The 93,759-nt window shown below is 70.6% G+C and carries 100 protein-coding genes, 3 tRNA genes and 4 pseudogenes (1 of these 107 cut by a window edge); 57 read left to right on the forward strand and 50 right to left on the reverse strand.

From position 1 onward, the window contains the following. Both AB0873_RS10775 and AB0873_RS10780 read right to left on the reverse strand, forming a co-directional pair. On the reverse strand, nucleotides 1-597 hold the 5' portion of the coding sequence (locus tag AB0873_RS10775) for a hypothetical protein (RefSeq protein WP_366599430.1). 177 nt of this gene lie to the left of the window's left edge; the window shows 597 of its 774 coding nt (coding positions 1-597); it begins with the start codon at nucleotides 595-597; its stop codon lies off the left edge, out of view. Next, the gene (locus AB0873_RS10780; RefSeq protein WP_366599431.1) at nucleotides 594-1,043 is read right to left on the reverse strand and encodes an NUDIX domain-containing protein; all 450 of its coding nucleotides are present in this window, start codon (nucleotides 1,041-1,043) and stop codon (nucleotides 594-596) included. The genes AB0873_RS10775 and AB0873_RS10780 overlap by 4 nt, the downstream gene beginning before the upstream one ends. 115 nt (nucleotides 1,044-1,158) lie before the next feature. Here AB0873_RS10780 and AB0873_RS10785 point away from each other — a divergent pair, with 115 nt between their 5' ends. From AB0873_RS10785 to corA, 4 genes are all read left to right on the forward strand, one after another. After that, on the forward strand, nucleotides 1,159-1,551 hold the full coding sequence (locus AB0873_RS10785; protein WP_366599432.1) for a CBS domain-containing protein: 393 nt from the start codon (nucleotides 1,159-1,161) through the stop codon (nucleotides 1,549-1,551). 100 nt (nucleotides 1,552-1,651) lie between these two features. Continuing rightward, the gene (locus tag AB0873_RS10790) at nucleotides 1,652-2,110 is read left to right on the forward strand and encodes an ester cyclase (RefSeq protein WP_366599433.1); all 459 of its coding nucleotides are present in this window, start codon (nucleotides 1,652-1,654) and stop codon (nucleotides 2,108-2,110) included. Nucleotides 2,111-2,216: 106 nt separating this feature from the next. After that, nucleotides 2,217-3,311: a PLP-dependent aminotransferase family protein gene (locus tag AB0873_RS10795; RefSeq protein ID WP_366599435.1), complete on the forward strand. Its 1,095-nt coding sequence runs from the start codon at nucleotides 2,217-2,219 to the stop codon at nucleotides 3,309-3,311. 347 nt (nucleotides 3,312-3,658) lie between these two features. Continuing rightward, a complete protein-coding gene (gene corA, locus AB0873_RS10800) occupies nucleotides 3,659-4,804 on the forward strand; it encodes a magnesium/cobalt transporter CorA (protein WP_366599437.1) in 1,146 nt (381 codons plus the stop codon). A gap of 103 nt (nucleotides 4,805-4,907) precedes the next feature. Here the strand turns inward: corA and AB0873_RS10805 are convergent, their stop codons facing one another. After that, the gene (locus AB0873_RS10805) at nucleotides 4,908-5,747 is read right to left on the reverse strand and encodes a hypothetical protein (protein ID WP_366599438.1); all 840 of its coding nucleotides are present in this window, start codon (nucleotides 5,745-5,747) and stop codon (nucleotides 4,908-4,910) included. A gap of 59 nt (nucleotides 5,748-5,806) precedes the next feature. Between AB0873_RS10805 and AB0873_RS10810 the strand changes: the two genes are divergently transcribed. Continuing rightward, nucleotides 5,807-6,337 carry a peptidylprolyl isomerase gene (locus tag AB0873_RS10810; RefSeq protein ID WP_155329715.1) on the forward strand — a complete coding sequence of 177 codons (531 nt, stop codon included), beginning with the start codon at nucleotides 5,807-5,809 and terminating at the stop codon, nucleotides 6,335-6,337. A 57-nt stretch (nucleotides 6,338-6,394) separates the two neighbouring features. Continuing rightward, entirely contained in the window at nucleotides 6,395-7,306 is a 912-nt protein-coding gene (locus tag AB0873_RS10815; RefSeq protein ID WP_366599439.1) for a rhomboid family intramembrane serine protease, read from the forward strand. Nucleotides 7,307-7,408: 102 nt separating this feature from the next. On the opposite strand, the gene AB0873_RS10820 is transcribed toward AB0873_RS10815, so the two are convergent. After that, nucleotides 7,409-7,837 carry a PH domain-containing protein gene (locus tag AB0873_RS10820; RefSeq protein ID WP_366599440.1) on the reverse strand — a complete coding sequence of 143 codons (429 nt, stop codon included), beginning with the start codon at nucleotides 7,835-7,837 and terminating at the stop codon, nucleotides 7,409-7,411. An 82-nt stretch (nucleotides 7,838-7,919) separates the two neighbouring features. Between AB0873_RS10820 and AB0873_RS10825 the strand changes: the two genes are divergently transcribed. From AB0873_RS10825 to AB0873_RS10850, 6 genes are all read left to right on the forward strand, one after another. Next, nucleotides 7,920-9,092, forward strand: coding sequence for an acetyl-CoA C-acyltransferase (locus AB0873_RS10825; protein ID WP_155329718.1), 1,173 nt, complete (start codon nucleotides 7,920-7,922; stop codon nucleotides 9,090-9,092). A gap of 56 nt (nucleotides 9,093-9,148) precedes the next feature. Then, nucleotides 9,149-10,147 (forward strand): phosphotransferase, encoded by a 999-nt coding sequence (locus tag AB0873_RS10830; RefSeq protein ID WP_366599441.1) that lies wholly within the window; start codon nucleotides 9,149-9,151, stop codon nucleotides 10,145-10,147. A gap of 118 nt (nucleotides 10,148-10,265) precedes the next feature. Further along, nucleotides 10,266-10,781: a hypothetical protein gene (locus AB0873_RS10835; RefSeq protein ID WP_155329720.1), complete on the forward strand. Its 516-nt coding sequence runs from the start codon at nucleotides 10,266-10,268 to the stop codon at nucleotides 10,779-10,781. 73 nt (nucleotides 10,782-10,854) lie between these two features. Then, the gene (locus AB0873_RS10840) at nucleotides 10,855-11,547 is read left to right on the forward strand and encodes a response regulator transcription factor (RefSeq protein ID WP_366599442.1); all 693 of its coding nucleotides are present in this window, start codon (nucleotides 10,855-10,857) and stop codon (nucleotides 11,545-11,547) included. After that, on the forward strand, nucleotides 11,540-12,994 hold the full coding sequence (locus AB0873_RS10845; RefSeq protein WP_366599443.1) for a HAMP domain-containing sensor histidine kinase: 1,455 nt from the start codon (nucleotides 11,540-11,542) through the stop codon (nucleotides 12,992-12,994). The genes AB0873_RS10840 and AB0873_RS10845 overlap by 8 nt, the downstream gene beginning before the upstream one ends. A gap of 86 nt (nucleotides 12,995-13,080) precedes the next feature. Next, nucleotides 13,081-13,665 carry a hypothetical protein gene (locus AB0873_RS10850; RefSeq protein ID WP_366599444.1) on the forward strand — a complete coding sequence of 195 codons (585 nt, stop codon included), beginning with the start codon at nucleotides 13,081-13,083 and terminating at the stop codon, nucleotides 13,663-13,665. A 49-nt stretch (nucleotides 13,666-13,714) separates the two neighbouring features. Here the strand turns inward: AB0873_RS10850 and AB0873_RS10855 are convergent, their stop codons facing one another. Next, nucleotides 13,715-15,310, reverse strand: a complete 1,596-nt coding sequence (locus AB0873_RS10855) for a ricin-type beta-trefoil lectin domain protein (RefSeq protein WP_366599445.1) — start codon at nucleotides 15,308-15,310, stop codon at nucleotides 13,715-13,717. Between the two features lie 277 nt (nucleotides 15,311-15,587). Here AB0873_RS10855 and AB0873_RS10860 point away from each other — a divergent pair, with 277 nt between their 5' ends. Continuing rightward, nucleotides 15,588-16,295, forward strand: coding sequence for a glycosyltransferase family 2 protein (locus AB0873_RS10860; protein ID WP_155329725.1), 708 nt, complete (start codon nucleotides 15,588-15,590; stop codon nucleotides 16,293-16,295). Here the strand turns inward: AB0873_RS10860 and AB0873_RS10865 are convergent. Together AB0873_RS10865 and AB0873_RS10870 are read right to left on the reverse strand one after the other, a co-directional pair. Next, a complete protein-coding gene (locus AB0873_RS10865) occupies nucleotides 16,292-17,182 on the reverse strand; it encodes a transketolase (protein ID WP_366599446.1) in 891 nt (296 codons plus the stop codon). The genes AB0873_RS10860 and AB0873_RS10865 overlap by 4 nt on opposite strands. A gap of 2 nt (nucleotides 17,183-17,184) precedes the next feature. After that, entirely contained in the window at nucleotides 17,185-17,937 is a 753-nt protein-coding gene (locus AB0873_RS10870; RefSeq protein WP_366599447.1) for a transketolase, read from the reverse strand. A 46-nt stretch (nucleotides 17,938-17,983) separates the two neighbouring features. Here AB0873_RS10870 and soxR point away from each other — a divergent pair, with 46 nt between their 5' ends. Further along, entirely contained in the window at nucleotides 17,984-18,421 is a 438-nt protein-coding gene (soxR, locus tag AB0873_RS10875; RefSeq protein WP_155329728.1) for a redox-sensitive transcriptional activator SoxR, read from the forward strand. On the opposite strand, the gene AB0873_RS10880 is transcribed toward soxR, so the two are convergent. Further along, a complete protein-coding gene (locus AB0873_RS10880) occupies nucleotides 18,418-19,395 on the reverse strand; it encodes an NAD(P)H-quinone oxidoreductase (RefSeq protein ID WP_366599448.1) in 978 nt (325 codons plus the stop codon). The two genes, soxR and AB0873_RS10880, sit on opposite strands and share 4 nt — an antisense overlap. A gap of 163 nt (nucleotides 19,396-19,558) precedes the next feature. On the opposite strand from AB0873_RS10880, the gene AB0873_RS10885 reads away from it, so the two are divergent. After that, a tRNA-Ser gene (locus tag AB0873_RS10885) sits at nucleotides 19,559-19,645 on the forward strand. Between the two features lie 26 nt (nucleotides 19,646-19,671). On the opposite strand, the gene AB0873_RS10890 is transcribed toward AB0873_RS10885, so the two are convergent. Next, nucleotides 19,672-20,556 (reverse strand): sulfotransferase domain-containing protein, encoded by an 885-nt coding sequence (locus tag AB0873_RS10890; protein WP_366599449.1) that lies wholly within the window; start codon nucleotides 20,554-20,556, stop codon nucleotides 19,672-19,674. Between the two features lie 223 nt (nucleotides 20,557-20,779). Between AB0873_RS10890 and AB0873_RS10895 the strand changes: the two genes are divergently transcribed. Continuing rightward, nucleotides 20,780-21,313 (forward strand): YbhB/YbcL family Raf kinase inhibitor-like protein, encoded by a 534-nt coding sequence (locus AB0873_RS10895; protein WP_366599450.1) that lies wholly within the window; start codon nucleotides 20,780-20,782, stop codon nucleotides 21,311-21,313. A gap of 30 nt (nucleotides 21,314-21,343) precedes the next feature. On the opposite strand, the gene AB0873_RS10900 is transcribed toward AB0873_RS10895, so the two are convergent. Then, nucleotides 21,344-22,054 (reverse strand): class I SAM-dependent methyltransferase, encoded by a 711-nt coding sequence (locus AB0873_RS10900; protein ID WP_155329732.1) that lies wholly within the window; start codon nucleotides 22,052-22,054, stop codon nucleotides 21,344-21,346. Nucleotides 22,055-22,375: 321 nt separating this feature from the next. On the opposite strand from AB0873_RS10900, the pseudogene AB0873_RS10905 reads away from it, so the two are divergent. Further along, nucleotides 22,376-23,667, forward strand: a pseudogene (locus AB0873_RS10905) (hypothetical protein); the annotation flags it as partial. A gap of 18 nt (nucleotides 23,668-23,685) precedes the next feature. Here the strand turns inward: AB0873_RS10905 and AB0873_RS10910 are convergent. Beyond that, nucleotides 23,686-24,462: an IucA/IucC family C-terminal-domain containing protein gene (locus AB0873_RS10910; RefSeq protein ID WP_366599543.1), complete on the reverse strand. Its 777-nt coding sequence runs from the start codon at nucleotides 24,460-24,462 to the stop codon at nucleotides 23,686-23,688. Between the two features lie 282 nt (nucleotides 24,463-24,744). On the opposite strand from AB0873_RS10910, the gene AB0873_RS10915 reads away from it, so the two are divergent. Further along, on the forward strand, nucleotides 24,745-26,265 hold the full coding sequence (locus AB0873_RS10915; RefSeq protein ID WP_366599451.1) for a peptide deformylase: 1,521 nt from the start codon (nucleotides 24,745-24,747) through the stop codon (nucleotides 26,263-26,265). Between the two features lie 216 nt (nucleotides 26,266-26,481). Here AB0873_RS10915 and AB0873_RS10920 read toward each other — a convergent pair whose 3' ends face one another. Next, nucleotides 26,482-27,600, reverse strand: a complete 1,119-nt coding sequence (locus tag AB0873_RS10920; protein WP_366599544.1) for a globin domain-containing protein — start codon at nucleotides 27,598-27,600, stop codon at nucleotides 26,482-26,484. Between the two features lie 144 nt (nucleotides 27,601-27,744). Here AB0873_RS10920 and AB0873_RS10925 point away from each other — a divergent pair, with 144 nt between their 5' ends. Continuing rightward, nucleotides 27,745-28,515: a CPBP family intramembrane glutamic endopeptidase gene (locus tag AB0873_RS10925; protein ID WP_366599452.1), complete on the forward strand. Its 771-nt coding sequence runs from the start codon at nucleotides 27,745-27,747 to the stop codon at nucleotides 28,513-28,515. Between the two features lie 147 nt (nucleotides 28,516-28,662). On the opposite strand, the gene AB0873_RS10930 is transcribed toward AB0873_RS10925, so the two are convergent. Then, nucleotides 28,663-29,877, reverse strand: a complete 1,215-nt coding sequence (locus AB0873_RS10930; RefSeq protein WP_366599453.1) for a hypothetical protein — start codon at nucleotides 29,875-29,877, stop codon at nucleotides 28,663-28,665. A gap of 545 nt (nucleotides 29,878-30,422) precedes the next feature. Here AB0873_RS10930 and AB0873_RS10935 point away from each other — a divergent pair. Next, nucleotides 30,423-30,513 (forward strand) — tRNA-Ser (locus tag AB0873_RS10935). A gap of 35 nt (nucleotides 30,514-30,548) precedes the next feature. Then, a tRNA-Arg gene (locus AB0873_RS10940) sits at nucleotides 30,549-30,621 on the forward strand. Nucleotides 30,622-31,072: 451 nt separating this feature from the next. Here AB0873_RS10940 and AB0873_RS10945 read toward each other — a convergent pair. From AB0873_RS10945 to AB0873_RS10965, 5 genes and pseudogenes are all read right to left on the reverse strand, one after another. Then, nucleotides 31,073-31,255: a hypothetical protein gene (locus AB0873_RS10945; RefSeq protein WP_366599454.1), complete on the reverse strand. Its 183-nt coding sequence runs from the start codon at nucleotides 31,253-31,255 to the stop codon at nucleotides 31,073-31,075. Between the two features lie 801 nt (nucleotides 31,256-32,056). Continuing rightward, complete coding sequence (locus tag AB0873_RS10950; protein WP_366599456.1) at nucleotides 32,057-32,539, reverse strand: hypothetical protein; 483 nt, start codon at nucleotides 32,537-32,539, stop codon at nucleotides 32,057-32,059. A 75-nt stretch (nucleotides 32,540-32,614) separates the two neighbouring features. Further along, entirely contained in the window at nucleotides 32,615-33,937 is a 1,323-nt protein-coding gene (locus AB0873_RS10955; protein ID WP_366599457.1) for a hypothetical protein, read from the reverse strand. A gap of 233 nt (nucleotides 33,938-34,170) precedes the next feature. After that, nucleotides 34,171-35,097 (reverse strand): hypothetical protein, encoded by a 927-nt coding sequence (locus AB0873_RS10960; protein WP_366599458.1) that lies wholly within the window; start codon nucleotides 35,095-35,097, stop codon nucleotides 34,171-34,173. A gap of 349 nt (nucleotides 35,098-35,446) precedes the next feature. Continuing rightward, nucleotides 35,447-36,052 (reverse strand): annotated as a pseudogene (locus tag AB0873_RS10965) (transposase); the annotation flags it as partial. Here AB0873_RS10965 and AB0873_RS10970 point away from each other — a divergent pair. After that, nucleotides 36,020-36,688: a histidine phosphatase family protein gene (locus AB0873_RS10970; RefSeq protein ID WP_366599459.1), complete on the forward strand. Its 669-nt coding sequence runs from the start codon at nucleotides 36,020-36,022 to the stop codon at nucleotides 36,686-36,688. The pseudogene AB0873_RS10965 and the gene AB0873_RS10970 sit on opposite strands and share 33 nt — an antisense overlap. Nucleotides 36,689-36,718: 30 nt before the next feature. On the opposite strand, the gene AB0873_RS10975 is transcribed toward AB0873_RS10970, so the two are convergent. Next, nucleotides 36,719-37,150: a hypothetical protein gene (locus AB0873_RS10975; protein WP_366599460.1), complete on the reverse strand. Its 432-nt coding sequence runs from the start codon at nucleotides 37,148-37,150 to the stop codon at nucleotides 36,719-36,721. A 554-nt stretch (nucleotides 37,151-37,704) separates the two neighbouring features. On the opposite strand from AB0873_RS10975, the gene AB0873_RS10980 reads away from it, so the two are divergent. The 6 genes and pseudogenes from AB0873_RS10980 (at nucleotide 37,705) to AB0873_RS11005 (ending at nucleotide 42,770) form a co-directional block, all read left to right on the forward strand. Then, nucleotides 37,705-38,028 (forward strand): hypothetical protein, encoded by a 324-nt coding sequence (locus AB0873_RS10980; protein ID WP_366599461.1) that lies wholly within the window; start codon nucleotides 37,705-37,707, stop codon nucleotides 38,026-38,028. Nucleotides 38,029-38,382: 354 nt separating this feature from the next. Next, a complete protein-coding gene (locus AB0873_RS10985) occupies nucleotides 38,383-38,907 on the forward strand; it encodes a MarR family winged helix-turn-helix transcriptional regulator (RefSeq protein WP_366599463.1) in 525 nt (174 codons plus the stop codon). After that, nucleotides 38,904-39,815, forward strand: a pseudogene (locus tag AB0873_RS10990) (MFS transporter); the annotation flags it as partial. The gene AB0873_RS10985 and the pseudogene AB0873_RS10990, both read left to right, overlap by 4 nt. A 226-nt stretch (nucleotides 39,816-40,041) precedes the next feature. Beyond that, a complete protein-coding gene (locus tag AB0873_RS10995; RefSeq protein ID WP_366599464.1) occupies nucleotides 40,042-40,566 on the forward strand; it encodes a hypothetical protein in 525 nt (174 codons plus the stop codon). Nucleotides 40,567-41,265: 699 nt separating this feature from the next. Further along, nucleotides 41,266-41,583, forward strand: coding sequence for a helix-turn-helix domain-containing protein (locus tag AB0873_RS11000; RefSeq protein WP_366599465.1), 318 nt, complete (start codon nucleotides 41,266-41,268; stop codon nucleotides 41,581-41,583). A gap of 614 nt (nucleotides 41,584-42,197) precedes the next feature. Then, a complete protein-coding gene (locus AB0873_RS11005; RefSeq protein WP_366599466.1) occupies nucleotides 42,198-42,770 on the forward strand; it encodes a hypothetical protein in 573 nt (190 codons plus the stop codon). Here the strand turns inward: AB0873_RS11005 and AB0873_RS11010 are convergent. From AB0873_RS11010 to AB0873_RS11025, 4 genes are all read right to left on the reverse strand, one after another. Beyond that, the gene (locus AB0873_RS11010; protein WP_366599467.1) at nucleotides 42,767-43,135 is read right to left on the reverse strand and encodes a hypothetical protein; all 369 of its coding nucleotides are present in this window, start codon (nucleotides 43,133-43,135) and stop codon (nucleotides 42,767-42,769) included. The genes AB0873_RS11005 and AB0873_RS11010 overlap by 4 nt on opposite strands. Before the next feature lie 384 nt (nucleotides 43,136-43,519). Then, on the reverse strand, nucleotides 43,520-43,939 hold the full coding sequence (locus AB0873_RS11015; RefSeq protein ID WP_366599468.1) for a hypothetical protein: 420 nt from the start codon (nucleotides 43,937-43,939) through the stop codon (nucleotides 43,520-43,522). A gap of 346 nt (nucleotides 43,940-44,285) precedes the next feature. Next, nucleotides 44,286-44,681 carry an ATP-binding protein gene (locus AB0873_RS11020; RefSeq protein WP_366599469.1) on the reverse strand — a complete coding sequence of 132 codons (396 nt, stop codon included), beginning with the start codon at nucleotides 44,679-44,681 and terminating at the stop codon, nucleotides 44,286-44,288. Between the two features lie 132 nt (nucleotides 44,682-44,813). Further along, nucleotides 44,814-45,035, reverse strand: coding sequence for a hypothetical protein (locus tag AB0873_RS11025; RefSeq protein ID WP_366599470.1), 222 nt, complete (start codon nucleotides 45,033-45,035; stop codon nucleotides 44,814-44,816). A gap of 15 nt (nucleotides 45,036-45,050) precedes the next feature. Between AB0873_RS11025 and AB0873_RS11030 the strand changes: the two genes are divergently transcribed. From AB0873_RS11030 to AB0873_RS11040, 3 genes are all read left to right on the forward strand, one after another. Beyond that, nucleotides 45,051-46,184, forward strand: coding sequence for a hypothetical protein (locus AB0873_RS11030; protein ID WP_366599471.1), 1,134 nt, complete (start codon nucleotides 45,051-45,053; stop codon nucleotides 46,182-46,184). Between the two features lie 293 nt (nucleotides 46,185-46,477). Beyond that, the gene (locus tag AB0873_RS11035) at nucleotides 46,478-47,575 is read left to right on the forward strand and encodes a hypothetical protein (protein WP_366599473.1); all 1,098 of its coding nucleotides are present in this window, start codon (nucleotides 46,478-46,480) and stop codon (nucleotides 47,573-47,575) included. Between the two features lie 341 nt (nucleotides 47,576-47,916). Next, nucleotides 47,917-48,159 (forward strand): hypothetical protein, encoded by a 243-nt coding sequence (locus tag AB0873_RS11040; RefSeq protein ID WP_366599474.1) that lies wholly within the window; start codon nucleotides 47,917-47,919, stop codon nucleotides 48,157-48,159. Between the two features lie 462 nt (nucleotides 48,160-48,621). On the opposite strand, the gene AB0873_RS11045 is transcribed toward AB0873_RS11040, so the two are convergent. From AB0873_RS11045 to AB0873_RS11065, 5 genes are all read right to left on the reverse strand, one after another. Next, complete coding sequence (locus tag AB0873_RS11045) at nucleotides 48,622-48,753, reverse strand: hypothetical protein (protein ID WP_366599475.1); 132 nt, start codon at nucleotides 48,751-48,753, stop codon at nucleotides 48,622-48,624. 597 nt (nucleotides 48,754-49,350) lie between these two features. Beyond that, nucleotides 49,351-49,959, reverse strand: a complete 609-nt coding sequence (locus AB0873_RS11050; RefSeq protein ID WP_366599476.1) for an SRPBCC family protein — start codon at nucleotides 49,957-49,959, stop codon at nucleotides 49,351-49,353. A 44-nt stretch (nucleotides 49,960-50,003) separates the two neighbouring features. Beyond that, a complete protein-coding gene (locus AB0873_RS11055) occupies nucleotides 50,004-50,810 on the reverse strand; it encodes a methyltransferase domain-containing protein (protein ID WP_155329737.1) in 807 nt (268 codons plus the stop codon). Next, nucleotides 50,807-52,441, reverse strand: coding sequence for a radical SAM protein (locus AB0873_RS11060; RefSeq protein WP_366599477.1), 1,635 nt, complete (start codon nucleotides 52,439-52,441; stop codon nucleotides 50,807-50,809). The genes AB0873_RS11055 and AB0873_RS11060 overlap by 4 nt, the downstream gene beginning before the upstream one ends. Continuing rightward, nucleotides 52,438-52,911 carry a MauE/DoxX family redox-associated membrane protein gene (locus tag AB0873_RS11065; RefSeq protein WP_155329739.1) on the reverse strand — a complete coding sequence of 158 codons (474 nt, stop codon included), beginning with the start codon at nucleotides 52,909-52,911 and terminating at the stop codon, nucleotides 52,438-52,440. The genes AB0873_RS11060 and AB0873_RS11065 overlap by 4 nt, the downstream gene beginning before the upstream one ends. Nucleotides 52,912-53,071: 160 nt before the next feature. Between AB0873_RS11065 and AB0873_RS11070 the strand changes: the two genes are divergently transcribed. Next, nucleotides 53,072-53,224 (forward strand): hypothetical protein, encoded by a 153-nt coding sequence (locus tag AB0873_RS11070; protein WP_155329740.1) that lies wholly within the window; start codon nucleotides 53,072-53,074, stop codon nucleotides 53,222-53,224. A gap of 75 nt (nucleotides 53,225-53,299) precedes the next feature. Here the strand turns inward: AB0873_RS11070 and AB0873_RS11075 are convergent, their stop codons facing one another. Continuing rightward, on the reverse strand, nucleotides 53,300-53,752 hold the full coding sequence (locus AB0873_RS11075) for a hypothetical protein (RefSeq protein ID WP_155329741.1): 453 nt from the start codon (nucleotides 53,750-53,752) through the stop codon (nucleotides 53,300-53,302). A 213-nt stretch (nucleotides 53,753-53,965) separates the two neighbouring features. Between AB0873_RS11075 and AB0873_RS11080 the strand changes: the two genes are divergently transcribed. The 3 genes from AB0873_RS11080 (at nucleotide 53,966) to AB0873_RS11090 (ending at nucleotide 56,431) form a co-directional block, all read left to right on the forward strand. Then, on the forward strand, nucleotides 53,966-54,499 hold the full coding sequence (locus tag AB0873_RS11080; RefSeq protein WP_155333998.1) for a sigma-70 family RNA polymerase sigma factor: 534 nt from the start codon (nucleotides 53,966-53,968) through the stop codon (nucleotides 54,497-54,499). Beyond that, nucleotides 54,489-55,193 carry an anti-sigma factor gene (locus AB0873_RS11085; RefSeq protein WP_155329742.1) on the forward strand — a complete coding sequence of 235 codons (705 nt, stop codon included), beginning with the start codon at nucleotides 54,489-54,491 and terminating at the stop codon, nucleotides 55,191-55,193. The genes AB0873_RS11080 and AB0873_RS11085 overlap by 11 nt, the downstream gene beginning before the upstream one ends. A 395-nt stretch (nucleotides 55,194-55,588) precedes the next feature. Continuing rightward, nucleotides 55,589-56,431, forward strand: coding sequence for a TerC family protein (locus AB0873_RS11090; RefSeq protein WP_366599479.1), 843 nt, complete (start codon nucleotides 55,589-55,591; stop codon nucleotides 56,429-56,431). Between the two features lie 157 nt (nucleotides 56,432-56,588). Here the strand turns inward: AB0873_RS11090 and AB0873_RS11095 are convergent, their stop codons facing one another. The 4 genes from AB0873_RS11095 to AB0873_RS11110 form a co-directional block, all read right to left on the reverse strand. After that, nucleotides 56,589-56,861 carry a GlsB/YeaQ/YmgE family stress response membrane protein gene (locus tag AB0873_RS11095; protein ID WP_366599480.1) on the reverse strand — a complete coding sequence of 91 codons (273 nt, stop codon included), beginning with the start codon at nucleotides 56,859-56,861 and terminating at the stop codon, nucleotides 56,589-56,591. 613 nt (nucleotides 56,862-57,474) lie between these two features. Further along, entirely contained in the window at nucleotides 57,475-57,696 is a 222-nt protein-coding gene (locus AB0873_RS11100) for a hypothetical protein (protein ID WP_088977233.1), read from the reverse strand. Nucleotides 57,697-57,801: 105 nt separating this feature from the next. Further along, a complete protein-coding gene (locus AB0873_RS11105; protein ID WP_366599481.1) occupies nucleotides 57,802-58,887 on the reverse strand; it encodes a sporulation protein in 1,086 nt (361 codons plus the stop codon). A 259-nt stretch (nucleotides 58,888-59,146) separates the two neighbouring features. Beyond that, on the reverse strand, nucleotides 59,147-60,463 hold the full coding sequence (locus tag AB0873_RS11110) for a hemolysin family protein (RefSeq protein ID WP_366599482.1): 1,317 nt from the start codon (nucleotides 60,461-60,463) through the stop codon (nucleotides 59,147-59,149). A gap of 124 nt (nucleotides 60,464-60,587) precedes the next feature. Here AB0873_RS11110 and AB0873_RS11115 point away from each other — a divergent pair, with 124 nt between their 5' ends. Beyond that, on the forward strand, nucleotides 60,588-60,968 hold the full coding sequence (locus tag AB0873_RS11115; RefSeq protein ID WP_155329747.1) for a YccF domain-containing protein: 381 nt from the start codon (nucleotides 60,588-60,590) through the stop codon (nucleotides 60,966-60,968). Between the two features lie 447 nt (nucleotides 60,969-61,415). On the opposite strand, the gene AB0873_RS11120 is transcribed toward AB0873_RS11115, so the two are convergent. From AB0873_RS11120 to AB0873_RS11130, 3 genes are read right to left on the reverse strand one after another with little or no spacing between them, the layout of a single operon-like run. Continuing rightward, nucleotides 61,416-61,592 carry a hypothetical protein gene (locus AB0873_RS11120; RefSeq protein ID WP_366599483.1) on the reverse strand — a complete coding sequence of 59 codons (177 nt, stop codon included), beginning with the start codon at nucleotides 61,590-61,592 and terminating at the stop codon, nucleotides 61,416-61,418. Nucleotides 61,593-61,616: 24 nt separating this feature from the next. After that, nucleotides 61,617-61,808, reverse strand: a complete 192-nt coding sequence (locus tag AB0873_RS11125; RefSeq protein WP_366599484.1) for a hypothetical protein — start codon at nucleotides 61,806-61,808, stop codon at nucleotides 61,617-61,619. 19 nt (nucleotides 61,809-61,827) lie between these two features. Continuing rightward, nucleotides 61,828-62,490, reverse strand: coding sequence for a DUF433 domain-containing protein (locus AB0873_RS11130; protein WP_366599485.1), 663 nt, complete (start codon nucleotides 62,488-62,490; stop codon nucleotides 61,828-61,830). 534 nt (nucleotides 62,491-63,024) lie between these two features. Here AB0873_RS11130 and AB0873_RS11135 point away from each other — a divergent pair. The 3 genes and pseudogenes from AB0873_RS11135 to AB0873_RS11145 form a co-directional block, all read left to right on the forward strand. Then, a pseudogene (locus tag AB0873_RS11135) lies at nucleotides 63,025-63,120 on the forward strand (thiol reductase thioredoxin); the annotation flags it as partial. A 132-nt stretch (nucleotides 63,121-63,252) separates the two neighbouring features. Then, on the forward strand, nucleotides 63,253-63,693 hold the full coding sequence (locus AB0873_RS11140; RefSeq protein WP_366599487.1) for a hypothetical protein: 441 nt from the start codon (nucleotides 63,253-63,255) through the stop codon (nucleotides 63,691-63,693). Further along, nucleotides 63,690-64,595, forward strand: coding sequence for an HTTM domain-containing protein (locus tag AB0873_RS11145; protein WP_366599488.1), 906 nt, complete (start codon nucleotides 63,690-63,692; stop codon nucleotides 64,593-64,595). Before AB0873_RS11140 ends, AB0873_RS11145 begins: the two co-directional genes overlap by 4 nt. On the opposite strand, the gene AB0873_RS11150 is transcribed toward AB0873_RS11145, so the two are convergent. The 4 genes from AB0873_RS11150 to aztA all read right to left on the reverse strand — a co-directional run bounded on the left by AB0873_RS11150 (nucleotide 64,559) and on the right by aztA (nucleotide 67,687). Continuing rightward, on the reverse strand, nucleotides 64,559-64,978 hold the full coding sequence (locus AB0873_RS11150) for a DUF393 domain-containing protein (RefSeq protein ID WP_366599489.1): 420 nt from the start codon (nucleotides 64,976-64,978) through the stop codon (nucleotides 64,559-64,561). The two genes, AB0873_RS11145 and AB0873_RS11150, sit on opposite strands and share 37 nt — an antisense overlap. A 348-nt stretch (nucleotides 64,979-65,326) precedes the next feature. Further along, nucleotides 65,327-66,205: a DUF2470 domain-containing protein gene (locus AB0873_RS11155; protein WP_366599491.1), complete on the reverse strand. Its 879-nt coding sequence runs from the start codon at nucleotides 66,203-66,205 to the stop codon at nucleotides 65,327-65,329. An 86-nt stretch (nucleotides 66,206-66,291) separates the two neighbouring features. Beyond that, on the reverse strand, nucleotides 66,292-66,588 hold the full coding sequence (locus AB0873_RS11160) for a DUF1540 domain-containing protein (RefSeq protein WP_155329758.1): 297 nt from the start codon (nucleotides 66,586-66,588) through the stop codon (nucleotides 66,292-66,294). Between the two features lie 448 nt (nucleotides 66,589-67,036). After that, entirely contained in the window at nucleotides 67,037-67,687 is a 651-nt protein-coding gene (gene aztA / locus AB0873_RS11165; RefSeq protein WP_366599492.1) for a zinc ABC transporter ATP-binding protein AztA, read from the reverse strand. 50 nt (nucleotides 67,688-67,737) lie between these two features. Here aztA and aztB point away from each other — a divergent pair, with 50 nt between their 5' ends. From aztB to aztD, 4 genes are all read left to right on the forward strand, one after another. Continuing rightward, entirely contained in the window at nucleotides 67,738-68,604 is an 867-nt protein-coding gene (gene aztB / locus AB0873_RS11170; protein ID WP_366599493.1) for a zinc ABC transporter permease AztB, read from the forward strand. Further along, nucleotides 68,601-69,791 (forward strand): hypothetical protein, encoded by a 1,191-nt coding sequence (locus AB0873_RS11175; RefSeq protein ID WP_366599494.1) that lies wholly within the window; start codon nucleotides 68,601-68,603, stop codon nucleotides 69,789-69,791. The genes aztB and AB0873_RS11175 overlap by 4 nt, the downstream gene beginning before the upstream one ends. Next, a complete protein-coding gene (aztC, locus tag AB0873_RS11180; protein ID WP_366599495.1) occupies nucleotides 69,788-70,705 on the forward strand; it encodes a zinc ABC transporter substrate-binding protein AztC in 918 nt (305 codons plus the stop codon). The genes AB0873_RS11175 and aztC overlap by 4 nt, the downstream gene beginning before the upstream one ends. Before the next feature lie 80 nt (nucleotides 70,706-70,785). After that, nucleotides 70,786-71,967: a zinc metallochaperone AztD gene (gene aztD, locus AB0873_RS11185; protein WP_366599496.1), complete on the forward strand. Its 1,182-nt coding sequence runs from the start codon at nucleotides 70,786-70,788 to the stop codon at nucleotides 71,965-71,967. A 201-nt stretch (nucleotides 71,968-72,168) separates the two neighbouring features. Here aztD and AB0873_RS11190 read toward each other — a convergent pair whose 3' ends face one another. Together AB0873_RS11190 and AB0873_RS11195 are read right to left on the reverse strand one after the other, a co-directional pair. Then, nucleotides 72,169-73,377 carry a low temperature requirement protein A gene (locus tag AB0873_RS11190; RefSeq protein WP_366599497.1) on the reverse strand — a complete coding sequence of 403 codons (1,209 nt, stop codon included), beginning with the start codon at nucleotides 73,375-73,377 and terminating at the stop codon, nucleotides 72,169-72,171. Nucleotides 73,378-73,757: 380 nt separating this feature from the next. Then, nucleotides 73,758-74,261: a hypothetical protein gene (locus AB0873_RS11195; protein WP_366599499.1), complete on the reverse strand. Its 504-nt coding sequence runs from the start codon at nucleotides 74,259-74,261 to the stop codon at nucleotides 73,758-73,760. Between the two features lie 342 nt (nucleotides 74,262-74,603). Here AB0873_RS11195 and AB0873_RS11200 point away from each other — a divergent pair, with 342 nt between their 5' ends. Next, the gene (locus tag AB0873_RS11200) at nucleotides 74,604-75,131 is read left to right on the forward strand and encodes a hypothetical protein (protein WP_366599501.1); all 528 of its coding nucleotides are present in this window, start codon (nucleotides 74,604-74,606) and stop codon (nucleotides 75,129-75,131) included. A 212-nt stretch (nucleotides 75,132-75,343) separates the two neighbouring features. Here AB0873_RS11200 and AB0873_RS11205 read toward each other — a convergent pair whose 3' ends face one another. Both AB0873_RS11205 and AB0873_RS11210 read right to left on the reverse strand, forming a co-directional pair. Continuing rightward, nucleotides 75,344-76,336 carry a sodium:calcium symporter gene (locus AB0873_RS11205; RefSeq protein WP_366599503.1) on the reverse strand — a complete coding sequence of 331 codons (993 nt, stop codon included), beginning with the start codon at nucleotides 76,334-76,336 and terminating at the stop codon, nucleotides 75,344-75,346. 174 nt (nucleotides 76,337-76,510) lie between these two features. Then, nucleotides 76,511-78,070 (reverse strand): hypothetical protein, encoded by a 1,560-nt coding sequence (locus tag AB0873_RS11210; RefSeq protein WP_366599504.1) that lies wholly within the window; start codon nucleotides 78,068-78,070, stop codon nucleotides 76,511-76,513. Nucleotides 78,071-78,375: 305 nt separating this feature from the next. Between AB0873_RS11210 and AB0873_RS11215 the strand changes: the two genes are divergently transcribed. From AB0873_RS11215 to AB0873_RS11235, 5 genes are read left to right on the forward strand one after another with little or no spacing between them, the layout of a single operon-like run. Next, the gene (locus tag AB0873_RS11215) at nucleotides 78,376-79,377 is read left to right on the forward strand and encodes an SDR family NAD(P)-dependent oxidoreductase (RefSeq protein WP_366599506.1); all 1,002 of its coding nucleotides are present in this window, start codon (nucleotides 78,376-78,378) and stop codon (nucleotides 79,375-79,377) included. Beyond that, nucleotides 79,374-80,264 (forward strand): alpha/beta hydrolase, encoded by an 891-nt coding sequence (locus tag AB0873_RS11220; RefSeq protein ID WP_366599507.1) that lies wholly within the window; start codon nucleotides 79,374-79,376, stop codon nucleotides 80,262-80,264. Before AB0873_RS11215 ends, AB0873_RS11220 begins: the two co-directional genes overlap by 4 nt. Then, nucleotides 80,236-81,660: a hypothetical protein gene (locus AB0873_RS11225; protein ID WP_366599509.1), complete on the forward strand. Its 1,425-nt coding sequence runs from the start codon at nucleotides 80,236-80,238 to the stop codon at nucleotides 81,658-81,660. Before AB0873_RS11220 ends, AB0873_RS11225 begins: the two co-directional genes overlap by 29 nt. A gap of 59 nt (nucleotides 81,661-81,719) precedes the next feature. Further along, on the forward strand, nucleotides 81,720-82,076 hold the full coding sequence (locus tag AB0873_RS11230) for a hypothetical protein (protein ID WP_366599510.1): 357 nt from the start codon (nucleotides 81,720-81,722) through the stop codon (nucleotides 82,074-82,076). After that, nucleotides 82,073-82,303, forward strand: a complete 231-nt coding sequence (locus tag AB0873_RS11235) for a hypothetical protein (RefSeq protein WP_366599511.1) — start codon at nucleotides 82,073-82,075, stop codon at nucleotides 82,301-82,303. The genes AB0873_RS11230 and AB0873_RS11235 overlap by 4 nt, the downstream gene beginning before the upstream one ends. Before the next feature lie 40 nt (nucleotides 82,304-82,343). Here AB0873_RS11235 and AB0873_RS11240 read toward each other — a convergent pair whose 3' ends face one another. Beyond that, on the reverse strand, nucleotides 82,344-82,610 hold the full coding sequence (locus AB0873_RS11240; protein WP_155329764.1) for a helix-turn-helix transcriptional regulator: 267 nt from the start codon (nucleotides 82,608-82,610) through the stop codon (nucleotides 82,344-82,346). Between the two features lie 73 nt (nucleotides 82,611-82,683). On the opposite strand from AB0873_RS11240, the gene map reads away from it, so the two are divergent. Beyond that, on the forward strand, nucleotides 82,684-83,502 hold the full coding sequence (map, locus tag AB0873_RS11245; protein ID WP_366599512.1) for a type I methionyl aminopeptidase: 819 nt from the start codon (nucleotides 82,684-82,686) through the stop codon (nucleotides 83,500-83,502). Between the two features lie 50 nt (nucleotides 83,503-83,552). On the opposite strand, the gene AB0873_RS11250 is transcribed toward map, so the two are convergent. The 5 genes from AB0873_RS11250 to AB0873_RS11270 form a co-directional block, all read right to left on the reverse strand. After that, the gene (locus AB0873_RS11250) at nucleotides 83,553-84,497 is read right to left on the reverse strand and encodes a hypothetical protein (RefSeq protein WP_366599513.1); all 945 of its coding nucleotides are present in this window, start codon (nucleotides 84,495-84,497) and stop codon (nucleotides 83,553-83,555) included. Next, nucleotides 84,494-84,985 carry a hypothetical protein gene (locus AB0873_RS11255; RefSeq protein ID WP_366599514.1) on the reverse strand — a complete coding sequence of 164 codons (492 nt, stop codon included), beginning with the start codon at nucleotides 84,983-84,985 and terminating at the stop codon, nucleotides 84,494-84,496. Before AB0873_RS11255 ends, AB0873_RS11250 begins: the two co-directional genes overlap by 4 nt. Before the next feature lie 3 nt (nucleotides 84,986-84,988). Next, nucleotides 84,989-86,212, reverse strand: a complete 1,224-nt coding sequence (locus AB0873_RS11260) for a macrolide family glycosyltransferase (protein WP_366599515.1) — start codon at nucleotides 86,210-86,212, stop codon at nucleotides 84,989-84,991. 164 nt (nucleotides 86,213-86,376) lie between these two features. Then, the gene (locus tag AB0873_RS11265; protein ID WP_366599516.1) at nucleotides 86,377-87,750 is read right to left on the reverse strand and encodes a permease prefix domain 1-containing protein; all 1,374 of its coding nucleotides are present in this window, start codon (nucleotides 87,748-87,750) and stop codon (nucleotides 86,377-86,379) included. Continuing rightward, entirely contained in the window at nucleotides 87,747-88,121 is a 375-nt protein-coding gene (locus AB0873_RS11270) for a PadR family transcriptional regulator (protein ID WP_366599517.1), read from the reverse strand. Before AB0873_RS11270 ends, AB0873_RS11265 begins: the two co-directional genes overlap by 4 nt. 179 nt (nucleotides 88,122-88,300) lie before the next feature. Between AB0873_RS11270 and AB0873_RS11275 the strand changes: the two genes are divergently transcribed. The 7 genes from AB0873_RS11275 to AB0873_RS11305 all read left to right on the forward strand — a co-directional run bounded on the left by AB0873_RS11275 (nucleotide 88,301) and on the right by AB0873_RS11305 (nucleotide 93,044). Then, the gene (locus AB0873_RS11275; protein WP_366599518.1) at nucleotides 88,301-89,461 is read left to right on the forward strand and encodes an epoxide hydrolase family protein; all 1,161 of its coding nucleotides are present in this window, start codon (nucleotides 88,301-88,303) and stop codon (nucleotides 89,459-89,461) included. Between the two features lie 360 nt (nucleotides 89,462-89,821). Then, nucleotides 89,822-90,262: a YbaB/EbfC family nucleoid-associated protein gene (locus AB0873_RS11280; RefSeq protein WP_366599519.1), complete on the forward strand. Its 441-nt coding sequence runs from the start codon at nucleotides 89,822-89,824 to the stop codon at nucleotides 90,260-90,262. A gap of 4 nt (nucleotides 90,263-90,266) precedes the next feature. Then, nucleotides 90,267-90,608, forward strand: coding sequence for a WXG100 family type VII secretion target (locus AB0873_RS11285; protein ID WP_366599520.1), 342 nt, complete (start codon nucleotides 90,267-90,269; stop codon nucleotides 90,606-90,608). Continuing rightward, the gene (locus tag AB0873_RS11290) at nucleotides 90,586-91,671 is read left to right on the forward strand and encodes a hypothetical protein (RefSeq protein ID WP_366599522.1); all 1,086 of its coding nucleotides are present in this window, start codon (nucleotides 90,586-90,588) and stop codon (nucleotides 91,669-91,671) included. The genes AB0873_RS11285 and AB0873_RS11290 overlap by 23 nt, the downstream gene beginning before the upstream one ends. Before the next feature lie 15 nt (nucleotides 91,672-91,686). Continuing rightward, entirely contained in the window at nucleotides 91,687-91,956 is a 270-nt protein-coding gene (locus AB0873_RS11295) for a hypothetical protein (protein WP_155329776.1), read from the forward strand. A 299-nt stretch (nucleotides 91,957-92,255) separates the two neighbouring features. Beyond that, a complete protein-coding gene (locus AB0873_RS11300) occupies nucleotides 92,256-92,690 on the forward strand; it encodes a hypothetical protein (protein ID WP_366599523.1) in 435 nt (144 codons plus the stop codon). A gap of 99 nt (nucleotides 92,691-92,789) precedes the next feature. Beyond that, entirely contained in the window at nucleotides 92,790-93,044 is a 255-nt protein-coding gene (locus AB0873_RS11305) for an SCO4848 family membrane protein (protein WP_155329778.1), read from the forward strand. Nucleotides 93,045-93,759 lie beyond the last annotated feature (715 nt).

Raw genomic sequence — 93,759 nt, forward strand, 5'->3', positions numbered from 1 at the left:
GTGCGCGTCGGCGCGGTGGTGGCGCAGCGTGCCGAGCCGGTTGAGCAGCAGCACACCGGGTGGGGTGCCGTCCGGCTCGTGGGGTGGCGCCATGGCCGCGAACGCGCCGCCCGCCGCCACGTCGCCGTCGTCGTCGGCCAGCACGAGGGCGTACGCGAGCACCCGGCCGAGCGCCTCGACCAGCCGCAGGACCCGGTCGGCGTGCCCCGCCCACAGCTCTCCGGTCGCCCGGGCGTGCACCTGCCACAACTCGTCGAGGAAGGCGAGCCCCCGTTCCGTGGCGGTGATCGCGCCGTCCGCCCCGCGGTGGATCATCCCGTGCGCGACGTGCCGGTCCAGCGCCCGCCGGCAGGCGGCCGGGTCCCGGTACCGGGTGACCGCCGCGAACCCGTCCGCCTCGACGGTGCCGCCCGGGACGGCGAGCCGGGTGCGCAGATCCACCAGGAAGCCGGTGGCGCGCGGACCGCCGTACCGCTGGCTGACCTCGGCGCCGCCGGCGTCGCGGCCGGCGCGCATGCCGGCGACGAACGTCCGGTCGACCGCGGGGGCCACCAGCCCGGCGAACCGGTGCGGCGCCAGGTCGACGGTGTCGTTCACGAACCGATCGTGCGGAGCAGGGCGAAGGCGTCCTCCGCGATCCGGCGGATCAGGCCCTCGTTGACGTGCCGGTGCTCGTCGAGCAGGTCGAGGTCTGCCTCGGTGAGCCAGCGGTACTCGGTGTGCTTGCCCACCTCGAGCGTCGGCCGGGCGAGGTCGCCGTCGACCCGCACCAGCCAGTCGCTCTCGATCCGTTCCAGCCCGTCGTCGGCCACGTACCGGTACTCGCCGACGAGGCCGAGCAGGTACGCGACCGTCCAGCCGGTCTCCTCGGTCACCTCCCGGCGCAGGGCGTCCTCGATCTCCTCGCCCGGTTCCAGGTGACCGCCCACGATGTCCCAGCAGTTGGGAAAGAGGCGCCGGTCGGGGGACCGCCGCTGGACGAACAGGCGGCCGTCGTCGTCGACGATCAGCGCGCCCGCGCAGCGCAGGGGCTCGGTGGACACGCCTCGACAGTAGCGAGCCGCCGAGGATCGTGGCGATGTCTGGTCTTGTCCCGCGAACACACCCGGCGCACCATGTTCCGTACCGGGTGCCACCGTCCCACAGGGGTGATGCGTGATGCAGGTTCGGGAAGCTATGTCCAGCCAGGTCCTCGTCGTCGGGCCGGAGCACACGCTCCGCCAGGCGGCGCAGATGATGTCGGCCCGTGGCGTCGGGTCGGCGGTCGTGATCGATCCGGACTCCGAGGGGATCGGGATCATGACCGAACGGGACGTCCTCAACGCCATCGGATCAGGTCTGGACTGCGACGTCGAGCGGACCGGGGCGCACCTGACCTGGGACGTGGTGTACGCGGGACCGGAGTGGACGGTCGAGGAGGCGGCCGCCGCGATGGCCCGGGGCGGCTTCCGGCACCTGGTGGTGCTCGACGGCCGCGAGGTCGCCGGGGTGATCTCGGTGCGGGACATCATGCGGGTCTGGGCGGCCAGCCGGATGGTCGGCGCCGGCTGAGTGCCGGCTCGGCCGGCCGCGACGAGGGTTGGGCCGCTGATCGACGGGTAAGAAATTCCCTGCGGGCGCGGACGGGCCGTGGCCCGCGGGGGAGGATGCCATGCCCGGCGCGGACCGACTGGTCGAGCAGCAGTACGCGATGCTCCTGCGCCGCGACGTGGCGCGGTTGCCCGACCTGTACGCGCCGGACGCCTTCTACGCCATGCCCGGTGTCACCGTGCGCCCGATCGAGCTGCCCGCGCTGCTGCGGACCTGGACGGGCGCCTTCCCCGACCTGTACGTGGACCGGCTGGGCGCCGTGCAGACGGCCGGCGGGGCGGCGGTGGAGCAGCGGCTGACCGGTACCCAGACCGGGGTGCTGCACACGCCCTTCGGCACGGTCGCACCGACGATGCGGACGATCAGCTGGGACGTCGTGGACATGGTGCGGGTACGGCGCGGGCGGATCGCGGCCTGGCGGTCCTACTTCGACTGGGGACAGTTGGTGACCGCGCTCGGCCTGCACGTGGAGGGGCTCTCCCGCGAGGCGCAGCACGACCCGCTCGGCCTTCCGGTCTGATCTGCCGCCGACCGGTCGGCCCCGGTCACCCGTCCCGGTGGCTCAGGATGCGGACATCGCCGTGCCGACCGCGCGTACCCCGTCGCCTTCCGTACGCTCAACAGCCATGACCGCCGAGCAGCTGATCTCCTTCGCCCGTGGCGCTCCCTCGTTGGACATCGTCGATGTCGAGGGGCTCAAGGCCGCCGCCGTCCGCGCGTTCGACGCCGACCCCGCCGGAGTGACGGCGTACGGCACCTCCGTCGGTTACCTTCCGCTGCGCGAGTGGATCGCCAAGAAGCACGGAGTCCAAGCCGACCAGGTCCTGGTCACCAACGGTTCGCTGCAGGCCGACGCGTTCCTCTTCGACCACCTGGTCCGTCCCGGCGACGCGGTCGTCGTGGAGCGCCCCACCTACGACCGGACGCTGCTCAACCTGAAGCGGATGGGCAGCGAGCTGCACGGCATCACGATCGAGCCCGACGGCCTGGACACCGCCGAGCTGCGCAAGCTGCTGGAGTCCGGGGTGCGCCCCCGGCTGGCCCACGTCATCCCGAACTACCAGAACCCGGCGGGTGTGACGCTCAGCCTGGACAAGCGGCGGGAGCTGCTCGACCTCGCCGCCGAGTACGGGTTCACGATCTTCGAGGACGACCCGTACGCGGACGTCCGCTTCCGGGGCGAGGCCCTGCCGTCGATGCTCTCGCTCGACACCCGCAACGTGGTGGTCCACGCCTCCAGCTTCACCAAGACGGTCTGCCCGGGCGTCCGGGTCGGGTACCTGGTCGGGCCGGCGGACCTGATCGCCGACATCGCCAAGAAGGCGACCAGCCTCTACATCTCGCCGGGCATGGTGTCCGAGGCGATCGTGTACCAGTTCTGCGTCTCGGGGGCGATCGACCGCTCGATCGAGACCGTGTGCCGGGCTCTCGGCGAGCGCGCCCGGGTGCTGGGCGAGTCGCTGCGGCGGCACCTCCCGCAGGCCCGGTTCGTGGAGCCGGACGGTGGCTACTTCCTCTGGGTGGAGTTCCCCGAGGACGTCGACGTGGACAGGCTCGCCCCGGCCGCGGCCGAGCGTGGCGTCGCCGTGGTGAAGGGGAGCGACTTCGTCCTCGACGGGGGGCGGCACGCGCTGCGCCTCGCGTACTCGGCGGTGACCGCCGACCGGATCGACGAGGGCGTACGCCGACTCGCCGAGGCGGTCGCCGCAGTTCGCGGCTGAATTTCTGTCGGGTTTCCGACAGTTCGGCGATATCAGCCGCCCCGGGGCTCCCGCCGGGGCGGCTGCCGGCCCACAATGCTGCGAGCGTCATTCACCACGTGTAGCGGAGGTCACCGGCGCGTGACCGGGCCGTGCCCGTCCCGGGCGCACTCGCCCCGCCCGCACGTGGCCCGGCGCCACCAGCACAATCCCCCGCCCCCAAGAGGCGCCGGGTGGGCCGTGTCGTCCCCTCACCCCCCAACGCGGCCCGGCCCGCCCGGCGCCACCCCCCTGGTGATCCGTCACCGCCGGTGACGCCGCCGACGGCGTACCCTGCAATCCGCGGCGCTGCGTGGAAGGGGGGCGTGATGGCGGACGGCATGGACCGGGCACGGACGGTGCTGCCGGGTGGCGGTCGGACCAGGTCCCGTGACTGGGTGGCACCGGTGCGGGCGATGACCCGGCGGCTCACCCCCGACGGCTCGCCACGCGTCCCGGAGCCGGCTGGCCCGCGACGCAACTCCGTCGTCGACTGCGCCCTCTACGTCGGCGGGAAGCGCCAGGCGGGCGACTGGACCTACGCCGAGGCGCTGGCCGCGGCGCGTCGGGCGGACGACGGCTTCGTCTGGCTGGGCCTGCACGAGCCCGACCTGACGGAGATGACCGAGATCGCCGCCACGTACGGGCTGCACGAGCTGGCCGTCGAGGACGCGGTCAAGGCCCAGCAACGGCCGAAGCTGGAGCAGTTCGGTGACGTCAGCTTCCTGGTGCTGCGGACCGCCCGCTACTGCGAGCACACCGAGCTGACCGAGACCTCCGAGGTCGTCGAGACCGGTCAGGTGATGCTGTTCATCGGGCCGAACTTCCTGATCAGCGTGCGGCACGGCGACGCCTGCCGGCTCGCCCCGGTCCGTGCGGACCTGGAGACCAAGGGGGAACTGCTGCTGCACGGCCCCTGGGCGGTCGCGTACGCGGTGACCGACCGGGTGGTCGACCTCTACCTGGAGGTCGCCGACCAGTTGGAGGACGACCTCGACACCCTGGAGACCGAGGTGTTCGACCGGCACGCCACCGGCCGTATCCAGCGGATTTACCAGATGAAGCGGGAACTGGTCGAGTTCAAGCGGGCGGTGGTGCCGCTCCAGCGCCCCCTCATGACGCTCACCGCACAGATGAACCGGGACGTGCCAAAGGAGATCCGCCGCTACTTCCGGGACGTCCAGGACCACCTCAGTCGCACCGTCGAGCAGGTCAACTCGTACGACGACCTGCTCAACTCGATCCTCCAGGCGCGGCTGGCGCAGGTCACCGTCGACCAGAACAACGACATGCGCAAGATCGCGGCCTGGGCGGCGATCGCCGCGGTGTGGACCGCCATCGCCGGCATCTACGGCATGAACTTCGAGTTCATGCCCGAGCTGCGGTGGACGTACGGCTACCCGACGATCCTGGCCCTGATGCTGGGTATCTCGCTGGCCCTGTACCGCTGGTTCCGGCGCAACGGCTGGCTCTGACCGTCAAACCCCGCGATCTCGCACCAAGCGCCCGGACGAAGTCGGCGAAAGCCGCGAACGGGCGACCAGAAGTGCGAGATCGCGGGGTGACGTGGTCGGGGGATCAGCGGCGGCCGTTCTTGTTGAGGGCCTTGCCCAGGTCGTCGGCCGGCCGGCCCGAGGACTCCGTGGCGCCCTCGGCCACCGCGGGGATCTTGTCGGTCGCGTGGACCGACGCCTGCTTGGTCGGGCTGGTGGTGGAGGCGCTGCTGCCGCCGGCCACCGCCGAGCTGCCCGCGCCGGTCGGCCCGCCGGCCGTGCCGGAGCCACCGGCCATCGTGGACGCCGAGCTGGCCTTCTCGGCGGGCGTCCGGGTGGTGACCTCGATGGTGTCCACCTCGTCCCGCATCGGCTCCAGGGAACGGGTCGGGTCGTACTCGGCCCACTCCTGCTGCTCGCGGCGCCGCCGCATGGCCATGGCACCGGCCAGGCCCGCCACCGCGCCGGCCGCGAGGAGGCCGGTCATCAGCCCGCCCCGGCCGGACTTCTTCTTGCGCGCTGCCTTCATGTTCTTCGCCTTCACCTTCCTGCTGACGGCGGCCTGCTTGGCGGCGGCGGCCTTCCGCCCGTTGACGGCCTTGCCGGCCGCCTCGGCCTGCGCGTTGCGGAGGGCGAGAGCCAGCGGCGCGAGCGCCGCGACGGTCGACGCGTAGCCGCTCGACGCGCGGTCCCGCACGACGACGGCGGTCGGCGCGATCGCACCCCGGGCCGCCAGGACCCGCGGGCCGACCGTGGCGCCGGCACCCCTCGCCGCGTACGTCGCGGCCTGCTTCAGGTGACCGAAACCCTGGTTCAGCTCGGCCTTCGCGAGCTGTCCCTGGGTCTTTCGCCGCCCGATTCCAAACACGGTCCCACCTCCTGGGAGTTGTCCTCCGTCATCCTCCACCTTCGGATGCCTCCGCATGACCAGATCGGGCACATGGGAGGATCCGCATGGAACTGACCAACGAGTGAGGAGTACCCGTGGCCGAGGCTGTCTACGCCACCTTGCACACCAACGCCGGTCCGATCCGGCTGGAGCTGTTCCCGAACCACGCGCCGAAGACCGTCCGCAACTTCGTGGAGCTGGCCGAGGGCACCAAGCAGTACACCGACCCGCGCACCGGCCAGCCGGGCAGCGGCCCTTACTACGACGGCACCATCTCGCACCGCGTCATCAGCGGCTTCATGATCCAGATGGGCGACCCGACCGGCACCGGCCGCGGCGGCCCCGGCTTCACGTTCGCCGACGAGTTCCACCCGGAGTTGCGCTTCGACCAGCCGTACCTGCTGGCGATGGCGAACGCCGGGCCGGGCACCAACGGCTCGCAGTTCTTCATCACGGTCGCGCCGACCCCGCACCTGAACAACCGGCACACCATCTTCGGCCGGGTGGCGGACGAGCAGTCGGCGAAGGTCGTGGACTCGATCGCCAACACCCCGACCAGCCCGGCCGACCGTCCGCTGCAGGACGTCGTCATCGAGCGGGTCGAGATCGAGCGCAGCGGCTCCTGAGCGGGCGCGAGGTACCTTTGCTCGCATGACTGAGCGTCCGGGCACCAGGACCGACCGGTGAGCGAGTCCCCGCCGACCACCCCGGTCTGCTATCGGCACCCCGGCCGGGAGACGTACGTCCGCTGCACCCGCTGCGACCGGTCCATCTGTCCGGACTGCATGCGCGAGGCGTCGGTCGGGTTCCAGTGCCCGGAGTGCGTCAACGAGGGGCGCCGCAGCGTACGGCCGGCGCGCACCGCCTTCGGTGGCGGTGCCGCCGGCCGGCACGGCTACGTGACCAAGGCGTTGATCGTGATCAACGTGCTGGTCATGCTGCTGTCCATCGCCTCCGCCGGCAGCGGTGGTGCGGTGATCGGCGGCAACGGTTTCGGTGGGCTGCTCGGCGACAGCACGCCCCTCACCAACTGGGGTTCCGTGCTCGGCGCGGCGATCCTGCCGAACGGGACGGTCGGCGGCATCGCCGAGGGTGAGTGGTACCGCCTGGTCACCGCGATGTTCCTGCACTTCGGCGTGATCCACCTGCTGCTGAACATGTGGGCGCTCTGGGTGCTCGGCCGGTCGTTGGAGGCCCAGCTCGGTCGGCTGCGTTTCGCCGCGCTCTACCTGATCTCGGGTTTCGGCGGGAACGTCCTCGCCTACGTCTTCACCGAGCAGAACCGGCCCACGGCCGGCGCGTCGACCGCCATCTTCGGGCTCTTCGCCGCGCTGATCGTCATCGAGCGCCGGATGGGTCGGGACATCTCGCAGGTCATCCCGATCCTGGTGATCAACCTGGTCTTCACGTTGACGGTGCCGGGCATCTCGATCCCCGGGCACCTCGGCGGCCTCGCGGTCGGCGGGCTGATGGCTCTCGTCCTCGCGTACGCCCCGCGCTCGCGGCGCACGATGGTGCAGGCCGCCGGCGGCGCGGTGATCGTGGCGGCGCTGCTCGGCCTGGCGCTGATCCGCACCGCCGCCCTGCTCGCCTGACCACGGGCTCACCCGCGGTGGGGCCCGCCGCCGCACGCCAGGCCGCCGCACGCCGGACCGCCGCGCGCCGGGGGCCGTGCGGTCAGGCCCCGCGCACGCCGGTCAGGATGCCGGCCGGAGGGCGTTCAGCTCCTCGGCGACCTCGGCCGGGTCGGCGTCGAGGTCGTAGCGGCCGAACAGGTGCAGCGACTCCCCGGTGTCCACCTCCAGGACGGCGCTGGCCAGGCCGAGCCGGGTCCGCCGGTCGACCGTGACGGCCTCCACCTGCGACCAGGGCAGCCGCCGGTGCCCCGCGAAGCCGTGGACGACGGTCAACCCGTCCGGGTCGACGGCGAGGCGGACCGGCGCCAGTACGTCCCGGGTGGCCCAGACGAGCAGGGCCACGGCGACCGCCCCGGCCAGGACGAGCCGGACCGGGTCCCGGTCGGCCAACAGGAGACCGAGCGCGACCAGGGCGACCGCGCCACCGGCCTTGACCGCCGGCAGGGCGGCCGACACCCGCCACTCCCGCCTGCCCGACTCCGCATCCACGCACTCAGCATGCCAGTGGGGCGAGACGGCCGGTCGGGCGGCGACGTACGATCGAAGCCAGCCAGGTTACCGGGGAGTAGATATGAGTGACGCAGTCATCGTCGGCGCCGTACGCACCCCCGTGGGGCGGCGCAAGGGAAGCCTCGCCGGTGTGCATCCGGTCGACCTGTCCGCGCACGTGCTGCGCGCCCTCGCCGAGCGCACCGGCATCGACCCGGCCCAGGTGGACGACGTGATGTGGGGGTGCGTCTCGCAGGTCGGCGAGCAGTCGTGGAACGTCGCCCGCAACGCCGTCCTCGCCGCCGGCTGGCCGGAGTCCGTGCCCGGCACCACCCTCGACCGGCAGTGCGGCTCCAGCCAGCAGGCGCTGCACTTCGCCGCCGCGACCGTGCTGTCCGGGCAGGCCGATCTGGTCGTCGCCGGTGGTGTCGAGTCGATGACCCGGGTGCCGATGGGCTCCAGTGTGGGGGGCGGCATGCCGTTCAGCCCGGCGATCCTGGAGCGCTACCGGGGCGTCGAGGGTGTCGCCGAGGATTCCCCGCTCCCGTTCAACCAGGGGGTCGGCGCCGAGCTGATCGCCCAGCGCTGGCGCTTCTCCCGCACCCAACTCGACGAGTTCGCGTTGGCCAGCCATGAGAAGGCGGCCGCCGCGCAGGACGCCGGCGCCTTCGACCCCGAGTTGGCGCCGGTCGCCCTCGCCGACGGCGGCAAGTTCGGCGCCGACGAGGGCATCCGCCGCGACACGTCGCTGGAGAAGCTGGCCGAGCTGCCCACCCCGTTCCGGCCCGACGGCGTGGTCACCGCCGGGTCCGCGTCGCAGATCTCCGACGGCGCGGCGGCGCTCGCCGTCACCACCGCCGAGTGGGCCAGCCGGCACGGCCTGCGTCCGCTGGCCCGCATCCACACCGCCGTGGTCGCCGCCGACGACCCGGTGGCCATGCTCACCGCGCCCATCCCGGCCACCGCGAAGGCGCTGCGCCGTGCCGGGCTGGGCATCGAGGAGATCGGGGTGTACGAGGTCAACGAGGCGTTCGCCCCGGTGCCGCTGGCCTGGCTCGCGGAGACCGAGGCCGACCCGGAGCGGCTCAACCCGCGGGGCGGCGCGATCGCCCTGGGGCACCCGCTCGGCGGCTCCGGCGCCCGGATCATGACCACGATGCTCGCCCACATGCGCGACAACAACATCCGCTACGGCCTCCAGACGATGTGCGAGGGCGGCGGCATGGCCAACGCGACCATCGTCGAGCTGCTCTGACCCGCGACGGGCAATCAGGTCGCCGGCCCGCCGGCCGGCGGCCTACATTGCCCGGCGTGACCACCACCGGAACTCCGCAGACCGACTGGGCCGACCCGCGCTGGGGCGACACCGCCCTGGCCTGGGTCGCCGAGCAGCTCCGGCCGCACGGCCGGCACGTGACCGGGCCGGTCGAGGCCCGGCTCCGGCCGTGGTCCCTGGTCTGGCGCGTCCCGACCGACGACGGCGACGTCTGGTTCAAGGCCAACAACCGGGGCACCGTGCACGAGGCCGGGTTGGTGGCCGCGCTGGCCCGGCTGGCCCCCGGCCGGGTGCTGGACCCGATCGCCGTGGACCCGCGGCGCGGCTGGTCGCTGCTGCCCGCCGGCGGGGAGTCGCTGCGGGACGTGCTGTCCCGGGACCGGGACCTCTCCCGCTGGGAGCGGGTCCTGCCGGAGTACGCCGACCTGCAGCTCGCCGCCGCCGCGCACGCCGGCGAACTGCTCGCCCTGGGCCTGCCCGACCACCGGCCGCAGGTGCTGCCGGAGCTGTTCGAGGAGCTGCTCGACGACGAGGAATCCCTGCTGCTCGGTGCCGAGGGCGGGCTCGGCACGGAGGCGCACCAGCGGCTGCGCGCGTACCGGGACACGTTCGCCGAGGACTGCCGGCGGCTCGCCGACTCGGCTGTCGCCGCCACCGTGCAGCACGACGACCTGCACGACGGCAACGTCTTCGTGGCCGGGGACGGGTACCGGTTCTTCGACTGGGGCGACGCCTCGCTGGCCCATCCGTTCGGCACGCTGCTGGTGACCCTCCGGTCGGTCGCGTACTCGGCCGAGCTGGCGGGGGACGACCCGACGCTGGTGCGGCTGCGGGACGCGTACCTGGAGCCGTGGACCGGCCGGCACGACCGGGCGACGCTGCGCGAGCTGGCCGGGACCGCCATGCGGGTCACCACGGTCAGCCGATCCCTGTCCTGGCGCCGGGCCCTCGACACGCCGGACCCGGCCCGCCGGGAGTACGCCGAGGCGGTGCCCGGCTGGCTGGGGGAACTGCTCGCCCCCAACCCGGTGTAGGACCGCCGGGTACCGGTGCACGTCCGCCGTCGCACCCCCGGTGCGACGGCGGACGTGCAACTTGCAAATTCCGCCGAGTGGCCCACGTCACCCCTGCTCGGGCGTCGTTGGGCAGAGCATGGACGTCTTCTCCCGAACGTTCCTCCCGGCCGCCGCCGAGGCCGGCGTGGCGATGCAGACCGCCAGCCGGCACATGCCGGTCTTCCGCCGCTGTGTCGGCTCCGGCGACGCCACCATCCTGGTCACCCGCTGCAGCCGCCCCGACCGTTCGGTGGCCGGCGAGTACCTGCTGCTGCTGACCCACCGTCGACTGGTCGTCACCCAGCAGACCCGGGTCCTGCACCGGCTGCGCCTGCACCTCAACACCGAGCTGCGCGAGCTGAGCAACGTCACCTGGAGCCCCGACCCGCGGCTGCACTCGATCGAGCTCGCCGCCACCGCGATCGACGGCGTCCGGGAGCGGTTCCTCATCCGTACCCGGCACCCGAAGCAGATGTGGCAGCTGGACGCCCTGCTCAACCACGCCTTCCGCACCCGGGTACGGCCCGCGCGCGAGCGGCTGGTGGCCACCATCGGGGACGCCGCGCCGGCCGCCGCTCGGCCTGCCGCCTTCCGTCCCGTCGTGGTCCGCTGACCGGGCACGTCCTTACCGAACCCGAACACGTCCCGGACACTCCGGCATCGTCCCGGTCGGCCATCATGGGCCGGTGACCGTCGACACGCCGCCCCGCGGGCTCGTCCTCGTCGTGGAGGACGAGCCGTCCATCGCCGACCTGGTCCGGCTCTACCTGACCCGGGACGGCTTCGGCGTACACCTCGAACGCGACGGCGAGGCGGGCCTGGCCGCCGCCCGCCGACTCCGCCCGGTGGCCTGTGTCCTCGACATCACCCTGCCCGGTCTCGCCGGCACCGAGGTGTGCCGCCGGCTGCGCGACGCCGGCGACTGGACACCGGTCATCTTCCTCACCGCCCGCGACGACGAGGTGGACCGGGTCGTCGGCCTCGAACTCGGCGCCGACGACTACGTCACGAAGCCGTTCAGCCCCCGCGAACTGGTGGCCCGCGTCCGGGCGGTCCTGCGGCGCACCGCCGGGCCACCGGAGAGCGCGGACCGCCCCCGCGCGGTCGGCCCGGTCACCCTGGACCCGGGCCGGCGCACGGTGACCGCCGCCGGCGCCCCGGTCCACCTGACGTCCACCGAATTCGACCTGCTCGCCCACCTGATGGCCCGCCCCGGCCGGGTGTTCACCCGGGAGGAACTGCTCGCCGCCGTCTGGGGGTACGCCGCACACGCCGGCACCCGCACCGTCGACGTGCACGTGGCGCAGGTCCGCGCCAAGCTCGGTGCGGCGAGTGTGATCCGCACCCACCGGGGCGTGGGGTACGCCGCCGATGCGTGACCACCCGGTGGACCCGCCGACCGTCGCGTTGCCGGTGACCGGGGCGTACCCGGCTCCCCGCCCCCGGTCCGGCCGTACGCTGACCTCCCGTGCGGTACTGGTGACCTGCGCGGTCGCGTTGATCTCGGTGCTGGTCACCGCGCTCGTCGGGATCCCCCTGGCGGTACGCGGGGTGGAGCGCGGCGAGCAGCGGGCGCTGGCCGCCCAGGCCCGGCTGGCCGCCGAGGCGCTGCGGAGCCGGCTGGGCACACCCCGGACCGGCGACGAGGAGCGGCTGATCCGGCAGCTCCGGCTGCAGGGCATCGAGGCGTACCTGGTCCGGGACGGCGTGGTGGACCGGCCCGGCCTGCCGCCCCGGGTGGTGCAGCGCGTCGCCGAGGGCCGGAACTTCTCCGGCCGGCGGCCGGTCGCCGGGCGGCCGGCCCTGGTCGAGGGGCGCGCCCTGCCGGGCGGCGACGGGGTGGTGCTCGCCCGAGCCGTCGAGCGCGGCGGCGTGTGGGGGCAGGTGATCCGGAGTCTCTGGCTGCCGCTGCTCGCCGGGCTCGCGGCCGGCGTGGTCGCCGGTACGCTGCTCGCCCGCCGGCTGGCCCGGCCGATCCGGCACGCGGCCGCCGCCGCCGCGCGGCTGCGGGCCGGTGAGCGGGCGGTCCGGATCCCGGTCGAGCCGCCCGAGGAGGTGGCGGACCTGGCGGAGGCCCTCAACGGACTGGCGGCCGCGCTCGCCACCAGCGAAGGGCGGCAGCGGGAGTTCCTGCTCTCGGTCTCCCACGAGCTGCGGACCCCGCTGACCGCGATCCGCGGGTACGCCGAGGCCCTGGCCGACGGGGTGATCGGCCCGGAGGAGGTGACCGGCACCGGCCGTACCGTGCTGGCCGAGGCCGAGCACCTGGACCGGCTGGTGAGCGACCTGCTGGCGCTGGCGCGGCTGGAGGCCGCCGACTTTCCCCTCGAACCGGTGCGCGTCGACCTGACCCGGCTGGCCGCCGACGCGGAACCCGCCTGGGCCGCCCGGTGCGCCGCCGTGGGGGTGCCGTTCCGGGCCGAGATTCCCGACCGGCCGGTGCCCGCGTACACCGATCCGGGCCGGATCCGGCAGGTGGTGGACGGGCTCCTGGAGAACGCGCTGCGGGTCGTACCCCCGGGGGCGCCGGTGGTGCTCGCGGTCCGGCCGGCGGGCGCGGACCCGGCCCACGGCGGGGTGGTGGAGGTCCGGGACGGCGGGCCCGGCTTCACCGACGACGACCTGGCGGTGGCGTTCGAGCGCGGTGCCCTGCACCAGCGGTACCGGGGGGTGCGCAAGGTCGGTAGCGGCCTCGGGCTGGCGCTCGCCGCGGGCCTGGTCCGCCGGCTCGGCGGGGACATCACCGCCGGGCACGCGCCGGAGGGCGGCGCCGCGTTCACCGTTCGGCTGCCGCCGGATCCTTACCTGACCCGAACATCGGCCTGACGCACCGCTGGCCCGGCGGGGGCAGGCTGGTTCCCGTGTCGGAGTCGCGGCTTGCGCGGCCACACGGAGCGACGAGAGGGAGAGTCATGGCACGTTGGGGATTCGCCGCCACCACGCTGCTCGCGGCGGTCACGCTCGGTGTCACCGGCTGCGGCGCGGCCCAGGTGGCGGGTGAACCGGCGCGGGAGGCGGCCGTCGAGGTCGCCGCGGCGATGGGCGTCGAGGGGCAGGCGCTGGCCGCGATGGGCTTCGACCCCGCCGAGATGGACGTGGCGACGGTCGCCGCGCCGGCCTCGCCGTCGCCGTCGGCCTCCGCGGCGCCGGACCGCCGGGAGCGTGCCGAGGAGTGGCGCAAGCGCCGGCAGGCCCGGGTGCTGCTGCGGAAGAACACCCTGCACGGCGAGGTCGTGGTGCAGACGAAGGACGGCGGTACGAAGACCGTCGCCGTCCAGCGCGGCGAGGTGACCGCGATCGACGGGCAGAAGATGACCGTGAAGTCCACCGACGGGTTCACGATGACCTGGACGTTCGGCCCCGAGCTGCGGGTGCTGGAGCGGCGCCGTACGGTGCAGCCCGAGGCGGTCGCGGTCGGCAGCGTGCTCGGCGTGGCCGGCGCGAAGGATGGCGAGAACGGCGTCGCCCGCCTGATCGTCCTTCCGCGCGGCAAGTAGGTACCCGCGAGGGAGCCCCCGGCCGGGTCGGCCGGGGGCTCCCGCCTGTTCAGTAGACGCGCGAGCCGATGAAGTCGTCGTGGCCGTAGCCGACCGGGTTGGCGAAGGTGCGGGACTCGAAGGACCACTGCTGGCGGCTGCTCGTCGAGCAGGTCGCCAACCGTAGCCGTGGGGTGCCGAGCCACGGGTTGTCGAACGCCAGGCAGAGGTTGGTGTTGCCGGCGGCCTTGATCTGCCGGCCGCTGAACACGAACTTCTGGTTCGCGCCCCCGTGGCAGTCGTAGATGTTGACCGCCGTGCCGGCGGTCAACGACCCGCCGGCCACGTCCAGGCACCGGTCGTGCGACAGTTCGGAGTGCAGCGACTGGCGCGTCGCGTCGTACCAGAAGCCCTGGTTGCGACCGCCGTGGCAGCCGTACGACTGCTGGACGGTGCCGTTGCGCGAGTCGTACCCCCGGCCGTCGACGCAGGTGCCGGTGGCGCCGTTGCGGAGCTGCCGGAACTCGAACAGGCCGGGGTAGAGCACGCCGGTGCCGGTGCTGGCCGGGTCGACGCAGGTCGCCCGGTCCTGGCCGGAGGCGTAGAACTGTGTGATGCACTGGGCGAACATGCCGTGGCCCCGGTAGTTGGGGTGGAACGACTGCCGGGCCGCGTTCTCGTCCCAGATGCCGAGTTCGATGTAGAGCCCGCGTACCGCCGTGACGTCCATGCAGACCTCGTGGCCGTGGAAGAGCCGGCTCGCGTCCAGGTAGCGGGTGCCGGTGTTCGCCGCCGCCGCCCGGAGGGCCGTCTCGAACAGCGGCACCGCCTTGTTCCGCGCGAACGCCGCGTCGGCGAGGTAGATCAGGCAGCCGCCCGCGTACCAGCCGGGGAAGTTCGGGTTGTCCTCGACGTCCGGGCTGCCCGGGCTCGGGTACGACATGAGCACCAGTTCGTAGTCCGAGGTGAGGTAGCCCGCCTTCGTCATGGTCTGCCGGATGTCGCGGAGCGCGTCCTCGACGGCGCGCCGGCTGCCGTCGGTGCGGATCGTCCACTGGTCGGTGTAGGTCGGCCAGCACGGACCCTGGAAGAACACCCGGCGGACGGCGCAGTCGGTGGCGACCGGGCCGAACTGGATGGTGCCGTCGCCGTTGGCGCCGACCACGACCCAGATCAGTTTGACGTGGGTGTTGCGGGCCTTGATGCCGAGGTGGTCGCCCTGGTTCAGCTCGTTGTGCTGGGTCGGGCCGCCGGCGATCAGGTTCCACGGGGTCGCCCCGGAACAGGCGATGTTGTACTTCACGTCGGCGGTGATGCCGGTCCGGAACACCGCCTGGTCGTACGAGCGGTCGCACCAGTTGCCGGGCTGGTGCGTGCCGGGGACGTAGTTGCCGACCCCCTCTCCGGAGATCTCGCTGTCGCCCATCGTGACGAGCGAGGTGTGGCGCTGCTCCAGGGGGCGGATGTCGGGCGACCCGTAGAGCGCGGTGGCTTCGGCGGCGCGGATCGCCTCGAGGTGGGCGGGGAGTGGCTGGACGGTCGGACGGTCGGCTGCGCCGGCGGGGGCGGCCGGCAGGCCGAGCAGCGGGAGGACGAGAGCGGCGGCGATCGCGGCGGTGAGGGTTCTCCGTCGGGTCGTCCGTCCGCGCCTGGGGATGCCAAGCATCGACGCACTCCTTTCCGGCTCGATCGTGGGACGTCGATCGAGTTACCGGACGGTAACGCGCTTGATGCAGGTATGTGAATACGTCTCAGAATGGTTGCGCGCCCGCTGCCGAACCGGGCGATCCGGGCGTATCGCGGGCGCCGATCGGTGCGCCGCGAGGCGACGACCGGCCGTTCATCGGCGGGAACGAGCCGGTCGGACAGTGGCCGACCGTCGGGCGGAGCCCGCCGGCAGGGTAGGCTGTGGCACCGTAATGTCCGTTACCCGGGAGAATTCCGTGAAGCTCTCGATCCTCATGCCGGTCTACAACGAGGAAGAACGCATCGCGGACGCCCTGAAGCAGGCTCTGGCGGTCGACTACCCGTGCGAGATCGAACTCGTGGTGGTGAACGACGGCAGCCGGGACGGCACCGGTGAGATCCTGGGCCGCGCCGATGACGCGCGGCTGCGCGTCATCACCCATCCACGCAACGCCGGCAAGGGCGCCGCGATCCGGACGGCGGTCGACAGCGCCGACGGCGAGTACATGGTCATCCTCGACGCCGACCTCGAGTACGACCCGCAGGACATCCCCAAGCTGCTCGCGCCGGTCCTCGACGGCCGCGCCACCGTCGTCTACGGCAACCGCACGTTCGGCAGCCACAGCGCCTACAGCTTCTGGTACGTGATGGGCAACAAGGGCGTCACCATGGCGGCGAACGTCCTGTTCAACTCCTACATCGGTGACCTGGAGACCTGCTTCAAGCTCATGCCGGTCGACCTGTACCGCTCGCTGGAGGTCCGCTCCCGGGGCTTCGGCATGGAGGCCGAGGTGACCGGCAAGCTGCTGCGCCGCCGCATCCGCCCGTACGAGGTCCCGATCAGCTACCGCGCGCGGAACCGCGAGGAGGGCAAGAAGATCACCTGGAAGGACGGCGTCGAGGCGCTCTGGATCCTCGGTCGCGAGCGCGCCCGCCGCCGCCCCCGCTCCCAGGACCGGCCCTAGACCAGAGCCGGCGCCAGGAAGTCGGTCACCGATCGGCGCAGCCCCGCCGCGTCCAGCCCGTGCCAGCGGGTGTGGTCCTCGGCGGACCCGTACCGCCGGAGGTCCCGCCGCCGGACGCCGAGCGCCAGCAGCCGGTGCGGGCGGTCCGCCAGCGCGTTCGTGACCACCCGGCTCGACGTCCCGGCGAGGTAGGGCTCCACCAGGATCACGTCGGTGCCGGCGAGCGCCCGCAGTCCGGCGACGTCGAACGGTCGCGGCCGGTGCGTGTACGCCACCGTGACCGGCAGGTCGGCCGTCGCCGCCAGCGCGGCGGCCAGGACCGGCCCGACCGCCACCAGCAGCGGCGCGCCCGGCCCCGCGTCCCGGATCACCCGGAGCGAGCCGTCGCCCCCGTACGGCCGGTCGTTGTGCAGGACCGACAGGCGTACGTACGCCGAGGTGTCGGCGGCCACCGTCGCGCGCAGCAGCGCCGGCACCTCGCCCGGGTGCCCCGGCACGTGCACGGTCCAGTCCTGAAGGGTGTCGATCAGCGCGACGTCGGCCGGCGACAGGTGGGTGCGCCCGGCGGCCGCCCGGTCGTACGAGGCGCCGACGCTGACCAGCACGGCGCTTGCGCCCTGGTGGTCCAGGTCCAGCTTGAGCTGCTCGTACGCCCGCTCGACGAGGAACGGCGCGTAGCTGTGCACGATCGGCCGCAGCCCGGTCAAAGCCAGCCCGCCGGCCACGCCGACCATCAGCTGTTCGCGGATGCCCACGTTGATCACGCGGTCCGGATGGCGGGCCGCGGCCGGGGCGAACTGGGCGGCCGAGATGTCGGCGAGGACCAGCGCCGTACGCGGGTCCGCCGCCAGCAGCGCCATGGTGGTGTCGATGAAGCTGTCGCGCACGGTCACTCCCCGGTGTCGACGACCGCGACGACGACGTGCGGCCGGTGGTTGTCCTGCCCGGTCAGGGCGGTGTGCAGGGCGTCGTGGTCACGCCCGTCGACAGTCGCCGCGGTCCAGCCGTCGACCGTGAACCGGGCTGCCGCGCCGCCGGGCCAGCCGTGCGTGGCGGACGAGTTGTCGACGACGATCGCCGTGAGGTTCGCCAGCCCGGTGGCGCCCGCGTACGTGATCGCCTCGTGGTTGGAACCCTCGTCCAGTTCGGCGTCGCCGACCAGCACGTACACCCGGGGGTCCAGCAGCCCCTGGGCCCGTAGCCCGAGCGCGGTGCCCACGCCGAGGCCGAGGCCGTGGCCGAGCGAGCCGGAGCCGATCTCCACCCCCGGCACGAGCATCCGGTCCGGGTGGTCGCCGAGCCGGCTGGCCGGGCCGCCCTGGTCGTCGAGCCAGCCGACGGGGATGAAACCCTTCGCGGCGAGCACCGCGTAGTAGCCGGCGACCGCGTGCCCCTTGGAGAGCAGGAAGCGGTCCCGGTCCGGGTCGTCGAGGGTCCCCGGACCGACCCGCAGGACCCGGTCGTAGAGCACCCAGAGCACGTCGAGGGTGGAGTACACGTTCGCGCCGAACTCCCGGCCCGCGCGGACCCGGTCCAGCAGCGGCGCGACGGCGTGCCGGTCGTCGTGGGACATGACAACCTGCCGGCCGTCGAGGGGCGCGGCGGCCTCGATGAGCCGCGAGGTGGTGGCGAGTCTGGTCATGCGGATAGCCTGCAAGTTCAAGTCAACTTCAACTCAAGGCGACGTGATGCAGGAGTCACTGACCATCGGCCAGCTCGCCGAGCGCAGCGGCGTGGCGCCGTCCGCGCTGCGCTACTACGAGCGGCTCGGGCTGATCCGGGCCGAACGAACCGGCGGCAACCAGCGCCGGTACGCGCGGATCGAGCTGCGCCGGGTGGCCTTCATCCGGATCTCGCAGCAGGTCGGCATCTCGCTGGACGAGATCCGCGAGGCGCTCGACTCGCTGCCGTCCGCCCGGACCCCCACCCCGGAGGACTGGGCCCGGCTCTCCCGCGTCTGGCGGGACCGGCTGGACGAGCGGATCCGGCTGCTGGCCAAGCTCCGCGACGACCTCGACGGCTGCATCGGCTGCGGCTGCCTGTCGTTGCGGCGCTGCGCCCTCTACAACCCCGGCGACACGCTGAGCGGCGAGGGCCCCGGCGCGCGGCTGGTGCTCCCGGGCTAGGGGACGGTCAGCAGCACCTTGCCGACGTGCTCGTTCGACTCGACCAGGCGGTGCGCCGCGGCGGCGTCCGCCATGGGCAGCCGGCGGTCCACCACCGGACGGATCCTTCCCGCTTCGACCAGCGGCCACACCTGCTCGCGTACGCCCCGGACGATCTCCGCCTTCTCCTCGACCGGCCGGGACCGCAGCGCCGTCGCCGCCACCGTCCCCCGCTTCGCCAGCAGCGCGCCGAGGTCCAGCTCACCCTTGCGGCCACCCTGCATGCCGATCACCACGAGCCGGCCCCCGGTCGCCAGTGCGGCGACGTTCCGTCCCAGGTAGGAGGCGCCCATGATGTCGAGGATGACGTCCGCGCCCCGGCCGTCGGTGAACCGCCGGACCTCCTCGACGAAGTCCTGCTCCCGGTAGTCGATCGTGTGCGCGGCACCCAGCTCCCGCAGCGCGTCGTGCTTCGCCGCCCGCGCGGTCACCACGACCGTCGCGCCGAGCGCCGCGCCGAGCTGGATCGCGAACGTGCCGATCCCGCTGCCGCCGCCGTGCACCAGCAGCGTCTCCCCCTTCGTCAGCCCGGCCAGCTGCGCCACGTTCGACCAGACCGTGCACGCCACCTCGGGCAGGGCCGCCGCGTCGACCAGGTCGACGCCGGCCGGCACCGGCAGCAACTGCCCGGCCGGCACGGTCACGCGCTCCGCGTACCCGCCGCCGGCCAGCAGCGCGCACACCTCCTGGCCGACCGACCACCCGGTCACGTCGGGGCCGGTCGCGCTCACCACGCCGGAGCACTCCAGACCCGGGTACGCGGGCGCGCCCGGCGGCGGTGGGTACAGCCCCTGCCGTTGCAGCAGGTCCGCCCGGTTCACCGCGCTGGCACGCACCCGGACGACCACCTCGCCGGGGCCCGGCTCCGGATCGGGCACCTGGGCCCAGACCAGGGCGTCGGGTCCACCGGGCTCCGGGATCGTGATGGCGTGCATGGTCCCTGTCTACCGCACCGGTCCGGCGGCCGGCGACGCATCCCCGACGAAGCGGCGCATCCCACTGTGGACGCCCGGCGCCGCGGTGGACGTGCGCGTTCACGCGGCGGGCCGCCGTGGCAGACTAGGCACGGTCGCGTATCCCAGCGGGGTGCGCGGGCCGGGAGGGTTCGCCTAGTGGCCGATGGCGCTGGTCTTGAAAACCGGTAGGGCGGCAACGTCCTCGTGGGTTCGAATCCCACACCCTCCGCTCACAACGGTGACGGGCGTCAGGCTCTACCCGCCCGAGGCGTGACCGGACTGGTCATGTGCGGGGTATCCGAGGAGCTTGACGAGGTCGCCCGCCGCTGCGTCGAAAGCCTCGTAGACCCCGTCATCGAAGTGGTTGCGCCAGTCGCCGGCCTTTCCTTTCCGGTAGTGGGAGGTCGACCGCGCGTTCCCCCGGTCGCCCTGCATTCTGGAGAAGCTGTAGCGGGAAAGGAGGGCTTCCAGCTCGGACGACGGGATGAAGATGCCGCAATGGCGCAGCAGTCGATCCACCTCGTCCAGCTGCCGTTCCCCGGTCAGATCCTCGTAACGAAAGAGACGGAACGTGTCCGCGCTCGGCGCGAGTGCCCACGACCGGAGCGTCCGGTAAAGGCCCTTCTCGGAGAGGTAGTTGACGACGTGCACCATCCCGTCCTTCGTCGGGCTCTCCTGGAGGAGCTTTCGAATCCGTGGAATGTCCCCCATGGGTGCGTGTGAGTTTCGGAGCGAGAAGTAGCTCGAGACGACGATGTCGCGGGGATCCCGGAGTACGAAGAACGCCCGATGGCTATCGGGTTTCGGGATGGCTCGGTAGCGTTCGTACGGGAGGAACACGGACAACGCCATGTGGCCGGGTGGGGGGACGGACCGCTGAGGCCGCCGGGAGAGGCGCGGGATGTAGGGCAGCAATCCGGAGTAGCGATAAACGACCGGGTCGCTGAGCAGGTCCTTTATCCATTGGCTTCCGGTCTTGTGTACCGCGTAGTGGTAGATGTTCTCGTACTGACACTTCGTGATTACCGGAACGGTGATCCGCAGTCGCGCATTGTGCGCTTCGAGCATCGCTCGTCGGGCCAGGACCCGCAGCGAATCAGGCGTGTGTTGCTTAACCAATCTGACGGTTTGACCGGCCACCTTGCGAACCTACCGCGCCGCCGGGGCGGAGGACAGTCTCAGATTCGCGTGCGTCAGCGCCCGGCTCCGCCGCCCCGCCGGTTGGCGGGACCTGCTCGACGCCGCCGAGCCTTGAATCCGCCCTCCGCACGGGGGCGCAGCGGCGCTTCCGGTTCGCTGGCCGGCGTCGGCGGGGTATGAAGGTGCGCAGGAGAAATCGCGCTCACCGGAAGGATCCGTCCCGATGACCCTGGAACGACCGATCGCCCCGGACCCGTACGAGCTGCTGCCGACCGTGCCGTCGTTCACGCTCACCAGCGACGACGTGCAGAACGGCGAGCCGATGGGCGCGGCCCACGCCCACCCCGGCGGCGGCGGTGACAACGTCTCCCCGCACCTGGCCTGGTCGGACTTCCCGGCCGGGACCAAGGGCTTCGCGGTGACCTGCTTCGACCCGGACGCGCCCACCGGCAGCGGCTTCTGGCACTGGGTGCTGGTCAATCTGCCGGCCAGCGTCACGCAGCTGCCCCGGGCAGCGAGCGAGACCGACTTCGCCGGTGGGTTCGCCGTCCGCAACGACTACGGCGAGCAGGGCTACGGGGGTGCGGCCCCGCCGCCGGGTGACCGCCCGCACCGGTACGTCTTCGCGGTGCACGCCCTGGACGTGGAGCGCCTCGAGGTGACCCCGGAGGCCACCCCGGCGTACGTGGGCTTCAACCTGGCCTTCCACACCCTGGCCCGCGCGGTCATCCGCCCCACCTACCAGGTGAAGGAGTAACCCGCGCCGGACCGCCGGAGGGGGCCCGGGTCAGGACGGGGTGCGGGCCACCGCGAAGACGGACTGGCCGAACGGGGGACGGATCCGCTGTTCGGCCGCCTTCGTGGCCGGTAGCACCAGGGTGTCGTACACCTTGACCATCGGGCCCTCCTTCGGCATCAGCCGGAGGACCTTGGTCGCCATGAAGTAGCCGATCAGGCCGAGCGCGTTGGCATAGTGGATCTTCTCCACCGTGAGGCCGGCCTCGGTCATCGCGGCAGCCAGGGTCTTCTTGGTGTAGCGCCGGACGTGGCCGGTGGCGATGTCGGCCGGGCTCATCGCGAACTCGAAGGCCGGCACGATGATGATCACGGCACCGCCCGGGCGGACCAGGTCGCGCATGCTGCGCAGCGCGCTCACATGGTCCTCGATGTGCTCCAGTACGTTGTACGACACCGCGGCGCTGTAGTCGCCCTGCTCCGAGTGGGGCAGCAGCATCTGGCGCACCTCGACGGACGGCTCGGCGGCGAGCCGTTCCTTGAGCGCGACCAGCCGGTCCGGGTCGGCCTCCGTGGCGGTGAAACGCGGCAGCCGTTCGGCCCACTCCAGGGCGTAGTCACCGAGACCGCTGCCGATCTCGATCGGGTTGTCACCGAGGTACGGCAGCGCGAGTTCGACGAACCAGCGACGGTGGTTCACCGCGGTCGCGAGACCCTCCAGGACCTCGGACTGCACGCGCTGATCTCCGGTGATTTCTGCCATGCGTCGATTCCTCACGGTGTGACTCGATCCGCGCCTGGACCGACAGAGTCAATCATCCGCATCGAAGGCAGAACAAATCGGGGCACGGTGGTGGCCGAATTGTGTCGGGGGCGGGCACGTGATCGGCGGTCGGCGAACCCGGCACATGGTACCCAGCCCACCGAAACATGTCACGGCAGGTCGATAGCCGACTACTCTGCGAATCGTCATGACTACTCCGGAATCGGGCGCACCTGCCGGCGCTACCGGGAGCCGGGGCGCGGGTGGAGGGCCCGACGAGGGCGGATGGCGCACGGCGCGCGGGTGGTGACCGAGTTCGTCTTCCTGCTCTCCCGGGTGCTGCTCCGCTCGCGTGCGACCGGCCTGGCTCGGGGCGGCCTTCTGCGCGTACGCGCCGGCGATGATCTCCCACGCCAACGCCCACCCGAACATCGTCTCGCAGTTCGTGGTTCCGCTGATCATCTGGCGCACCCTGCGGCTCGGCGATCCGGGACGCTGGCTGCGCAACGGCGTACCGCTCGCCCTGGTGATCGTCTGGCAGGCCTTCATCAACCTGGAGATCCTGCTGATGACCGCGATCGGCCTCGGCGTCGTCGTGGTCGCGCTCGCCCTCGGCCGGCCCGAGCTACGCCGGCGGACCCGTCCCTTCCTCGCCGGGCTGGGGGTCGCCGCCGTGGTCGCGCTCGTCCTGCTCGCGTACCCGCTCTCCGTCCAGTTCTTCGGACCCGGCGCCTACCAGGGGTTGTCGCGCCTCATCCGGGGCTACTCCACCGACCTCGCGTCCTTCGTCGCGTACTCGCGGGAGTCCCTCGCCGGGAACGAGCGCGGCGCGACGGGCCTGGCGAAGAACCCCACCGAGGAGAACGCGTTCTTCGGCTGGCCGCTGGTGGTGCTCGTCGTCGCGCTGGTCTGGTGGCTGCGGCGCGAGCCCGTCGTCCGCGGGCTGGCCGTGCTGGGGTTGCTACTCGGTGGTGCCGACCCGCTGGTCCCTGGCGATCACCCCGATCATCGGGCTGCTGCTGGCGTACGGCGTGGAGTGCGCCCGTACGCTCGCCGCCCGGCACCCGGACGCCCGGCCACAGGTCCGGTTCGCCACCGGCACCGTGCTGGTGATGGCGCTCCTGCCGCTGCTTCCCACCCCACTGCCGGCGGCACGGCTCGACCCCACGCCCGCCTTCGTCACCTCCGGCGCCTGGCGCCCGTACGTGGCGGGCGGGCGCAGCATCGTCACGCTGCCGCTTCCGGACGCCCACTACGCCGATCCGCTGCGCTGGTCGGCCGAGACCGGGCTGGAGATGCCGATCGCCCGGGGCTACTTTCTCGGCCCGGACCCCCGCCCCGGGAAGCACCGGGTGGCGCTGTTCACCGCGCCGCCCCGCCCGACCAGCGACTACTTCGGCCTGATCCGGCGTACCGGGGCGGTGCCGCCGATCACCCCGCGGGCCCGGGTGGCCGCCGTGGACGACCTGCGGTACTGGCGGGCCGGGGCGGTGGTGCTAGGCCCGCACCCGTACGCCGACGCGCTGCGCCGCGGCATGACGGAGCTGACCGGGGTCCGGCCGACGTACACCGGGGGTGTCTGGCTCTGGGACGTGCGCGAACTCACCGACTGACGGCCGGCGTCCGGCCGGTCACTGGCGGACGCAGCACCCTTGGCAGATCTTGGGGTTGGGAAGGGTGAACGCCAGGCAGCAGGTGCGGCGCTGGACGGTCGGCTCGCCGGACGGGCCGGGGACCAGGTCCACCAGGTCGCGCAGGTCGAGCGCGCCGAGCAGGGTGTCGATCGTCGCGACCGAGGAGCCCGGCAGGCCGTCGGCGGCGCGGAGGATCCCGTGCGCGATGCCGGAGGCCACCGAGCCGAGCAGCGTCCGGGTGCCGATCCGCACCTCCGCCTGGATCGCCGCGATCATCGGAGCCAGGTGGGCGTCGAGGAGCGAGGCCCGGAGCGCCTGGAGCAGTTCCGCTTCGTCGGCCACGACCCGCACCTCGGGCAGGCCGGCCAGCGCCAGCGGGTCGCCCGGCAGCACGGCGACGGTGGTCGACCGGCGCAGACCCATCGTCAGCAGCGGTCGGTGGTCCTCGAAGTGGATCAGCACGTCGGCGGGGGTCAGCAGGGGCACCCGCCGGGCCGAGGCCCAGCCGAGCACCACCGGCAGCGCGGTCCAGTAGCTGTACGACTTCCACGCGAGCGCGGCGCAGGCGTGCGGTGTGCCACCCCAGCGGGCGGTGGCCGCGCGGAGGAACTCGGGGAGCCGCGTGCCGTCGACCAGTTCGGTCGCGGGAGCCCAGCCGAGCTCGTCGGCCACCAGCAGGCCGCGGGCGAGCCCGGGCACGTCGTCGGTGCCGAACATCTGACGCAGGGCCGCGGTGACCGGTGCCAGCGTGGCGGCGGTCTCCCGCCCCGGCATGACCGCTGTCACCTGACTCGTCCCCCGTTCGAAACGCCCCGTCGCTGAGCTAAGGCTAGCCTAACCACAGCGATCGGGCGAAGGAAAGGCTCACCTCAGTCGGATGGCTGACCGGCCCGCTCGCGCTCAGGCGGGTTCTACCCGGCGTCCGGCTCGGGAAACGGCGGCCGGAGTATCGACGTCTGTCGCTCGTTCGTCAAGGCTCGTGTCGGCAAGGTGGCAGTTGTGTACACAACCGGCGACGGAACGTGAAACTGAATACTCCCGGCCACGAGGAAGCTGATGACGACCTCACCGCTCGATCGGGCTGCCGACTCCTTCGCCGCCGAACTCGCCCGGCACCGGACCGGACGGGGACTGTCCAAGAAACAGCTGGCGACGCTCATGGGGTTCGACCCGTCGTACGTCAGCCACGTCGAGGGGCGGCGACATCGCCCCACCGAGGACTTCGCCCGCCGAGCGGAGGCCGTCCTGGAGGCCAGCGGCGCGATCTGGCAGCGCTTCCGGGAGTACGACGAACTGCGGCACGCCCGCAGTGACAAGGCCCACCACCGGGAGTCCCCGATCCCCGGGCAGTGGCTCCCACCCGGCACCGGCCTCATCGTCGAGCGGGAACAGGCCACGCTCACCTACCTCGACGAGGCGTACCGGTGCGTGATCCGGCGGGAGCTGTACAACGCCGGGACCGAACCGGTCACCCGCTACCTGGTCCGCGTCGCCGTCGACCGCTACCCCGCCGACCCGGGCCGGTCCAACCGGCACCACCGGGAACACCCGCTCACCTTCACCGAGCTGCAACTGCGTGCGCACCGGCTGGACGCGGGCGAACGCGAAGCGATGCACTGGCGCGCCAAGCACGACCGGGACGCCTTCAAGGAGATCTGGCTCCTCTTCGAGAACGCCGACCGCCGCTTCCCGCTCTACCCCGGCGACCGCGCCACCATCGAGTACGCGTACCACGTCGGGGCGGACAAGTGGGGCCCCTGGTTCCAGCGGGCCGTCCGGGTACCGACGCGGCACCTCGCCGTACGCCTGGACCTGCCGGCGGCGCTGGACCCCCAGGTCTGGGGCGCGGAGACCTCGCTCTCCGCGGAGGAGGGCCCGCTCCGCACCCCGGTGGCCCGCCGCGAGGCCGGCGACCGGGTGGTCTTCGACTGGGCGACCGACGACCCGCCGCTGAACGCCCGCTACCGGATGCAGTGGCGGTTCCGCGCCCGAACCGAGGGGCACCCGGACGACCCCGGCCGGGTCCGGCCCAGCGACCGCATGCGCGGCCTCGGCATCGTCCAACGCGGCGCCGACCTGCTGCGCCAGCCCACCCAGCCGTTCGACCTGCCGCGCGAGGAGCAGGTGGCCCGCACCGTCGTGGAACGGCTCGCCGGGGCGCTGCTCCGCCTCGACGAGCTGCACCCGTTCAGCAAGGGTGTCGGAATCGCCGCCCCCCAGCTCGGCATCGGGCGGGCCGCCGCCGTCGTCCGGCCACCGGACCGCGGCGCCGAACCGGTCGTCCTGCTCAACCCCCGCGTGGTCGACGCGTCCCCCGACGTCGACGAGCAGTACGAAGGCTGCCTCTCCTTCTTCGACCACCGGGGCCTGGTGCCCCGTCCGCTCCGGATCGACGTCGAACACGCCCACGTCGACGGTGGCCGGATCATCACCTCGTTCGATTACGGCATGGCCCGGCTCGTGGCCCACGAGATCGACCACCTGGAGGGGCGCCTCTACGTCGACCGGATGGCGCCGGGGGTGCCGCTGGTGCCCGTCGAGGAGTACCGCTACTCCGGTCAGCCCTGGCGCTACTGACGCCGCTCCCGGGCTCCGCGTCGCCTGGGCGGCGACGGCCTCGCCAGCCATGACGGCCGCCCTCTCCCGGCGGCACGACCACGTCCACCCAGGTGGGAAGGACGGCAGGGCGGACGTGGTCGTGCGGGGCGGTGCCGGTCCGCCCGTTCGGGGGGACCGGGGCGCGTGCCCGAGCGGGCGGAGGCACGCGCCCCGGTCCCTGGGGGGAGAAAATGCCTACAGTTCGCCGAAGGTGTCGTACCGGGTGCGCTCCGGCGGCACGTCGTCCCCGGCCAGTACGCCCAGCGTGGCCCGGACCATCGGGGCCGAACCCGAGATGTAGCAGTCGTGCGCCGTCCACGGCCCGTACCGGCCGACCACCTCGGAGATGTCGCCCAGCTCGCCGTCGAAGTCGTCGTCCTCGCTGCACGCCGGCGTCACCGACAGCCAGGGGTGAGCAGCGACCATCTCCTGGAGCCCGGCGAGACCGTACAGGTCCTGCCGGGTGCGGGCGCCGTAGAAGACGTGGACCCAGCGGGTCCGGTTGTAGGTCGCCAACTCCTCCACGAGGGCCTTGACCGGGGCGAGCCCGACACCGCCCGCGACGCAGAGGATGTCCCGCTCCGACGACCGGTCGAGGGTCATCGACCCCATCGGCGCCGCCAGCCGCAGCAGCTCACCCGGCTTCACCCGGCGGACCAGCGCGCCGGAGACCCACCCCGCGCCCTGCGGCGTCCGCACGTGGAACTCCAGCACGTTGTCGTCGTTCGGCGCGTTCGCCACCGAGTACGTGCGCCACACCCGCGGGTGGTACCGGGGCACCTCGACGCTGAGGTACTGGCCCGCCCTCCAGCGCAGCGGGTGCTGCAGCGCGCGGACGGTCAGCACCGCCGTGTCCAGCCCGTACCGCTCGTGGGTGAGCACCTCGGCGTGCCAGAACGGCGGGTCGTCGTCCGCCGCCGCGCCGGCGAGCATCTTCGCCGAGATCGCCGCGTACGCGTCCCGCCACGCCTGGTCGTACTCCAGGTTCCAGCCGTCGCCGGCGGTGCTGCGCAGCGCGTCCAGCAGCGCGACGCCCATCGTCTCGTAGTGCGCCGCGTCGACGTGGTACTTGCGGTGGTCCCGGCCCAGCGAGCGGAGGAACTCGTCGAAGCTCTCCGGGTCGTCCACGGTGTGGATGGCGGTGATGATCGCCTCCAGCAGGCGGTCGCCCTGGCCGGACATCTGCACCGGGAAGAGCGAGCGCAGCTCGGGGTCGAGCAGGAACAGCCGGGCGTAGAAGTGACCGCTCAGCCGGTCCCGGTGCTCCTCGACCAGGGTCCAGCTCTCCTTCAGCAGCCGCGCGACGTTGTCCACGGGAGCGTGCTCCTTCTCCGTGCGGGGATCGGGCAACCACAGAATGTCCACGGAGAGTGCCGACCGGTCGCACAGAATGTGCGACCAGCTCATGAGGTCTCCTCGGCGCTGCCGGTCGGCCCGCCGGTCAGGCACAGTGGTGCGGTGACCCTCGAGCTCGACCGCCCGGTGACCCGCCGGACCCTCGGCACCGAGACGATGCTGGTGCTCGGCCTGTCCCTCGGTCAGTCGGCCGTCTACGCCCTCGTGTCGATCGTCGCCAAGCTCACCGCCGACGGCCCGCTCTCGGCGCAGACCGCGGCGCTGAACACGTCCCGGTCCGCCCGGCCCTACCTCGACCTCACGTACCAGGTGCTCGGCATCGCGTTCGCCCTGCTGCCGGTGCTGCTCGCCGTACACCTGCTGGCCCGGGACCCCGGTGCCCCAGCGCGGACCCTCGGCCTGGACGCCCGGCGGCCCGGTCAGGACCTGGCCCGCGGCGCCGGCCTGGCCGCGCTGATCGGGCTGCCCGGCCTGGCCCTGTTCTGGGTGGCGGCGCAGCTCGGCCTCAACGCCACGCTGGTGCCCGCCGCACTGCCCGACCTGTGGTGGACGGTTCCGGTGCTGATCCTCGCCGCCGTGCAGAACGCGGTGCTGGAGGAGGTGATCGTCGTCGGGTACCTGATGACCCGGCTCCGGCAGCTCCGGTGGCGGTTCGGCGCGGTCATCGCGACGAGTGCGCTGCTACGCGGCTCGTACCACCTCTACCAGGGCTTCGGCGCCTTCCTCGGCAACGCCGTCATGGGCGTCGTGTTCAGCCTGTTCTACCTGCGGACCCGGCGGGTGATGCCGCTGGTGGTGGCGCACACCCTGCTCGACATCGTGGCCTTCGTCGGCTACGCCCTGCTCCCGCGGGACTGGTTCGACTGGCTCTGACCGGGTCCGGCGGTCTTCGACCGGGCTCGGCGTGCCCGTGTCCGCTCGCGGCGCGGGCCGGCGCGAGTTGTCCCGGGTCACGATGCCTCCGGCATCGCGGTGTCCCGAGGCCGGGGAGGCCGCGATGCCAGGGGAATTGTTGGGATCTCAGCCGATGCGGGCAGCGCGCGCCGGTCGGTAGGCCGCGACGGCGCGGGCCGCCAGGCGCTCGGTCGCCGCGGCGTCGCCGGTCGCGGCCGCGAGCGCCGCTGCGCCGGGCAGCAGCCGGGACGCCAGCCGCAACGCCAGCCAGCCACCCGCCTGCGCCGCGAGCGGCGCGGCCAGCCGCCAGGCGGCCTCCACCGCCCGCGGCCAGGGCGCCTCGCCCGGCCCGTCCGCCGCCCGGGCCGCCCGGAGCGCCGCCCGGGCGCTGTCCTCGTCCGGGTGCACCTGCGTCAGCACCAGCAACTCCACCGCCCGGTCCGGGTGCGTCGGATCCCGGTCGTACGCCGCCGCCAGGTGCAGCACCAGGCTCGCCTGCGTCCACAGCACCGCGCCCAACTCCGCCACCGGCGCGAACACGCCGGCCAGGGCGGCCGCCGCGCCACCCACCCCGGCCTGCCGGACGTACCGCCGGGTGGCGAGCCGGGCCAGGCCGTCACCCGTCGCCTTCGGGTACGCCGACCGCAGCCGCTCGGCCCAGTCACGCGCCCGAGGTCCGACGCCCTGCACGGCGGCGAGGGCGAGCAGCTCCGGCGCGTACCCCGGATGGTCGAGCACCCGCCGGGCGACCACCGCGGGCGTACGCGTCAGGGCCGGCGGCTCGGCCGGCTCCGCCGGTCGCGGAGCGGTCGTGGCGGCCGGAACGGGTGCGGGCGTCCCGCCGTGCGGGGCGGTCGCCGTGGAATCGTCCTCGGCCGTCGACGCGCCGGCTGCCGCCGGAGCGTCCGCCGGGGTGTCCTGCTGCGGTGCCGTGGTCTCCACGTGGGCCTGCGCGTCAGGCGTGGTGGCGGCTCCCGGAGGGTCTGCCTGATGGGGTGCGGTGGTTTCCGCGTTGGACGCGGGAGTCGCCGCCGGAGGGACCGCCGTGGTCAGGCCCTCCTGCTCGGTCGCCGGCTTCTTTGCCGTGCGGGTGGTCTTGCGGGGGCGGGTGGGGCCGTCCTTCGGCGCGGCCTTCGTGGCGCCCGTGCGCTTGGTGGCCGTCCGGGCGCGGCCGGCGGTCGGCGCGTCGGCAGCGGGGGCGTCGACGCCGGCCGGGGACTCCGCATCGGTCCGGGCGGTGCGACCGGACGCGGCCTTCTTCGCCGCCGTCCGCTTCGCCCGGGGCGCCCTGGTCTTCCCGGACGCCGGGGCGGACGGACTGCCGCCTGTGTCGTCGGTCACGTCGCCGGTCGCCGGTGCGCCTGCCGGCGGTGCCGTCGGTGGCTCCGTCGCGGTCGCCTCGGGTCCGACCGGTGTCGGCTCCGGTGCGGGGCTCGTGGGTTCGCCCGACGTTGCCGCGCCCAGCCGGCCGGCCCGGGAGGGCGGTGTCGACTCCGGCTGCCCGGTCCCGGCCTCGGACTGCGGTGCCGGGTCGGGCTGTCGGGGTGCCGGCGGCTGCGGCGCGGGAGGTTGGAAGAGCACGGTCGGTGCCGGCTTTGCCCGCTGCTGTCCGGTGTCGGCGGCCGGAGCGGGCTGCACCGGAGCGGGGGGCGGGGTGAACGTGGCCTTCGGGGAGCGCGGCCGCTCCCCGGCAGCAGGCTCTCGACGGTTCGGCTCGCTCGACGGCTGCTCGTGCATATCGATGGAGCGTAGTCTTGATCACGTCCCCGCACAGCGGAGAATCCGCCGCGACCCGGAGCCCTCGTCGGGCGTCCCGGGGAAGTCGCTTTGCTCCCGATGGCCGGGGCCCTGTATCCTCGGGCCCGGTGGCCTCCAAGGGTCGCCGGGGAGACTTCGCCTAGTCTGGTCTATGGCGCCGCACTGCTAATGCGGTTGGGGTTTTAAAGCCCCTCCCGGGTTCGAATCCCGGAGTCTCCGCGCGAAAGTCGGTCGTGTAGGCTGGCTGAGCACCAGCGCCCGTAGCTCAACGGATAGAGCATCTGACTACGGATCAGAAGGTTAGGGGTTCGAGTCCCTTCGGGCGCGCAAGATCATGAGGGCCCGACCTGCGAAAACGCGGGTCGGGTCCTTTGTTTGCCCGTCCCTTGTGGACATGTGGCTGCTCGGTGGCTGCTCGTCCGACGAGCATCCCCTACGTCCTGGTTTGTGCGACGGGGCCCGGGTGGGTCCGGTCTGGTTGCGACCATAGGGTCGAAGTGGATCATCCAAACAATCTCCCTGTATCGATGCATGGGCCTCGTCGGTCGGGGTTTGCGATGTGCTTGGCTCATGAACGAGCGGTAGCAGCGAACCCGTCAGGCGGGTACGACACGGAGCCTCCAGTGGTCCGTGCGTGGACGGAGTTCTGTGCACGGCCGAGCCGGTCCGCCTCCGCCGCGAGCGTGCCGAGCCGGGCCAAATCCGCGCGGCTGGAGTGGGGACGTGTCGGTCCGGGCATCCGGCGACCGGCTCGCACGTCCAGACGGCCGGAGCCTCGCTACCGGGTGCGGCCCTGCTGAAGGGTGCCCGGCGCGGCCGGGAATGGCTCGGTCAGGTCCCGGTCCCACTGGCCGGCCGCCATCTCGCGCGCTCGGCGCTCCGTCCCCGTGCGGCACTGGCTCGCGCTGCCCTGATCCGCGCCCGGCTGGTTGTCCGGCAGTTCGCCGTGACCGGCAATCACGATGCCGCCCTGTTAGAACACTCGGGTGCGCACGCGGCGCGGTGGCCGTGGCCCCGGATATGGGGGAGATGCTGAACGACTCCGGCGCGCAGGTGAGTCGTCCAGGGTGTCCCCGCTGTCCGTTGCGTACGCCAGCGTGGCGGCCAGGAGGCCCGCACTACCCGCCTGGCTCTCCTGCGTGTCCACGATCCACAGGGCCAGTTCGGGGCTACCCACCAGCAGCCGTCGGCCTGTACCCGGCCAGTGCCCTCGACGACGGTGTATCTCCTATGCGCAAACCGGCCAGATGAAGCAGTCTACTGCTTCGGTGCGTGTTCAAGGGGAGCCGGCAGCACCGCAAACCAGAACGACTACCTGCAGGCCGACGACACCGCACTAGCCCTCCCGGCACACGACAAAGTGGCGGCGCAGTGTCGCCCGGTACTGGGACCTGCAGTGAAGGCCAGCGAGGGGACGGCTGTCCCCTGTACCGGACGAAGTCCGGTGTCAGCGCGGGCGACCCAAAGTTCTCAGCGGTTAACACAGCCGCAAGCGCAGACGGTGGGTTTTCCAGCGAGCAATCTCATCCCGGGAAGAACATCAAAGATCCTCCCCAGTACTCGCTCGAGCTCATTCCGCCGGAGAATCGGCAGCTCGCTGTAGCTAATTATCACCTGATCGGTAACTCCATCGCATGATTGACAGAATCTCTCTAGGTGGCGACCCTGGTCAAAATTGAACAGGAAATGGACCAGGTCCTCGGGAAGGATTTGCGGGATTCCGACCACTGCGGGCTCCTTGTTCCTAGGCGGTTAGTCCGGTTTAAGATCTAAGAACCTCGCGTATCGGTTCAGGAAATAGGAGAACATTCAAAAGCATCCCGAACATTGCGCTCAACGCAAGGAAGATCGCAAATCCTCTAAGGGGAGATGCGAAGAAGTAGCTGAAAGCGGACGTGGAGCCGGCGAAAGTAAGAAAAAGGACCATCAGCCCCACCAAACCTGCCGTCAGCCGAAAGAATCGCACGAGAAGCAGTACCGAGAATCCGACAACAAAGCCGATTATGCTCGGAATCCAGTGGAACCTTGGCAATCCATCGAGTGCAAGCTCCGGGGATCGAAGCCTAGAGAAAGAGGCTACAACGTAAATAGCGAACCCGACCAGTCCCGCACACAGCCCGGCCATCGCCGATAGCCGAAAATCCCGCGATACCCGGCGAGCAACGTAAAAGCCGAGCATGAGCATTGCGATCATTATGCTTGGTATAACCACAAATACGACGGCGGAATAGACTAAATCGAGCACGTCGTTCTCACCTTTCGTCACCGTACCGTTACCCATTATCCGACGGGTTCCAAATCGTCCGGACATCCAAAAAGATTATCGAGGGTTCAAACGTGAGCGAAATCCCGACATCTTCCTCCGTAGGACTGAAGGCGCAAGTTCCGGAATCGCCGTAGCCAACGCTGTCCGGTATTCAGTGTGGACCCCCAGCCAGTCCACGAACCGTTCGCCGTTGAGTCCCACGACGGCGAGGAGGGCGTCATCCTCTCCAGCGAAGGCCTGGGGCAAGATGGAAGAGAACAGCCAGTCGTAATCGGTGCTTGGGTGGGTGAGTAGGGCCCGGCAGAAAGACGACTTTCCGTAGAAACTAATTCGAACCGACGCGGCCAGTCCGGCTGAGAGGCCCGAATCATTTCTGCACGCAGCTGTTACTTCTCTAATGATCGAATCCGTCAAGCGACTACGGACCCGAATCTCAACCTTCCGGCGCGGCTCCATGTTTGTTGCAAACACCGCCAGCAGTAGCGATGAGACTGGAGCGGCATGTGTTAGCGCAGAGACATCGGAGTCGGAAGCTGGTAGGACCTTCTTGACAGGCTGGTAGAAATCTGGCGCCCCACACTGATTCAGTATGTGCACCGCGAGATCATCAGGACGGCCGCCCCGGAAGGGGATTCTTCCATTCAAGTGAGAAGCTAGTGAAAGGGCCCCCTCGGCCTTTCGCTGTAGCAGGGCCTTTTCCAGCAACGAAAGGCTCTGACTTCCTTCCGAGAGCCACCTACCCACCAGCACTTTAAAGTCGGCTGGATCGTAGGGCGGGCGGTCGACAACTTGGTCCGGACGAGTTGCAGCTGCCTGCGAATGTCGCGGGGAGGGTTTGGCGGGTTCAGAGCCGAGCCGGCTCAAGTCGTTGCAAGCATTGGCGACCGCCGGTGACGGCGGACTCACGCGATGGTCGGCAACCTCACGAAGTTGAAAACTGTTGTTGATCGACAAGGTCGCGATCGGGCGGCCGTCACGCCACTCCGGGACAAGCGTCGCCCCTGAATCTACCCACGGTGGAAGACATGACAGGACCGCAGCAATCTCCGAGTGTCCAAGGTCGGCGACGTCTACCTTGCCTTTTTGAGCGAGCTTGGCCGCCCGTGCCACCACTCGTGCGTCACGTAGGTCGGTCACCTCATAGTCGAGAAATGCCAACGACACATCACGGATGCTGACGTCCGCTAGCTTTGGCGTGGTATCTAAGGGAACCTGCTCGTCGGTGAGCCAGAATTGGGGCGAGATGCGGAGTAGATCGGTGACTGTTAGACTCGTCACGTGTGCAACAAGGAAGTGAACAAGATAGCGGCCCTCGCGGCCGAACCCGTCTCGCCCGGCATAGTTCTTTTTAAACAAGAGGGCGTATTCCCCGTCCACCAGGCGACCTATAGGTTGATACTCGCCTCGGGCTGCTCCAGTTACGATCTGATTGCCCATAAAATTGCAGGCAGCCTTTGTTGCTCGCTCAAGCCAGTGGAGTCGCGCGTCCAAGCTAGGTGAAACGGCAACGAAGCCGTAACCCGTTCCACCGACAAGAGGTTGCGATGACCAGGTAAAGACTGCCTGTCCAATGATTCCGTATTCCGACATATCCGAGTCCCGACCAAGGCCTAAAAATCATCACGACTTAGAAGTATTTGAGCTACCGGCATTGCGCATCCGACTGGCTTCGGATCACCGTAGGCACCGTCATCGAGTGGCGACTCCCCAGTTGCCGATACCGCGGCGAACATGACTTGGTGAGCGCCGAACTTTGAGACGGCGGCATCTACGATCCCCTGACCACCGAGATCAACTATCTCTTGCCTGCAGACGTCCGAGTATTCCTTCAATAGCGTGCGTATGTCTGCGCGCGCCGAGCCGGAAAGAGGTGGCGGGGGATACACCGATTCGGAAAGCGGCAACTTGTCTGCCTTTGCTAGTGCCACGACTAGTGCTTGTTCTCTGTCTTTTGGCGCGCTACCGGTTACCGACTGGATGACGTGCGACAAAGTGTCAATCATGGCACGATTGGCCATGGGAGCGCCGATCGATCTAGTAGACAACGGGCGGGTAGGAGATGTCGGCAGTCCGTCTGGGTCAACCAGGACGATTATTCCTACGGCATCGAAAATGTACCGTACGAAATCCGCCGAGCGTCGTAGGGAGGTGCAATCTTCTCCTGCCACATCAAAGAATGTCAAGATGAACGAGCGTTCGTCGCCGCCGACTCCGACAGTCATGCGGTACATGAAGGGACCGCCGATTATTCCTCGTTCTGTATTTGGCAGCTTTTCGCGCTTAGAAAAGATCGTATCGACTCTGGCATCCATAATGGAGGAACTGTCTCCCAGGTAAGAGACGTCTATTGATAGTCCCCGGAGGGGCTGCTGATATATCAGCTCATACACAAGCCCGGCCAGGTAATGACTCTTCGAGGAATTGACGTTACCGATAACGCCGATCACTCTGACGGGATCGAGTGAATCGGCAATCTCATGTCCATTTGGACAGAACGGGCGCCAGGCCTTCGCCACGATTTCTGCCCGCTCCCGCATCGACAATCCATCCATAGCGGGCTTACGGACGAAGGGCAGGCGTCGCTTCCTGGCCGGCCGGAGTAAGACCTCGCTCCAGGGTCGTTCATCATCACCGTCAGCCGACCTTGCGAGGACCCTCTCCACGGAATGCCAACCGGGACAAAGGGGACAGTACACACTTTCGTCGCGCGTTTTCTCCACGCTCACCACCGAGTTCACGCCCAGCTGTCAGATAGACGACCAATCCCTCCGGAAGAACCGGCCGAATCCATCCCTTCGCTCCGCCTCGTCGTGGTCGTCGGACATACAAGCTGTCACATTCTCCTTGCAGTTGGTGTCAGCCTAACGGGTGGAATAGGACAGACAGCTAAGGGACGTTTCGTAACTCGGCGAGGGTGTTGCCCGCACCGGGTTGGCGCTCACCCGGCGAGGAGATGTTGTGCAGGTTGGCGATGCCGGAAGCGGCACCGGCCAATGTGTGTGCGGCGGCCCAGGATTTTCCAGCACCTCAACTGGCCAGAGGCGGGCGCGGTTCGTGCGATGGTGGGGTGTTGGGGTCTTCCTTCCAGGCCGGCAGGTCACTGCCGTCGGCGGGTTTGCGATACGGGATGATCGCCTCGGGGTTGCCGCGGGTAGGCGCCGTCAGCCATGGTGGGCCGCTGGCCAGTTTCTGCTCGATCCCGCTTGTGCCGTAGACGACCGTGTCGTTGTGGTTTGCAGGGCTGCGGGTCGCCGACGACGATGACCAGGTGCGTGCTGGCGTCGATGGCGACGTGCAGGTGCGTTGAGTACCGGTAGTTCTTGCTCCGCGCGGCGAGGCGGTGGTCCCGGGTCGGGATCACGGTGCGTCGACGATCGCGATCTGGCCGACCGGACGTCGCCGTACCGGAGCGAGGGCCAGCAGCGGTCCGAGGGCGTCGATGGCCCGGTGCGCGGCGGAGTGCGACACCCCGAACAGCGGACCGAACTGTCGCGTGGTCTGGTTGGGCGCGATGGCGACGTTGAGCTGTCGCCGCTGGGATGGGAGCAGGCCAGCCGCCTCGGCTGCTGGCTTGCCGCCCTGCCCGTTCACCGCCGGCCCGACGTCGTCGTCTGCTCCCCCTACGTCCGTGCTCGGCAGACCTGGTCACGAGCGGCAGAAGCCGCGGCGCTGCTCGGTGTGGCGTACCCCGCCGCCTCTGTCGATGACCGCTTGTGCGACCGGCTTATGGGCGAGTTGGAGTTGCTGACCCCAGCCATGATCAGTCAACGGTTCCCAGTCGAGGCGGCCCGGCTCGCAGCCGACGGCGGATTCTCGTACCGGACTCCCGGCGGGGAGTCCTTCGGGGATATCGCTCGCCGGCTGGCGGCCGTGCTGTCGGAGATGAACACCCGGCACGTGGGCCGGCGGGTCTTGGTCGTGGCGCACGACGCCGTGGTCGTGGTGATGCGCCATCTCATCGATGGCCTGGGATTCGATGAGATCGCCGTCATCGTCGGGACGACTCCCGTGGCGAACGCGTCGATTACACGGTATGACGGCATCGGCGGTGGTCTCACGCTGGTGGAGTTCGCCACGACCACTCACCTGGAGTCGGGGAAGGACGACCATGCCCCCGTCGGAGAGTGACGGATCGACGTCGGTCTCGGGGTGCGGCCGTCACTCGTCTGGGTGTGGGGGTTCGCCTCGGGTTTCGCGTGCGGCTTGTTCGAGGTGGAGGAACTCGTCGATGACGCGGGCGAGGCTCTTCCTCGATCTTGGGTTGAGCTTGTCGATGGATCGGGCCATGACTCGCGCCTCCCGGCTCACCGTTTTGGGCTCGTCGTCGCCGAGGAGGTAGCCGGCGGGGACGTTGAAGAACTCGGCGAGGGCGCGCAGGGTGGTGGCTTTGGGGTTGATCCGGGGTGATCGCAGGAGGTTGCGGATGCCTTCGGCGGTGATGCGGTGTCCGCGGGCGGTGAGTTCCCGGGCGACTTCGGCTTCGGTGTAGGGCGGCCGGTCTTCGTCGTGGGCTTGGAAGAGTTCGCGGAGCCGGGTCTGGATCAGCCGGGAGGTGACGTCCTCGGCCTGGTCGGCAGGTGTGTCACTCACAAACCCTCCCAACTGCGGTTGGCAACCTGCAAACTGCGGTTGACGAAGTGGATGATCCGTGCTTAGCTCTCGGTATCGCTTCGGCAACTACGGTTCGGGCTTACTCGAACTGAAGTTGGGTGGAGCGTAGCGGATCGGGGAGCCGTGCGCGAGATGGCACCCCGGTTGGCGGGCGGCGGCATCAGAAGGGGGGCATGTCGCCGCCCCGGACACGTGTGTCACCTGGCCCGCCGCGCTGTCGCGGCAGCAACGACCGACCCGGTCGCGTCGCCCTAACGCCGGCCCGCTGCCGCGTAGCCCGCCTCGATCAGAGGCGGGCGTGCGGGGGCCGGATGACCATGCTGCCCAGCTCACCGCCCCCGCCCTTCACCCCAGCGGGGGGTGGGGGCGGTGAGCGGGGGGACCTGGCGGGCGGGGAGAGGGCCCTGCCGCCGGTCCCCCCACCCCGCAGGACGTCACCGCTTGAGCCCGGATGTTCCCTGCCGGCGCGCCTCGGCCGGGTGGTGGTCGCCAGACCGGTAGCGGCACCGGCGCGAGGACGAGGAGATGAGGCAGTGATCAGACACCGACAGGCAGGCGTGGCCGAGGGCAGCCTGCGGCTGGGCCGGCGACGGGCGGCGCGGCGCATGCCCAGACGACGTCAGGGCAGTGTGAAGACCAGTGGCTTCGAGCTGCCGCTAACCTCGGCCAGTCGTAGCTTGCAGCGGTTGCGCGGCGATATCGAGGTTCTCGTCGACGCGGCGGTCCGCGAGCCCACCGCGTCGCGGCGGGCGGCGCTGGTGGATGTCCACCACCAGCTGCGTCTGCTCGGCCAGCGTGTCAACGCCGCGCTCGGCGCGCCGACCAGACGGGCGCAGGACGCGCAGCCGCAGCCCTGAACCGGGGGTGACGGCGGCGCGGGAGCCGGCCGGCTGCCGCGGGTGCGGCCCGACCAGCCAGGCAAGGCGCGTCGCGGCGAAAGGGACCGGCGAGCGTCTGGGGGATTGGGCGGACCTGTCGGCTCGGGGCAAGTCCTATCACGACACCGCGTCGGGTGAGGTCGACAGGCCCCTGACCGGGTGGACACGACAGTCGCAGAGATGAGCGGGGGGCTCACGTATGCGCAGCGAAGATTTACAGCAACCACGCGGGGTGGTGCCGGAGCCGCCGCGACCCGCCGATCGGGGTGGTGAGAAGGACCGGCGCCGGGACCGGCAGACCGTGCGTCGCCCTCGCCAGCGCAGGTGGTCGCGGTGAGCGCGGCTGCCCGCCGCCCGGTGGTGGGGGTCTACCGGCCGCCGGTCACCGGCTGCGTCGCGCGTCGGGTGGAGCCGGACGCAGTGGCGCAACTGTGCCGCACCGCCAACACGGTGCGGGCGTATCTGGAGCGCACGGTGCTGCGCGGGGCCGGGATGACGTGGACCACCTACGACGTGCTGGTCCTCGTCTGCGCCCGCCAGGTGATCGAACCCCCGGCCATAGCCGCGCAGGCGGGTATTGCCAGGGCGACCCTGACCAACGCGCTCGCGGTGTTGAGCGACCGAGGCCTGGTGCATCGCGAGTTGCACGAGCATGACCTGCGGCGGGTGGTGGTGCGGCCCACGCCGGCGGGCTCTGGGCTGGCGGGGGTGCTGCGGCGTCGGGTCGAGGCGCGGCAGGCGGAGCTGTTCGCGGCTCCCGGCATGCCGCCGGAGGACGACTTCGCCGCGGCGCTCAAGGTCCTGGCCGACCGGTTCCGTCCCGACGGTGGCTCCGCGGGTGAGGGCGGTGGGCGGTGACCGGCGGTATCGGCACCGCGCGGGGGACTGCCCTGTGCGTCGGTGCTGTCCTCGGTCCCGGAGTGTTGGTCCTGCCGGCGATGGCGGTGCGTGCCGCCGGCCCGGCGTCGCTGCTGGCGTGGGCGGCGCTGTTGTGCGTGTCCGCGCTGATCGCGACGTCGTTCGCGGCCCTCGGGGCCCGCTACCCGGACGCCGGCGGGGTCGCCGCCCGACCCGGGACCGCCGGCCGTGGACATGGCGGGGCGGGACGCCGTCAGCAGCCTCCACCCGTATCCGACGGCAATGACGGCCCGGCTCCGATGACCACCCACACGCCGCCGGCCGCGACTTCGTCCACCTACGGCGTCACCCCTGGTGTGTCCGCGCCAGGGTGGCGGTGGGGCCTGCTGTACGGGCCAGCCGCCTACGGGGTCAGCGCTGCCGCCGTCGCCCTGCCCGACGCCGCCCGACACCTACACACAGATGGACGTGGGCTGGCCTGGATCCTGACCGCCTACGCCGCGGGCATCGGCGTCGGCGCCGTCACCGCCGGACGCCTCACGGACCTACGAGGCAGCCGACCCGTCCTGCTCACCGCCGCGATCCTCCTGATAGCCGGCGCCCTGGTCTGCGCCGCAGCCCCCACCCTGCCGACCATGGTCACTGGGCGAGTCCTACTGGCGGTCGGCTCCGGAGCGGTCATGGCCACCGCGCTCGCCGGCACGGCCCGGCTGCCTGCCGCCCGCCGCCCGGCCGCCCTGGCTGCCTTCGGCGCCTGTCTCGCCGGGTTCTCCGCGACCGCCCCGCTGGCCGGCGCGGTAGCCGCGCACGGGTCGTGGCGCGCGGCGCTGGCCCTGCCGGTGCTCTCCCTCGCCGCCGTACCCCTGTGCTGGTCCCTCACCGCCCGCCCGCCACGCCGGGAACGGGTGGATTGGGCCGCCGCCGGCCTTCTCGCGGCCGTCGCCGCGGGACTACTGCTCACCGCGCAGGCCGCCGCCGGGCAGGCCGCCGCCCCGACCACCGTGATCACCGCCGCCGCCACGGCAGCCGCCGCTGCCGGCCTGGCCGTACGCGCGCCGGCGTCGCCACGGGTTCGTCCCGCGCGGGGTCCTGTCCGCCGCCTGGTTCTGGCGCAGCGCAGCCGCCGGAGCGGGTGTGTATGCGGGCCTGTTCGCCGTTCTGTACGCCGCTCCTGACCTGCTGAGCCGGCAGGGCTACAGCACCATGAGCATCGATGTTCTCCTGCTTCCCGGCGCGGTGGTCGGTGCGGTGCTGGCGCGGGCCGCCGCACCAGCGACCCGCCGCTTGCCCGACCGGCACGTGCTGGCCACGGTGAGTCTCCTTCTGGCCGCCGCACTGGGCTACGCCGCCACCGACCCGCGGCCCTGGGCGGTCGCGACGGCCTGCACAGCGGCGTTCACCGCGTCCGCCGTCGCGCAGATCCTGCTCACTGCGCAAACCACCACCCACGCCACGGCCGACGCCTGCGGCGGCGCCATCGGCCTGCTCACCCTCACGATCTTCCTCGGCGGCGGATGCGGCGCCGCGCTGTGCGTAGCCCTGTGGCAAACCTGCGGGCCGACCGCCGCGCTCACTGCCACCGCCATGGTGCCGGCTGCCGGCGGAGCCGCAGCCTGGCGACGGCGCACGACCGATGAGCCACGGGTCGCTCGGCCGTGAACAGCATCCGAGCTTGAAACCTGGCCTTCCGCTGCGACCGCCTGCTCGCCGGTGACGCCGCGAGTGCCATCCGCCAACTTTGCTGGTGGCCCCCTGGCGGGCCGGCGACCCTGATGACGGCCAGCCAGAAAATCTCTGCTGAATCGGCTAGAAATCCTCGGCAGCACGGGCTACTCTTCTTCAGGTCGAGAACAGAGAGCCGCCAAGACGCAGACGGACCGCCCGGCCGTGAGGTCACGACGGGCGGCGGAGGAACGGGGCGTGTTTCACCGTTCCTCCCGAACGGCAGTAGGAACACGTCAGCCCCGACGTGATGCGCGACGGGGCACCGCAGGTGGGGCCAAGGCATCTTCAGGGCTCCAGCTGATGTTCGCCGTACGTGGACGGGGCCATGAAGTCGCGTGGGCCCCGACACCGGTGGACCGCACGTCAAGCAAGGGAAAGAGAAGCAGAGGAAAGGGAGGGCCGTACACCGTTGGATCGCCCGCCGTCGGCCGTCAAACCAGGCCGGGCGGACACCGCAGTTTCCATCGAACGAGAGGTGGTCTCCGGTCACGCTTATGCGATCCTCGCACCCGAAGCCTTCACTGACGGCTGGTGCGGATACGACAAGCCGACGTTCCTGTCGGCAAATGGTGTTCTGACCCGTAACCCTGGGCCCCGGCGCGTAAGCGCCGGGGCCCTCGACGTGGAGGTGACATGGGGCAAAACCCCGATGACATGTTCGGCGACGAGGACTACCCCGCCTACACCATTGGCCAGGCCGCGGAGATGCTCGGTACCTCGCAGGACTTCCTGCGCCGCCTGGACGAGGCGAAACTGATCGACCCGCACCGCTCGGCCGGTGGGCACCGCCGCTACTCCCGTTACCAGCTGCGCCTGGCCGCCCGGGCCCGGGAGATGGTCGACCAGGGCACCGCCCTCGAGGCCGCCTGCCGGATCATCATCCTGGAAGACCAGCTCGAGGAAGCCCTTCGACAGAACGAGAAGCAGCAGGGGACGCGGCGACAGGGCTGACCGACCCGCTCTCGAGTGCGGCCGTCGGGCGTGCCGCTGGTGTCGGTGCGCCGACGGGCGGACCCGTCGCCCCCGCCTCGCCCCTGGCGGCCGTACCCCCCGTTTGTGGCGCCTCTCGGCATCCCGGCCGGCCGGCGGTCCGAGGCGCCGCCATCGGGCGCCCGGCCGCCGCACCTGGTACGGCTGATCGGCGGCGTGCAGGTGCACGACCAAGGCCAGCCGCGGAACGGACGACGACGGTACGGGGTGGAACGCCGCTCATGCCGGCGGCGTCGGAATCGATCACCACTGCGAGGGTGACGGAGTTGCGCCACGCGGTCGCCGCGGCGGTCATGGTCACGCGCAGCGGTGCCGATGTGGGGGTACGTCTCGACCAGGTCGAACCAGCCACGGCGGGCGTCGCCGTACGCGGCCAAGGGCGGGCTGGCGAGCACCACCGCCGTACCGCCGCTGGAGCCGCGCCCCGACGGTCTTCGGTCGTGGAGTCCGCTCCAGCAGCGTGAGCCCGGTGGGATCAGTTCTGGCTCGGCCCGGCCCGCTCCGGTGTCACGGTCACGTTCTGGGCCGACACCGACGTCATCCACCTCCTCATCGCCGGCGCCCGCATCAAGTCGGTGCGCTCACACCTGTCCGCCGCCGACCTCGCCGCCCTGCTGCGACAGGGCGGCCGCCCAGCTGGGGAACCGCCTCTGCCGCCGGCGCCACCCGGCGAGGCGGTCGAGGTCGACCGGACCATCAGCCGCGCAGGTCACGTCTCCCTCGGGCAGCACATCGTCCTGGCCGCCGAGATCCTCGGCGGGCAACGCGTCGGCATCCGCATCGACGCCAAGACCCTCAGCTTCTTCGACCTCGACACCCGCCAACTGCTACGCACCCGACCCAACCCCCTCACCCCGGCCGAGGTGGCCCGGCTGCGCGGCGCCCGACCCGCCGGACCACCCCCACAGCCCGCGGCGGGACCCGTGCAGGTGCAGCGCCGAGCTTCCAACAGTGGAGTGGTCATGGTCGTCGGGCAAAAGGTCGCCCTCGGCCGGGTCCATGCCGGCAAGACCGTCACCATCCACGTCACCGACACCGAGCTGGCCATCGCCTGCGACGACGGCACCCGCATCGTCCGACGCACCACCGACCAGCCCGTCCGCAACCTCAAAGCCAGCCGACCACGCAAGGTGGCTGCCGGTGTCTAAGGCACTCGCAGTGCGCGGGCCACCTTCCGCTGCACCACCCGCAGGAGCTTGATCGTCTCCTCATCGGAAAGGCCAGTGGTGATCGACCAGTCCCAGCCTGAACCCACCACAGCGCTCGCGAAGACGATCTCAGTGGCCAGCAACGCCTTTCGCCACTGCGACCTCGTCAACGGCTCCCCGCGGTCCAGCGCCGCTCGCAGCCTGCGCCCCTCGCCCCGCCACAGGTCCTCCATGCTGACGAAACCCATCGCCCGGACGAGATCCTCCGTTGGACTCGCCGGTCCGCCCCACTCACCCAGCCCTCGGCTCAACAGGAACCGCTCGTCTGAGGAGAGATCGACTGCTACAACGTCAGAGGCGTTCATGGGCGCGATTCTGACCTACAGCCCCTACAGGGGGTTCACCCCGCCGGGCCACAACCAGCAGTCACGCCCGCACCGTGACCGGCCCGACGCCTTCACGGAACCTAGGCCAAACGTCAAACATGTCCTGGGACGGATCCGTCAAGCATCAGGTGGGACTAGACATGTCAGTCTGCGGACCGGGGGACGGTGTGCCTAGGGGCTTCCATCCTGAAAACCTCGACCGCTACCCGGCGGTCGCTGCGCCACCTGGACTACACCCTCAACTGCGAAGAGCCGGTAAACGCGCCGACGGTGACGACGGACGGTGCGCGGCTGCCGCTACGACGTCAGTACGTACGGCGGTGGAGGAGGGTTCGCATCCACTTCGGTGCGAGGTGGCACCGGTCAGTCCGGGATGAGTGTGCTGTCGCTCAGGAGTTCAAGGGCGGTGATCGTGGCCAGGTCCTGCGCTGCCTGCACGAAGCCTTCGACCCACATCAGGGTGATGGAGGCCTTGCCGTCCTTGCGGTCGTAGAGCGTCCCGGACGTGTTCGGGGCGGTCCGCGGGTCGTCGCCATCGGCAGGTCGGTTGCGGACTGCATTGGCGTCGCGGAGGTAGTCACCCAGACGCTGTGTCTGAATGGTGTGCCATAGCCAGCGCCCGCCGCGGCCGGGCTCGGGCTGCGCCCGGACTCGGGCCCGCCACTGGCGGGTGACATTGGGGACCCCGAGGTGCTGACGGAAGCGCTCCCGTATCCGGTCCATGGTCGCCGGCGTGCCTTGCCTGGGGCCTCCATGCGCGCCGATCAGGTCGTTGAAGAACATCTCGAACGGCCCGTAGGTCTGGAGGAAGGCGCCGGACCCTCATTCCGTCCGGCAGCGCGACGAGAGGCGGAAGGCGTCGATTGTTGGCGACGGGGCGACGGACGGCCCGCTGCTGTGGACGGCATGGCCCGTCGTGCCCGTCGCCCCGTCACCACACCCGACGGTCGGGCGACAGAAGGCTGGACCTTGTCGACTCGCGGACCCGTCGGCGGACCGGGTAGGAGCAGCGGGCGCTTATGAGGAAGCCAGCCACCCTGGCCGCGCCGTCCGCCCCGGCACCGCTGACGCTACCGGCACCAATAGCCCCTGATGAAGTTTCGGCCAGCTCCGGGGATCGGTCGAGCAGCTAGTCGCGGGCGGGCAGAGACGACGGCCGCAGCCGGACCCAGACGCACTTGTGACCGTCGTCGAGGTCGGTGACGCCCCACTCGTCGCAGAGGGCTTCGATGATGGCCAAGCCCCGCCCACCGTCGCCGTCCGGGTCGCGGCGGCGCGGAACGACGGCGGAGCCGTCCACCGCCGCGATCGTCACCCTGCTGCCGGCCTGGATCTGCAGGCGCAGGCAACCACCGCCGTGGCGCACCGCGTTGGCCACCAGCTCGTCGGCGATCAGCACCGCGTCGTCCATCGACTGGCCATCTTCGAAGCCCCACGCCGTCAGGGCCGTCTTCACCAGGTGCCGGGCTGGGGCGAGAGCGTCAACCCCCACCGGAAGATCGAGGTGCGCGGTCAACTCGCTCACGGCGGTGATCCCGTCTTCCGAGGCCAGCCCTCCCTGACAGCGACCACCGCTACCCCCGCCCCGACCAGGTGAAACCTCCCCGGCGACAGCCCCACCAGCGTGCGCGCCGAAATGGCCGGTCGCCGGGTCAAGTCATCCGCGGTGCCGGGCCGAGGCGTCGTCGACCCAGCCCTGTCCGGTCTCCTGCTCGACGTTGAACGGGCGGATCACGCTACTGGCGACCGGCTGCCAGCCCTTTGCTCTGTCGGGTGAGGTCGCGGCAGGGTTGTCATACCGGCGCGGCAGGATGATCGGGTGAAGCCTCGCCCGAGCCGTACTGTCGGCCAGCTGCACTTTGAGGATCTTGAGCCGCACCGGTTCGAGGATCTGGTGCGTCAACTCGCGTACGGGTTTCGCGACTGGATTCGCCTTGAGCCTCTCGGCCGCTCCGGCGCCGACGATGGCGTCGACATCCGCGGTGTCGAGCGTGTGCAGGCAGGCCGGCGGGATGCGGTGAGTTCAGCCGATCCCGACCGGGACGACGTTTCCGAGGACCGGGTGTGGTTCATCCAGTGCAAGCGGGAGAAGACGTTCGGCCCCGCCAAAGCGCGGGCGGTGGCCTCGGCAGCCCTCACGGGCGGAGCAGAACCACCGTTCGGGTTCGTGCTGGCGGCCCCCTGCGATCTGTCCAAGCGAACCCGCGACGCGTTGACGTCTGACCTTCGCGCGGCTGGCGTGCGCCAGGTGTTCGCGTGGGGACGTGGCGACCTCGAAGACATGCTGTTCCTACCCGAGAACGACCATCTGCTCTTCGCGTATTTCGGGATTTCGCTCCAGGTCCGCCGACGCAGCCAGGTCGCGGAGCTGCGCAGCCGTTTGGCCAGGAAGCGTGAGGTCTATCGAGCGGTCGGGGACCGTAGCCACCGAGGGTTCAAGCCGGTGCTCGTGCGTGACCCCACCGTTGAGGGCTACCCGTTCCGAGAGCGAGTTCCCGACTTCGACGACGAGAACCCTCCCTGGATGTGGACGGCGTTCCGCCACCATTCGAATCCCGACACGCTCGCCCTCGTCATCAAGCGTCACCATGCTTGGATCTCAGCCGACCGAACCAAGTTCGACGTCATCGACTCGTGCTCCCACGTCATGCCACACCGCAACGGCTTCAACAAGGCCGCACGAGGCGACCCGGAGCTCTGCGACCGGGTGTGGCGGTTCTTCCACAACGAGGTACCGGAGGACGAGCGTGGGTGGCTGGAGGTGTTCGGATGGATCATGCTGGATGACATCCTGCTCGTCGACGATCTGGGGGACGCGTTCCACGAGCCGCCTCATATCCTGGCTACCCGAGATCACACCTTCGGGTTCTTCACGCACACTCGCGAGTTCCTCCGGCTTGACCGGCATGGGAAGAGTACGGCCGGCGCCCTGGCTCCAGATGAGGAGCACCTTGATGTTGACAAGTTGAAGCGGACGAGGCTCTTTCCTGATCCGATTCCAGATGTCCAGTGGAAAAGCCGGTGGTAGCCACCCGACCTGCCAAGCCGATCAGCGTGTGAGGTGACCGTCAGGCTGGCCCGTGGCGCCGTACGCCCCGTTCTCGGCGCCGCACCTGTTGTGCGGCGGTTAGCGGCGGGTACCTGGGCCGGTGGTGGGGTCTTCGCAGGGAAGATGCCTGGCAGGACCCGGACGTAGATGACCATTCCGACGACCTCCACGAGGTTTGGGTCACCAGACGGCGGCTGCCACGGCCAGGTGGTCCGGGAGCGCGCGGGCCAGCGGGAGTACCACGAGGGAGTCGCGGCGGACGCTGCGGCCGCATGCGAACCTACGATCACGAAATGCCACACCACATGAACCCGTCTGTCCCCTCCACTCAGGTTCCCTCCCCGGACTCCACCATCATGAAGCGCCTCGGCTACATTCGCCTGCTCCATCACCAGGCCGTCACACAGTCGTACGCCCCCGCGCCGCTGAACTTCTCATCGGTGCTGGTGTTCCACGACGTGCTCGAACACTTCTTCGTTGTCGCGTTGGCCCACCTGGGAAACCCGCACGGCCTCGACCTGAAGGCCCCATTCGCGGAAAACGCCAAAAAATTCCGCGCCCCAGATGGTCGGAGACTGATCGGCCTCGACGGGGTACAGCGGATCGGCCACGACCGTAACGGGCTCAAACACAACGGATCGGTGCCAGGTGCCGACCAGGTCGAACAGGCCAGACGCGACGCGGCCACCTTCCTCGACGGCAACTGCCCACGGCTGTTCGGCCTGGAATTCGCCGAGATCTCCATGCTGCACCTGGTCCCGCAGGAAGCGGTACGAGAGCACCTGCAAGCGGGTCGAGCCGCCGCCGACGCGGGTCAGCTCGACGAAGCCATGGTCGAAGTGACCATGGCTTTTGACCGGCTGATCACCGATTGGGGTCACGGCAAGTACCTTCCGGGTTCCTCCTTCCGCACCGATACGTTCCGCCTCCACACCTCATGGAGCAGACCCGAGCGGCGCGTCGAGGTGTTCCCCACCCCGTCGGACCAGGGCGTGCGCCAGGCCGTCAACAGCCTGGCGTCTTCCGTCAAGAAGGTGTTCAAGGAGGTTGACCAGGAGATCGAAACCCTCCGCCACGTCATGCGCATCCAAATCGCTGGCGTCGACATGGCCCAATATGCACGGTTCGCCATGATCGCGCCCGAGGTGTATGAGACTGCGAACGGCCACCGCGGCGCAACGCACCAGGAGGGCCAGATTCATTACACGCCGGAGAACTACGATTTTTGCGAGATGTTCGTCTTGGAGTCCGCCCTGCGTATCGGCCTGCGGAACTTCAGAGACTGGATGCCAGAGACCTACGGTGATTGGGATCGCGCGAAGATCGCCTTGGAGGCCAACGGCGGCCGACTCCCCGACGATATGAGATGACGTCGCAGTATCGAACGGCCAACAGCGGCGTTCGTGACCGGGCCGCTGACCGCTTGAAGTGAAGACGTGCTGGCAGCTGGCCGAGCAGGCCGGTCGCGCCCGCCCGGATGCGGATCGACGCAGATCTTCGCCAGCGCCGGGAGGCCTTCGGTCGACGGGTTCGCCGCCCGCCCGGTCGCGGACGGGCGGCGAACCCGACCGACACCCACGTCTCCCCAAAGGTCAAGTCGGCCCTGCGCCGGAACGTGACCAGGTGGGCATGGAGGGATCGCTCGCTGGTCTTGTGATTCTCAGAGACGCCGGGAGCAACAGCGGCGAGCACGAGATGGCAAGATCCCTGTATGGCTGTCTTGCTGCCCGATGATGACTTCTATCCAAAGCCCGAAGAGCTGTGCTTCCTGTGCTCGACCCCGGCGGGCGATGGAGAGCCGGTTGTGATGTGGGGGGGCCAAGAGCTGACTATCTACCTGCACGGGGGCTGCGCCGGGTCGTTCGTTCTACGCATCGCCCGGGATGCCTGGCAGGTCGAGCGAGATGCAGACGACGGCAAGTTCACGCTGACGGACCGCCGGCAGCGCGACTGAGTTGCTGAGGGGCGCGGAGCGCCGGTGCGGTTCAGCAGCTGCGCGCCGTTGGGGTCGGCATCCGGCGTGCTCAGGCTCGCGGTACGAATGGCCGTGTAGCCCAAGGCCACACATGCCGCCACCAAAAGGAGGCCTGCGCACGCCAGGAACGCCACGGGCAGCGCGGTCAGGTCGGCTAGCAGCCCGAACAGCGTGTACGACACCGGCGTGAGGCCGAGTGCCGAGTGCCGAGAAGTTGATCAGTGCCATGAGGTACTCGTGCTTCGTCCGTGCTTGCATCAGACTGAGCAGCAGCGCAGTGGCTGGTCCCGACGCGAAGCCGACTGCACTTACTGCGGTCATCACCAGCGGCAGTTGTCCAGCCAAGGGAACGCTCGCGAGAGCCAGGCTCCCACCGGCTACCCGGAGGAGGCCGGCCATGGCCTTTTTCGCGCACGCCAAGGCGGGTCTGTATGCCATACCTCATGCTTCGTACCGGGGATTCCGCTTGGCCTCCTCCATGTTGGCCCGATGGATGGTGATGATGTCCACGGGGGCTGCCAACCGCGTCGCCAGCCTGGCGATCGCATCCTGAACCGCCATCGAGTTCACCACGGCCGAGAGCGTACTGACCGCCGTCCGACACCGGACGCGACAGCCTGAGCCAATGTTTCTGACGTGTATGGGTGGTGGGAGTCGCCAAAGTATGTCAGCATGGATGCTCCGTGGCTGCTCGCACGTCGGCGAACTGACGCGGACGTACCGGGACTAGCCCGGATACTGCACCTCCTCGTGAGGGCTCTTGGGTATCCACCAAGAGCAATATGGTGCCCGGACCTGCTAGGACTTAGCGGGTTGCGGCCGGACCCCGCCGGACGGGGCCGGACGAGTGGAGACCTTCGTAGCTCAGCGGATAGAGCATCTGGCTACGGATCAGAAGGTTAGGGGTTCGAGTCCCTTCGGGCGCGCAAGATCATAAGGGGTCTGGTCTGCGGAGACGCTGGCCAGGCCCTTGCTCGTTTATGTCTGCTGTGGATGGTGGATGTCACGTGGGTGCTGCTCGGGTGCCATCCCAGTGCAGGACCGCCGCTTAGCGCGGTCCTTCCTGACCTGCGGATCCAGCAGGGCCTCTCGTGCGCTACCAACCGCGGCCGAGCCCGCCGCGTCCTGGCGCCCGCGCCGGCCGAATCTTGACGTGGCGGGCGGGATTCGTCACTGCGTCGGGCCGGGGGCGGGGTAGTCGGTGGGTGTCTTGCGCTGGTGGGTGTGCCGGCGTTCGGCCTCGGATTTCAGGGTGGCGAGGGAGTCGGCGACGGTTGCCTCCCACCGTTGGGCGACGACCGCGGCCCACCTGGTGCCCAGCGCCCAGCCGTCTGCGCCCATCTCGCCGGTGTATTCCAGCCGGGTGTGGTCGCCGTCGCCGGTGAGGGTGAAGCGTTCCCGTACGTGTGGCACGGGGCCGCGGACGAGGCGGAAGTCGACCGTGTCGGGGCGGGTGAAGGCGACCGTCTCCACCGTCTGGGTGACCAGACTGCGGCCAATCGGCGTGCGGTGGGCGGCCAGGACCATCCCGTCACCGCGTTCCCACACCTGGATCTTGTCCTGCTGGGCCCGTGTGGCCCGGCCGAGGTAGGGCTGGGCGATCACGTCGAAGACCAACTCGCGGGGCGCGGCGATGTCCACCACCTGCGGGCCGAGTGGGCGTACTCGCCGGCCGATGCCCAGATCGAGGGTGAGCCGTCCGGTGACCAGCCCCAGGTATCCGGCCGCGCCGGCCGCCGCGGTCGCTACCAGGACCGAGGCCATACGCAGTCCCGTCATGATCGTCTCCATTCTTCCTGTCCGGGCGGAGCGCCCGTTCGCGGTCACCGTGGTTTGCTGGCGGTCAGCAGCGCGTAGCCGAGGACGCCGTCAGCGACGGCGGCGCGGGCGGCGGCCAGTACCGCCGGGGCGCGGGTGAAGTCCACGCCGAGGGCCTCGGCCCGCGACCGGGCGGTCATCCGGACGACGGCGAGGCGGGCCTCGATCTGATCGATCATCACCGCGACCGCGTCGTCATGCCGTTCCACCTGCGTGACGGTCAGCCCGGCGGTGGTCAGCAGGGCGGCGTACTCGTCGGCGGGGCGGGCGTCGGCGACGCATGCGATCCACGCCCCCAACCCGGTCAGCTCGGGCGGGAGCCGGTCGGGGTCGACGGTGACATCGGCGATCCCGAGCCGGCCGCCGGGGCGCAGCACCCGGGCCAGTTCCCTGGCGGCGGTGGGCTTGTCGGGGAACGTGCAGAACGCGCACTCGCACACGATTACGTCAGATGACTGCGTCTCGATGGGCAGCCGCTCGGCGTCGCCGACCCGGAACCGAACCCGGTCGTCAAGGCCGGCGGCCAGTGCCGCGCCGGCGGCGTACGCGACGTTGGAATCGGACAGGTCGACACCGGTGACATCGGCGCCGTACTCGGCCGCGAGCGCCAGGGCGGTGGCGCCGCGACCGCTGGCCACGTCGAGGACCCGGTCGCCGGCGCGCAGGTCCAGCCGGGAGGCCAGCCGCCGGGTCAACGCGAGGCCGCCGGGATGGTAGGTGTCGCCGAGTAGGAGCGCGACCAGGTCGGAGCCGTACGTGGCGGCGCAGCAGGTCTTGGCCCGGGCCGCCGCTTCGGGTTCGGCGGGGTTCATCGGATGCGCCTGCCCACGTTGGTGGCGTCGCGCGCCACACCGCGCTGGTCATCGTCCGCTGCGGTCGCGGTGCGGTCATGGCGGGCGATCTTCGACCCGTACGGGGAGTCGCTCAGGATCGGCTGCAATCCGACGGCGTTGGGGACGACGTCGGCGACCCGGACGCCGGACATCTGTTCGCGGACCTGCTCGCGGTAGCCGACGGAGTTGTAGGCGCAGAACGGGATCAGCCTGCCGTCCGGGGTGATCTCCTCCACGCAGCACTTCATCAGCTGCTTGACGTTGAGGGTGTACGGGTCCTGGAAGTCCTGAATGACGATCATGAAGGCGCGGTCGGTCAGGTCGGCGATCGCTTCGGGCAGGTTGACGCCGCAGGCGTCGGCGCAGTCCAGGGCCGCCGCGGCGGCGGCCAGTTTCTCGTGCGTGGTGTCGGTGCCCATGAACGCCGAGGCGGACCACAGCTTCTCCAGGGCCTCCCGGATCGCGTGGTCGGGGATCACCCGGTTCGACACGTAGTCGAGGTAGTCGGCGACGTTGAGCAACCGTGGGATCGGCACCAGACCGAAGTCCGGGCTGCCGGGAGTGCCCTCGGTGAGCAGGTAGGTGATCGACCGGCAGGTGGGGAAGCAGCACGGGACCGGGAAGAAGTCCGACGCCCGGAACCAGTCGGGGCGTTGAGCGGCGATGCCGTGGATGATGTCGGAGTTGGTCAGTCGGGTGAGCGGGTCGAATTCCACGTGCCGTCCGGAGTGGGTGACCGGCTGGAACGACACGCTGCGTACGGCCGGGTGGGCCAGGCCGTACTCGATGATCGCGCCGAGCTCGTGGTCGTTGAGGCCGCGCTCCACCGCCGCGACCAGGGTGACGGTCAGCCCCGCCTCGGCGCAGTTGTCCAGCGCCTTCTGCTTGATCGCCCGCAGGTCCCGGCCGCGGATCTCCCGGTGGGTACGCTCGTCGAAGCCGTCGAACTGCAGGTAGATGTTCACCGCCCGGCCGGGCCGGTTGCGCTCGCCAAGGGCCGCCACGAACGCCCGGTCCGATGCCAGGCGGATGCCGTTGGTGTTGAGGTTGACCGCCTTGATCGGGCGGGCCTGGGCGGCGTCGACGAACTGCAGGATCTGCTTGTGGATGGTGGGTTCGCCGCCGGAGAACATCACCACCTCGGCTTCGCCCTCGGACGCGACGAACACGTCGAGCATCCGCTCGCACTGCTCCAGGTCGATGGCGTACCCGTCGGGCTGGTGACCGGAGTCGGCGAAGCAGATCGGGCAGTCCAGGTTGCAGCCGGTGTTGACCTCGATGATCCCCAGACAGGCGTGCTGCTTGTGCTCCGGGCACAGCCCGCAGTCGCTCGGGCAGCCGTCCCTGACCTCGGTCTGGAACATCAGCGGGATCGTGCCGGGCTTGTTGAACCGCGCCGAGTCCAGGTACATCTGCGCATCCCCGTACACCAACGCCTCAAACGCCCCGTGCTCGCGGCACCGCTTGCGGAGGTAGACCTTGCCGTCGCGGAGGTTCACCTGCCCGTCCACGACCGCCTTGCAGACCGGGCAGATCGACTTCGTGTACTCGACGAAGATCTCGTCCCGGTCGTGCTTTCGCGCCCCCGTGGGGCCGGGCTTGTCGCTCATGTTCTCTCCTGACTGGCCGCCGTGTGGTGAGTAGCATCGGCTTCGGCCGGCACCGGCCCGGGCGGTACGGGCCGGCGGCGGGCCGAGCGGATCATCCAGGCCGCGTACGCCAGCAGCAGCGCGTCTTGAGCCAGCACTAGCCAGCTCAACCGCTGGGACAGATGCCGGCCGAAGCAGCCGCAGTTGGTGACCTCTATTCCGCGCGCGAATGCCTGCGCACCAAGCGTCGCCCACAGCACCGACACCCCGGTGTAGATCCACACCGGGGTCAGTGCCCGTGACCGCGGCCGGGTCAGGAACCACAGTCCGCAGGTCAGCTCCCCGGCGACCAGGACGACGGCCAGCGCCCTCATCGCCGCCGGTCCGCCCGCCTGGTAGGCCGCCAGGATCTCCGGCATGTGCGTCCACGACGCCAGCTGCCCGACCGCCATGCCGACGTACACCACGCCGAGGATGAGTCGCAACCACATACCTCCGACCGTACGGGCTGGATTTCTCGCCGTTCTGTAACCGCCGTACCGAACTCCCGGCCGGCGTCCTCACCGACCCGACCTGTGCCACGAGCGGCAAGGGGCGGCGGTCAGTGCCCGTTGGATGTCGCGGCGGAGGCCGGTGGGGCAGACTGGGCCGGTGCACCCGGACCTGACGCCGAACCCGCCGATCGCGCCCGCCAGCCGGCCGGCGCCAGTCTCGGCCGTGCCGGCCGAGGCTGGCCTGGCCCGGGTCCCGGCGTTCGCCGACGAGCTGGTGACCCGGCGCACGATCCGCGACTTCAGGCGGTAGGAGCAGGTCCCGGTCCGGATGGGCAGCCAGGTCGCCCTGTTCCAACGCGACCCCCTCCTACTCGACCGCCGGTGCTCAGCCTCGCCGCAGCCTCGGCAAGGTGAGGGCGTAGACGACGCCTAGCAGTAGGCCGTAGATCAGGTGGCCGAGCAGGCTGCGCCACGCGTCGGCGTTCACCTGGAAGATCATTTCGTTCATGCCGAGCCAGGCGGGCATGATCAGCAGGGCGCCGAGGACCCACCACAGCGCCCCGTACAGCAGGCCGAGACCGGCCGAGGTCGCCGGTGTTGCCGCCCAGCGCCCGAACAGCGCCGCGAAGATCGCCCCGAACAGGGCCGAGTTGGCCAGGTGGACCAGCCAGCCGACGGTGATCGACTCGCTGTCCACCAGCATCGCCACCATCGGCATCATGCCCCACGTTTGCATGAGGATCCCGAATACGATGCCGCCGGCCAGGCCGCCGGAAATCCCCGCGACGAGGCGGGCCGGCAGGCTCACCGTGCCCGCCGCGGTGTGTGCGGTCGTCATCGCTAACCTCCTGATGTCCGCTGACCGGTCGGTGACCGACCGTTACGCCACTTGCTGGTGGGGACGCTGCTGCCGTCGCGGTGATTGCGTTGGGGCGTACGGGCGCCGCCCGTACGGGTGTCGGTCGCCCGTCTTCCCACCGAGGAGGGGATATCGGCGGGCGCTGGCAGGCGGATGCAATCAGCGGTGGCGGCGATGAGTCCTACCCGGAAGATGGGTGGGCTGATGAGTGACGACGACGAGTTTCTACACGCGGTCAGCGAGCATCTGGATCTGGTCTACAACCTGGCCAGGCGGCTGACCCGCTCGCGACCGGCCGCGGAGGACCTGGTGCAGGAGACGTACCTGCGGGCGTTGCGCGGGTGGCGGCGTCGGCCGCCGGAGGACGTGCGCGCCTGGCTGGCCACGATCTGCCTGAACACGGCCCGGACCGGCTACCGGAGGGAGGCGGCTCGGCCGGCAGAAGTGCTCGACCCGGACGCGGGCGTAACGCTGGTCTCCGCCCACGACACCGCCGCCGAGGCGATCAGCGCCGCGGTGCGGGACCAGGTGCACCAGGCGATGTGGCAATTACCGGCCGCGCAGCGGGAGGCGATCACCCTGATGGACCTGTGCGGGTTCACCGCGGCGCAGGTCGCCACCATGACCGGCACGCCACGCGGCACGATACTGGCCCGGGTGCACCGCGGCCACAAGCGTCTCGCGGCGCTGCTGCAGCAGCAAGGGGTGACACCCGGTGAGGCATGACCACGACGACGCCACGATCGGGGCCTACCTGGCAGGCGAGCTGCCCGCTGACCAGCGGGACGCGTTTGAGGAACACCTGCTGACCTGCGACCGGTGCTGGGCCGAGGTCGACGCCGGCCGGCGCGGTCGTACTCTCGCCATGCAGGCCTACGAGCCGGCGCCTGCGCGCCTGCTCCTGCGGGCCCACGCGGCGGTCACCGCCGAGCCGCCCGCCCGGCACCGCACCCGGGCGTGGGTGCTGGTGGCTGCCGTGTTGACCCTCGTCGCAACGCTTTCCGTCGCCGCGGCGGTCCTCGTCGCCGTGCCAGACGGGCAGCCTGCGCCGATCGCCGCCGCGGTCGCCGGCTACCACGACGAGCAACTGCCCGGTTCCGGTATCCCCCTGCAGGCCGCACCGGACCTGTCCGCGTTGCGGCTGGCCGGCACCGCCGCCGGCACCGGCCGGCTGGCCGGCCATCCGGTCACCGGGTACGCCTACCGTGACGACACCGGACGGCGGCTGCTGATCTACCTGTCCGACGAGCCGTTTCCCATGCCTGCCCGAGCCGATCATCCGAACGGACCGTCCGGCTCGGGTATCACCCACCACCGTGGGGTGGTGGTGCTCTGCTCGCGCAGCCCGCACACCGTTCTCGTCCTCGGCGAGGACCAAAACCTGGTACGGCAGGTCGCCGCCGCGCTCGACCTCGGATGAGGCCGACCCGGATTCCGCGACGGCCACCGTGATAGGCGCGCTGGGCCGCGGCCGGCTGCCGCTCGCGGCCGACATGGTGGTGCTGCGGGATCTGCCGGACACGGGCGGTCGCGACGAGGATCGGGGGTGGGCACCGCGGCCCGGAGAGGATAAGGGCTTGTCTTCGTCCGACTCCTTTGTCGCGGTTGGCTGTCGCGGCCGGGCTGGGCTGGGCACGTGCCGGGCCGGCGTGTGAGGCCGTGGCCGTTCGGCGCTGGGGCCGGGACAGTGGATGACCGGTATCGAGCAATCCCAGCGGTGTGCCCGGGTCAGTCGGCGGTATGCGCCGTCAGAACGCCACCCGGGTTCCTTGTCTCGCCTGCGCTGTGTTCCTCGTTCCTCGCGGGCCTTCTCGGGTGGATCACCTGCGGCCGTTGTACGGTCGTGGACGCCGCGCCGGCGCAGACCCAACCTCTACCGGGAGCGACATGGAACTGTTCACCAGCCCCGAGCTTTGGATCGCGTTCGCGACCCTGCTGCTGCTTGAGGTCGTACTCGGCATCGACAACGTCGTGTTCATCTCCATCCTGGCCGGCCGTCTACCTGCGCACCAGCAGGCCCGGGCGCGTACCATCGGGCTGTCGCTCGCGCTGATCACCCGGCTGCTGCTGCTCGCCTCGCTGTCCTGGGTGATCGGACTGACCGCCCCGCTGTTCACCGTCGCCGGGCAGGAGATATCCGGGCGTGACCTGATCCTGTTGCTCGGCGGGCTGTTCCTGCTCGGCAAGGCCACCTACGAGATCCACGAGCATCTTGAGGGTGCGGAACACGGATCGAGCGGCAAGGCGGCGTCGTTCGCCGCAGTCATCGCCCAGATCCTCGTGCTCGACGTGGTGTTCTCCCTCGACTCGGTCATCACCGCCGTCGGCATGGTGGACGAGCTATTCATCATGGTCGCCGCGGTCGTTGTGGCGATGATCATCATGCTGGTGTCCGCCGGCGCGGTCAGCCGTTTCGTCAACGAGCACCCCACGGTCAAGATGCTCGCCCTGTCGTTCCTGCTGCTCATCGGCGCCAGCCTCATCGCCGAAGGTTTCGACCAGCACATCCCCAAGGGCTACGTGTACGGACCCATCGCCTTCTCGATCTTCGTCGAGTTTCTCAACCTGCGTGTACGGGCCCGCCAGCAGCGCCGTGCGGCTGAACCCGTCCATCTGCACCCCACCTACGTCAAGTCGGAAGCGGCCGGCGATCGGTAGCCGTCACCCGTGCCCGCCGCCGGTGCAGACAACGGCCACGGCGGTCGTGACCGCCGTGGCCGTCGCGTACCATCTCGCCCTGCCGCGCTCCGCCAGAGTCCGGGCAGCTCTGCGGCCTGTCCCTTGCCAGGGGCAGGCCGGTGCGGGCGGCGAGTGGTCAGTGGACGCGGCGGCGGCCGTAGGTGCCGGCGGCGACCGCGACGCCGATCGCGGCGAAGGCCACCTGAAGGGCCAACTCGATCCAGTCGATGCCGGCGGTGTCGTCCACGCCGAGAGCGCCAGCGACGAGCGTACCGAGGATCGCGGCGACCACGCCGATGAGCAGGGTCAGCCAGATCGGAATGTTCTGCTTGCCCGGCACCACCAGGCGGCCGAGCGCGCCGATGACCAGACCGATGATGATGGCGGTGAAGAAGCCGGCAACTTCCACGAGAGCCGTCCCTTCAAAGGTTGCCTGCCGGGGTCACTGGTGCCCGCGCGGTGCCGTCGGCGAAACCTTCCTGACGGCCTGCCGGCGCTTCTTCGTACACCTGTCGTGCAACCGTGCACCGGTCGTCAACCGGCGTCAGCGGCGACACGGTCCGGGGTCCGCTGGACCCTCCCGCGACCAGGCTCACCGGCTCGGTAACGGCGGTAACGCTGGCTGCCATGCCTGATCCGACCCCTCAGTGGCCGCTGGCGTGGAGCATCGCAGTGTTCGTCATCGCCGGGCTCCCTGTTCCACGCCGCGCAGACCGACGAGCTCGTCGTCACTGCCGCGGGGTGTTCATGACCGCCGTCGTCCTCGCCGGCATGCTGGTCCGCCGGCCCCGCGGCCGGGCCGAGTCGGCTTCGAGGGCATTTCTGTTGCTGGGTGGCTACCTCGCCGTCGTCGCCGTCCTTGCCACCGGAACCCGAGTCCGACCACCTACGCGGCTGTCGGCTCGTGCCTGGGGTGTGCTCGCCGCAGTGGGAGAGCGAAACCCGATGCGCTGGCAGGCCGGTAGCGCACGTCCACACCGTGTGGCGTGGCGCCGGAAGCCCGGCACCACGCCGCGAGGGAACTACTTGCCGCCGGCGAGGGCGACCAGGGCGTTGGCGGTGCGGAAGTACGGGTTGCGGCCGAGGTCGCCGACGGTGGTGATGTTGAAGGCGTCCTTGAGCAGCTTGGCGTCGCCGTCGCTGACCCCGGCGAGGGCGGACACCGGGGCGTCGACGATCTCGGTGAGGGTCTTGTCCTGGTAGGCCTTGTCGACCAGCTTGGTGAGGTCGGCGGTGACGGGCATGCACACTCCTTCGAAATCCCGGCCGGACAATCCGACCGGTTGCGGACAAACCTGCAGAATTAGATCATGGAGCGGGTGCGCGCTTCCACTGTGGATTGGAGGGGTTCAGGCTTCCTCGTCGCCGCCCTCGTCGTCGCCGAAGGAGTCGAAGACCTCGTCGGCGACCATGCCGCCGGCGAAGCCGAGCGCCGCGCCACCGACCACACCCGCGGCGACGGCGCCCATACCGGGGCCGCCGTGCCGCTCGTGGTGGTGCTCATCCTTGTAGTGGCCGCCGGGGTGGCCGTATCCGGCGTGCCCGTGGCCGGGGGCGCCGTAGGCGGGCTGCCCGTAGCCGGGCGGCGGGGGCGGCGGATAGCCGGGGGCGCCGTAGCCCTGGGCGGGCGGGGCGTCGCCGTGGCCGGCGTGCAGGCTCTGGTAGCCGTCGAGGGCCTGGCGGACCCAGGTGTCGACCTGCGCGGCCCAGTCGACGCGGTCGGCGTCGGCGTGCGCGGCGTGGTAGCGGCCGAAGGAGTCGTGGCCTCCGGTGAACAGGCCGCCGCGCTTGTCGAATTCGAGGACGACATCGACGCCGTGCTCGTTGGCGACGAAGGTCAGTTCGACCTCGTTGACGGTGTGGGCGTACTGGGGGGCGGCGTAGTACTCGATCTCCTGGTAGAACGGCAGGCTCTGGTGCAGGCCGGAGATGTGCCCGCGTTCCAGGTCGGCGCCCTTGAACCCGAAGCCGAGTCGGCCGAAGGCCTCCAGGATGCGTTCCTGCGCCGGCAGCGGATGCACATACACCGGGTCCAGGTCGCCCTTGTCGACCGCGCCGCGGATGGCCACCTCGGTGCGCAGGCCCATCGTCATGCCGTGCAGGTGCTGCCCGTACAGGTCGGTCACCGGAGTCTCCCACGGCATCGCCACCTGCAACGGCAGCGACAACTGCTGGCCCTCGCGCAGGTGCAGGCCACCGGCGACCTGGACGCGGTGGAACTCGACGAGGGCGTCGTACTCCTCCTCCGCGCCGTCGACCTCCACCCGGGTGACCAGGCCGACGGTGATGTGGTCGACCTCTACATCGTGGCTGCCGCCGGTCAGGTTCACCTGCCCGCCCAGCATCAGCCCCGGGCGGGTGTTCGGATTGGACAGGACGGTATCGACGCTGGGGCCGCCCACCCCGAACGCGCCCAGCATCTTCTTGAACACCACAAACCTCTCCCCGACGACCACACGACCGCGCGACGCCCGGAACCGGTGGAACTTCCCCGCGAACCCTTGTGCCGCAACGACATCAACGACATCCATAATGGATGCCGTCGCGCCGGGAAGCTACCAACGCCACCTGAGAGATATCTGAGTGCATCCGTGCGGTTACTCTCGGGTGGTGTCATGGGTGTCGGGCCTGGCCCCTACGGGCGGTTACACTGCCACTCCGCATCACGCGTGTGTCAGTCGTCGGCCGGGCCCGTCAGGAAGTTGTCTCGTCATCGCCGGCCTCGTGCCCGTCGCCGCGCACCGGTGTGGTGCGCAGGCGTACCCGGGTGATGGCCCGTCCGGTCACCTCGGCCACCTCGGCGGTCAGGCCCGGCAGCTCGATCACCTCACCCGGCGTCTTCGGGATGTGGCCGAGGTGGGCCAGGAGCAAGCCCGCCACGGTCGTGTAGTCACCGGCTTCGAGGACGTCCTCGTCGAGGTCGATGCCCACGTCCGGCAGGTCGTGCAGCGGGAAGCCACCCGGCATCAGCAGCGACCCCTCCGGCTCCCGGACGACGGCCTGCACGTCCCGGTCGGTCTCGTCGTAGATCTCCCCGACGATCTCCTCGACCAGGTCCTCCATCGTCACGATCCCGTCGATGGCGCCCCGCTCGTCCACCACGAGGGCGAACTGCTGCCGCTGCGACCGCATCTCCCGGATCGCCTCGGTCACCTTCAACGTCTCCGGCAGATACACCGCAGGGCTGGCCTGCTCGGCGACCGGCCCGTCCTGGTCGAGCAGGTCCCGCATGTGCACCACGCCGACGGTGTCGTCCAGACCACCGCGACCCACGACCGGGGCGCGAGTCTGACCCGACCTGCCCAACTCGCGCAGCGCCTGCGCGGCGGACAGCGACACCGACAGGGTGACCACCTCGCGGCGGGGGACGAGGATCTCCCGCAGGATCCGCTCGGCCACCTCGAACGCCCCCGAGATGATCATCCGGTGTTCGGGAGTGAGATTGCGCTGCGCCGCGACCATGTCCCGCAACTCCTCGGTGGTCACCTCCTCCCGCCGGGCGCGCGGGTCCCCGCCGGTCAGCCGCACCACCGCATCGCTGACCCTGCTCAACAGCCACACCGCCGGACGGGAGAACGCCGACAACGCGTCCAACGGGCGGGCGACCAGCAGCGCCCAACCTTCGGCGCGCTGCATCGCGATCCGCTTCGGCGCCAGCTCACCCAACACCAGTGTGACGAAGGTCAACACGATGGTGACCGCCACGATCGACACCGGCTCCGCCGCCGAGCCCAGGAACCCCAGCGGCCCCACCAGCGGCGCCGCAAGCGACACCGCCGCTGCCGCCGAGGCGAGGAACCCGGCCAGGGTGATACCGATCTGAATGGTGGCCAGAAAGCGGTTCGGGTCCCGCGCCAGCTTCGCCAGCACCCGCCCGGCCCGGGAGGTGCGCTCCAGTCGCTGCAACTGGCTCTCCCGCAGCGACACCAACGCCATCTCGCTGCCCGCGAACACCGCGTTCACCAACACCAACACGAACACCAGCGTGACCTGCACGCCATAGCCGCCCACGGCCTGTTCGACGCCTCCTCAACCTGACCCTCCGGAGCACCAACCGTAGCCGCCCGGGACACACCATGCTGATCGCCCTGTCGGCAGCGCCAGCCAGGTGGCAGGCGTCGGTCATGCTCAGAACATGATCCGGTTTGTGCTCAACGTGCTGTGGCTCATCTTCGGCGGCGGCATCGTCCTCGCCGCCGGCTACGGCATCGCCGCGCTGATCTGCTTCGTACTGGTGATCACGATCCCGTTCGGCGTCGCGTCGCTGCGCCTGGCGGTCTACTCCCTGTGGCCGTTCGGCCGCACCCTCGTTCCCAAACCCGGCGCCGGGGTCGCCTCCGGACTGGCTAACGTCCTCTGGGTGGTGCTTGCCGGCTGGTGGCTGGCCCTGTCCCACATCCTCGCCGGCATCGCGCTCTGCCTCACGGTCATCGGCATCCCGTTCGGCATCGCCAACTTCAAGCTCGTCCCCGCCGCGTTCTGGCCTCTCGGACGCGAGGTCATCGACGCCCCCTAGCGAGAAGCAGCGGCCACCTGATCCACAGCAATAGCCGGGTCTCCCAGGAAGGAGCCGGCTCGAGCGGTCACGGGGGGAACCACTCGAGCCGGACGCCGACAACCTACACCCATGCCATGCCACTGTCCGGCCACACCATCGGCAACGTTACTGATCCGGAAGTCAGGCGTTATCGAATGACGGCGGCGTAGCTGGCGCTCGCCGTCATCACGGCTCTCGGCCTCGGAGTGCGGTTTGCCGTACTGCCCGTGACGACCTAGCCCTACGTCCGAACGCTTCGCCAGCACCGATCAGCCGTACGTGCCTGCCACGTCGTTCATGAATAACGACAGGCTCCCTCATCCGGTAGCAGTCCGGTGCGGAGGGGCGTAGGAACAAACCCTGCGGTACCGAGGCGGTTAGACGGCATGGCCCGGACGACGACGATTTCGTCGGGCCGCAAGGTCTTTACGAGCGGCGACGGTGGATCTTGGCTCGACGTTCCTCATAGCTGATCACGTTGTCCCGCCGGAGCCAGTAGACATTCGGCTGACGGGCCGACGCGAGCGCGCAGATCCGGGCCAAATTCAGTCGCACCAGCTCGATGATGTGGTCGCGGGTCGCGTCGCCGGGAACCAGGAACATGTGCACCTTGGCCTTGAGGAAGGCTTACAGCTCCAGTTCCCGTTTGAGGATGTTCTGGTCGCGGCCGAACACGACCCAGCCCTCCTCGCCTACCACCGGTAGCCAGTCCTGGTCCGTCAGGCCCTGCTCCAGACGCTCGCGGGTGAAGACGGAGGCGGGGCTGTGGACCTGGTAGCCGAGGTCGACGATGCACCGACGCAGTGACCGGCCGTGCATGTTTTCGTCGATGTAGAACTCAGGCGGCGCGGCCCAGGAGGATGCGTGCGGCGGCTCGGGCGTCGTGGATGTCGATCCCGAACTCGTCCGCGACTGTTTCAGCGCTCTCACCCGCCTTCATCATGCCGGCGACGTCCGCCACCCGGGTTCCCGTCGCAGCGAAGATCGGCTGTCCGAAGGACCGCCGCATGTTGACGACCACCTTGGCCGGCTGCCAGCTGGACAGCGTCAGCTGCTCGGGGATCCCCTCGCTGTCGAAGGCGATGTACTCCATGTGATCGGCAACGATTTCCTTGATCACATGCTGGTTGGTCCCGCCGACGATCAGCCCTTCCCCGGAGCGGGTTTTGCTGAAGTCCCACAGCACGTCGATGCCGTCCGTGGCCAGCTCGGGGGCGACCAGGACGTACTCGCGGCCGAACTCCCGCTGAAGCTCCGTCAGGGCGGGCCGGATTTTCTGCGGGCGCACCCCGGCGGTGCGTAGCGCCTCCAGCACGTGCGCCTCAGCCAGAGCGATGAACGTGACCGGCAGGATGTCCGGACGGCCGTCGGCGACGTGCAGTAGCGGGCCGCCGCGCTGGTAGCCGCGCGCCCACCGGTGGAAGGTCTGCTGCGGCACTCGGAGATGACGTCCGGCTTGAGCGAGATTGAGAATTCCTTCCGTAAAACGGACATCGCCCATTTTCCCCCCTTTCCGCACGCCGCAGGGTCCCGTGTCAGCAGCATTGCATAGGCGACGTGACGAGCGCACCACCGTAGGAGTGTCGCGCTCTTGCTGCGAGACGCCGACGTCCTGGCGACGCAGCTAAATCGCGGTGCGGCACGTACGGCAGGCCATCGGCTAGCGGCTGATTGTGGGAGAGGCGGCGGGGCGGCGCATCGCCGCATGTGTCGCCTGATCAAAGCGTCGGTGGCAACGGGCGCTGGTCGTCGACCACCTCGCCCGTCTCGCAGCCTGTCGGGTTAGCCAGGTAGGTCAGCCGCCCAGCTCGGGGCTGTGTGCTCCTTTGGCTGCTCGGTGGCTGCTCGTCCGACGAGCATCCCTACGTCCCGGCCCGTCCGGGTGGGGTGCGGGTAGGTCCGGGTTGGTCTTGGCCGCGGGGGCGAAGTGGATCACCGACTATATCGGCAAGCATCGATGCTTGCGGGGGTTTGAGCGTGTCTGTCGATGGCACATCGGCGTGCGATCGAGGCGAGGGCAACAGCGGCAGGTTCAGGCGGCCTCCCCGAATCGGCCCTGGAGAACCTCATCCAGCAGGTCGAGGCGCTCGACATGGAGGACGTCGGCAAGAAGCTGGCCGTGCACAAGCACGGAGCTGACCAGCCACCGCGGCCACGGCCGGGCCCTCGGCGGCCACGGCGGCCAACCCGGGCGACTCGGGCGACCAGGAGTGACCGCCGGAGGGACCCCGGGGGCCGCTGCATCCCGTAGCGTCACGACGCGATGGAGACCTTGACCACCCGCGGTCGCGCGGCCCGATTCGCCGCCACCGCACTCGGGCTGGCCTTGCTGGTGGCCGGCACCAGTTGGGGCACCGACGACCACTTCCCGTTCGGGCCGTTCCGGATGTACTCGACGTCCAACCCGCCGGACGCCCCGGCACCGGACACGCGGGTGGAGGGCGTCGATTCCACGGGCGCGGTGGTCGGCCTCGGCCAGGAGGCCACCGGCATCCGGCGGGCCGAGATCGAGGGGCAGCAGGCCCGCTACGTCGCCGACCCCGCGCTGCTCGCAGCGGTGGCCGACGCGTACGCCGAACGCAACCTCGGCGCGGCGAAGCTGGTCGAGGTCCGCATCGTGATCCGCTGGTACGGCATCCAGGAGGGGCGCCCGACCGGCCGCTGGACGGACGAGACCGTGGTCAGCTGGCGGGCGGGCCGATGAGCCGCTGGTTGACCGAGCCGGTCCCGCGCGGCCGGGTCGCCGCCTTTCGTACGCTGGTCTATCTCTTCGTCGCCGCGGACCTGGTGGTCTTCACCCCGTGGGTGCGGACCCGGGTCGCGGTACCCGGCGAGCTCTACCAGCCGCTGCTGATCGGTCGGCTGCTGCCGCTGCCCACGCCGACCCCGGCGCTGGTCGCGGTGATCTTCTGGGTCCTGCTGCTGCTCGCCCTGCTCGCCGCCACCGGCCGGGCACCTCGACTGCTGGGCTGGTCGGTCTTCGCGCTCTACCTCGAGTGGATGATCGTCGCGATGAGCTACGGCAAGGTCGACCACGACCGGTTCGGCCTGCTCGTCGCCCTGGCCGTGCTTCCCACCGCCGGGCGCGCCCGGCACGGGGACGCCACCCGCACCGAGGCCGGGGGCTGGGCGTTGCGGGTCACCCAGATCGCGGTCATCTGCACGTACTTCCTGGCCGCCTGGGCCAAGTTGCGGTTCGGCGGGCCCGAGTGGCTGACCGGCTCGGTGCTGGCCCGGGCGATCATCCGGCGCGGCACCGAGTTGGCCGACCTGATCGCGCAGGTGCCGTACCTGCTGATCGTCGCCCAGTTCGGCATCGTCGCGTTCGAGCTGCTCAGCCCGGTGGTCTTCGTGCTGCGGGAACGCTGGCGGCTCGCCACGATCGGCTTCTTCTACTCGTTCCACCTGGTCACCATGGCGACCATCACCATCTCGTTCGCCCCGCACCTGGCCGCGATGACGAGCTTCCTGCCCCTGGAACGCGTCCGCCCGGTCGTCTGGGCGCGCCGGCTCCTCCGCCGACGCCACGGCGTCGACGCCGACCCGGAGGATGTGGCGGCCGACTACGTTCAGGCGTCCGCCGTGGGGCGGCCGGTCGGGCCGTAGAGGGATTCCCGCGCCTCCTGCGGCAATGAGCACGCGGCGGTGCCGCCGGGAAGCCGGTGCCGGTTGCGGGCCACCCAGCGGTACGTGGGCCAGGCGGCAGCGCGTACCGGAGGGAACCGGAGACCGGCGCCGGCGACCCGCCAGAGCGGACCGCTGTCGCCAAGCAACCGAGCGATCGCGTCAGGCCCGGCGGCGCGGGACCCGTCGGCGCCGACCCACTGCACCGCCGCCTCGCACTCGGCCTTGGTCAGGCCGAGCGCGTCCAGGTCGGCGAACTGCCAGGGCACGACCCGCGCGTTGGTGGGGATCCGCCGCTGGATGAACTCGGCGCACTTCGTGCAGAACGCGCAGTCCCCGTCGTATACGAACGTCGACCTCTCCATGCCCCCATCCTCCACATACCAGTGCTAAGCGTGAAGGGCTGTTTCCTGGCGAGAAGATCACAGCGGTAGCCCTGCCGGACTACCGGCGGCAGTCGCACACCTTGCGCTTGCAGCGATCCTCGCTTGGATCACACGACCGGGAGGGTGCAGCGTCCTCGTCGATCAGCTCGGTGATGATCGGCGGGCGGCACTGGGCCCCGTAATGAGCCTGGTGCAGGCCGAGGAACTGCCGGTGTGGACCGGCTAGCGGTCCATCACGTAACGCGTGGCCGCGTGCCATCCATGTGCCAGCATCGCCCGGGTGTTCTCGCCACTGGCCTGTTCACCGCCCGGACGTCACCCGCACGGTCACCGGGCGCGTAGGTCGCAGTCGCACGCGGCCGCCGGAGGTCGCTCCGTGTTGGCCGTGGGGCGGGATGGCCGCGCGGATCGACGCTGTGCCGCCTCGGCAAGCAGCGTACGCAGTCCTTCGGCGAGGCCGGCACCCTCGGTGACGCGGCGGGCGAACGGCAGCCGGACGTCGGTGTGTCCGTGCGATGCTTCGGCGCGGAGCACCACGCCGTCGGCGTCGACCGCGACCGGTAGGACCCGCGTCGACCTGGCGGTCAACGCCGGATCGAGCAGTGTCGCGAGCTGGTCAAGGACGTCGCTGTGCCGCTGGGTGAGGTGCTGCAGGTGTCCGGCTTCGACGGTGGCGAGCGGGTCCGGCCGCGCGGCACGGTAGGCGCTGATGCTCACGGTGGCTTCGCCGCGATCGCGGGTGAGGCCGACCTGGACCGGTTCGACGGCCCACAGCGCGACGGGGGGTAGGTCGAGCAGGGACATGACGTTGTCGCTGTCGCACGAGTCCAGGCTCGCCGGGTCGAACCGGCGGGCCGTACCCAGCACCCGAACTCGGGCCCGTACCCGCGACCGTACGGCGACCGGGACGAGCTGCGTCACGTCGAGCCGTACCGCCCCCGGTCGACCGCGGGCGGCAACCAGCAGGCCGCCGGTCCGGGTCATCGCGTCAACCGCGAGGACCACCGTGCCGTCGGGTAGGACGGTGTGCGATCCGATGAGGTCGACGGTGGCGTCGTCAAGTCGGAGCCGCAGGGACGCGGCGGCGGACAGGGCGGAGCGCGCAGTCACGGCGCCCGCCGTCGACGCGTCGGTGGCGGGCGCCGCGTGCGCCAGGTCGGTTGGCCGCCCGGCCGGGTGGAGCGCCATGTCAGTCCCCTCGGCCATGAAGTGCAGGTGAGTTCGGCCTAGGAACGTGACTGTAGTAGGTAAGCCTTACCTTGCCAAGGCGGCGTCGCGCTGGGCCACCCTCGTCAGGCGGGCTGGTAGGTGAGGCAGTCGCTGGCGGTGGCGCCTGGGCCGACGGTGATGGACTCGGCCGTGCAGGCGAGGTTGGTGTTGTAGACGCACTCGGAACGCGCGCATGCGCCCACGGAACCGGTCACCTCGGCGATCCCGCCCTGTACCGACGACTCCACAAACGTCGCGCAGGATGCGGCCGCACCCGTCGACGCGACGGTGATCGCCGGAGCGTGGCAGCCATTGTCGTTGAAACTGCACGCGGTGGCGGCGCATTCGCGGACCGGCGGCGACTGCAGCAGGGTTTTCATTGGTGCCTCCATATCGTGAGGGCCGCCGGGGTGGAGGAACGCCCCGGCTCCGCGTACTGGTCTGTCAGTCCCTCATTTGCCGCAGCGGCGAAAGGCAAACCTTCGCCGGTCGGCGTCCTGGAATCTATCCAGAATGACCAACACTGTAGCAACGAACCATCGTCCGCAGCGGCCCGTCACCTTTCGTCATGCGGAAAACGCCGTGCCGAATGAAGGTAGCCTTACCTTCCTTAGGTCAGTCTTGCTTTACCTGCCACAACCGGTGTACGGCTGATTACCGCGATTGAAACTGGGCAGCTATTGCCGGCTCCGACGACAATCGTCCGGTGCCACATTCCAACATTTCATCGTCACCGCCAGGGCGTCGAGAGCGCGGTGTCGTCGGGCCGTCGGTGCCGACCGGGCAAACCTGCACCGCCGGGTGGTCAGGTCGCGTCGGCACGGGGCGTCAGGCCGATGACCCGGCAGCCCTGAGCGTGGCCGGTGTTCGCCCCTCGAGGCGGATGATGTGCTCGGCGAGTGCGGTCTCGGTGGGGTCGTGGCTGGCGATGACCACCGCCGCGCCGGCGGCGACGCGTTCGGCGAGCAGGTCGTGGACCTGTCGCCGGCTGCCGGTGTCGAGGGCGGTTGTCGGTTCGTCCAGGACGTAGATGTCGGCGTGCTGCACGAGCGTCTGCGCGATGAGCGTGCGCTGGCGCTGGCCGCCGGAGAGTTCGCGGAGCCGCCGGCGGGCCAGGTGGGCGATGTCCAGCCTCTGCATGATCTTCGCTACCGATGCGCGGTCGTCGCGGCTGAGGCGGTGGCGCAGGGTGAACCGTCCGATCTGCACACATTCGGCGACGGTCAGCGGTAGGGCGTCGATGTCGCTGGTGCGCTGCGGCAGCAGGGCGAGGCGGGTGCCCGGTCGACGGTGGACGCGTCCTTCGGTGGGCTGTGTGACGCCCGCCAGCAGGTGCAGCAGCGTGCTCTTGCCGGTGCCGTTCGCGCCGGTGAGGGCCAGCATGGATCCGGCTTCGGCGCGCAGGCTCACGTCGTGCAGGACGGGAACGTCGGCGTAGCGGAAGCCGATGTGCTCGGCGGTCAGGACATCGGCGCTCAACGCATCCCCTTAACAACAATGGTTGTCATTTCAGTATAGTCGACCGGGTGATGTCGTCCCTGATCGAGCCGTTCACCGTGTCCTTCGTCGTCCGTGCGCTCGTCGGTGGCGTGCTGCTGGCCGCGGCGTGCGCGCTGGTCGGCGTGTGGGTGGTCGCCCGCGGGATGACGTTCCTGGGGGAGGCGATGAGCCACGGCATGCTGCCGGGAGTGGCGATCGCGTCGATCGTCGGCGGGAACCTCGTGGTCGGCGCCGCTGCCAGCGCCTTCGCCATGGCGGCCGGGGTCAACGCCCTTCGGCACAGCCGGGAGTTCGGGCGGGACACCAGCATCGGGCTGCTGTTCGTGGGGATGCTTTCGGTCGGGGTCATCATCGTGTCGCACTCGCGGTCGTTCGCGACCGACCTGACGGCCTTCCTGTTCGGCGACGTACTCGCGATCCGGCAGCCCGACCTGCTGATGCTGGCCGCGGCCGTCGCCGTGGTCGCGGCGGTCACCGCCGCGTGCTACCGGCCGTTCCTCGCGTTGACCTTCGACCCACGTAAGGCCCGGACACTGGGTTTGCGACCGGATCTGGCCAACGCGGTGATGCTGGCGCTGCTGACCGTCACGATGGCGGTCGCCTTCAGCGTGGTCGGCACGCTGCTCGCCTTCGGCATGCTGATCGCGCCGTCGGCGGCGGCCATGCTGGTGGCGCGCCGGCTGCCCGCGGTGATGCTGGCCAGCTTCGTGATCGGCTCGGCCGCCACCGTGGTCGGCCTGTGGATCTCCTGGTACGCCGCGACCGCCGCCGGCGCCACGATCGCCGCCGTCGCCGTCCTGATCTTCTTCGCGATTCTCGGTGCACGCCGGGTCACGACCGCGCTGGGTCGACGCCGGTCGCCGGGCCCGAACCCCTCACTGGAAGGAATTTCGTGATCGTCACCAACGTCAGGGGCCTCGCCGCTGCCGCCGCCCTGGGTGTCACGCTCGCCGTGTCCGCGTGCGGCTCGTCGGGTGATCCGCCGGCCGCCGAGGAGACGCCGCACGGCTACGTCGCCGGTGCCGAGGAGGTGGCCGAGGCCCAGTCCGCCATCGCGTACCTGGCCCGCGGGGCCCGGCGGCTGCACCTGCTCGATCTGGCCACCGGGTCGGAGAGGGAGGTCGGCCTCTCGCTCGGTGCGGAGCGGATCACCGAGGACGGCCGTTTCGTCTACGCCGACGACGGCAACCGAGAACTCGAGGTCGTCGACGCCGGCGTCTGGACCGTCGATCACACCGACCACGTCCACTACTACCGGGCGCCGGCCCGCTCGGTCGGCACCCTGACGCTCGACGCGCCGATAACCACGGTCGCCGGCTTCGAGGCCCACACCACCATCGGTACGGCCGACGGGATGGTCACCGTGCTCGACCGCCGGGAACTCGAAGCCGGCAAGGTCGCCACCCTCGCCACGATCGACTCTCGCAGCACCACCGCACTGGCCGTGCCGTACGCGGATCAGCTTCTCGTCGCCGTCGGCGACGATCCCGGCCGGCCGGCGAACCGGATCGTCGCGATGAACGAGCGCGGCGAACCGACCGGCGCTCTGGAGGCGCCCTGCGCGGCGCCGCGCGGCTGGGCGGTGTTGCGCGGCGGCGCGGTCATCGCCTGCGAGAACAGTCTCGTCCGCGTCAAGCTCGACGGCGAGAAGCTCACGGCCAAGACCCTGCCCAGCCCACGTGGCCCGGTCCCGACGGGCACGTTCGGGTACCGGCCGCGGAGCAACGAGGCGGCGGTCGCCGATCGTGCCGGCATCTGGTCGGTGAACGCGGCGAAGGCCACCCTGCGATACCTCCCGGCTGGAGGACGCCAGCTGGTGGCGGCGGCGTCACCGGCCGACGGTAGTACGGTGCTCGCCCTCGACCGGTCGGGCACGTTGATCAGCTACGACCTCGGGACCGGAAAGGTGCTCGCGCAGACGTCCGTGCCGGCCGCGAACCTGACCCTGGATGTCGACCGTGCCTACCTGGCCGAGCCGGCCGCCCGGCTCATCCACGAGATCGACTACCGCGACGGGCTGCGCACCGCCCGCAAGCTGCGGGTCACCGAACGACCGGACCTCGTCGTGGAGGTCGGTCGATGAGGACCAGGAGACTCCTGGCAGCGCTCGTCGCCGCGGCTGTCCTGCTGGCCGGCGGCGCCGCCTGCACCTCGCCGACGCGGACTCGCATTGTCGTGACCACGAACATCCTCGGGGACGTCGTCGCGGAGATCGTCGGTGACCAGGCCGAGGTCAGCGTGCTCATGAAGCCGAACGCCGACCCGCACTCGTTCGCCATCTCGGCACGGGAGGCGCACGCCATGCAGACGGCCGACCTGGTCGTCTACAACGGTCTCGGCCTGGAGGAGGGCGTGCTGCACCAGGTGGAGGCGGCGAAGGCCGAGGGTGTTCCCACCGTGGAGGTGGGCGCGAAGATCGATCCGATGGAGTACCGGGACGGCGACGCCGCAGGGCTTCCGGATCCGCATTTCTGGACCGATCCGGCGCGCGTGGTCACCGCGGTGCGGCTGTTGACCGACGAGATCGTCAGGCATGTCGACGGCGTGGACGGCGGCGTCGTCCGTCGGCGCGCCGAGTCGTACGCGAACGAGGTCCGCGAACTCGACGCGAGGCTTGCCGAGCGTTTCGCCGGGATCCCGGCGGAGCGTCGGGTCCTGGTCACCAACCACCACGTCTTCGGCTACCTGGCCGACCGCTACGACCTCACGGTTGTCGGCGCGATCATCCCCAGTGGAACCACCCTGGCTTCGCCGAGCGCGTCCGACCTCGCCTCGCTGGTCACCGCCATCGAGACCCACCGGGTGCCGGCCGTCTTCGCCGACACCGCGCAACCCGCCCGCCTCGCCGAGGTCCTGGCCGCCGAGGCCGGCATCACGGTACGCGTCGTCGGGCTGTATTCGGAATCGCTCAGCGACGCGGACGGCGAGGCCGCCAGCTACCTGGCCATGATGCGCTTCAACGCCGAAGCGATCATCGGCGCCCTGAGCGGAACCTGACCCCTGGCGGCTTCGACATGCGGACCTCCGTGTACGTTACTGAAAACGATTGCCAGTTGCACTAGAGAGAGGACGTTTCAGTGAACCGACCCAACAGCCGTGGTCTGGTCGCGCTCATGGCCACATCGCTGGCGCTCGCCGCCTGCGGGTCCGAAACGACGGGCGAGAGTGGATCCCCCTCCGCGTCGTCGGCCACCGCTTCGGTGAACGAGCCGGTGGCGGTCACCTACGAGGGCGGCATCCACGTGCTCGACGGCGAGACCCTGAAGGTGGCGCACACCGTCACCCTCGACGGGTTCAACCGGATCAACCCGGCCGGCAACGACACCGGCGTCATCGTCTCCACCGAGGCCGGCTTCCAGGTGCTCGACGCGGCTGCCGGAAAGCTGACCGACATCACGTACCCCGGCGCGAAGCCCGGTCACGTCGTGCTGCACGGTGACCGCACCGTCCTGTTCACCGACGGCACCGGAGAGGTGCACAGCTTCGACCCGACGGGCCTCGCCGACGGCAAGCCCACCGGACGCCAGTACAAGACCGCCCAGCCGCACCACGGCGTGGCGGTCGAGCTGGGCGACGGCACCCTCGTGGTCACCCTCGGCACCGAGGAGTCCCGCCCCGGCGCGATCGCGCTCGACAAGGACGGCAAGGAGATCGCCCGCAGTGAGGAGTGCCCCGGCGTCCACGGCGAAGCCGTCGCCCAGGGCGAGGTCGTCGGGCTCGGCTGCAAGGACGGGGTCCTGCTGTTCAAGAACGGCGCCTTCGTCAAGGTCAAGAGCGACCGGGCGTACGGCGCCGTCGGCACCCAGGTCGGCAGCGAGGCCTCGCCCGTCCTGCTCGGCGACTACAAGATCGACCCGGACGCCGAGCGTGAGTTCCCCGAGCAGTTCGCGCTCATCGACACCGCCACGAACTCCCTCAAGGTGGTGCCGATGCCCGAGGGCGTCAGCTACAGCTTCCGCTCCCTGGCCCGCGGCCCCAAGGGCGAGGGCCTGATCCTGGGTACCGACGGCAAGCTGCACGTCATCGACCCCGCCGCCGGCACGATCACCAACGCGTGGCCCGTCGTCGCCGCCTGGGAGGAGCCGATGAAGTGGCAGGAGCCCCGCCCGGCCCTGTTCGTCCGCGGCGACACCGCCTACATCACCGAGCCGGCCGTGAAGAAGGTGCACCGGCTCGACCTCACCACCGGCAAGCTCGTCGGATCGGTGGAGCTGCCCGCGGTGCCGAACGAGATCAGCGGAACGCTGTCGACCCACTGACCTGGAGGCCCCCGACGGTAGCGGCCTTCCCCTACCGTCGGGGAACTGGCAGTGCCGGCCGACAGGGGGCCACGCCGTGCCGGAAGCTCAAGCCGGGCAGGGCTCACCGGCTGGCGGCGGACAGCCCCCCGCCACCGCCTTGCCGACACCGGTCGCGCCGGGTGGCTTCTTGGCCTGTGCCGGTGGCCGACGGCGGATCGGCTAGATGGTTGGCGGTTCGGCCGTGGGTGGCGACGGGGGTTCCGGTGGTCGGCCCCGCGCCTGTCGGGCGTCGGCCATGGCCATGCCGAGCAGGACGGTCAGGGCGCCGGTGGCCGCGATCAGCGGAGTGGTGAAGGCCAGCGGCAGCGCCGCGGCGGCCAGGGTCGCGATGCCGACGAGCCGGCGCCGGGAGAGCCGGTCGAAGACCACCCGTTCCAACCGGATCCGGCCGGCGAGGTAGATGATCGGCCCGCCGAGGATGGGGGCCAGCCAGGCCGGGCGCACGTGGTCGACCGGGTGGGTGACGGCGATTCCGTAGCCGACCGCCACGAGCACGATGCCCAGCACCATCAGCATGTGGGCGCGTCCGGCGTTGCGGCCCACCAGAACCTTGTTCCCGGCGGAGTCGACGGCTTCGGGGAGCACCTGGCCCGCGCGGTAGTAGTAGATCCGCCACAGCAGGACCGTGGTGGCGAAGCCGACCACCAGCGCCAGCGTCGTGGCCAGCGACACCGGCGTGTCCGTGTAGGTGAGTCCCAGGGCCAGCACGCTCTCACCGAGCGCGATCAGCAGGAGCTGCTCGTACCGGTCGGCGAGGTGATGGGTCTTGGTGGGTTCCCAGGCGTCGTCCAGTTCCCGGCTGATACCGGGCACCGGCCAGGAGAAGCGGGCTGCCACCAGGTCGATCGTGATCGCCAGCAACCACAGGCCGACCCGGGCCGCGTCCTCGACCAGCATGCCGCCCAGCCACGGCACGGCCGAGACGGTGAACCAGATCGCCGACCGGGCGTAGAGGGCCTGTAGCGCGGGGTCCCGCACCAGCCGGGTGAGAACCAGCGGTCGCCCCACCTGGAGGAGCGCGTACGGCACGGCGAACGCCCAGCCCCGCTCCCGGAACGCGTACGGCAGCGACGACGCCATGAACACCACGCCGAACGCGGTGAGCAGTACCATCGCCTGGACCGGTCGCCGGCGCGGGTCGAACCGGCTGGTGATGTGGGCGGTGGTCGTCCACAGCCACATGATCGGTGCAACCAGCACCAGGACGTACAGCAATGCCGTCCACCGGCGGGTGAAGGTGTCGGCGGACAAATCCGGGGTGACCCGCGAGACGACGCCGGACAGGGCGAAGACCAGCACCAGGTCGAAGAACAACTCCAGGAAATCAGCGCGTCGCTTCTCTCCCTCGGTGCTACCGGTGGCTACCACTGAAGATGACACCTCTCGCTGCCGACGCCGAGGGGGTCAGCACTGGCGGGTCGTTCGTGCCGTCACCGGTCAGACCATGATCCCGGCGCTACAACGCACCTGGCAGCGGACCGGATAGCGGACGGTGCGGCAGGCCGCTGGCCTGCCGCACCGAGGCTCGCCGGCTGTGCGCTGGCGGCGGTGGGCCGCGTGCCCGCGGTGTTGGGTGCGGGCTGGGCTAACGCCTATTGGTCAGGGTGATGTTGTCGAGGTGGACGGAGCGACCCTGGCGTGCCTCTCGATCGCCGCGACCGAGAGTGCCCCGGCGAAGGCGCGGGCCCGCGCCGCGCGCTGTCTCACCAGGTCTCGGCGCCACAGCGCGCCGTTCAATCGCGCCGGCCCTAGCCGCCGCCCATGAACCAGCCGTAGAACGCCCCGAACACCGCCCCGTAGACCACGTGCACGACGAAGAACCCCGACACCGTCGCGGCACCGTAGTTCCTGCCGAAAATCCCGGGCGGAGCAACCCGCAGCCCGTCACGACCGCCAGATCCCGCGCCCATTCGCGGGTGAATCGCCGGTAGCAGCGCGAGCGCCAGCCCACCGATCAACGCGTGGGGCACCCCGATCAGTCCGCCGACCCACCACCCGTCGCTGTCGTCGACATTCCACCACGTGAACAGGCCAGCGTAGGTGGAACCGATTACCAGCCCGCTGAAGACGACCAGGTGCATGAGCAGACCCAACACCACTGCCAACTCACGCCGGCCGGTCAGCATCGTGCCCTCGATCAGGGAGATGTCCATCGGCGTCAACCCAGCCCGCCGCATCCCGGCCATCATCAGACTCATCACCGCGCCGCCGACGATCCCGGCGACCAACGCCGGCAAGAGCTCGAACCCCATGGCTGTTGTCCCCCTCTGCTGGAACGGGCGCTTACCCACCTCATCTCCCGCCAACCAGCGTGGCTTTCCCCCGGGCCCCAGGCTCTTGCCGCCGCCGGCCTACCTCGAGCTGACCGCTGCCGCGAGCGCAGTCCCGTCGCTTCGCTCAGGTGACTCTTGTCGAGCGCGGGGAATCCTCTGCCTTCGCTGTTCGACGGGTCGCGGTCACTCATTACCGCGCGCCCCACCCGAAGGGACGAAACGGACATGGCGACAGAGGAACGGTCGCGAATTGCCGAAACCGAGCGTCTTCCGAGCGCGGCGCCGGTGACACCGGCTGCCGTCGAGATCGACGCGCACCCGATGCGACGTGGCGCAGGCGACCGGATCACCGGCGGACCGGTCTGGGGTGGCTTTGTCGTCGCACTCGCCACCTGGATCACGCTCGAGGTGCTGCTGGTCGCCCTCACCCTGACCGGCGTGGGTGCCGGCCCCGATCCCACCCCCGACCAGAGCACCTGGTGGTGGTCCCTGGTCGCCGCCGTCGTCGCTCTGTTCGTCGGGGGACTCACGGCCGGCGCCGCCTCCCGGTGGCGAGGCCCGCGGGACGGGATGCTGCTCGGGGTGACCGTGTGGGCACTGACCATGGTGGCGCTGCTGGTGCTGTCCGCGGTTGGCGCCGGCATCGGCTTCGGCGCCTTCGGTCAACTGTTCGGCACCGGACGGGTCGCGGCCGGGCAGGAACTGCCTGTCTCCATCACCGAGACGGCCCAGGACGCCGCGCTGGTCGCCCTGCTCGTCCTCGGCCTGACGGTGGTGGCGGCCGCCGCGGGGGGCACCATCGGCGCCAAGACCTGGCCCAGGAACACTGAGCGCACGTCTCGGCACTGACAGGTGGTCAGGACGGCAACGCCACGATGACGGACCGTCCGGCGCAGCGAGCCGGGCGATAGGTGACGCAGCGCAGCCAAAGGGCACCGACCCGAGCGGTGGAAGAACATTCCCGGGGGCGCCGTCGTGGTGTCCAGGTTGCTGTGCCTTGGAACGGGGTTTGCCGGCGTCGAGAAAGGCGGGCGATGGCTTCGGTGGCGCCCTGAAGGTCGTCAGCCGGGCCGAATCAGCAGCAGGACGACGGTGGCCAGGTAGATGAGCGGGATGGCGGCCCCCTCGAAGCCGACTCCCCGACGTTCCCGGAGGGTCAGCCCGGCGGCAAGCGTGGCGGTCATCAGAGCGGTCATCCCAGTGAACAACAGTCCCGAAAGGTTCGCCCCGGAGTAGATCGACCCGGGCCGGTAGGCGGCGTCGGCGACGAAGATCATCAAGGAGTCGAAGGCGTTGCCGCCGAGGATGTTGCCGATGCCGAGGGTCAGCGCTCCGATGCGGACCGCCGCGATGAGGGTGATCAGCTCCGGGAGTGAGGTGATCGCCGTGGTGAGCGTGAAGCCCACGAAACCGCTGGGCAGACCGGTGGCCGCCACCACGCCGAGCCCGCCCTGGCCGATCAGATAGCCGGTGGCGGCCACCACGGCCGCCAGCGCGGCCAGACGCAACCACAGCCGTCCGATGCTCATCCCGGACGTCGTGGCGGCCGGCACGTCCTGACGCGTGTCGGTGGTGTGACGGGCGAACCACATCGGTTCGCGGCGGAGGCGGCGGAGCAGCACCAGACCGTACAGGTAGATGACGGGGATCAGCAGGCTCGCGGGGTGCACCCAGAGAATGGTGAGCTCAGGCGTCGCGTACGCCACCACGGGCAGGCAGAGCAACGCCACCAGGACGAGTGCCTGCATGACGTTCTCCAGGGACGCCGCCGCGTGCTCGATGTTCGACCGGCGGTAGAGCAGATCGGCGATGGCCAGCCACACCGTCTGCACCGCGATGCCACCGATCGGGTTGGCGAGGGCGAATTCGGCGTCCTGCCGTACCGAACCGATCACTGTGGTGGCGATGCCGGGCAGCGAGGTCACCGCGCCGAGCAGGAGGGCGCCGGCCATCGCCTCGCCCATGCCGGTCCGGTCCGCCAGTTCGTCCGCCGTACGGGCCAACGCCCCGCCGGCGAACAGGATCACCACCAGCGCGGCGAGCAGTGCGATCACGCTGGGTCCGAGTGGCCAGGTGCCGGGGGTCACGAGGGGCGACCTGGAGGGTGTCTGTGAGCAGTACGCATGTCGGTACGCGTACCCAATTGACGGGGTCCTGCGCCGGGTGGGGCGGTGACACAGGCCGGCAGGCGGGCTCCGAAGGCTGGTACTTCTCCGGTCACCCGCCCCTCAGGCGTCCCAGGCGGGCACGGAGAAGGGCCGGAACATGGGGCCGATTGCGTGGCGCCACGGTGGACAGCGGGCGACCAGGTCATGGTCGAGGAACTGGGTGACGGACCGCTGGAATTCGGCCGAGTAGGGCAGGTCCGGGTGGATGACCGGGATCGGGCAGTGGTTGGTCACTGCGGGCAGCGTGGGGCCGGTGGGCATGAGGGGCAGGTCGAAGACGCTGGGCACGCTGAGGATGCGGAGGTTGTCCGGTGGTGGTTGGGCCAGGGTCGCCTGGATGGCGGTCGGGTGGGCGAGCCATTCGCGGCCGAGTGGGGAGTCGGGTGTGAAGACGGAGGTACCACCGGGTCGGGCGGTGCCGGACACGAGCCGGGTGACTCCGGCGGCGACCTTGCTGACGCCCGCCTCACCGTGCCGTGGATAGGGGACCGGGTTGGTGGGGAAGGGGCCGATGAGTACGAGGGCTGCGACGTTGGGTAGCCGGTGGGCGACCGCCGCTTGCCAGGTGATCCAGACGCCTTGGGAGTGGGTGATCAGGACGACGGGGGGCGGCAGGTCGGCCAGTTGGTCGTCGAGGAAGGTGATCAGTTCCTCGGTCGGGCGGAGGGTGTCGACCGGTTGGTAGGGAGCTCCGGTGGTGATCGGGCACTTGGCCGCGTTGCGCGGCTGGCCGGTGCCCGGGCCCGCGTACGAGTAGTAGTAGGTCTGCGCGCAGGTGTACCCGAGGGTGTGTGGGTCGATTTCCAGGATGGCTCCGGATCCCGAGGACGAGTCGACGCCGGACATCAACATCAGCGAGCCGGGGCGTGGGTTGTCCGGTCGGGGGGCCCGGGGCAGGGTGGGCGTGCTGACCGCGACGGTCGCGATGACCGTGATGAGGGCAGCGTATCCGGCGGCGAGGCTGCGTCGGGCGAGTCGGTGGCCGGGGTCGGCGCGCAGGAACCGGGCGGTGCCCAGGGTCAGCAGCGCAGACGCGGGTATCGCCGCCACCGGGCCGATCGGCCGGGTCAGGTCGGCGACGGCACCCAGGGCGGTGAGCGCCGCCAGGTAGGCCCCGACGGTGCCGAGGCGCAGCCCGTGCCGGAGGACGATGGCGTAGCCGTGTGCCAGCCGGGGCGGGGCCGACCAGGGTGCCGCGGCGCTGAGCGCCACGGTGGCCAGCACGACGACCGTGCCCATCCAGAACAGCCCGAAGTACAGGGTCGCGCCGGCGCCGAGGATCAGGACGGAGCCGAGCAGGGCGGGCGGGAGAACGATCAGGTAGTACCGCGCGGCGTACGCAAGCAGGTGCCGGTTGGGTCCGCCGAGCAGGAACGCCAGGACGGTGATCCGCACGGCGAGCGACACCACCAGTCCGGCGACGAAGACCGGGTAGTTGGGCGCGGCGACCATCAACATCCGCAGGTCGGCGAAGAGGCCGAGCGGAGGTAGCGCCACCAGGTGAGCCAGGCCGGGCCAGCGGGGCAGCACTCCGATGGCGCCGAGGACGGTGGCGGCGGCGGTCACCACGACGAGCGCGGCCGGGCGGATCGGCGCGTACCAGCGCTGTCCGGTCGTCATGCCGGGCCGAAGGCTGGCTCGCATGCCGCCTCCGCTCATGATCCGATCGACCCGCGCCGGTCGAATGCCCTCCGACCGACCGGACCAGGACGTGCGACGGCTGCGGCTACCCCCGGTCCACCCCGGCCAAACCTGGCGGGTGGGCGGGTCCGTTCCGGTAGCGGTGATTATCAGCGCGCTGTGCGGGTAGGCCCCCGCATCGCTCTGCACCATGCCGCTGGCCGGCTGATCATCGGGCTTCACGTCGAGCACCTCGACGCGGGGACCGTCGACTCGTGTGGAGGCTGATCCGAGGAGAAGCTGACATGGTCCGGCATCGCCATCGAACTGTCGTGGTGACCGGCGCGTCCAGCGGCATCGGCCGGGCCTGCGCGCTGCGGTTCGCCCGCCCGGACACCGCTCTGGTGCTCGTCTCCAGAGACCCGGCCGGACTGGAGACGCTGGCGGCCGTGTGCCACGACCGCGGTGGCCAGGTGCTCGTCGCGCCTGCTGACGTCAGCGACGCCGCAGCCGTGGAGGACGTCGCCCGGCGGGCGGTGGCGCGGTTCGGTCGCATCGACGTGTGGGTCAACAACGCCGGGGTGAACCTGTACGGCTGGGTCGAGGAGTGTCCTGACGAGCTGTGGCGGCGGGTCGTCCAGGTCAATCTGTTCGGCACGTACCACGGCGTCCGGGCGGTGCTGCCCTGGTTTCGGGAACAAGGTCACGGCGTGCTCATCAACGTCTCCGCTCTGCTCGGCCACGCGGGAACGCCGCAGCAGAGCGCCTACGCGGCAAGCAAGCACGGCATCCGGGCGCTGAGCGAGTCCGTCCGGCAAGAGGTGCGTGACGTGGACGGCATCTCGGTCTGCACGATCCTGCCCGGGCCGGTCGACACCCCGCTGTTCCGCCACGCCGCCAACTGGACCGGCCGTCGCGCGGTTGCGCCCCGGCACCGCGTCGAGGCTGATCGGGTGGCCAAGGCGGTCCTGCGGTGTGCCCGCCGCCCTCGACCTGAGCTGCCGGTGAGTGGTGCCACCTGGCCGGGCGCCCTGGTCACCCGGCTCGTCCCCGGGCTGGTCACCCGCTTCGGCGCCGCTGCCGTCGAGCGCCCCGTCCTCGCCGACGAGCCGGCCGACTGGACGGCCGGGAATCTCTTCGAGTCGGCGGCGTCCACGGCCGGCGTCCCGGACGGCCGGCGTGGCGAACGGGTCACCGACCGGCGCAGATCGGGCCTGGCCAGGACGGCGACCGGGCTCGTGATCGCCGGCGGCGGCCTGGCGGGTGCTGCCGCCGTCTGGGCGGGAAACCGAGGCGGCCGAGCGTGACCGGCCGGCCGCTGCTGGAGCCGCTTCCCGCGGACGTCGCGTTGCCGCGACCGCACACCCACGACATCAACGTGCCCGCGCCGGACCGGTGGCGACGGCGGGCCGGGCCCGACGTGACCAACACCTGGACCATGGCGGGGCTGCGGTGGGGAGAGCCGTCGCCGCGACCGCCGCTGGTCCTGGTCCACGGTCTCGTGGTCGCCGCGCGGATGTGCGCTCCGACGGCGCGGCGGCTCGCGGTCGGTGGCACGGTGCTCGCTCCGGATCTGCCCGGCTGCGGGCGCAGCAGTAAGCCTTACCCGGTGCCGACGATCCCCGAACTGGGTGCGGCGCTGGCCAGCTGGCTGCCGGCGGCCACCGCGGGCCCGGCGGTGCTGGTCGGCGTCTCCGTCGGCACCCAGATCGTGATCGACGCCGCCGTGCGGGCATCGCACCGGGTCAGCGCGGTCGTGCTCGTCAGCCCGACCGTGGACCGGCAGCGACGCCGCTGGTGCAGTCAACTCTGGCGGTGGCAGCTCGAGCAGGCGACCCAGTCGATGCGGATGAAGCGGATCCAGTTCTCCGACTACCGCCGGGGCGGGGTGGGCCGCGGGCTGCGGACCTTCCGCGCCGCGCTGGCGGATCGCCCGGAGGACAAGCTTCCGCGGCTGACCATGCCGGTGCTGATCTGCCGGGGCACCCGCGACCCTCTCGTGTCCAGCTCCTGGGTACGCGAGTTGTGCGGACACGCCCGGGACGCCCGGCTCGCGATCCTGCCCGGCACCGTCCACGCGATGAGTCACGACAACCCGGTGGAACTGAGCCGGGCCGTCCTCGGTTTCCTCGATGACATGACGCGAGGTCGGGGAGGTGAGCCGGTTGTCCTCCGCACCGAGGTTCCTCGCTAGCTTCGACTCGGCCTCGGCGATGCTGATGGCCACCGCCGCCTACCTGCGAGGGGAGCCGTTTCCAGCACTCGGTCAGCCGACCTGGCTCAAACCGCTGGTCAAGGCGACCGACCTGCTGCCCCGCCGGCTGCGTGAGGCCGCGTTCGTGGTCGCCGGATTCAGCGAGGCGGTCAGCGGCCGGCGGCTCGCGCGCGTCGACGTGGAGGAGGTATCCCAGTGGGTGGCCAGGGAGTACCCGGTGCGTCGCTACCCCGCCGTTGCGATCGGCTCCTCGAACGGGGCGCTGGTGCACCTGTGGGCCGCGCTCGGGATCCCGTGGCTGCCGCAGACCTTCTTCATTCCGCTCGCGGAGAGGGTCCATCCGGATGATCCGATGACCGTCCTGCGTAAGGGCCTCGAACCCGGACGCGCGCTGCTCGACGCGAATCCGGACATCCAACTGCACCACATGCACGACGCCAACCAGGACCGGCTCATGGTCCGGGCACTCAGCTACTTCCGGTACAAGCGTCGCACGCTCGGCGCCACGTACGAGCGCTTCCTCAACCAGCGGCTCGCCCCCGGCGGCACGATCATCATCGTCGACTGCCGGCAGAGTTGGCCGACGACGAGCCTCGGCGACCGGTTCGTCTTCCAGCACGGCGCCGTCGGCGGGGCGACGGAGGAGGAGTTCCAGCACGGGGGCGCACGGGTCGAGGAGTACCTTCGGCGCTACGGCTCCCCGGTGCGCCGCTGGGCAGGCCCCGCACCGGACGGCCGCAGCCCGGAGGCGGAATGGGGCTTCGCCCCGCCGCTGGACGAGGACATCGAACGGTTCGCCCGCGACCACGGTTACCGGGTACGGCGGCTGGTCTTCGACCGGCCGTCGTCGCCGAGCCCAATGGTCGCCGACCTCTACCGCTGGTGGTACCGGCAGCGTCGGATACCGGCCAACCGGCTGTTCGTGGAGTCGTTCATCGTGCTGGAGCCGTGGTGGACGCTGCGCACCGGGTCGGTGCCGCTGTGGATGACCTTCAACATGGAACGGTCACTGACCGACGTCGAACGCTACCTCGACGACCGCGAAACCTTCGACGAGATCCATCTCGCCCTCTTTCAGCACGGCGTTCCCGGCGCCGTCGGCTGGAAGCAGCCCCAGCGCTGGCGGCAGGTCCTGGACCGGGCGACCCGCACCGGCCGCTACATCGGCCGGGACCTCGACGCCTTCCCCCACGAGATGTCGATGTTCGCCCGGTACGACGAAGCGCTCCGCCAGATCCCGGCCCGATACCCCCTGCCGGGCTACCTGACGCTCGAGCAGTTCGACGACTTCCTCGCCGACAGCGGCGGCTACGACGAGGTGCACTGGGATCAGCCGGTGGCACGGCACCGGGCCGGCAAAGGAGGGGTCCAGTGAATCGAGCCATTACCACGAGCGCCAGACATGGGCGGCTGCCCGCCGTCGCGGTCGCGGCGATGTTCGGCTACGGCGTATTCGCTTCCCTGTTCACGCCTTTCACCCGACCCGCGCAGGTGGCCACCGCCATTCCCTGTCTCGCCATCGTCGGCTTGGCTGTCCGGCGAAGCTGGCATCGCCGGCGGATGCACGCGGACGCACCCGGCGACGGTCCGACGTGGCAGGCAGGCCTGGCGATGTGGCTGTTCCTGCTCACCGCGGCCGTCCTCTTCCTGTTGCTCAATTACTTCGCCTGGCCGAGAACCGTCTACCCGACGCTCAGTTGGCTGGCCGGCCAGGTCTTCGCCATCCCCGGAATGCGAGCCGCCGCCTTCGGACTCTGGCTCTGGTTCGGCTGGTACCTGGTCGACCGATGAACCTCAACCTGCCGCCCGCGAACTGGCGAATCAACATGGCCATCTGGGCCCTGATCTTCGCCGCGACAGTCGCCTGGCAGTTGATCAGCGTTCGCTCGCGTCGCCTCGTTTCGTTCGGTGACCTCATCCGCCTCGCCCGCCGCTGGTGGATCCTGCGCTGGGCGCTCCTCGTGTTCTGGATGTGGCTCGGCTGGCACTTGTTCGTACGCACGGCAATCGGCGATTGACAACCACCAGGCTGCCGCGCCGTACGTGGGCGGTTGGTCGCTAGGACGCCTGGCGGACGGGCATGTCGGCCAGCCAGACGTCGGCCAGGTCGCTGAGGGGGACGTCGAGGGCCTGGCTGAGGCAGACCACCGTGCCGAACGCCGGCGCGGGAAGGCGGCCCGCCTCGATCTTGCGCAGCGTCTCGGGGGAGATGCCGGCTGCCACGGCCACCTCGACGAGGCTGCGGCCGGCCCGTGCGGCCCGGAGGGCGGCTCCGAGGCGTTGGCCCGCTGCGATCTGTTCGGCGGTGAGTGGTTGGCGAACCATGCCAGCAGGATATCCCTCCGAGCATCCCGACCCGGCGTGGTATAAAAATACCGCAGACGGAGGGGAGGCTGTCGTGATCGAGCTCAAGTCCGCCGAGGAGATCGGCCGGATGGCGGTGACCGGCCAGTTCGTCGGCGAGCTGCTCGCCGAGTTGAGCGGCGTTGCCGCAGTCGGCGTCAACCTGATGGACCTCGAACACCACGCCCGCCGCCGGATCAAGGAACGCGGTGCCGAATCCTGCTACTGGGACTACGCCCCCTCGTTCGGCCGCGGCCCGTTCCGCAACGTGCTGTGCCTGTCGGTCAACGACGCGGTGCTGCACGGGCTGCCGCACGACTATGTCCTGCGGGACGGTGACCTGCTCAGCATCGACATGGCGGCCAGCATCGACGGCTGGGTCGCCGACTCCGCGCTCTCCGTCATCGTCGGCACCCCCGACCCGGCCGACCTGAAGCTGATCGAGGCCACCGAGGTCGCACTGGAGGCCGGCATCACCGCCGCCCAGCCCGGCGGCCGCCTCGGCGACGTCTCCGCCGCGATCGGCGAGGTCGCCCACGCCTACGGCTACGGCGTCAACGCCGAGTTCGGCGGCCACGGCATCGGCCGCACCATGCACGAGGCCCCGCACGTCCCCAACGACGGCCGCGCCCGCCGCGGCATGAAACTCGTCCCCGGCCTCACCATCGCCATCGAGCCCTGGTTCTGCCGCTCCACCGACAAAATCACCTTCGACAACGACGGCTGGACGATCCGCTCCGCCGACGGCTCCCGCACCGCCCACTCCGAACACACCGTCGCCGTCACGGCTGCCGGCCCCCAGGTCCTGACCCGCCGCCCCGCTCACGGCGCCACCTCCGCCGACCCCACCAGGAAGCCCGCCACGGCCTCCTGACCCACTGCCCGCCTTGGGCGTGACTCGCGGTGCTTCGCGGATGGGGGCGTTCAGGGCAGCGGGCCGTCGGTTCCCGACTTCGCGCTGCAGCAGTCCCGGATCAGCGCGATCACGGTGTCGGCCGTCTGGTCGAGATAGCTGCGACCATCGGAAAGCCGGGCCCCCGGGCTGATGTAGCTGTCCGGACCGACGTGGGTGGCGGGGTCGAGCCGGTGCACGGTGATCTTTCCTTCGCGGTCAGCGCGGTTCCATCCGCTCCGGCGGAACAGTCGCCACCGCTGCGGGAAGATCCAGGTGCTCACTCGCTCGATCCAGTCGCCGGTGCTGGTGAGCCGGTAGAGGTGCCGGGCGTGGGAGATGTCGTTGGCGCCGTTGTGGAACCCGCCGAGAGTGATCAGCCAGAGCGGCGTGCGCAGCTGGGCCCACAGCTCGTCCACCGCGCCGGTGGCGACCTGCGCGCCGCCGCTGTAACTGAGCATCACCACGGGGATGCCGCTGTCCCGCCGGTAGCCGGCGAGCCGGAGCTGGGTGGCGATCTGCGTTCCGACGGCACGGTTGTACAGGGGACGGTACCGGCGGTCGGCGGCGACGAAGATCTGCATCACGTTGTGCAGGAACAGCAGCAGCCCGACGTGGCGACGCACCCACTTCCACACCGGCCGGTCGGCTAGCGGGTGGGCCAGCGGGGAGTAGGGCTGCACCTGGCCCAATACCCGGAGTTCCGGCGCGCCGTTGATCAGGCACTTGACCAGTCGGCCGCCGTCACGGGTGTCGTGGAAGCGGCGTTTCCCGATGCCGTCCAGATAGACGAGGTAGGCGTCCGGTGGGCGGTCCGGGTCCGCGCCCCGGGCGTACGGCATGCCCGTGGGGAGGTCGGTGGTGGGAGCCCGCCAGCCTGCGGCATAGGCGAGCACCTCGTAGCGGGCGAGCAGAGCCTCGGCGAGCAGGACCGGTCCGATCCCGACGAGCAGCAGGAGGAGCGCAAACTGGATCATGTAATTGGTTCCGGTGCTCGGGTCGTAGTGAGCCGCACGACCAGACGGCGGACGCCCTCGACGGCGACGCCGAGCCCGACTCCGGCGACGGCTACGCAGCCGGCGGCGTCCCACCAGCCGATGCCGGCCACCGTGGCGAGCGCACCGGCGACGCCGGCCCCAACTCCCAGCATGAGCACGAAGTGCAGCAGCGGCCCGAGCAGCGGGAACGCGAGGACCGCGGCGAGCAGCAGTGGGGCGGCCAGGCCTGGTGTCCAGAGCAACGTGGCCTCGTCGGACGGCGAGGTGGGGATCATCAGCTCGGCGAGGGTCCACGCGGACAGCGGCCAGAGCGCGAACACCGCGCCGTCGACCACGGCGCCGGCCAGCACCATCCCGACCACCCTGGTGCGCGACGCGCCGGACAAGCGGGCCACCACGGGTACGAGACGCCCGGCGGCCTCGGACAGCCCGGCGAACAGCAGAAGGATGGCGACGAAGGGGGACATCGGTCAGCCCTGCGGTGGCAGATGGGCACTGCCCGGCCGAGTAACCCGCCCGCTCTGCTGCGCATAGCGTTCGAGCTCGTCGGCGGCGCGCGAATAGCCGCCGGCCTGACGCTGGGCAGCCTGGAGGGTGCTCGCGGCGGCGCGGAACCGGGGCTCGTCGAGCAGGCGTCGGGCGTTGGCGCGTACGACGTCCACGGTGACGTCCTCGGTGCGGATCGAGAGGCCGGCACCGAGTTCGACGATGCGGGAAGCCACCAACATCTGGTCGGCACCCTGCGGTACCACCAGCATGGGGACGCCGGCGTACAGGGCCTCGTTGACGCTGTTCACCCCGCCGTGGGTGACGAACAGCGCCGCGCGGGCCAGCACCTCCGGCTGCGGTACGGACCGGTGGGCGTTCACGTTGGCCGGCAGCGGGCCGAGCGCGGCGGGATCGGTGTTCCCGGTGGAGACGATCACGGTGCCGCCCAGCGGGGCGAGCGCGTCGGCAAGGCCGCGCAGCAGTTGCGGGTCGGCCTTGAACACCGTGCCCAGCGAGGCGTACAGCACCGGATCCCGCAGCCGGTCGATCGGGAACGACGGGTCGGCCGCGCGGGCACCGACGCTCGGGCCGACGAACCGGTAGGACTGGTCGAAACTGTCGGCCTCCGGATGGAACGCCCGCGAAGTGTAGACGAGGTTCAGCGGCTGACGGATGTTCGCCAGGTCGATCAGGGGCACCCCACGCGTGTCGTACCGGCGGCGCAGCTCCCAGCGCGACTTCAGGTACCCCCCGGCGTGGCGGGGTCGGGCCGCCGCGGCGGCCAGCAGCTCCCAGGAGGCATGGGTGGGGCTGGGCACGTGCCGGTTGAACGCGAACGTGGTGAACGACGAGGCCGCCGGCACGTCGAGTTCCCGGGCGGCCACCGGCCCCCACGGGCAGAGCGAGTCGTGCACGATCAGATCGGGCCGGGTGCCGCGCAGATCGGTGAGGACGGCGGGCAGCACGCCTACGGCGGTGCGCGCGAGCTGTTCCATCACCGTGACCGGCGTGGGCGGGCCAGCGAGCGGTACGTCGTCCCCGGAGTAGAGGAGCACCCGCGCGCCGGTGGCCGCGATCTTCTCGGCGTGGGCGGGCGTCGTGTGGTAGGTGACGGCGTGGCCACGACGGACAAGCTCGGCCACGACCGGCAGTGTCGGGTTCACGTGCCCGTGCATGGCGATGTTGAGGAATGCGACTGAGCTCATCGGCCGACCCTCGACAGGCGAGGAGTCAGCGCCCGGCAACACGTAACGACCACGATCCGCCTTTCTCGGTCACAGCGTAGACGCTGCCGGACGGCGGAGTGCCGTGGACCGGGTACTCGCCGGTTTCCGCGGGCAGGGCGGGAGTCGGGGCCGTTGTCGACCGGTCAGAGGTGATCGAACAACGGGGGGAGGACCAGGACCACGATCCAGGCCCACACCGCGTACACCGGCAGGTACCCGGTCTGCCACCGCTCGAGTGCGGCGAACGGCGTACGACGGCGGACGAAACCCAGCACCAGCCACGCCGACCACGCGAGGTTGGCCAGCAGGACGACGTTCTCCCCGAGGGCCGCCGCCTTGTTGGGGGTGGTGCCGTACTCGGTGATGCGCCCGGTGATCTCCACCAGCACCAGCACGTCGATGACCAGCGCGCTGACCACGAGGGCGAGCTGGAGCCGGTCGAACAGGCCGGGCGGAGCCAGCGGGTCGCGGGCGGAGATCGAGTAGAGCAGCAACCCCAGCACGACGACCAGCAGGAGGTCGAACAGGATCAGCGCTTCCCGCTCGACGTCGATGCCGGCGTTGGTCACGACGAGGGCCACGAGGAAGGCCAGCAGCGCAGCGGTGAACAGCGGGGTGAACAGTCGGGTGAGCACGGGGGCGATGTTCTCGACGACACTCTGCTTGGCCTCGACGAGCCACCCGGCCACCACCAACGCGGCCGCGGCACCGCAGGGCAGCAGCCACTGTGAGATGAAGTACTCCGGGGAGACCCCGATGGCCTCGAAGGTCCCGAACATGAACGCGACCAGCACGCCCCCTCCGAGGGCCATGAGGACGTAGTAGATGAAGCATTCGCCGGTGAAGCGGATGAAGTCCATGCGTCGGCGCGACGAGCGCAGGTCGTCGGCCACGTAGGCGAGACCGACGACGAACCACAGGGCGATGGGGAGATGGATGCTGGTCAGGACCAGCGACTGGGAGTCGTCCCGGAGCGGGTAGGCGTTCGCCGCCACGGCGCCGAGCGCGAACAACGCCACCAGGACACCGATCAGCGCCTTCGTGGCCTGACGGCGCCAGGCCAGGAAGGCCGCCAGCCAGGGCAGTGCGAACAGGGCGGCGTTCGGGCCGTAGAAGGAGCCGTCCTCTTCGAGGCTCATCCCGAACAGTTCCGGCACCTTGACCGACGCCGCCGCGCCCGCTGCGCAGACGACCATCGCGAGCAGGTCACGGCGTGACCGGGTGGCCGCCACCGGGTTGTCGGAGTCGCCGGTCAGCACCAGTTGCTTCCACAGCCGTTCCGAATGCTCCCGGGCGAACTCGCGGGACAGGTCGTCGAGGCTGCCCATGCGTTTGACCGCGACCAGGAACGCCTCGTCGGCGCGCAGGCCGACGCCGACCAGCTCGTCGACGGAGCCCCGGAGGTGGTCCTCGAGTTCCTCGGCGTCGGACCGCTGGAGTTCTCGCCGGCGCTGCACGTACTGGCGCCACTGCGCGAACTGGGCCTCCAGGCCGTCCTGACTGTCGGCGGTGGTCATGCCGGCCCTCCCACGGGGATCGCCCCGAACGGCCTGGAATCCCCGGGGCCGTGCCAGATCTCCTTGAGCGCGCTCACCACCGTGTCCCACTGGCGGCGTTGCTCGGCAAGCTCGGTCCGGCCCTTGCTGGTGATGTGGTAGTACTTGCGCCGCCGCTCCCCCGTCACCGACTGCCAGTTCGACTCCACGTAGCCGAGGCGCTCGAGCCGGTGCAGCAGCGGGTAGAGCAGTCCCTCGGTCCAGTCGAGTTCTCCCCCGGACAGCTCGTTGATCCGTCTGAGGATGGCGTAGCCGTAGCTCTCCCCCTCGGAGAGGATGCCCAGCACCAGAGGTGTGGCCGAGGCGGCGACCAGATCCTTGGTTACCCTCATGAGACCTCCGAGCCGTAACCCTAGAACTGCAATGCATAGTAGTCCTAGGTATCGGCGCGGCGCCAGGCGGTGCGGCGACGCACGATTTTCCGAGGTGCGCACGTTGGAAGGTGCGCGGTCCGCGTACGCCGGCCGACGATGAGGGCTCTCGTGCGTGCCGTGACCGGGGAGGCGCTGGGATGGAGCCGTTCCGTATCGAGATTCCGCCGGCCGAGATCGACGATCTGCGCCGGCGCCTCGCCGACACCCGCTGGCCGCCCGAGCCGGGCGTCGACGGTTGGGAACGCGGCGTGCCCCAGGGGTACCTGCGGGAGCTGGCGGAGTACTGGCGGTCCGGGTACGACTGGCGGGCGGCCGAGGCGGAGCTGAACCGGTACCCCCAGTTCCGCACGGAGATCGACGGCGCCACCGTGCACTTCCTGCACGTCCGGTCCCCCGAGCCGGACGCGACGCCGCTCATCCTCACGCACGGCTGGCCGGGCAGCTTCCTGGAGTACGTCGACCTCATCGGGCCGCTGACCGATCCGCGTACCCACGGCGGCGACCCGGCGGACGCGTTCCACGTGGTGATCCCGTCACTTCCCGGGTACGGCTTCTCCAACCCCCTCACCGAGACCGGGTGGGGTGTGCCCCGCATCGCCCGGGCGTGGGCGGAGCTGATGAGCCGGCTCGGATACGACCGCTACCTGCCGCAGGGCACCGACTTCGGGTCCTGGGTGACGGTCGCCCTCGCCGCGACGGACGCCCGGCACGCGATCGGCGCGCACGTCAACTTCCTCATCACGCCTCCTCCCGGCGACCCTCGGGAGCTGGGCGCGCTCGACGAGGACACCGGCCGGCGGCTGGCCCGGCTGGGGCGCTTCCTCGCCGAGGAGTCCGGCTACATGAAGCTCCAGGCGACCCGGCCGGTCACCGTCTCGTACGCGCTCACCGACTCGCCCGTCGGGCAGCTCGCCTGGATCGTCGAGAAGTTCAAGGAGTGGACCGACTCCGGCAAGAGCCCCGAGGACGCCGTCGACCGGGACCGGCTGCTCACCAACGTCTCGCTCTACTGGTTCACCCGCACTGCGGGCTCCGCGGCCCAGCTGTACTTCGAGACCGCCGACATGCTCCCCGTCAGCGACGCGCCGCGACGGCAGCCCCCGGTGCCGGTGCAGCTGGGGGTGGCGGTGTTCCCGCACGACCCGTCGCAGCCCGTCCGGGCCTGGGCCGACCAGGCGTTCCCGAACATCGTGCGGTGGACCGAGTACGAGCGGGGCGGCCACTTCCCCGGGCTGGAGCAGCCCGGCCTGCTGGTCGACGACATCCGCCAGTTCGCCCGGGCTCTCGGCCGCGGCTGACGCACGGCCGAGCAGGCCCGGCCGCGACCGGGCGGGCGCGGCACCGGCACCGCAGGGACAGCTCGGACCACACGCGGGAACCGCCTCACCGGACGGCGCGCCGGCGTACGCTCACGCGCCCGGCGCGCCGGTCTGCCGGGCCTCGGCGACCGCCGCCTCGACATACCGCTCGGCCGCCGGCCGACAGGGTACGGAGCTGGGCGGTGATCTTCTCGATGTGCGACACGGACGGGTTCCTCCAGTGCACGACGGGTGACGACGGACGCTCCACAGACGACATCGGGGCTGCGGCGGCGCTGTGCCCGTTGGTAGTCTCGCGCGTCCTGGGGAGAGTCGGAAACGGACCGTGGGGTGATGGGCATGGGGGGCATCGATCCGTCCGGGTTGGGCCGGTCGCTGGAGGAGGCGATGCGGCTGCTGGGCCAGGCCACCGGCGCCGGCACGGTGCAGCCGGGCGGGCCGGAGAGCCCACCGGCCGCCGAGGAGCTGGTGGGCCGCGGTGCCGGCGGGGACGGTCTGGTCGAGGCGGAGGTCTCGGCGTTCGGCCGGCTGGAGTCGCTGGTGATCGACCCGAGCCTGCTGCGTGCCGGCACCAGCGCCATCGCCCAGTACGTGGTCGAGGCCGTACGGGCCGCGCAGGACGACGAGCGAACCCGGCGCGCCGAGACGCTCGGTGCGGCGGCACCGGACACGGCCGCTCTGGCCCGGCAGTTGGAGCGCGTCTCGGAGGAGGCGTTCCGCGGGTTCGACCGGATGATCAGCGACCTCGACGCCGCCACCCGGCGGATCGACCGGCGGTGAACCCATGTCCGACGGGATCCAGGTCGACGTCGCGGCGTTGCGCGCCGCGGCCGGATCGCTCGAGGCCACGGGCCAGCAGCTCGGCGCGGAGGTGGCCAGCCTCGAAGGCACCGTCACCGGCTCGGGCAGCCCGTGGGGCTCCGACGAGGCGGGGTCGCTCTTCGGCGCCGTCTACGTCGAGGTGCTGACGCACGCGCTCGACGTCTACCGGTCGATGGCCGACCAACTGCTGGAGGTCGCGGAGAACCTCAACCACGGCGCGGACGCCTACGAGGCGATCGAGACCACGAACGCGGAACTCTTCAACCGGATGGAGCTGCCCGGTGGGTATGCAGCTGCCCCCTGAGCTGGCGGAGGCCCTGGGCTGGGTCGGCTTCACCTGGCCGACCGCCGACGAGGAACTGCTGTTCGAGGCGTCGCAGATGTGGTTCGCGTTCGCCGGGCGGCTGCGTACCGCCGTGGGGGACGCGGAGAAGGGCGCGGCGCAGGTCTTCGGCGCCAACAGCGGCGACGACGTCCGGGCGTTCGAGCAGGCCTGGCGGGGCGAGGAGGGCCCGCCGCGCCGCATGGAGGACGGCGCGCAGGCAGCCGAGCTGATCGGCATGGCCCTGCTCGTGATGGCGATCATCACGCTCACGCAGAAGATCCTCGTGATCATCCAGCTGACGATCCTCGTGGTGCAGGTGGCGATCGCGCTCGCGGCGGCGGCGCCCAGCCTCGGCGCCTCACTCGCCCAGATCCCGGTCTCGATCGGCGTCGCCCGGATGGCGATCCAGCGGATCGTCAAGGAGGTCGTGGAGCGGGTCGTCAAGGAGATCATCCCGCAGCTGCTGAAGCGGGCGAGGCGACTGCTGCGCCGGTTCACCGGAAAGGGCCGCGGCCCCGGCGGCGCCCCGAAGCCGGGCATCCCCGGCCCGCACGTGACACCCCGCTACCACAACACGAAGCCGATGCTCGACAAGTACCGGAACGAGCATCTTCCCGGCGGCTTCTTCCCGACACCGGTGCGCCGGCTCACCCCGGAACAGTTGGAGGAGCATCGGGTCTTCTTCGACGGCGACGGGATCCTGCGCAGCGCCAAGGACGGCACGCCGTACGACACGTCCGCCTCGAGCACCGTCTTCAGCGGCAACGGCCAGGCGATCTTCGTGATGGACCGCAACGGCAACATCTACGCGTCCACTTACCAGAAGGTCGGCGACTTCCACCACTCCACGCTCGGCAACGGCCAGCCCGTGGCGGCGGCGGGTGAGCTGGTCGTCCGGGACGGTAGGGTCCAGCTCGCGACCGCGCGGAGCGGCCACTACCAGCCCGACGCGAGCCACATGGCCAATCTCGACGCCGAGTTCAAGCGCAACGGCCTCGGCGACGTCCCGATCCACAGCTGGGACGGCAGCCGGATCTTCTAGGGGAGACAGCGGAACATGGGCACGGAGAACTGGAAGGGCCACGTCAACGGGATCCTCTACGGGATCCAGTTCGACCCGGCCCTCGACGACGCGGTGGTCACCCGGGTCGCCGACGGGGTGGTCGGCGGGCTCTACCCCGGTGACCCCGCCGAGACCCTGGGCGCGCTCACCGAGGCGCTGCGGTACCAGGGGCCGCTCAACGACCAGGTCGAGGCGCCGCATAGCGAGGAGAGCATCCGCGCGTTCCTCGGCCGGCTCTCGGTGGCCCTCGCGGCCCGCGCCTGACCACTCGGGCCTGACCCGTCCCCGGCGGAAACAGCGGGTTACGACGGAACCACACCGGCGATGTGTGTTTCTCGGGAACACCTGCTTGCGAAATTCGTCATATTCGACCGCTATCAATGGAGCCTCGAAGGTTGTCGCAGCTCAACCGGCCCCGAATTGGCGGCCGGCACACCGGACGATGATCGGGAATGGCTCCGCGGCACATTCGGGGAGCCACTGCGCGCCGCCATTCTGGTCCCGCATCCCTCGGACCGAGAAGGGCGACAGACATGTTTGGTGCCGTTCGTCGAACCGCAATCGTGATCGCGCTCGCGGTGGGGCTCGTCGGTGGGGTGGGAGCCGCCGCGCAGGCCGCCGTCAACCCCGTCACTCCCCAGTCCCTCTGCGGCCTGGGCTATGTCGTGCGGGACCAGGACCCCATCCACCACGCGGAGAGCCGGGAGCGGCTCGGCACGGTCTACCTGATGTACAACACCCTTACCGGGTACGGCTGCACCGTCACCGTCAAGTCCGCGTACGTCGGCGCGCTCACCCGCACCCAGGTCTACCTCTCCGCCCAGTACCTGCCCACCCAGGTCGACGACGCCGGCAGGCTCTACGCGGCGGGTCCGGCGAGGGCGTACGTGCGTGGCGGCTGCACCATCTGGGGCGGCTTCATGGCGGACCCGTCCGGCGCCATCCACTACCACGACCGGGCGAACCCGGCGATCGGGGGGATCGGCACCTGCTTCTGATCGACGTGGCGTGGCCCGCGCCGCGCTACGGGTGCGGGCCACGTACCGGTTCCGCCGGCCAGCCGTCCCGGCGCTGGTCCGGTGGCATACTCGGTCGCCATGGTGCTGTCGCGCGGCTGGGCGTACTTCCTCATCGGGGTCGGTGTCTGGACCTGGGTGATCTGGCCGCGGTTCGCCGTCGCGATCTGGAAGGACCCGCGCTCCTGGTCGACCGGGGTGGTCGGGGACTTCCCGGCGACCGGGTTCCTCTGGATCCACGCCCTGCTGATCGCGGCGTCGCTGGCCATCGGCACCACGGTTGGCGTGCTCGGACTGCGCGCCCTGCGTGCCGGCCGCCGGCCACCGACGTCCTGACCCTCCGTGGCACGGACAGCTGCCGGCGCGTCCGGGCCCGCTCGGGAGCGGACCGGGGGGTCCTGGAATGCGGCGGTGCGGCAGAGCGTTGTCGCTCTCCGTGGGCCCGCCGCCGATCGCTTCGCGGGGCGGTGGACGCCCTGCCGGGCAAGTGTGACGCGGGCCGCTGCCCACGGATTTGACGTTCAAACCCGCGGACGCGTAACTTTCTCTCTGCCAGCGCGGAACGGGGCAAACAGGGCGAAAGACCTGGGGCTCTCGACCGGGAAGGCGCCGGCGTCGGCAGGGGGATCAACCCCTTGGGACGCCGGTCGGGCGGGGCTCGCTGGATCTGCCGGGAGGCGGATTTGGTGCGGCGGAACCGACCGGGTAAGGTTGACGACCGGCAGGGCACCGGACGAGCCAGCGGGAGACCGCGCCGGCCGGCCTGCCGAATCCGATGATCGAGCACAGCGGTTCGCCGCTGCGTGCGGTCAGCGGCGCCAAGCCGTATGAAGCATGACAGACCGGGACACACGGTTTGACACGGCCGAGACGGTGAGGTAACGTAGTAAAAGTGCCCGGCGCGAGAGCGGTGGGTGGGAGTGAAGCCCCGGATGGGGCCCGCGGTGTGGGTTTCTGATGGTGTGTGGTTGTTCTTTGAGAACTCAACAGGGTGCTTGATAAGCCAGTGCCAAATTGATTTATACCCTGGACTGGTCGAGGCTGTGGTTTC

This window comes from Micromonospora sp. NPDC047707, from assembly GCF_040704235.1.
In the GTDB taxonomy this organism is placed as follows: Bacteria; Actinomycetota; Actinomycetes; order Mycobacteriales; family Micromonosporaceae; genus Micromonospora.

Bases quoted from the DNA above. Each gene is read 5' to 3' on its own strand.
- AB0873_RS10785 (WP_366599432.1), top strand. From the start codon at position 1,159: ATGCAGGTTCGGGAAGCTATGTCCAGCCAGGTCCTCGTCGTCGGGCCG.
- AB0873_RS10790 (WP_366599433.1), top strand. From the start codon at position 1,652: ATGCCCGGCGCGGACCGACTGGTCGAGCAGCAGTACGCGATGCTCCTG.
- AB0873_RS10795 (WP_366599435.1), top strand. From the start codon at position 2,217: ATGACCGCCGAGCAGCTGATCTCCTTCGCCCGTGGCGCTCCCTCGTTG.
- corA (WP_366599437.1), top strand. From the start codon at position 3,659: ATGGCGGACGGCATGGACCGGGCACGGACGGTGCTGCCGGGTGGCGGT.
- AB0873_RS10805 (WP_366599438.1), bottom strand. From the start codon at position 5,747: ATGCGGAGGCATCCGAAGGTGGAGGATGACGGAGGACAACTCCCAGGA.
- AB0873_RS10825 (WP_155329718.1), top strand. From the start codon at position 7,920: ATGAGTGACGCAGTCATCGTCGGCGCCGTACGCACCCCCGTGGGGCGG.
- AB0873_RS10835 (WP_155329720.1), top strand. From the start codon at position 10,266: ATGGACGTCTTCTCCCGAACGTTCCTCCCGGCCGCCGCCGAGGCCGGC.
- AB0873_RS10845 (WP_366599443.1), top strand. From the start codon at position 11,540: ATGCGTGACCACCCGGTGGACCCGCCGACCGTCGCGTTGCCGGTGACC.
- AB0873_RS10850 (WP_366599444.1), top strand. From the start codon at position 13,081: ATGGCACGTTGGGGATTCGCCGCCACCACGCTGCTCGCGGCGGTCACG.
- AB0873_RS10855 (WP_366599445.1), bottom strand. From the start codon at position 15,310: ATGCTTGGCATCCCCAGGCGCGGACGGACGACCCGACGGAGAACCCTC.
- AB0873_RS10870 (WP_366599447.1), bottom strand. From the start codon at position 17,937: ATGACCAGACTCGCCACCACCTCGCGGCTCATCGAGGCCGCCGCGCCC.
- soxR (WP_155329728.1), top strand. From the start codon at position 17,984: ATGCAGGAGTCACTGACCATCGGCCAGCTCGCCGAGCGCAGCGGCGTG.
- AB0873_RS10880 (WP_366599448.1), bottom strand. From the start codon at position 19,395: ATGCACGCCATCACGATCCCGGAGCCCGGTGGACCCGACGCCCTGGTC.
- AB0873_RS10895 (WP_366599450.1), top strand. From the start codon at position 20,780: ATGACCCTGGAACGACCGATCGCCCCGGACCCGTACGAGCTGCTGCCG.
- AB0873_RS10900 (WP_155329732.1), bottom strand. From the start codon at position 22,054: ATGGCAGAAATCACCGGAGATCAGCGCGTGCAGTCCGAGGTCCTGGAG.
- AB0873_RS10910 (WP_366599543.1), bottom strand. From the start codon at position 24,462: ATGCCGGGGCGGGAGACCGCCGCCACGCTGGCACCGGTCACCGCGGCC.
- AB0873_RS10915 (WP_366599451.1), top strand. From the start codon at position 24,745: ATGACGACCTCACCGCTCGATCGGGCTGCCGACTCCTTCGCCGCCGAA.
- AB0873_RS10960 (WP_366599458.1), bottom strand. From the start codon at position 35,097: ATGCGGGAGCGGGCAGAAATCGTGGCGAAGGCCTGGCGCCCGTTCTGT.
- AB0873_RS11000 (WP_366599465.1), top strand. From the start codon at position 41,266: ATGGGGCAAAACCCCGATGACATGTTCGGCGACGAGGACTACCCCGCC.
- AB0873_RS11010 (WP_366599467.1), bottom strand. From the start codon at position 43,135: ATGAACGCCTCTGACGTTGTAGCAGTCGATCTCTCCTCAGACGAGCGG.
- AB0873_RS11015 (WP_366599468.1), bottom strand. From the start codon at position 43,939: ATGTTCTTCAACGACCTGATCGGCGCGCATGGAGGCCCCAGGCAAGGC.
- AB0873_RS11035 (WP_366599473.1), top strand. From the start codon at position 46,478: ATGCGAACCTACGATCACGAAATGCCACACCACATGAACCCGTCTGTC.
- AB0873_RS11040 (WP_366599474.1), top strand. From the start codon at position 47,917: ATGGCTGTCTTGCTGCCCGATGATGACTTCTATCCAAAGCCCGAAGAG.
- AB0873_RS11050 (WP_366599476.1), bottom strand. From the start codon at position 49,959: ATGACGGGACTGCGTATGGCCTCGGTCCTGGTAGCGACCGCGGCGGCC.
- AB0873_RS11055 (WP_155329737.1), bottom strand. From the start codon at position 50,810: ATGAACCCCGCCGAACCCGAAGCGGCGGCCCGGGCCAAGACCTGCTGC.
- AB0873_RS11060 (WP_366599477.1), bottom strand. From the start codon at position 52,441: ATGAGCGACAAGCCCGGCCCCACGGGGGCGCGAAAGCACGACCGGGAC.
- AB0873_RS11065 (WP_155329739.1), bottom strand. From the start codon at position 52,911: ATGTGGTTGCGACTCATCCTCGGCGTGGTGTACGTCGGCATGGCGGTC.
- AB0873_RS11075 (WP_155329741.1), bottom strand. From the start codon at position 53,752: ATGACGACCGCACACACCGCGGCGGGCACGGTGAGCCTGCCGGCCCGC.
- AB0873_RS11080 (WP_155333998.1), top strand. From the start codon at position 53,966: ATGGGTGGGCTGATGAGTGACGACGACGAGTTTCTACACGCGGTCAGC.
- AB0873_RS11100 (WP_088977233.1), bottom strand. From the start codon at position 57,696: ATGCCCGTCACCGCCGACCTCACCAAGCTGGTCGACAAGGCCTACCAG.
- AB0873_RS11115 (WP_155329747.1), top strand. From the start codon at position 60,588: ATGATCCGGTTTGTGCTCAACGTGCTGTGGCTCATCTTCGGCGGCGGC.
- AB0873_RS11120 (WP_366599483.1), bottom strand. From the start codon at position 61,592: ATGTTCCTGGTTCCCGGCGACGCGACCCGCGACCACATCATCGAGCTG.
- AB0873_RS11125 (WP_366599484.1), bottom strand. From the start codon at position 61,808: ATGCACGGCCGGTCACTGCGTCGGTGCATCGTCGACCTCGGCTACCAG.
- AB0873_RS11130 (WP_366599485.1), bottom strand. From the start codon at position 62,490: ATGGGCGATGTCCGTTTTACGGAAGGAATTCTCAATCTCGCTCAAGCC.
- AB0873_RS11140 (WP_366599487.1), top strand. From the start codon at position 63,253: ATGGAGACCTTGACCACCCGCGGTCGCGCGGCCCGATTCGCCGCCACC.
- AB0873_RS11145 (WP_366599488.1), top strand. From the start codon at position 63,690: ATGAGCCGCTGGTTGACCGAGCCGGTCCCGCGCGGCCGGGTCGCCGCC.
- AB0873_RS11150 (WP_366599489.1), bottom strand. From the start codon at position 64,978: ATGGAGAGGTCGACGTTCGTATACGACGGGGACTGCGCGTTCTGCACG.
- AB0873_RS11155 (WP_366599491.1), bottom strand. From the start codon at position 66,205: ATGGCCGAGGGGACTGACATGGCGCTCCACCCGGCCGGGCGGCCAACC.
- AB0873_RS11160 (WP_155329758.1), bottom strand. From the start codon at position 66,588: ATGAAAACCCTGCTGCAGTCGCCGCCGGTCCGCGAATGCGCCGCCACC.
- aztB (WP_366599493.1), top strand. From the start codon at position 67,738: ATGTCGTCCCTGATCGAGCCGTTCACCGTGTCCTTCGTCGTCCGTGCG.
- aztC (WP_366599495.1), top strand. From the start codon at position 69,788: ATGAGGACCAGGAGACTCCTGGCAGCGCTCGTCGCCGCGGCTGTCCTG.
- AB0873_RS11195 (WP_366599499.1), bottom strand. From the start codon at position 74,261: ATGGGGTTCGAGCTCTTGCCGGCGTTGGTCGCCGGGATCGTCGGCGGC.
- AB0873_RS11200 (WP_366599501.1), top strand. From the start codon at position 74,604: ATGCGACGTGGCGCAGGCGACCGGATCACCGGCGGACCGGTCTGGGGT.
- AB0873_RS11210 (WP_366599504.1), bottom strand. From the start codon at position 78,070: ATGACGACCGGACAGCGCTGGTACGCGCCGATCCGCCCGGCCGCGCTC.
- AB0873_RS11215 (WP_366599506.1), top strand. From the start codon at position 78,376: ATGGTCCGGCATCGCCATCGAACTGTCGTGGTGACCGGCGCGTCCAGC.
- AB0873_RS11230 (WP_366599510.1), top strand. From the start codon at position 81,720: ATGTTCGGCTACGGCGTATTCGCTTCCCTGTTCACGCCTTTCACCCGA.
- AB0873_RS11235 (WP_366599511.1), top strand. From the start codon at position 82,073: ATGAACCTCAACCTGCCGCCCGCGAACTGGCGAATCAACATGGCCATC.
- AB0873_RS11240 (WP_155329764.1), bottom strand. From the start codon at position 82,610: ATGGTTCGCCAACCACTCACCGCCGAACAGATCGCAGCGGGCCAACGC.
- AB0873_RS11250 (WP_366599513.1), bottom strand. From the start codon at position 84,497: ATGATCCAGTTTGCGCTCCTCCTGCTGCTCGTCGGGATCGGACCGGTC.
- AB0873_RS11255 (WP_366599514.1), bottom strand. From the start codon at position 84,985: ATGTCCCCCTTCGTCGCCATCCTTCTGCTGTTCGCCGGGCTGTCCGAG.
- AB0873_RS11260 (WP_366599515.1), bottom strand. From the start codon at position 86,212: ATGAGCTCAGTCGCATTCCTCAACATCGCCATGCACGGGCACGTGAAC.
- AB0873_RS11265 (WP_366599516.1), bottom strand. From the start codon at position 87,750: ATGACCACCGCCGACAGTCAGGACGGCCTGGAGGCCCAGTTCGCGCAG.
- AB0873_RS11270 (WP_366599517.1), bottom strand. From the start codon at position 88,121: ATGAGGGTAACCAAGGATCTGGTCGCCGCCTCGGCCACACCTCTGGTG.
- AB0873_RS11275 (WP_366599518.1), top strand. From the start codon at position 88,301: ATGGAGCCGTTCCGTATCGAGATTCCGCCGGCCGAGATCGACGATCTG.
- AB0873_RS11280 (WP_366599519.1), top strand. From the start codon at position 89,822: ATGGGGGGCATCGATCCGTCCGGGTTGGGCCGGTCGCTGGAGGAGGCG.
- AB0873_RS11285 (WP_366599520.1), top strand. From the start codon at position 90,267: ATGTCCGACGGGATCCAGGTCGACGTCGCGGCGTTGCGCGCCGCGGCC.
- AB0873_RS11295 (WP_155329776.1), top strand. From the start codon at position 91,687: ATGGGCACGGAGAACTGGAAGGGCCACGTCAACGGGATCCTCTACGGG.
- AB0873_RS11305 (WP_155329778.1), top strand. From the start codon at position 92,790: ATGGTGCTGTCGCGCGGCTGGGCGTACTTCCTCATCGGGGTCGGTGTC.